This window comes from Paraburkholderia sp. JPY465, from assembly GCF_050436725.1.
Lineage (GTDB): Bacteria > Pseudomonadota > Gammaproteobacteria > Burkholderiales > Burkholderiaceae > Paraburkholderia > Paraburkholderia youngii.
On record NZ_JBNDMT010000006.1, the window covers coordinates 57,672 to 173,014 of the forward strand.

The following is a 115,343-nucleotide window of genomic DNA, read 5'->3' on the forward strand; positions in this document are numbered from 1 at the left end:
GCCAGCCTATACAAGGTCCAAACGTTGCAAAGCAAAGCACAAATGCTTGTTTGTGCATTGCCACTTCACTGACTAGATTCAACTGTTGCCATGAGCAGGAGGGCGCATCATGTCGATGAGCCTCGCATCGTTTTGCCGTCTGGCCGTGCTTCATCCGTTCGAATTCGTGCGTCAGCGCGCGCAGGCGCGGCCTGTGCCGTCTGTACCAGAGCATACGTGGAAGGACGATCCTGAGCGCCTCGAACGCATTGCCCGCTATGCGCGCGCCGGCTACTTCAACATCACAGTCACATCCGATTCGTGTCAGATCATCGGCGAAATAGCGCCGGACTGAATTCGTTCACTCGCAGGCAAGGAGCGCAACTAATGAGCGATGTCGTCATTGAACAGCCGGCCGTCGTCGAAGCCGCCTTGAACTATCTCGTCGCGACGGGGGAAAAGCCCGCTACCTACGCTTATGAGCCGCCTGCTGGCGTGCCGCAGCGCAGTGGCGTGTATCGGACGCAGCGTGTGAATATCGTCAATGCGCGGGTTTCGCCGCCGCCGGGTGGTTTATCGTTGGACCGCAACGGTTTCGAGTTGCGGCAGCACGCGAGCGCGCTCCGCGATTTCACGGACCCTGCTGCGATAGAACGCATTTACTATCCCGAGTCGGAGGCGCTGCTAAGGCGCTGGACGGGCGCGACGCGCGCCGTCATCTTCGATCACACGATTCGCGATGGCCATGCGGCGCGTCCAGGCAACGTGCGCGAGCCGGTCAAGTTCATTCACAACGACCAGACCTTCGTATCGGGTCCGCGCCGCGTGCGCGATCACCTGCCGCCGCACGAAGCGGAAGAACTGCTCAAAGGCAGGGTGGCGATCGTCAACCTGTGGCGTCCGATCGGATCGACGGTCGAATCGTCGCCGCTGGCGTTGTGCGATGCGCGCAGTATCGCGCCGACTGATCTGGTGCCGGCGGATCTGATCTATCAGGACAAAGTCGGCGAGACCTATGCGTTCGTGTACAACCCGAAGCACCGCTGGTACTACTTTCCGCTGATGAAGCCGGAAGAAGTCCTGCTCCTGAAAATCTACGATTCCGCTGGCGACGGTGTCGCGCGGCTGACAGCACATACGGCATTCGATGATCCGTCGTCGCCGCCGGACGCAAGACCGCGTCGGAGTATCGAACTGCGCACGCTATTGTTCTTCTGATGCTTGCCGAAGCGTGCACGGGCAAGATCGCATAAGCGCTTGGCACGGCCGGATAGACGCAGGAATGTGAACAGCGGTATGACGGGCCGTAACGCGCTTACCTCACCGCATGGGGTTCGGCAAGGGTGGGCGTTGCCGTGACCGGCTGCACCTGTTGCGACTCGCGCTTGACCCGCTCGATATCGCGAAAGCGGGTAGCCGGATGCGTCTGCGGCAGACGCGCACCGTCGCCGAACAGCTTCTCGCGCAGCGTGCCGGGCGTGTACGCGGTCGGGTACACGCCACGGCGCTGCAACTCCGGCACGAGGTAATGGACGACGTCTTCGAACGTTTCGTGCGCGATGGCATACGCAAGATTGAATCCGTCAACGCCGGTCGCCTCGACCCATTGCTGCAGGATGTCCGCCACCGTCGAAGGTGAGCCGACGAATACAGGACCCATGCCGCCGACGCCGCCCCAGATCGCGAGTTCCTCGATGGTCCATGCCTTGTCGCCCCCTGACAGATGTTCGACGGCCGAGACGATGGCGTTGGTTTCGACGCGTCTCACGAGATCGGTGGGCGCGTACTGGCCGAAGTCGATACCCGTCCATCCCGACATGAACACGAGCGACCCGTCATACGACACATAGCGCTTGTACTCTTCGAACTTCGCCTGCGCCTTCGCATCCGTTTCATCGACGATCACGGTGACGAGGTTGTAGATAAGCAGCTTGTCCGGATCGCGGCCTGCTTCCGCTGCCTGGCGTCGCACATCGCTCACGTAGTTTTTCAGCACGGCTTGCGTCGGCGCGGCGACGAACACGCATTCGGCGTGCTGCGCAGCGAATGCCTTACCCGGACCCGATGCACCCGCCTGAAAGAGCACCGGCGTGCGCTGCGCAGAAGGCTCGCAAAGGTGATAGCCGGGCACTTCGAAGTACTTGCCCTTGTGGCCGATTTCGTGGACCTTCTCCGGGTTTGTGAACACGCGCTTCTCGCGGTCGCGGACAACCGCGCCGTCTTCCCAGCTTCCTTCCAGAAGCTTGTACAAGACTTCGACGTATTCCGTCGCGACTTCATAGCGATTGCCGTGATCGCGCAATCCGCCTTCGCTGATGTTCTTCGCGCCGCTCTCCAGATACGACGTGACGATATTCCACGCGAGCCGGCCCTTCGTCAGATGATCGGCGGTCGAGAGGCGGCGCGCGAAGGTATACGGATGCTCGAAGCTCGTCGACGCCGTGATGCCGATGCCAAGGTGCTCGGTGACCATCGCAATCGGCGCGGCGAGTTGCAGCGGATCGTTGACGGGAATCTGCGCGGCCTGATGCAGCGCGTGATAGTTGTTGCCTTTGTAGACGTCGTAATAGCCGATCACGTCGGCGATAAAGATGCCGTCGAAAATACCTTTCTCCAATACCTTCGCGAGATCCGTCCAGTATTCGAGATCCTTGTATTGCCAGGAGCGGTCGCGCGGATGCGCCCACAAGCCCGGCGACTGATGACCGACGCAATTCATCTCGAATGCATTGAAGCGAATGGGTTTGGTCATGACGCTCACTTGCTCCCTCGGCCGGGGCCGTTGCCGATACTCCAGATAAACGGCGGCTCCTTGCCGTTAATCACCCAGTCGCCGACGATGCGCGCCTTGTAGACGAGGGGATTGTGCGACGACACGGTGCGCGCGTTGCGCCAGTGACGATCGAGCGCCTGCGTGGTGCTGGTCGCCGACGCACCGAGCGCATTGAACAGATGCGTCGCCGCGCGCAATACGAGGTCCGACACGACCAGCTGGCTCTGCGCCGATTCGAGTTCCGCATCGACGTTGGCGCGATGCTGCGCTTCGGCATCGTTGGAAAAACGGGCTTCGTACGCGCGTTGCAAAGGCTGCGCCGCCTGCCCGGTCAGCGCCTGTGCCGCATAGGCCCATGAGGCGATTTCGCCCGCCACCTGCTGGATCTGCGCGTCTTCGCTCACGTGCGGCGCGTTGCCGTGGCTATAGATGCGCTTGCGCTGCCGCACCAGCGTGCCGACGTCGCGCGTAATGGCCGCACCGATGCCCGCCAGTGTGGCGACATGCACCAACTGATAAAACGCGGTCTGATACTTGAAGCGCCGCTCGAACGCAATGATGTTATGGGCATCGACCGAGGCATTGGTGAATACCGTCGTGCCGCTGCCCGTGGTTGTCTGGCCGAACCCGTCCCAGTCGTCCTTGCGTGACACACCGGGTTGATTCGTGCTGACGGCGGCGATTACGTCGGCGCCGTCTTCCTCGCGTTTCGCGAGCACGTCGATCCACTCGGCAAAGATGCTACCTGTGCTGTAGTACTTCGAGCCATTCAGCACGTACTGGCCATCGCGTCGGGATACCCTGGTCGACAGCGTGCCGACGGCGACGTCGCCCACTTCGGACCACGCGCTGCCCACCAGTTGTCCGCTCACGAAACGGTCGAACCAGGTGTTGCGCGCGGTGCCGGGCGGCACATTCAGCCAGTCTTCGACGAAAGCGAAGTGCGCGCGCAACGCCTGCGGCAGATTCGAATCGGCCGCAGCGAGTTCGATCAGAAGACGAAACAGTTGCGGCAGCGACGCACCGGCACCGCCATGCGCGACCGGTATCCGCACTGCGCCGAAGCCCGCGTCCTTGAGCCAGCCAATCGCTTCATGCGGCAATTCGCGCGAACGGTCGCGCTGTGCCGCGCCCTCGGCGATCCGCTCGAAGATTGGGCGAAAGCGATTGGCGAGTGATTCGTAGTCGGTTCCGACGGAGAGATCGGCGGCGTTCGATGAGGTCATGCACATCCTTTGAAAAGGCAGTAGCGAAGCCCACGACGCGGGTTGAGCGCTGGACAATGGCGAGTATAAAAATCACCGCTCGCCGCACGTAAATAACGGATTGGCAGATCGTTATCCGTATGGCGACTAATGTCGGCGCGATAGCGGTGGTATGACTGCGGGGACAGAAAATGCCATCAAGCGGTTGAGAATACTAAGCATATGAATAGCGATTCGTTTGCGGCATGGACGAGCTTGTCTAGCATGAACGGTCATGCATCCAGAAGCGATCCTCCCTGCAATGAATCAGCCTGTCCTGAAGGCCGTCTCCATCACGAAGCGATTCGGCGCGACGACTGCGCTGACCCATCTCGACCTCGACATCCGTGCGGGAGAAGTGGTTGCGTTGATGGGCGCGAACGGCGCTGGCAAATCGACGCTCGTCAAGATAATCAGCGGCGTCTACGGAGCGGATAGCGGTGCGCTGACTTTGCGCGGCGAAACCTTCGCGCCTTCGTCGCCGCAGCAGGCCAAACGGCTTGGCGTCGCGACCGTGCATCAGAGCACCGCCGATGCCGTGGTACCGGCCTTATCTATTGCGGATAACCTGTTGCTCGATCAGCTTTGCGATGCGGCGTCTGCGTGGCGTATGACGCCAGCGGTGCGCGTCGATGCCGCGCGGCCACTTGCGCTGCGCGTCGGACTTGAAGTCGACCTGTCTGCGCCGTTGCATACGCTGTCGCTGGCAGGGCAGCAACTTGTGACCCTGGCGCGTGCATTGGCCAGCAATCCGTCGTTGCTGATTCTCGATGAGCCTACGGCGAGTCTTTCTGCGCCCGAAGCGGAGCGGCTTTTCGCCTTGATCGAGCGTTTGCGTGCCGACGGCGCGGCGATCTTGCTGGTGTCTCACCGGCTAGGTGACCTGCGCCGCATCGCGGACCGCGTGACCGTCATGCGCGATGGCCGCATCGTGGCGGATCTGCGTCCGCCCATCGATTTCGACGCCGCGGTAGAAACGATGATCGGCCATGCACTGCCCGCCGATCGCGCTGCACCGCACGACAGCGGCACATCCAGCAACGTGGTGTTCAGCGCGCGCGATCTGAAGCTGACGCCAGCCTCGATACCTTTCGATCTGGACGTCGAAGAAGGCAAGATCGTGGCTATCGCAGGCCCCATCGGCGGCGGAAAATCGCGTCTCGCGCGCGTCATCTTTGGCGAAACGCGCGCCGTGCAAGGCGACATGCAGTTGCTCGGCCAGCCATGGCGACCGCGCTCGCCCGCTGACGCGATTCGCGCGGGTGTCTACCTCGCGGGAGAGGACCGCTGGCGCTCGTCGCTCTTTCCGGACAGCGTGCCGTTCGCATCGATCGCGGGCACGCTCAGTTTTCCATTTTTGTCACGCTGGCATAAGGGCGGCTTCGTGCGTCGTGAGACGGAGCGGGCGGCGGCCGGCGAGGCGATTGCCGCATTCGGCGTGCGCTGCACGGGACCGGACGACCGGCTGTCGCGTCTGTCGGGCGGCAATCAGCAAAAGGTCGTGCTCGCGCGTTGGCACGCGGAACCATCGAAGCTGTTGCTGCTCGACGAACCGTTTCAGGGCGTCGATGCAGGCGCGCGCGCCGACATCGTGGCACTGCTGCGCAAGCGTGCGGCGGGGCGTGCCACGCTGGTGTTCGTCAGCGATCTCGAAGAAGCGTTCGAAATCGCCGATCGCGTCGTGCATTTCGATCGCGGTACGACACTCGAGCGCGCGGCTCCCGCCGATTCTCTTTCTTTTGTTGCTCTCCCTCATTCATGAAATCCACCACCCCGTCCGTGACGACGAACGTCCCTGCCGAATCGACGGCGCGCCCGCGCTCGGGCAGTCTGCGCGAGCATCTGGAACGCACGGGCATCCTGCTGGTGCTGGCCGTGCTGATCGTCGTGTTCGCGGTGCGCGAGCCGGCCTTTCTGAACGTCGACAATCTGCTGAGCATTCTGCAGGCCGTTTCGATCGTCGCGCTGCTGGGCATAGGCGTCACGATCACGCTGGCGGCAGGCGGCTTCGATCTCTCGGTAGGCAGCGTCGCTGCAACCGCGCAAATGGTCGCGAGCTATGTGCTGATCGTATGGCATGGCGGAGCGTGGAGCGCCGTGCTGGCCTGTCTGGCATTCGGCGTGGTCGCGGGCCTGTTCAATGGTGTGCTTATCACACGTCTGCGCGTGCCCGACCAGCTTGCCACGCTCGGCACGCTGTTCCTGCTGGCGGGTCTGCAATTGATTCCGACAGGCGGGCGTTCGCTTGCGACGGGCACCGTGCTGCCCGACGGCACGGAAGCGACGGGCAGCTTTCCCGATCTGTTTCTCGCGCTGGGGCGTTCGCGCCTGTTGGACATCGTGCCGCTGCCTGTTCTGCTGCTGGCGGCGTTGACGGCGGTGGCGTGCTTCGTCATGGAGGCGACGCGCTGGGGCCGGGTGATCTATGCGATCGGCGGCAACGAAACGGCCGCGCGCCTCGCCGGCGCGCCGACGGCTCGCTATCGCATCGCGGCCTATGTCGCGTCATCGACGATTGCCGCGTTGGGCGGTGTGCTGATTGCGGCACGCGTCGGCCGGGGCGATGTGAGCGCGGGGCATTCGTTGCTGCTCGACGCCGTCGCGGCGGCGCTGGTCGGCTACGCGGTATGGGGCGCGAAGCGGCCCAACGTGCTCGGCACGGTGGTGGGCGCGGTGTTCGTCGGCGTGCTGCTCAACGGCCTGACCATGCTGAACGCGCCGTACTACATGCAGGACTTCATCAAGGGCGTGCTGCTCGTGTTTGCATTGGCTTTCACATTCAGTGTCGGCTCGCGTTCGGGTGCGCGCGTGTGAGACGAGAAAACCATCCGCGCATCGACGTCATATCTAATTTCGAATCGCTCAGTTTGTGTTCGTGACGAGCGTTGCTAGATTGTGCCAATCGTCATCAAAGGGAGACATTCATGGCCGAAACCGACGTAGCCGATCAACAGCAGACGGACGCGCATGCCCGCGCGGTGCGGGTGATCGCCGACGATGCGCAAGCCATTGCCGTCGCGCATGAGCTGGCGCGGCGTATTGCGGCGGGTGCATCCGAGCGCGATCGCGAGCGCCGGTTGCCGCGCGAAGAAATCGAGTGGTTCTCGCAATCGGGGCTGTGGGGCATCACGGTGCCGAAGGCGTATGGCGGCGCGGGTGTGTCGTTCGTCACGCTGACGGAGGTCATCAAGATCGTCTCTGCGGCCGACCCGTCGCTTGGCCAGTTGCCGCAGAATCATTTCGGCCTGGTCGATGTGATCGTGTTGACAGGCACCGAAGAACAAAAGCGCTATTTCTTTGCGGAAATCCTGGCGGGCAAGCGCTTCGGCAACGGCTTCTCCGAAAAGGGCACGAAGAACGTGCTCGATCTCAGGACCACGGTGCGGCGCGATGGCGACGACTATGTGATCGACGGCACGAAGTTCTATTCGACAGGGGCACTATTCGCGCACTACGTGCCCGTGCTTGGCCTCGATGAAGAACGCAAAGCGTGGCTCGCGTATATCCCCAAGGGCACGGCGGGCCTTGAAGTCATCGACGACTGGTCCGGCTTTGGCCAGCGTACGACGGCAAGCGGTACGGTCATGCTGGAAGACGTGCGCGTGCCGGCGTCGCATGTGCTGCCTGCGCAGCGCGTTTCCGACGAACCAACACTCAATGGCCCCGTGTCGCAGATCATTCAGGCTGCCATCGACGCAGGCATCGCGAAAGCCGCCATCGCCGATACGCTCGAATTCGTTCGCACGCGCACGCGACCGTGGGTCGACAGCGGTGTCGACAAGGCCAGCGACGATCCGCTTACGCTGCGTGAAATCGGCCGCCTGCACGTCCAGCTGCATGCCGCCGAAGCCCTGCTCGAACGCGCTGCACGCGCGCTCGACGAACTCTCGGCCAAAGGCGCGACCACGGCAGACGATGTCGCGCGTGCCTCGGTCGCCGTCGGCGAGGCAAAAGTATTGACGACCGAAATCGCGCTGCTGGCCGGCGAAAAGCTCTTCGAACTGGCCGGCACCCAGTCGACCCTAAGCGAACACAACTTCGACCGTCACTGGCGCAACGCGCGCACGCATACGCTGCACGATCCCGTCCGATGGAAGTATCACCTCGTCGGCAACTACTATCTGAACGGCGTGAAACCGGCACGTCACGCATGGAACTGACGCTGCCAGTAATCAGGCATCAAACAAGGGGACTTTCGATGAAATCGCTGTTTCAAAGCCGTTCGATCTGGGTGCGTGCGCTGGGCGCACTGACGTTGTGCTCGGCTGCCGTGCTGTCTGCCGTATCCGCACATTGCGAGCCGCTCATAGGCGCACCGGCGCCGTTCGACAAGGGCGGTGTGCGGATCGCGCTCGTCAACTATCTGTCGACGGGTGACTTCTTCCAGGCTTACGAAGCGGGCGCGCAGAAGCAGGCGAGGGCGCTAGGTGTCGACTTGCGCATCTACGAGGGCCGCCAGGATGCGTCGGAGCAGCGCGAGCAGATCCAGCAGGCAATCAGCCTGGGTGTCTCGGCGATCATCGTCAATCACGGCTTGCCGGAGTCGCTGAAAGACGTCGTGCAGCGTGCGCTGGACAAGGGCGTCAAGGTCGTCGCGTTCGACGTGGATCTCGCCAATCCGAAGGTGCCGCAAATCGAGCAGAGCGATCACGATCTCGCGTCGCTGTTGCTCGATCAGGCTGTGAAGGACAACGGCGACGCGTTCGCAGCGGGTTACGTGTATGTCGCGGGCTTCGCGCCGCTCGACAGGCGTGACGCGGTGTGGCGCGACTTCAAGCGCGCGCATCCGAACGTGCAGGAGAAGGCGCGTTGGGGCACGGTGGATAACCCGATCGCGCAGTCCGTTGCGAATCAGGCGTCGGCCGCGTACCGCGCGCATCCGGAGATCCGCGTCGTGTTCGCACCGTACGACGAATTTGCGCGCGGCGCCAAACTGGCCGCTGACGAAGCCAGGCTGTCGTCGAAGCTGCGCATCTACAGTGCGGACATTTCGACTGCCGATATCGAAGCGATCCGCGCGCCAGGCAGCGCCTGGGTGGCGACAGCGGCGACCAATCCCGCCGTGGTCGGCGCCGTGTCGGTACGTGCGGCGGCCTTGCTGGTGGCAGGACAGGACCCGGGTCATCACATCGCGGTAAAGCCGACGCTGATCACGCGCGACGATCTGTTGAAGAACGACATCAAAACGATTGCGGATCTTGGCGAGAAATTCCCTGCCTTCCGTTCGAGTGATGCGGCCACCGCTGCGTGGATTCCTGCCGCGCAGTAAGCTGCGAGAAGCGTGACAAAGGCTGGCAGTGTCGAGGCGTCACTTCGAACCGGTGCAAGAAGGCGGCGTACAACGCGCGGTACTTACGCTCCACACAGTCACCGGCTCGCAAAACCGTTATCCACGAGGACCTTCTAACGGTCTCCTCATCCCGCGCGCAGCGCGTCGGCCAGTCGATCAGCAGCGCATCGTCAGGACGCGGCTCCGCTTTCGAACGTGGCCAGTTGCTGGCCCATAGACAACGCTCCGGGTAACGCTCGGCCGTCGATACACCGGTTTGACGTGGCTACTCGGCGAAGTCTCTTCGAAAACAGGCCGCGCGCGTGGTACGAAGGCCCTGCGTATCAGGAAGTCGCGCAGCACCGTTTCAAGGGCGCGCGCTATCGTGCGAAGGCGTATGACGAAATGCAAGGACGTCTGGACCCGTGGGGCTTAGCGGGCCCAGGCCCTCGACGCGGGAGGAGGCCTCTGTGTGCTGTCGGCGAGTCGTCATACGGCAAACCGCGCTTCTCGAATCCACCGCCTTGAATAGCAGATTCTTGTCGTGCGTGGTCGTCTCTACATGTCTCGTTCGGTTTGCCGCGCAGGAAGAGGCCGAACTGTCATACCAGCGAACGGCACAGCCGACGACGACGTTGGTGACCGGCGACGGATAAACCGATTTCGTCTGCTTTATCGCTTCATTTTTCCCGCGCCTGTCCAGGAACCTCCGTGCCTTCGTGAGCGAGCGCAAAGGAATGTCTTGAGCTTTGTGTGAGGTGACGAACAAATGGTTACAGTGGCGCGCGTATACTCGTCAAAAAAATGACATATAGCACGATGAGATCGAAAGCCGGCCACGGATTTAGCTACGCGACATCTTCCGTAAGCAATGTGCATTTCGTATAACCCAACAAATCGAGAATACCTTGCGTGGAGGGTTCCAGATCAACCTTCCGAGGTTTTTGATGACTATCAGAAGCCCGATGAACACTGGCATTTCTCCTTTGCGTCTGTGGAGTGTGTGGCTGATTGCGGCCGTGGTTGCGTCGATGCCATTCTTCGTCACGCCGTATCCTCCTCTTGGGCAACACTTTTACAATATCGTCCGGCTCGATATCCTTTCTCATCCGGCATCGTATGCAAGAAATTTTGTCGTTCGGTGGGAAGCCGTGCCCGACCTTGCCATGGACCTCGCCCTACCGTGGTTCACGAAACTGATACCGGTAGAATGGGCTGCCTGGCTGTTTACCCTCGTCGAACTCGCGCTATTGACGTCGGGTTGCCTCGTGTTGAGCCGTGTTGCCAATGGCCGTTGGTCGTGGTTACCGTTTATCAGCTTCCTGCTGCTCTATAACTGGATACTCATACGCGGCTACGATAACTTTCTGTTTGGTCTCGGGATTTCCTTTTGGGCGATCGCTGCGCACGTGACGTTGCGCCGGGCCACCCTCGCGCGGGTCCTCGTTTCGTGCTTCAGTGCCCTTGTCATTTATTTTTGCCATCTGTTTCCGCTTGCCGTTTTCGCTCTGGTTGTCGGCACGTGGGAACTTGGTTGTCTTCTTCGAGAGGGGAAGGTCTCGATTCATTCACTGGCTCGTCACGCGGCCGCGAGTCTGGTTCCGTTGCTGCTCCCCCTTGCACTGTTGATCCACAGCAGCACCGGCGGCCTTCATGGGTCAACCCATTTCGGCGTTACCCACGTACTTTCGAAGCTCGCTCTTTGCATCGATGTCTTTTCAGTGGGCAATCGTGCGGGCGATGTGGCTATCGTGGCTGGTCTGAGCCTGTTCGTGGTCATTGGTCTGGTTCTGAAATGGTGGACGTGCCAGCCAGAATTCCGGATAACCGTCTTTTCGCTTCCGCTGGTAGTCCTGCTCGCACCGTTTGACGCGTTTGCTTCGTACGGTGTGATAGAGCGATGCGCGATCAGCTTCGCGTTTTTGCTGACTGCGCTGGTTGGCGTACGACATTCGGTGGCGCCACGTCTCCAGGGAGTCGGCGCACTCGGTCTCACGCTTGTCTTTGTTTTCCGGATCGTGACCGTAACTGAGGATTGGCAGGTCGGCAGTCCTGTCATTCAGACTTACCGCACCACGTTCGCGTCGTTGAAGGCTGGTTCCGTCTTGTTCCAGTACAAGCAGGACACCGCCGACCGCTCTCCATGGAAGGACCCCTACCGCTGGAACCCATATTTGGACAAGGTGGTGGCGCTCGCAACAGTGAATGGCGTTCTCGTGCCCGATTTGTATCTCAAAGCGGGCCAGCAACCCGTGCTTTACCGGAGCGAGAACGTAGCATTGAGGGAGTTCCAGGACGACAGCTCTACCCGAAAACCGAATGTCCTGGCAAATGGCGACATGTTGCGCGCGTGGTCCACTGAGCTGCTGGATCGTTTTCCTGACCTTAGAAGCCGGTTCACGACGGTCTATCTTGCGGTACTTGACCCGTACCGGCGCTTACCCGAGACGCTTGATGGATGGCAACTCGTTGCGACGTTACCTGAACATCGGCTCTATGAACTGCGTCCCCGTTGAGTTCAAATATCGACCGCAGACGACCATGACGCACGAGAGTCAGACGGACTAGACAATGCATCGATCGACGGGGCGCATCAAGGAGGCTGTCGTTATTGCTTATCGTCGTCGGTTGCAACGTCTTTGGTTCAAGGCTTTGCCGACGACAGAGCCCGATACGAGCTAGTCGCATCGGAAATTGGCTTTGTCCGATTTTCTTACAAGACTATGAATAGCTTCGATTCGTCTATCGAGACATATCTGTCCTCCCTCCACTTCGGTTATCTCGCGGCCAAAACCATAGAGGTCATTGCCGACCTCTACACCTTCAAAGGGCTCGTACTCATACCGTTGCTGTGGTGGATGTGGTTTCAGCCAGATGAGCGTCGAGAATGGCGGCGAGAAATGGTGCTCACAACGCTTTTCAGCGGTCTTCTTGCGCTCCTCGTCGGAAGATTGCTGGCTCACTGGTTACCGTTCAGAGCGCGCCCTGTCTTTAGCGGCGAACTGCATCTGCACTTTGCGGGTCACGTCATCGAGGACGCACAGCTGTCGAATTGGAGTTCCTTCCCAAGCGACCACGCGATGTTATGGATGGCGGTCGCCACTGGCATCTTCCTCGTGTGGCGGGGCATCGGCGTGCTGGCGATTCTCTATGTGGTGCTGGTCATTTGCCTGCCGCGTGCCTATCTTGGCTTTCATTACCCGACCGACTTGCTGGCGGGCGCGCTCGTGGGTGCCGGAATCACCTATCTGATGACGCGAGACGCGATTCGCGTGCGCTGCGCCACTCCGGCGCTGCGATGGATGGAGCGTTACCCGGGACCATCAGCGATGCTGGCCTTTATCGTGTGCCTCGAACTCGCCACGCAGTTCGACGAGCTACGCATGCTGACGGGCAGTGTGATCAAACACCTATGAATCAAACATGGCTGCGTGGGCTGGGCCATACCGACTCCTGATTCGTCCGCCGAACACTAGGCCTGTTGCTCGCTCCGCGATGCGAAGCTGAACGCCAGCACCGCGAAGATCAGCACGCCCGTGGCGACCTGCTGCCAGTAGAAGTTCCAGCCGATCAGCAACAGCCCGTTTGCCACGAGGCTCAGCAGCAGCACGCCGAGTAGCGTGCCGGGCACATTGGGCCGCCGCGCGCGCGACAGCGTTGTGCCGATGAAGGTCGCGCCGATCGCGTTGAGCAGGTAGCCGTTGCCAGCTTGCGGCACATAGGCTTTCACCATCGATGACAGCAGCAGGCCCACCACGCCATAGACCAGCGCGCCCGCCACGAAAGTTGCGACTACAATGATCGCAACCGGCAGGCCGGAGTAACGAGCGACGCCCGGTTGCGTGCCGAGTGCGGCACTGTAGCGGCCGAACACCGAATGCGCGAGCGACACGTGTACGACTAGCGCGAGCGCCGCCACGATCCACAAGGGCACCGGTACGCCGGCGCACGTGCCGTGCGCCAGCGCGCCGAACAGCGGCGGCAACGGGAGGCCGAGCAGGTAGACGGGCTGACCGCCATCGGTCGCAAGCTGCTGCAGAGTCTGCCCGATGAAGAGCGTGCCGAGCGTCGCCAGAAATGGTGCGATGCCGAGGGCCGCCACCAGCATGCCGTTGAACGCGCCCACCAGCAGCGCTGCGCCGAGCGCGGCGAGGGCGGCCAGCGGTACCCCCACGTGATGTGCGCTCAAAAGGACGAAAACGAGGCTGCTCACGTCGATAGCCGCGCCAAGCGACAGGTCGACGGCGCCGATCGATAGCGCAAGGGTCATGCCGAGCGCAGCAATCGCCAGCAGCGCGAAATCGTTGAGCAGCACATTACCTAGATTGCGGGGCTGCGCAAAACCTGGCGAGCACACCGCGAAGAATAGGCTGACGGCGACCAGCGCGCCCGGCAGCGAAAAGCGCTGGATGTGCACGAGCCGATCAGTCATGAGCATGCGTTCCGAGGTGACGGCGACGCAGCAGCGCCGTGGTGGAGACGACGAACAGAATCAGCGCTCCTTCCACGCCGTTGACCCAGTAACTGGAGACGTTGTCGAGCTGAAACCCGTTGCTGACGACGCCGAGGAAGAGCACGGCCAGTAGCGTGCCCGGCATCGTCGGCAGCATGCGGCGCGAGAAAACCACCCCGAGCAGCGCCGCTGCCACGACGGCCAGCAGGTTTTCGCTCGCGCCCGGCGAACTGCCGCTCAGGAGCGCCGACGACGCAAGCGCGGCGAGCGCCGCCGCGAAGCCGCCGAGCATGTAGCTTGCGGCCGCATAAGCGCGCACATTCAATCCCGCCGCGCGGGCTGCCTGGGCGTCTTCCCCGCACGCGCGCAGGCGCAGCCCAAATGGCGTGTAGTGCACCAGCAGAGTGACGAGCACGGCGACGGCGAGCAACGCTGTCGCAAGATGCGGGATACCTGATGCGCCTTCACCGATCAGGAAGGCGAGCAGCGGGGAAGTAGCCGGCACCGAGGTGTTCTGCGTGAGCACGAGTTCGAGGCCCGCGCAAAGGTTCATCGTCGTGAGCGTGGCAAGCAGCGGCAGGATGCGCAGGCCGAGCACCGCGAAGGCGTTGAGCGCGCCGATCGTCACGCCTGCCGCGAGCGCGAGGCCGACCGCGCCCGCGCTCGACACACCCGCACGCAGTGCCACCGCATGAGCAGCCGCGCATAGACCCATGTTCGCGGCGATCGACAGATCCAGTCCACCCTTGATCGAGTCCGCGCCGCCGCCGATCAGCACTGCGGTCAGACCGAACCCGAGCACGCCGAGCACGGCCGACTGCTGCAAGATATTGGCGAGATTGGCGAGCGTGAGAAAGAGCGGGGAGGTCGCCGCGAAAACCGCGAACACCAGTGCGAAGGCCAGCACGGCGCCGCCGCGCAGCCAGAATTGCGCGCGAGGGGCGTCTGGCTGGGGCGTCGCCGAACCGGCGCGATCTCCGGCAAGATCGTCGTTGCCCCGCAGCGCATCCAGGCGCTCGATCACCTTGCCGATCATGCTGCATTCTCCTGTTTCGGCGCGCTTTCTTCGCGCGACCGCGCGAGCGTGGCCCACGCGAGCAGGTCCTGGGTATTGGCAGCGTGCGAGGGCACGTTCTGGACGATCGCGCCACGCGCAAGCACGAGTACGCGGTCGGTCACATCGAGCAGTTCGTGCAGGTCGCTGGAGAAAATCAGCACGGCCGCGCCTTCAGCCACGAGGGCATCGATGAGGCGATAAATGTCCGCTTTCGCGCCGACGTCCACACCGACTGTCGGCTCGTCGAGGATATAGATAGCCGCGCCGTCGACTGTCTTGCGGCCGAGCCACTTGCCGAGCGCGACCTTCTGCTGGTTACCGCCCGAGAGATGGCGCACAGGCGCGTGCGGGCCAGGCGTGCGCACGCCGAGCGTGTCGATCAGTGCACATGCTGATGCCGTCTCGCGGCGCGTATTCAACACGCCAAAGCGGCTGAAGCGCGCGAGGCTCGGCAGTGAAAGGTTGTCGCGCACGGACAGTGCAGTCGCGACGCCCTGGCGGCGTCGATCCTCAGGCACGAAAGCGATGCCCTGGCGCACTGCGTCGGCCGGTCCGGGCGGCGCAAGCGCACGGGCTTGCCGCGCACACGCAATTCGCCACGGACTCCGCGCTCCAGGCCGAACAGGCTGCGCACCAGCGGCTTGCCGCCCGAACCGACCAGCCCCGTTACGCCCAGCACTTCGCCCCGCCTTAGCGCGAAGGACAAAGGCCCGAAGCGTCCCGTGGCGCAGAGATCTCGTACTTCAAGCACGACCTCCCGGGGCGATGCGGTTTCACGGCGCGAACGCGCCGCAGGCTGTGTGCCGATCATCGCCGAGACAAGCACGTCGACAGGCGTGTCGCGCGCATCGACGTGCGCCACATCGACGCCATCGCGTAACACCGTCACCTGGTCGCACAGCGAGGCGATCTCGTTCAGATAGTGCGAGACATAGAGGATCGTGAGTCCGCGTGCACGGAGGCGATCAATGGTCTGCAACAGGCGCTCGACCTCGCGGCTCACGAGCGCGGCGGTCGGCTCATCGAACACGAGGATGCGCGGCGTGCGCATGAGCGCGCGCGTGATCTGTACGATCTGCTGCTCTGCGACGCTCAATTCGCCGATCAGACGCTCCGGTGGCAACGCGATGTCGAAATGCACGGCCAGCGCCTCGTTCGCGCGGCGGCGCATGCGGCGCAAATCGAGCGGCAGCAGGGCGCGCAGACGGCGCACGCCGGGCACGGCTACTGGCTCGTCACCGAGCGCGAGCGCTTCGGCCACCGTGAATGTCGGTGAGAGCAGACGCTCCTGGTGAATGAAGGCAATCTCGCTGCGCACTCCCGCGCCAATCTCAACGCCATCGACCTTAATCTCGCCCGCGTCCGCTCGCTCGAGCCCCGCGAGAATCTTGATGAGCGTGGATTTTCCTGCGCCGTTCTGGCCAATCAGTCCATGCACCGTGCCCCGCGCGGCGCTCAACGATGCGCCACGCAGCGCCTGCACGCCGCCGTACTGCTTCGAGAGAGCGCGCAGTTCGAGTGCGGGCGCAACGGCTGCGGCCCGCTTGCCGTTGAGCGGCTCACTCATTTCGAGGCGAACTGGCCGGACTGTGCGGACTGACCGAGCGTCTTCTGCACTTCGGCAGCGTTGTCCTTGGTCACGAGAATCGACGGGACGTAAGTGTAGGGCGGCAGATTGCGCTCGCCACCGAGATAGCGCGCGACATTGTCGACGGCGGTCTTGCCGATCAGCGCGGGCTGCTGCGCCACCACGGCGGCAGCGCTCGAGTTCGGATCCTTGACTAGCGACACCACGTCCGGACTGCCGTCGACGGCATAGGTGCGAATCTCGCTGCGATGCGCGGCGTCGACGGCCTGGGTCGCCCCCACCTGCGGCACGTCCCACGCGGCCCAGATCGCCGAGATTTGCCCCTTGGGGTATTTCGTGAGCAACTGGCTCACCTGCGCATAGGCGCTCTGCACGGTGTTGGGAATCACATCGCGCAATTCAGGCTCGATGATGTGCACCTTCGGGTAATACTTGAGCACGGCCTTCAACTGGTCGTAACGGATCGCGCACACGGGCACGCCGTAGAAGCCGTTGAATACGAGTATGTTGCCTTCGCCATGGATGTCGTTGACGAGTTTGAGCGCCAGTTGTTCGCCGATGAAAAAATTGTCCGATGTGGTGGCGTTGAGGCTCGACGGGGACGCCGTATCGATGGTGAACAGCGGGATGCCGGCCTGGCGAATTTTTTGCAACCACGGCTCCAGCACGGTCGCGGTACCGAGCTGCTCGATGATGGCGTCGGGCTTCTGCGCGATGAGCGTCTGTATCTGCGCGATCTGGCGATTGTCGTTACGGCCCGCGTCAAGCGCGATCGGCGTGCCGCCCAGACGCTTCACCTCGTCGATGGCGCCTTGATAGGCTTTCAGATCCCAGTAGTGGTCCGTGCCCACCGCCGTAATACCTATGCGCTTGCCTTTGAGCGAAGGTACATCGGCATCACCTTGGGCGTGGGCTACGGCGTTGAATCCTGTCAATACGCCGAGGGCGATGGCAAGCGCGGCAGCGGCGCGTTTGATCGGAGCGATGGAGCGGGTTGTCTCGCTGTTCATGTCGTAGTCGATTCGTTGTCCAGGCTTTCGCCGTGTGAAGGGGGAAGTCGCACTGTGCTGCGAATCTAAACCGCATGGACGGAGAAGGTAAAACATCGAATTGAGCTAAGGATAGTTGGCACTGGATGGAATACTTTCCGGGGAAACGCTGTGGAAGCCGGGCGCCAGGTGTTGGGGGCTTAACATGGTAGTCGCGCGCTGTCGGTGAGGCGCATCGCTATTCATGAACGCCGGATTATCGACAGCACGGTCCGTGGGCGTATCGGACGGGACGAGTCGCAGGCAGGGTACCTGCCGCTTGTGGCGATCGACGGTAAGAAGGTCTCGTGGAACGAGCTTGGGCGAATGCTCATGAGCATGGAAGGACGGTATTTCCGGCTCGATATCGCTGATCCGAGCGAAGAGCTTTGAATTGCAACGCCGACGCTGCGGAATAGGCCCCGAACGTTGGCTCGGATACGGTATTCCAGCCCGGCCGCTCGAACGTGGCAACGCTAGCGGGGCAGAGCTATGGTCGCAGTCATACACGACGATCTTGCGATGGCCTTTGACTTCGTCAGTTACGGAGGTCCAATGGAGCATAACGCGTATGTCTCGCTCGATACGGGCAAGATCTGGTGGACTTCCGATTCCAGTGACGCGTTCGACGAGGAGCTCCCGGACAATCTTGAAACTTCAGATACTTATCTTGCGATACCGCATAAGAACGAGTTTGATCTCGGAGGAGATCACGCGCTGCGCTTTGTCGCGCAGGAGTTGCGTGCGCGTTACGAGCAGGTCGAGGGATTCTTCCGGCAGCAGGGGGCCTGTGCGCGTTTCAAAGGTTTGCTCGAGCGTGAAGCCGTTCCGAGCGTTGGTATTCGTTGGAGGCCGATGCTGACGAAAGCGTGTTGATGCAATGGTGTGCCGAAAAGGGGCTTGAGCTGGTTGAGACGTGACGGACGGCGCTGTTTCAACGCCGAATCTTTGCGCTGGATGCGCGGCTGTCTGGTCAGGCGACGCGATGCTCGGAGAGGCGGAGGGACTGGCTTGACGAACTGGCGAATATGAATCTGGATGAATCTGGAGTCAGAGGACGGGTGCCTCGGGATCATCCGCGATCTGGACGTCCTCGCTGAGCAGTTGGTCACGGTAACCGGTTCACGGATGCCGGGATCGAGGTGTTCAAGGAACTGATTGCTCAAGCGAAGCGACAGTCTGGCGCGACGTGCAGCGCGGTTAGATGGGCGACGTAGGGCAGGAGACTGCGTCTCGTGCGCCCGAACATACTCAATAGCCCCGGGGCGGATGGATGCGCAGCAGCGGCTCGAAAAAGCTCGGGTGCGTACAAGTCCCGGCAGACAAGGGCGTCATCGCACGCACCATGTATCGCGCAATCGTCCAATCGCGCGTGTGGCTCAGTGGCCGTGTGCGTCGGGCAAGTCCGGTCGGAGTTCCGCCTCGATCTGGTCGATGGATGGCAGCCCGCTTTCCAGCGATTCAGGCACATGGCGCAAAAGCTGATATTCGGCGACACCCATCGGCTTGGCCACGCCGCGCAGCGCATATTCCGCAACGAGCCGGTTCTTCTCCTTGCACAGTAGCAGTCCAATGGTCGGCTGGTCTTCCGGAGCCTTGACCTGTGCGTCGATCGCGGAAAGGTAGAAGTTGAGCTGGCCTGCGTACTCGGGCCTGAACGGCGTCGTTTTCAGTTAGACGACGACATAGCAGCGCAGCTTCAGATGATAGAAAAGCAGGTCGATGAAAAACTTGTCACCGCCGACCTCCAGCCGGTACCCGGTTCGAGGAGAAACCGCGTGATGTGCTGCGTGAGTGCACGCTCGATGTCGCGCTCCTGGGCGTTCTCGGTCAAGCCGAGGAAGTCAAAGATATAGGGATCCTTGAGGGCGTCGCGCGCGAGATCGGATTGCTGGGGTGGCAGCCGGTCGGCGAAATTCGTGACGGCGCTGGCGTCTCGATCTGCATGGTCAGCACGCTGCGCGACCAGCCGTGCTCGAGCGATTTTTCTACGTACCAGAGCCGCTGTGCGCCGTCGTCCAGCTTGTCGAGCAGCGTGACGACATGCGACCACGGTAATTGTGCAACGGGCTGTTGCACAGATTCCGGCTGCGGAAAAGGCCTGCGCCAGGGCTCGCATGTACTTTAGGTTGCGCGAGGAGAATCCGCGCATGTCGGGAAAGGCTGCCTTGAAGTCCCGCGCGAGCCGGTCTAGCGGAGTCGCCGCGTAATTTTCCGATTGTACGATTGCATCGCATCAAATGTCCCCGTCAAGTTCAAACGTCGTGGTGCCAGCTAAATAGAAATGTCGGGTTTTTCTCGCTGTTTCCTGTCTTTTTTCAAGGTTTTGGGGTGGGGCGGCGAAGCCGCCCCCCGTCCATCCCTCATTTTTGAGCTGACTTCGAGAATCGCCTGATTAAGGTCGGCGACCTCGATTGCGCGCTGCTTCTTCAGCCCGATCAGCGCCTTCTTGGCCTCGACCTGCTCGCCGCAGTGCGTGCGCGATGGGGACCCCGCTGCCCGGCGATCGTCGCGGATGGCCTGAACGCGGCGGGCGACTTCCAGTGCGCCCGCGAGGCGCTTGTTCTCAATCTCCGCGCCCTGATCGATATGGGTGATGCGGTCATATTGCCGGTACGGCAGTACCGCGCCGCGGGCCTGCACCTCGATCACGCCATCGGGATACTCGACGACCTCGACATATTCATGCGTAAGCGCCCGGCTGACGGGCGTGTCATCGAGCAGGTACAGCACCCGGTCGTACTGCACCGTCAGTGCATTCGAGATCCTGTGCGGGACACGGTAGGCCAGGATCTGCCGCAGATCCTCGTCGTCGCGCAGCGGCCGGTGTGCATCGTAGTCGCTCCTGGGTGGCTTGCCGAACCGCCGGTTGAAGTCGGCGATGAAGGAGGGCGCATACGCATTCGCGGCGTCCCGCGTGCTGATGCCGCGCAGCCTCAGCTCCTTGACCAGCCGGTCCTGCAACGTCTGGTTCGCGCGTTCCACGCGTCCCTTGGCCTGGCTCGTGTTGGCACAGAATGCGTCGATATTGAGCTCATACAGCGCCCGGCTAAACTGGGTGACGCCTTTGCCCGCCGTCTCCGAGCGTTGCTTCACGTAGAAGACGCTGGCCTTGTCGCTGTAGAACGCCACCGGCTTGCCGTGCGCGCCCAGATACTTCGACAGTGCCTCGAAATAGCTGAAGGTCGACTCCGTCGCCGTGAAGTGCAGCGTCATCAGCCGTCCGGTCGCGTCGTCGATGAAGACCAGCAGCGTGCAGGCGGGCGCCCGGTCCTCGAACCAGCGGTGATCGCTGCCGTCGATCTGGATCAGTTCACCGAGGCACGCGCGGCGGTTACGCGGCTGGTACACCTTCGGCGGCCGATCCCTGCGCGGCACCCACAGTCCCGCGGCAATCATCAGCGTGCGCACCGTTTCGACCGCCAGTTCGATGCCATGACATTCCCGCAGCTTCTCGCGCGCCAGGGTCGGCCCGAAATCCGCGTAGCGTTCGGGGATCAGCGCCAGCGCCCGCTGCGCCTTGCCAGCAGGCAGCTGGTGGTTGCCCGCACGCCCACGCTTGCCTGACGCCAGCCCGGCCACGCCGGCCGCGTCGTAACGCAGCACCAGCCGTTCGATCTGGCGCACGCTCAACCCCAGACGTTCGGCGGCCTGGCCCGGCTTGAGCCGGGCCTCGGTCACGGCCTGGATGACCTTCAGCCGATCGATCTCGCGCATCGTCATCGTGATCGTCCGAGTCGCGTTCATCGCCGGCTCCCTGAGCGGATGTCCGGCAGTCAAACTACCCAGAACACGACATTTCTATTTAGCGGAAACCCGACATTTCTATTTGGGACCTACGTCAAATGTCGAGGCCATTTTGAAATGTCCGCTGTGCGGCTCGTTAGAAATGTCCGATGTTGTAGGGGTTCAAGGTCTGTCTTTCATGGTTTTCATTCCGTGCAGTGTTGAAGGATTCGGTTTGAATGGGCAGGGCGCCTCAGTCCGTTCAGTTCAGCCTGGCAGACCGGCGGCCTGGTTTTGAAGGCGGCTTCGACTGCTGCGCGATCTGCATGATGGCCTGATCCAGATCGGCCCGCGTGAACTCGCGCTGCTTCTTCGTGCCGGGCAGACGCTCCGGTTTGCGGACCGCCGCGCCGCGATTCGTGCGTGACGGCGAGCCCGAGATCCGGCGGTTGTCGCGCTGCGCCTGCAGCGCCTGCGCGACCGCCAGTGCATGGCCGAGCCGCTTGTGCCCGATCACCGCCCCCTGGTCGATTTCCGCGAGCTTGTCGTACGGTATGTAGGGCAGCGCCACGCCGTCGGCGCGGATCTCGAGGCGACCGTCCGGGTACTCCCAGACGTCGATATAGTGGCCGATCAGTTTCCGGTTGGCCTCGATGTCGTCCAGAAGATAGATCATGCGGTCATTCAGTACGGTCAGCTTGTCCGACACCTTGCGCTGGAGCCGCCAGGTCAGGATCGCGTCGCAATCCTCGTCGGCGCGCAGCGTCCGGTGCGCATCGAACGTGCTTCTGGGTGGCTTCGCAAAGCGCGCGTTATGGGCGGCCATGAAGGCGCGCGCATACGCGTTGGCGGCTTCGATGGTGCTGATATTGCGCAGCCGCAGTTCCTTCACGAGGCGGTCCTGCAGCGTCAGGTGCGCGCGCTCGACCCGGCCCTTGGCGGGGCTCGAGTTCGCGCAGAACGTGTCAATGTTCAGCTGGTACATCGCCCGGCCGAACTGCGTGATTCCGCGTGCGCCGGTCCGGCTGTACGTTGGCCGGAACACGCTCGCCCGATCGCTGTAGAACGCCACCGGCTTGCCATAGCGTTCCAGATACGCCCGCGTCGCCTCGAAGTAGCTGAAGGTCGATTCGGTGGCCGTGAAGTGCAGCACCATCAGGCGACTGGTCGCGTCGTCGACGTACACCAGCAGCGTGCACGCGGGCGCGCGCTCCTCAAACCACGCATGCTCGCTGCCGTCGATCTGGATCAGTTCACCGAGGCACGCGCGGCGGTTACGCGGCTGGTACACCTTCGGCGGCCGATCCCTGCGCGGCACCCACAGTCCCGCGGCAATCATCAGCGTGCGCACCGTTTCGACCGCCAGTTCGATGCCATGACATTCCCGCAGCTTCTCGCGCGCCAGGGTCGGCCCGAAATCCGCGTAGCGTTCGGGGATCAGCGCCAGCGCCCGCTGCGCCTTGCCAGCAGGCAGCTGGTGGTTGCCCGCACGCCCACGCTTGCCTGACGCCAGCCCGGCCACGCCGGCCGCGTCGTAACGCAGCACCAGCCGTTCGATCTGGCGCACGCTCAACCCCAGACGTTCGGCGGCCTGGCCCGGCTTGAGCCGGGCCTCGGTCACGGCCTGGATGACCTTCAGCCGATCGATCTCGCGCATCGTCATCGTGATCGTCCGAGTCGCGTTCATCGCCGGCTCCCTGAGCGGATGTCCGGCAGTCAAACTACCCAGAACACGACATTTCTATTTAGCGGAAACCCGACATTTCTATTTGGGACCTACGTCAAATGTCGAGGCCATTTTGAAATGTCCGCTGTCCGGCTATTTAGAAATGTCCGATTTCGAGGGTGCAGGCCTTGTGTTTCATGGGTTTCCGATCACGCAGTGTCGAAGGACACGACTGAAACGGGCAGGGCGTGTCAGTCCGGTCAGCGGGTGCCTGCAGACCGCTGGCCAGGTGTTGAAGGCGCCTTCGGCTGTTGCGCGAACTGCAGGATCGTTTCAGCGAGATCGGCCCGCGTGAACTCGCGCTGTTTCTTCGTGCCGGGCAGCGGGTCCTTTGCACGCACCGCCACCCCATGATTCGTGCGGGACGGCGAACCGGAGGCCCGCCGGTCGTCACGCTGCGCCTGCAATGCCTGTGCGACCTGCAGGGCGTGACCAAGCCGCTTGTGCTCGATCACCGCCCCCTGGTCGACCTCCGAGAGCCGGTCATAGGGCATACAGGGCAGGGACCGGCCGTCTGCCCGGATCTCGATGCGCCCGTCCGGATACTCCCAGACCTCGATGTACCGATGGATCAGCTTGCGGTTTGCCGGCGTGTCCGCGAGCAGATAGATTACGCGGTCGTACTGCACCGTCAGCGACTTCGTCACGCGGCGCGGCTCGCGCCAGGTCATGACTGCGTCGAGATCCTCGTCGGCGCGCAGCGGCCGGTGCGCGTCGAACGTGCTCTTCGGCGGTTTCGCAAAGCGTGCGTTATAGCTGGCGATGAAAGAGGGCGCCCACGCATTCGCGGCTTCGACCGTGCTGATCCCACGCAGCCGCAGCTCCTTCACGAGCCGGTCCTGTAGCGTCAGGTGCGCCCGCTCAACCCGGCCCTTGGCGGAACTGCTGGCCGCACACCATGTGTCAATGTTCAGCTCGTACATCGCCCGGCCGAAATGCGTGACGCCCTTGCCTGGCGTCGCCGTGTGGCCCTTGCAATAAAACACGCTCGCCCGGTCGCTGTAGAACGCCACCGGCTTGCCATGCTGCTCCAGATACATGCGTGTTGCCTCGAAGTAGCTGAAGGTCGACTCCGTCTGCGTGAAGTGCAGCGTCATCAGGCGGCTCGTCGCATCGTCGACGTACACCAGCAGCGTGCACGCTGGCGCCCGCTCCTCGAACCAGCGATGGTCGCTACCATCGATCTGCACCAGTTCACCCAGGCACGCACGACGGGCTCGCGGCTGGTAGACCTTCGGCGGACGCTGTTTGCGCGGGATCCACAGACCGGCATCACGCATCCACCGCCGCACCGTTTCCTTTGCCAGTCGGATGCCATGACATTCAGCGAGCTTCTCGCACGCCAGGGTCGGGCCGAAATCCGGGTAGCGCTCACGAACCAGCGCCATGGCCCGCGCCCGCAGATCAACTGGCAGTTCACGGTTGCTGGCCCGGCCGCGCCTGCCCGAGACCAGCCCAGCCGGGCCGCAGGCTTCATAGCGCCGGCACAGCCGGCTGATCTGCCGCTCACCGAGCTGCAGCCGTTCAGCCGCCTGAAAACACCGCAGGCGACCTTCAATGACAGCCGCAATGATCTTGACTCGTTCCAGTTCGCGCATGCTCGCCGTGATCAGGCCACGTCCGTTCATGATTCACCCCTCATCGACGCATCGCGTCAGCGTGCGCCTCAGGGGCAGGAATCGGACATTTCTAATGAGCCAGAATCGGACATTACTAAAAAGCCCTGACATCAAATGTCCCCGCTAAGTTCAAACGTCGTGCAGCCAGCTAAATAGAAATGTCGGGTTTTGCCTGCCTTGTCCTGTCTTTATTTATGGTTTTGGGGTGGGGCGGCGCAGCCGCCCCACGTCCCTCCATCAGTTTGGTGCTGACTTCGAGAATCGCCTGATTGATGTCGGCAACCTCGATGGCACGCTGTTTCTTCAGTCCGATGAGCGCTTTCTTTGCCTGGACCTGCTCGCCACTGTGTGTGCGCGATGGTGAACCTGACGCGCGGCGGTCGTCGCGGATGGCCTGGACACGACGGGCAACTTCCAGTGCGCTCGCGAGGCGCTTGTTCTCAACTTCGGCTCCCTGGTCGATGTGCGTGATCCGGTCATACTGGCGGTACGGCAACGCAACGCCACCGGTCTGCACCTCGATCGCGCCATCCGGATATTCGACGACCTCGACGTATTCATGGATCAGCCCGCGACTGACTGGCGTGTCGTCCAGCAGATACATCACCCGGTCGTACTGTACCGTCAGTGCATTCGATATCCTGCGCGGCACGCGATAGGCCAGTATCTGTCTAAGATCCTCATCAGCCCGCAGCGGCCGGTGCGCGTTGTAGTCGCTCCTGGGTGGCTTGCCAAAGCGCCGGTTGAAGTCGGCGATGAAGGAGGGCGCCCAGGCATTAGCGGCCTCCCGCGTACTGATGCCGCGCAGCCTGAGTTCCTTGACGAGCCGGTCCTGCAGCGTCAGGTTGGCCCGCTCCACGCGCCCCTTGGCCTGACTCGTGTTCGCACAGAACGCGTCGATATTGAGCTCGTACAGGGCTCGCCCAAACTGCGTGACGCCCTTGCCGGCGGTCTCCGAGCGCTTCTTGACATAGAACACGCTGGCCTTGTCGCTGTAGAACGCCACCGGCTTGCCATGCACGCCCAGATACTTCTGCAGCGCCTCGAAATAGCTGAAGGTCGACTCCGTCGCCGTGAAGTGCAGCGCCATCAGTCGTCCGGTCGCATCATCAATGAACACCAGCAGCGTGCACGCCGGCGCCCGGTCCTCGAACCAGCGATGGTCGCTGCCATCGATCTGGATCAGCTCGCCCAGGCAGGCACGACGGTTACGCGGCTGATAGACCTTCGGCGGGCGCTCCTTGCGCGGAATCCACAGACCGGCCGCTCGCATCAGTGTGCGCACCGTCTCGACCGCCAGATCGATGCCATGACACTCCCGAAGCTTCTCGCACGCCAGCGTCGGGCCGAAATCCGCATAGCGCTCACGGATCAGCGCCAGTGCCCGTTGAGCCTTGCCCGGAGGCAACTGGTGATTGCCCGGGCGACCGCGCTTGCCCGACACCAGTCCGGCCACGCCAGCCGCCTGGTAGCGCAGCACGAGCCGCTCGACCTGTCGCACGCTCAATCCCAGCCGCTCAGCCGCCTGACCAGGCTTGAGCCGGGCTTCGGTCACCGCCTGGATGACCTTGAACCGGTCAACTTCCCGCATCGTCATCGTGATCGTCCCAGTCGCGTTCATCGCCGGCGCGCTCCATGTGGATGTCCGGCGGACAAACTACCCAGAACACGACATTTCTATTTAGCGGAAACCCGACATTTCTATTTGGGACCTACATCAAAAATATTGATAATTTATCTTATGTAAAGTTGAAGCGGCTAACAAAGTCAAGGCCGGCATTTCTCTAAGGTTCAATGCGGAAAACTGTAACCTGCGTTACATATGGTCACATTGCGCACCTGCCCCCGATATCCATGAATGCCCACCGTGGCATCGCATCGAACTGCTGCGCCGTATTACCTGCGAGGCCAGCGCCGGCGCAGCGCCGTCCGCCGTGGCGGCCAATCCACAGCCGGAAGCTGTAGCTGCGGGCATCACGGTCAATATCGAGCCCGATCCGGCCGCGCCTGACGTGCCGCCCGACGAGATACTCGCATGGGTCGGCGTCCACGCGCCGCACTATCTGTCAAGCCAGCGCAGTTTCGCGCTGTACGTGCGCGGCTGGAACGTTGTCGACAAAGTCCGCGGCGCCAAACTCAACGGGACGTTCGCCGTGGTGCTGGCCCGCTGGCGCGTGCTCGCCGTCGATCTGCCGAAGGCGTGGCGCGGGCTGCCACCACGTGATGATCCGGCCGCGCTCACTGCAGGGCCGTCTGCTCGTACTCGTACTCGTGATCGCGGTCGTGGTCGGCGTCTGGCTGATTACCGCGCTGTTCATCTGGCGCGACGCACGCGGCGAACTCGACGAACTGCTCGACAGTCATCTCGCCCAGGCAGCGGCGCTGCTGGTCATCCAGCAAACTCAATCGATCGACGACGATGACACGATCGATTCGCGTGTGCCCCACCCGTACGCGCCCAAGGTTGCGTTTCAGATCTTTCATGAGGGGCAGGCGGTCCTGCGTTCCGCCAACGCTCCAACAGCCCCCATGATTCCCGCGGATCGACAGATCGACCAGAGTTTCGCAACCGTGCAAATCAACGGTGAAGCGTGGCGGGTGTTTTCCACCAGCGGGCCGCATGAACACACACGCGTGTATGTTGGTGAGCGTGTCGATTCGCGCACTTCGATACTGCTTGCAGTATTGCGCGGCACGTTGTGGCCTATGGCAGTTGCGTTACCGCTTTTCGGCTTGGTCACCGGGTGGGCCGTGCGGCGAGGCGTAGCGCCCCTCAAACGGCTCGGTCGTACGATCGCCCTGCGTGGTCCCGATGACCTTGCGCCTGTGGTGATGACGCAAACGCCCGCCGAAATGTCCCCAGTGCTCGACGCCCTCAACCATCTCTTCATCCGCATTCAGACAGTCTGGGAAGCAGAGCGCCGGTTCACTGCGGATGCGGCTCATGAGTTGCGCACGCCGATCGCGGCGATTCGAACCCAAGCCCAGGTTGCGCTCGCCGAAACAGATGATGCGCTTCGCCAGCATGCATTGCGCGCTACGCTGGAAGGGTGTGACCGTGCAACGCGGCTGGTGGACCAGTTGCTGGTTCTATCACGGCTCGAGTCTGGGGCGACTCTCGAACTGACCGTAGTTGATCTAAGCGCGCTGGTGCAACGCGTGGTCGCGGAACTGGCACCGACGGCGATCACGAAGCGTCAGTCGCTGGAATTCGACGGTGCGAAACTGTGCCGCATCACGGGCGACGAAATGCTGCTCGCGGTTCTGGTGCGCAATCTCGTGGACAATGCCATCCGCTATTGCCCACCCGGCGCATCGGTCCTGATCAAAACCGAAAACGGCAAGGACGGAGCAATCCTGTCAGTCGAGGACAGCGGTCCCGGGCTCGCGGACTCGGACCGCCCGCGACTGGGGGAACGTTTCTTCCGTGTGCCAGGCACGGCGGAAAGCGGCAGTGGACTCGGCTGGTCGATCGTGCAACGGATCGTCGACCTTCACGCGGCGTCGGTCGACGTGCGGCGCTCCAGTGCCCTCGGGGGGCTCAGGTGGCACCCGGCCGGGAACTGATCGACATCCTCGCGATGCCAGCACTGGCTCGAACCTGTCCCGGGGCGATCCGGACCCGATCAATGACCCGGGCCGAAGAGTTGACCTTGGTCAACCGCCATTGCATGTTCGACGGTAGGATGCCCATGAATGCACACTAAATTCGTGTGTACGGAGCAAATCATGAATTCCCCTCGTTCAGGCGACGCCATGTCGACGCTGCCGTGCAGGGTCCTGATCGCAGTCGATTCGTCGATGGCCTCGCGACAGGCACTCACCTACGCCCGAAACATTCTTCCCTTCGGTGCCGAGGTACGGCTCGTGAGCGTAGCCGAGAATCCGCATACGCTCTTTCCAACGGGCCGGCATGTTGCCCGCGCACTTGACGTGGTTCGCGAAGAATTGCTGCACGATGCGGCCGAAGCGCTCGACCGCGCGGGGGAATTGATGTCCGAGTGCGATGTGCGTATCGAAGCCGAAGTGATCGATCTCTCGAAGCGCGGCGGCGACGTCGCGGATGCCCTGCTCGAGGCAGCCGACTCGTGGCGAGCCGACCTGATGGTTGTCGGTGCCCGTCAACACCAGGGTTTGCAGCGTTGGGTCGAGGGTACCGTGTCGGAACCGCTCACGAGACGTCTGCGATGCCCGATACTCGTTGTTCCTGAAAACCACAGCATGACGGGTGGCCACTTGCCGCAGCGCATCCTGTTTGCGGTCGACGGAAGCCCTCAGTCGATGTCGGCATTGCGGCATGGCGTACGGTTCGCCACGCCCGACACGCACCTGCGAGCGGTCTATGTGATCGATCGCGCCGTGCGGGTCTCCGATTTCTTCCCCATCGATGCGCTCCAGGACGCGTTCGTCGAAGAAGGCAATCAGGCGCTAGCCGCCGCCGAACCGGTTCTTGCCGACGTGTCGACGCAGACCACTACCGCGCTCGTCAGGACAGGCCCGGCCAGCGACGACGTTGCGCACGCTATCGTGCGCGAAGCGAGCGGCTGGGACGCGCAACTGATCGTGATGGGCACTCATGGCCGGAGGGGCATGGCACGCTGGATACTGGGCAGCGTTGCTGGGCGCGTCGCTCAGATCACGCAAACGCCGCTCCTGCTCGTTCAAGCGACCGGGGCTTGACGGATTCAGGCTGCAGCTTCGGCCTTATGCCCCGTCTCCAAGGGCGTGGAACAGTTCGTCTTCCTGCGCGCAATGCAGACGTACGATCGCATCGAGCCCGTACAGCAGGCGCTGGAATTCGCACAGGCTGGCAGCATCGGGCCCCTCGGGTCGTATGTCCTCCGTCATTTGTCCGAGCAACCGGGCAATCCGGAATATTTCGCGGTGCGTAGCGCTCATCGCCGCCATCGGGTCTTCCCCGCCAACCAGACGTGCGAGACCCGGATACACCTCCAGATCGTCGCGCTGTTCATGCGGCACGAGATGACGCTTCAGCAGATCGTTCATGCCGGCGAGCGCGCCCACCACTGACGTTCGCGGCAAACGGGGCAGCTTGTCTGCCAGTTCCCGGATTTGCTCCATAACCGGACCGAGCTCGACATGCTCACTTTTGAGGCGCTCCGCATCGCTACGGGACAGGGAGCCGGCAGTCGCCGTCGAACGTATCCGCAACGCGCGCAGCGCGTTCGCGATGACAGCCACATCGATGACCTCCTGGATCACCGCGCCCAGCAACGGAGGCAGAAACCCGAAGGCGGCGGCGACCATTGCGGCAAACGAGAGCGCCATCCCGGCAATCACGCTCTCCAAGGCGATTCGCCTTGTCTGGCGTGCTACCCGTAATCCCTCGACAAGCCGATCCAGCCGGTCAACCAGAAGCACCACGTCGGCAGCCTCCGACGACGCCGCTGCTCCGCGCGCCCCCATTGCTACGCCGACGTCGGCGGCCGCAAGCGCGGGCGCGTCGTTGACGCCGTCGCCGATCATGATGACCGTGCCTTCCCGGCGCGCTGCGCGAATGGCTTCGAGCTTGTCCGATGGCGTCTGTTCTGGCCGTACTTCAGTCAGGCCGAGCGTCGCGCCGATCGTCTCTGCCACGTCGCGCCTGTCGCCCGTGAGCATGATCAAGCGCCGGATGCCTTCCTGCCGCAACAGCCGCAGAGCCCGGGGCGTCTCGAGACGGATCTGATCGGCCATCTGGAGGGCGCCTATCATCACGCCGTCCACGCTAACGAACACGGCGGAAGCTCCCCCATAGCCCACGCGCTGAAGGAATGCCGCGCTCCACAGCGCTGGCGTCGCTAGCGACGACACGTAGGCAAACGAACCGATTGCGACGGCACGGTCTTCCACTTCGCCCTGCACCCCGGCGCCAGCCTGCTCCACGACCCTTCGGGGCGCTGGCAGCACGAGATTGCGCTCGCGTGCGGCCGTCGTCACTGCTTCGGATATCACGTGCGCAGACGCCTGGCCGAGAGAGGCCGCAAAGCGCAATACGGTCTCGGGTGAAATAGCAGGACCGGTTTCGATCGAGACGAGGCGCGCGCGTCCGCTCGTCAGGGTTCCCGTCTTGTCGAAGAACAGCACACTGGCTCGCGCGAGCGTTTCGAGCGCGCCGCCGCCCTTGACTAACACGCCACGTCGGGCGCACCGCGACATGCCGGAGACGACGGCCACCGGAACAGCAAGAATCAGCGGGCAAGGCGTTGCCACGACGAGCACCGCGAGCGCCCGAACTACCTCGCCGGTGACAAGCCAGCTGCCACCGGCCAGCATCAGCGCGACAGCGACGAACAGCAGCGCGTAGCGGTCGGCAAGACGCGTTGCGGGGCTGCGCTCCTGCTGCGCGGACTCCACCATGCGGACGATTCCGGCAAACGTGCTATCTGCGGCGCTCGCCGCGGCGACCATCTCGAACGCCGCCCCCACGTTGACTACGCCGCTGCACACCGATTCGCCGGACGATCGCTGCTGAATCGCGGATTCCCCGCTCAGTGTGGACTCGTCGAGCTGCGCGTGGCCCGTGAGCGAGCCATCGACCGGTACGAACTCGCCATTGCGAACGAGCAGACGATCGCCGGGACGCACCGTGTCCAGCCCGATCTGGCGCCACTCGCCAGCCTCGAAGCGGTTGGCGTGACGCGGAGTACGGTTTAGTAACGCGGTCATCTCGCGACGCGCCCGCTGCTGGGCGTACTGTTCGAGCGCCCTCCCACTCGCGAGCATCAAGGAGATCACCGCCGCTGTCAGATATTCGCTGAGGCTCAGTGCGAAACCAATGGCAAGCAGCGCGAGCACATCGACGCCCGCTTCGTGGCGCCGCAGCGCCGTGACGATGGATATCGATAGCGCCACCAGGATCGGTAATGCACCGGCTATCCACAGCGCATGTGCGACCGCGCCCCTGCCGATCACGGCGAAAGCAGCCCCGGCTAGCAGGCTCCCTCCCGAGACGAGCAGGAGAGCCAGATCGACTGCGGGTAACGGACGTGACATGGCGGGCAGGTGAAGAGGAGTCCAGTCGACCAGGAAGCGCTACGCGCGCGCATCACGCGAGATCCGAATCATAATTAGTGTAGGGATCCATCTTTTACATTTGCTTGACTTGCGTCAAACCGGACGTTTCCCCGCCAATCCGATACTTGCCGTTCGCCGGTCGAACCGTGTCGATTCGCGGCTCCCGTCGCACGGCAAGTTCGAAAAGGTGGTCAATCGGTCAGGAGGCCCTGACATGTCGACGTTGGCAACGCTGTTCGTTGTCGTGCTGCTGCTCAATCTCGCGCCTGCGTTTGCGCCGCCTACGTGGATGGCCATGTCCTGGGTCGGCTTCAATATCTCCGAGGGCAATCCGTTCGTATTTGCCGTCGTAGCCGCCAGCGCCGCAACCATTGGCCGGCTGGTGCTGGCCAGGTTTTCAAGGTCCTTGATGCGCGGGCGGCTGATGCGCGAGTCCGACCGGGAAAACATTGCTGTTGTTGAAGAATGGCTCAGGAAGCGCAGGAAGCTCACCGTGGGCGCGTTCTTTTTATATGCGCTGGGACCGTTGCCTTCCAACTTCCTGTTCATCGCATATGGACTGTCGGGATTGCCCCTGCGCGTCATCGGTGCCGCATTCTTCGCGGGTCGTGCGATCAGTTATTCCGTCTGGGCTCACCTTGGGCGGTTCGCTTCCACATTTATCGATTCGGAGTCCGACTTCGAAGGCGGATATCTCAGCGGCTACTTTGTCATCTCCCAGCTGGCCTTGCTAGGTTTTGTGTACATCCTGATGAAACTTGACTGGAAGATGCTAATGGAGCAACGCAAGCTGAGGTGGCGGCGCTCAGTCAGCCTTCCCCACGTCGCTGAGCGCGGCCAACCCCCGAAGGATTGAACACGGCTATTCGACCAGCCAGGCGCGTTTTTGCACGCCTTTACAGGCGTGCAAAAGTTTCACGCGGTTGCGATGGCGCGCTGATCTGATCCCGCACGGTGTCTCCCTTTCCGCCATCTGTTGACATGCGTCAAGCCTTCGCACTTACGAGGCCATAGTCTGTCCGAAACAACCCATACGACCGTCCGAACGGTTCCTCGATACCGTCCAGCGAATCAAGGAGATGTGTGATGACACGTTGCCTCGTCCTTTATTCGAGTATGGCAGCCGCGCTGGCCATTTCGCTACCCGATCCGGCTCCCGGCGAGCAATTGGCGAGAATCGCGACGCATTCCCACCGCTATGGTGGGCAAATAGAAATCTCCGCGTATGACGATCCGTTCTTGAGGGGCATCACCTGTTATGTTTCCAAATCACACGACGAAAATGCTCTGGGTGGCACATCTCAGCCGACGCGGGCACCTGATGCGGAAGTTTCCTGTCATCAAGTGGGCAAGCTGACGGCCTCGAACCGTGTCCCCAAACAGGCGCAGGTATTCGACGAATCCGTGGACCCGATTTTCAGGGTCCTTCACGTATTCCGGATACTCGATGCGAGCCGGCAATCGGTCCTGTATTTCAGTTACACAGAAAGTGAACTGGCAGGAGACTTACCCGGCCATGTTGACGTGATTCAGTTACCGGTACGGGGAAGGTAAACCGGAGAATAGATGAAGCCCCCGTTTCAGTTCGCAATACCCAACCCCCGATACCGAATCGGCTTATCGGATCGTGCGGATGTTCGAACCTCTAACTGCGCGTTACGCTGAACGCCTCGCTACCGTTCGACAGAAGGTTCGAGGTCCAGCCGATCTTCGTGCCGTCGAGCGGCGCGTTCGAGTCCATTGCGGGTAAATCCACAATCGTGCTAACGATCGCCCGTCGAAAGTTGTCGAAGTCTGCAACGGAGATAATACGGCACACTGCATCGTGCTCGGATTCCATTGTTTGAACGGGCGACGGCACGCATACGCCAAGGTCCGAAGCGTCAGATCGCGCGCGTTGCTGCGTCGACATGCAACCCCGCGGGCAATAGTTCGTCACGAGCGAAACGTACGAGTATGAATGCGCGCATGCGGGGTGGATCGCCCGGAATGCGCGCAAGGCGTAGCTCAATTTCGCGGCTGGCCTCGGTATCGTCGTTGCGGATTACATTCATCAAATCCAGACGCAGGCGACGCTTCTCGACATAGATATGCTCGGCAGGAGTCGAAAATACCTCGCAAACCCGGTCCAGTTGAAGGTCAATAAGTTCGGTCGGGACGCGAAGTGCAGCCAGGTTTCGGGTGTTCTCAGCGATCTGGTTCTCGAGCCGCGCCAGTTCATCCGAATCAGCGTCCTGACTGCCCCCGACCACCGAGCGCATGCCCACGCCGCGGCGTTCCAGTAGCGCGACGCGCGCCTCGATAAGCTCTCTGCCTTTTGCTACAAGCGCGTGACGATCAGCGGCCAGTCTGGCGAGCCCCTCCAGCGCCAGTTGATCCACCAGGCGGCGCGCAATCTCCTCGCGGAGGTCGGCGTCTGATTTGCCACAGACGCTGACACGATGGTCACTGAAGCAAAGCGTGGTTTGGGGGACGTCGTGCCGCACCTCGCCGCCCTCGGATGCAACGCCCAGCACGTGGCGTTCGAACATCGCCATACCAAGCGTCGCGTAGGCTTCTGTCAGCAAAGAGTTCCGGGCGAAATATGTGCGCAGTTCTTCGGAGCGGCTGAAGGCCTTCACGAGATCATCGGGCGTTGCGAAGAAAACGCGAATCAATGGATCGGTCGACCAGGCGGCCGCATTGGCTTCGTGGGGCGCGGGCAGCGAGCCTATCAGATCGTCGATGTAGGTCAGCGAGACGGAAACGGCTTTCTCGAGACGTTCCCTGTAATGTCGTGCCAGCCGCAGGCGCGGGTTCATCGCAATGACGCGATCGATCATCTCGGCCGCGCGCGCGCTTTCGACATGTGCAGCTCGTGCTCGCATGGGATGGAACAGACTGGCAAGCAATCCCATAATTCACCTCTTACAAGAGTCTCACATTGCGCGTGGTCACGTGAACCGTGGCGAATCCACAATCGCAATAGTAGTTGCCCTGACTGCTCCGTGCTAGCAAATGTCACGGCGACCACGCGTGTGCTCTTCTGCCGAACGGAGTGTCCCCCTGTCACAGGCGCCGGCTACGATGCACCTGCCCGCCTACGCGTCAGTCAGGCTAAAGGGCCACGCGTCTATCAGACTGCCGGGCGGGGACATGTCAATTGATCCATGTCAAGACTGGTAAGTGACTCGCTTGCGGGTACGTCTCGGTCGGGCAGTTATCGTAGCGCGCGTGATCGTTAAAAGCTTCGTTCCGAACCGGAATCGCCCTGCGCAATCGAGATGCGCTCGAATTGATGCAGATCAACGGAGCCAGCAGTCAGCGCGAGTGCAATGGCGACATGCGCTAAACGCTCCGATCAACCGTCGCTGCATCGCTGGTCTCGCGAAATCGCGTTTCGATGACGACCGCTCAACATACACTGCGCCAATGCAAAATTCGATAGCGTGCTTGACGGCCATCGCCGCTTGCCAGACCGGCTGCGCGCACATCCCGGCAGCTTCGCCGCAGGCCCCCGGCCAACCCACAGCCTGTGTCGCGGGTCCGCCGATCGATCTGCAACGCTACATGGGAAAGTGGTTCGTCATTGCGGAAACGCCATATCTCAGCGATGCCGACTATGTCGGCAGCTACGACGAATGGACGTTGCGTGCCGATGGAAAAATCACAGACGACTATCGCGGCCGACGACACTCATTCGACCAGCCGGTCACAGGAAGCCACTTCGTGGCGAAGGTTGTGGGTGGAACGGGGAATACGACGTGGCGAGTCGGACTCATCTGGCCATTCGAAGTCCGGGTTGTGACCGCGTACGTGGATCCTGAGTATCACCACACGATTCGCTGCATGGTCGACAGCAACATGGTGTGGGTGCTCTCGCGCAGTCCAACGATGGACGAAGAGACTTACCTCGATCTGATTGCCCGACTCGCCGGTATGGGCTTCAACGTTCAGCGAATACGGCAGGTTCCACAAGATGCGGAACATATCAGCCCACCGGGATCTGAATGAAATCCGTGGGGAACGTGGTTCGAAACCGGTGGCGTAAAACCACAATCGACGTCGTTTCAACGGAACTAGACCCTTTAGTCGGACGTCCCGATGCTCCATCATTGATACACGTCAACGCCTGCGCCTCGCAGGCGCTCATCCTCTTATTTGAGCGTCACGCTTTTTCATCCCAGCGGTCATCTGCAATTGGGCGTGATCTGCCGCCGTGCACGCGACGCACATGCCGACTCTTCGAGCGGAGAACGAAGTGCCCTATTTCAGCAATGCCGATCTGCCCGAATCGGTTCGGGATCATCTGCCGCAGCACGCGCAGGAGATCTATCGGGCTGCATTTAACGCTGCATACGAGGAATACGCGGCCGATGCGCGTCACGAAGAAATCGCGCATCGCGTGGCATGGGCGGCAATCAAGCGGCGTTACGTCAAGGGCGGCAATGAGTGGATAGCGCGCCGCTGATCCGCCGGATAGTGGCGCTCCTGCTGCTGGTCAAAGCCCTTTGTGCTGTACAGCCCGCAGGCCCCCAATCCGGTTGACTTGCGTCAACGCTGCGGTCTCCCGCCTACCCGGACTGGATTCAGTCATGCGCGAAGACATCTTTTGCGTGCCGATGGAGTCAATGCGATGAACTACCGCAACTTGCTGGTCCATCTGGACGATAGTCAGGCAGCGCGGCAGCGCCTCGAAATCGCGTTGCGCGTCGCCCGGCAGTTTGATGCGCTATTGGTGGGGCTGGACGCCACCCCCATTCCAGATCCTCACATATTGTCTGCGATACCGGGCGCGGCCAGCATGTACGCGGAAGTAATGCGGCAGAGCGATCAGCAGCGAGCGGCTTTGCGTGATCTATTCGACGCCGCGTGCCGGCACGCAGAGGTCGCCGGCCAATTCCGATGCCGCGACGCCAGCGACATGCGTAGCATCGTACGGTACGCGCGTCTGGCTGACCTTATCATCGCCGGCCAGTCGAACCCGAACGCCCCCGAAACATACATCCACGATCACGTTGGCGAACAGCTGATGATGACAGCAGGGCGACCCGTGCTCTTCGTGCCCCACACGGGCGTACTCCCGAGCGTCGGCAACCGCATCCTGATCGCATGGGATGGAAGCCGCGCGGCGACCCGCGCCATCCACGACGCCCTGCCGTTCATTTCCCGCGCGCGACAGAACATCCTCGTGATGGTGCATGGACCGGCGGACGCGCCGTTTGGCGCGCGCATTCCGGGCACGGACATGGCACGTACGCTCGCCCGTCACGACGCGGTCATCGACTTGCTCGAACTCGAAGGCGCCACCGGAGAGCGCGTGGGAAGCAAGTTGCTGTCGTGCGCGCAGGCTCATGGCAGCGACCTGATCGTGATGGGTGGATACGGTCACGCGCGCTGGCACGAAGCCGTATGGGGCGGTGTTACGCGCGCCCTGCTGCAATCGATGACTGTCCCGGTTCTGATGTCGAACTGAATCCGCGCAGTTTGCGTGAGGTACGTCATGTTCGCGAATACCGTCGTTCGCTCTGGACGTGATTCGCGCGCTCAGTCTCGGACTCCGCGATATGGCGCAATGCGTGCATCAATCGTCCACCGCCTTTCGGATTGACCTGCGTCAGGTGTGCATTTTGCCGCGCGGTGCCTCGCACAGCACGCGTTCGCATCAGATCCGTATCGCCGTTGACATGCATCAACCGAACTGGCGCGCGAGCCCCTACGATGAAACCGTGCGTGAAGTGCAGACGGGGCTCAGCATGCTTAAACGGATCTTGCTAATAGGATTTCTCGCACTGCCGGGCTCGTTCGTCGTCGTGTCGCTCGCGTGCGTTCATCCTCGCGTCCGCGCAAGGTTGGCCGAACTCGCATACGCGCCGCAGTTGCTCGCTCGTGTGAGCAGACGTATTGCGCCGTCCACATTCTTCGAACGTGGCGGCGTGAACAAACGCATTTGAGTTGCACGGCGCGGAGGTTACACGATGAAACACAGATGGCAAGGCGGACTGCTGGCGGCCACGGCAGGACTTATATTCGCCGCAGCGCTTCCGCGCGCGGCAACGGCGGAAGAAGGCACAACCCAGACGGCCCCCGACAAGCCTTTCTCGGGCACCAGCGTCACACATGCGAACGCGGTCGTGTTCGCGATAGATGCCGGACGAAACAGCATGACACTCCTCGAAGACAACGGTGAACCCGTCGACGTGGTGGTCGACCCGAGTATCGGAGACGTGCAAAAACTGCGGCTGGGCGACACCGTCGCCGTCACGTTCAACCGCGCGCTATTGCTGCGGGCCGACAAGTCCAACTCGAGTGGCATCCGCGAGCGCGTCGATAAAGGGTTCACGACCGGCCCATCGCTCGGCGCGTCCCTTGCCGTACACCGGGTCGAGGCAGTGGTTACCGTCGTGCAGATCGATCGCGGCAAGCGTCAATTGACGTTGCGCGGACCGACGCGCACCGTTGTGCTGCAGGCGTCGTCAGACGGTTTGCTCGAAGGGCTCGAAGCGGGCGACAGCGTACACGTCGACTACGTCGAGGCGACTGCGGTTCAGATCACGCGAGACGGCGCTCCGGTACGCTGAACGCGTCCCGCAATCGCAGTAACAGGAGCGACCATGGCACACAGATTCGCCGGCAGCGACCAGCCAGCAGCGACGCAGCCCGGACTCGAAAGTAGCGCCCCGGGGCTCGCGCAATATGTGCTGCGCGTCTACAACTATATGGCAGCGGGCCTCGTGCTGACGGGCGTCGTTGGATACGTCGGGGCGGTGAGCGGATTGTATGCATCGATCGCCGCCACGCCTTTGTGCTGGATCGTGCTGCTCGCCCCGCTCGCCCTCGTCTTTTTGCTGAGCGGTCGCCGTTAGGCCGGCTGTCGCGCGCCCCAAACGGGGGCGGTGCGCGAGCAACAGGCATCGTGCTGTAGCGCCGTCCTCCATCAAAAGGCTTCTATGAAAGCCGGCCGTCCGCCTCCTCACTTCAGACCCGATCGTGGAGTTCCTATCGCTGTCAGATTTCGAGAACCAGGTCACGGACCATGTCAATGAGCTCTATGAACGAGGACGCGGATTCCCGCGCATCTCCTCCCGTTTTAGCGACGTTTCCAAAACTTCGGCAGACGACGCTATATAGCGACGCGCCCATTCAATGGCGTCACCTTCAGCCATTGCCTTGGTTGGCTTGACCGCCCGGAGAAAGAAACGGACCTTCGGCACTTTGATTGGTTTCGCGTAGTCGCCTTGACGAGAAAAGCGCGCCTCCGCCGTCCATCCATCTACACGTTCGGGAAAAATCTCAACGAAGAAAGGTTTGATCGAGTACATCATGCGCTCCGGCGGTCTTTCGCCTACCGTACGCCACGCATCCCGTCGTCATTTGATCCGGGTCATACAAGCTGTCGCGAACTCTCTCTCGGACGGGAATGAATTTAAGTGCGCCCAGCTAGCACCGGTCCGCGAACATGCAAGCATGACCTGGATCAATATGCGCGGGCCGTGCGGTTCTACGATGAATCCCAAGTCGAGAGAGAGTACGCGACAACGTGGATGAGGCGCCAAATCATGAATCGCTACCTGCATCTTGGGCCTGAAAGAACGGAACGTAATGCGCCGACCGCCGAGGAAATCCTGCAGGACACGCAGAGTTTCTCACTGGTTCTGGGCGGCCCGCTCTATCAGCTTTTGCGCCGCACGCACATGGCCGACGATGCGCTGGCGTTGGTGCGCCAGCGGGTTCTCGTCATCTCGCTGTTGGCCTGGCTGCCGCTACTGGTGCTCGCTGCTGTGGGCGGGCATTTGCTAGGCAACCGTGTGGCGCTACCGTTCCTGCTGGACCTGGAAGTTCACATCCGCTTCCTCGTGGCGGTGCCCCTTTTGATCATCGCCGAGCTGGTTGTGCATCGGCGGCTGCGCCCGATCGCGCAGGCCTTCCTCGAACGCAAGATCGTTTCGGAAGCGTCCGTTGCGCGGTTCGATGAAGCTGTCAGGTCGGCATTCCGTCTGCGCAATTCCGTGGCCGCCGAGCTGATGCTGATCGCTCTTGTGTACGGTGTGGGTGTCCTTGTGGTGTGGCGCCAATACATCGCATTGCAAACGACGTCGACGTGGTACGCAGTACCCACTGCCAATGGCTTGACGCTTTCGCTCGCTGGATTCTGGTATGCCTTTGTGAGCGTCCCACTGTTTCAGTTCCTGTTGATCCGCTGGTATTTCCGGATCTTTATCTGGGCACGGTTTCTCTGGCAGGTGTCGCGCATCGAACTGAGCCTTGTTCCCACTCATCCTGATCGCGTCGGCGGTCTGGGATTTCTCGCCAACACCGTCTATGCGTTCATGGCCCTGCTGGCCGCGCACGGCGCGATGCTTGCGGCCCAGTTCGCGAACCGCATTTTCTTCGCCGGGGCCGCCCTCACGGAATTCAAGGTCGAGACTGCATCGATGGTTCTCTTCCTGTTGTGTCTGGTCTTTGGTCCCTTACTGGTGTTCGCGCCTCAACTGGCCCAGGCGAAGCGAACAGGCCTGAGTGAATACGGTGCTCTGGCCGAACAGTACGTGCGTGAATTCGACGCCAAGTGGCTGCGGGGCGGCTCGTCTGGCGGTGAGGCGTTGGTGGGCAGCGGTGACATTCAATCGCTTGCGGACCTCGCCAACAGTTTCGACGTGGTCCGAACCATGCGTATCGCTCCCATTACCAAGGAAGCCATCCTTCGCCTCGCAGCCGCGGTACTTGTGCCGATCGTGCCGTTGGCCCTGACGATGATGTCGTTGGAAGATCTGGTGAAAAGACTGTTCGGCCTGGTGTTCTAGAAGTTGCCCTGCTTTGCGCAATGACCGCCAAAGACCCCGCAGAGCCGAGCCAACTGGAAACCCGGGAGTCGCCACGCAGTCTGATCGATTCGCGTCAAACGAATCGCGGTCCAAGCGTCCGTCGTTCGTCCGCGGGAATCGGGCGTCAAGCCAAGGAGACGATATCTGCACCCGCGAGCTCGAGCTCGCGGTAAATCCGCTCTATCTGCTCCCGCTCGCACAGGCGGGTTCCCTCAGTGAGCAACGACGCCGAAGCGGCCGCCACCGCATAGCGCAAGGTTTCGTCAAACGTCATGCCGCGATTGAGTGACCAAACCATTGCGGCGAGGAAGCTATCTCCCGCGCCGATCGAACTCGAAACCGGTACCGCAACTCCAGGCACGCGCAGCGCACGATCCGCAGTGACGACGAGTGCCCCGTGTTCGCCGAGCGTGAGCGCGACGATCGCCGCGCCGCCGTCACGCACGACCTTGCGTGCGGCGGCGAGCCGCTGCCCATCGTCTTCGAGCTCGCGGCCTGCCAACGTGCAAAGTTCCGACAGGCTCGGTTTGACCAGAAAAACCCCAGCCGCCAGCGCCGCGGCAAGCGGCGCCCCGGAGGTGTCGAGCACGACGCGGGTGTCGTGTTCCCGTGCAATCCTTGCGACGCGAGCGTAGATGTCGTCGGGGACGCCCGGCGGCACGCTGCCGCTGAGTACGAGGTAGCGTGGCACGACGGCGAGCTCACCGATGTGCCGCAGGCAGGCCTGCCATTCCGCCTCGGCGAGCACGGGCCCGGGTAACACGAAGCGGAACTCGCGCCCGGACGAGGTCTCCCGGACGCAGAAGCTTTCACGGGTCTCGCCGGCGATGCCGATACAAGTGGCGTGCACCCCTTCCGCTTCGATCATCGCGCTCAGCGTCAGGCCAGGCGGACCGCCCGCCATATAGAGCGCCTCGCAGTCGCCACCTAGCCGATGTATCACGCGCGCGACGTTGATCCCACCGCCGCCAGGATCTCGCCGCGCCGCGCTGCAACGAAGCTTGCGCGTGTCGACGATTCTATCGACCGAGGTCGCGACGTCGACCGCTGGGTTCAGTGTCAGAGTGAGGATCTCGGGCATCGGGCATCTCCGGTCGCGCCGGGGCGTCTTCAACCCGTTCAGGCCGTCGCCGCCGGCGAAGCCACGCGAGCTTCCGCACTTGCCACTGCGCGCTTGACCGCAATGAAGCTGTCCGGGCTCACCGACATCGAATCGATCGCACAGTCGACGAGAAACACCGCGAATTCCGGGTGATCGCTCGGCGCCTGACCGCACAGACCAACCTTCGCGCCTGCCCGATGCGCGTCGTCGATCACCCGACGGATCATCCATTCGACGGCTTCGTCCTGCTCGTCGAACAGTGGCGCCAGCTCCGCCGAGTCACGATCGACACCGAGCGTCAATTGCGTGAGATCGTTGCTGCCGATCGAAAAGCCGTCGAAACGCTGCGCGAATTGGCGCGCAAGAATCACGTTCGACGGAACCTCGCACATCACGTATACCTGCAGTCCGTCCTGCCCGCGCCGCAAGCCATTCTGCGCCATGACTTCGAGCACCTGATCGGCTTCGCAAACCGTGCGACAGAACGGAATCATCACCACGACGTTACGCAGCCCCATTTCTTCACGCAGCCGCCGGATCGCCCTGCACTCCAATGCAAAACCTTCGCGATAGCGCGGCGAGTAATAGCGCGAAGCGCCACGGAACCCCAGCATCGGATTTTCCTCGTGCGGCTCGAACGCCTGGCCGCCGATCAGATGCGCGTATTCGTTGGTCTTGAAGTCGCTCATGCGTATGATCGCCGGCCGCGGGTACTGGACCGCGGCAATGCGGCCGAGTCCACGCGCAAGCCGATCCACGAAATACTCCGCCTTGTCCGGGTACCCTGCCGTCAGTTCCTCGATGCGCTGCTTCGCGGTCGCGTCCGCGAGCTCATCAAATCGCACGAGCGCCATCGGATGAATCTTGATGTCGTTGCTTACGACGAACTCCATGCGCACGAGACCGACGCCGTCAGCCGGCAAGCGCCACCAACGGAAGGCGGCCGCGGGATTGGCCAGATTGAGCATCACGTGGGTGCGCGTTTGCGGGATCGATCGGAAATCGATCTCCTCCACGTCGAACGCGGCCGTGCCCTCGTATACGAAACCTTCGTCGCCTTCCGCGCACGACACCGTCACTTCCTGTTCGTCGTGCAGCAGATGCGTGGCGTTGCCGGTACCGACGATCGCGGGCAGCCCCAGTTCCCGGCTCACGATGGCCGCGTGCGAAGTGCGCCCGCCGTGGTCCGTGATGATCGCGGCGGCGCGACGCATCACCGGCACCCAGTCGGGGTCGGTGGTGGGCGTCACGAGAACCGCGCCGTCGACGAAACGGTGCATGTCGCTCGGATGCTCGATCACGCAAACCGCGCCGGCCGCGATCGCTTCACCCACGCTGACGCCGCGCAAAAGACGGCGCCCCGCCTCGCGCAGCCGGTAGTTCCTGACCGAACTCGCTTCCCGGCGCGACTGCACCGTTTCGGGACGCGCCTGCACGATGAACATCTCACCGGTCGCGCCGTCTTTCGCCCATTCGATGTCCATCGGCCGCCCGTAGTGAGCCTCGATCGCGCAGGCCGAGCGCGACAGGGACAGGATCTCGGCATCGTCAAGCACGAATGCGGCGCGCTCGGCTTTGGAGGTCGGCACGTTCTTCGTCGGATGAGGTCCGTTTTTCGCGTAGATCATCTTGCGGGCCTTCTCCCCGCGCTTTTTGCCGACGATCGGTGAATACCCGCGTTCAGCCAGCAGCGGCTTGAACACCTCGTACTCGTCCGGATCGACCGCGCCCTGCACGACGTTCTCGCCAAGGCCCCAGGCCGCATTGATCAGCACAATCTTGTCGAACCCGGTCTCTGTGTCGATCGTAAACGTCACGCCCGCGCCGCCGAGATCCGAGCGCACCATCCGTTGCACGCCGATCGACAGTGCAACCTGCAAATGGTCGAAGCCCTTCGCCGTTCGATACGCGATGGCCCGGTCGGTAAACAGCGACGCGTAGCAGCGCCGGCAGGCATCGAGCAGCGCCCGCTCGCCGCGCACGTTGAGAAAAGTTTCCTGCTGGCCGGCAAAGCTCGCGTCGGGAAGATCCTCGGCTGTGGCGCTCGAACGTACCGCGACGTCAGCGTCAGCGCCGCCGCTGCGCTCTCCGAGCGTTCGATATGCGGCACAGACGGCTTGCGCGAGTTCGGTCGGCCAGTCGCCATGCACGATGGCCGCGCGGATCGCCTCCCCGGCTTCGGCGAGCGTGAGGCGCCCTTGCGCAAGGTCCTCGAGACGCGCCGAAATTTGCTCACGCAGACGATTGGCGTCGATAAAGCGCCAATAGGCCTGCGCCGTGGTCGCGAATCCCGGCGGAACCCGAACGCCATGCCCGTCCAGCTGGGACAATAGTTCCCCAAGCGACGCGTTCTTGCCTCCAACGCTTGCGACGTCCTCGCGTCGCAAGTCCTCGAACCAGATCACCTGCGCGACAGCTTGATCCATGTTGTGCTCCTTGCCCCGACCATTTGCCGCGCCGTGGGCGCGCGCCTGCGCGGCGCGACGTCCCGGCTGCAGCAGGGCTCTTACTAGATGCTGATATAGCCCTGGAAAGTCCACGGCAGCTGCATTTGCGCCTGCCTCGCCGATTCGCCGCCGCATTCGAAGCACGTGCCCGAGAACCCTGGGGCGCCATCCGACGAGAAGACCGGCACGAAAGCGAACTCATCGTTCACCGTGATCAGAAAATCGCGGTTGTAGCGAGATGGCGCGAAGATCGTCACGGAGCGAAAGAACTGCGACGTCTGGAACGGGCGGTCGAGGTCGATCCCACGCGCTCCGGAGGCGCGGCCCAAATCGAACCGCGCGGGAATCTCGTACTCGAGACCGCTCCGTTCGACCCGCTCACCTGGCGTGAACACGAGCGTCGCGCCGGGATACGGAAGAGTGTGTATCTGCTGAGGGGCCGGCCCTTCCGGTCCGAGAATCAGTGGCGGGTAGGCCCACATCGACAGAGCCAACGATGCTGTTTTCTGCGAAAAAAACTCTGCAAGCCAGTTCATGCGATTCTCCAACGCGACCGTATCGATCTCCGACAATCGGAAGCTATGTCATGCAGCTGTCGGTCGCATCGCTGCATCCATTCAGGCTCACTGTAGGCGGTCCCGCGCATGGCTCATTGATGTGGGTCAATCGCGCAAGGCGGAACGACGCGCAACGAGCCATCGTGATGACCCACGCTACACAACTCGACGCGGTGTGCCGGCACATCAGAGATTCGAGCAGGACTGTTCCGATGCCGCTGACCGCTGCCTGATTTCGAACCGCACGCGAGATCAAGACCGCAGAAGTCCATTCCGGCAAACCGCAACGTGTCAGTGTGTAACGACTTCATAGCCGTCGGCCGCGACCTTCCACGTCGTCACGCGTTGCAGTCTTTCGAAACGATGAATGGCGCCGGAAATCGCAGCCTCCTGCGCGGCGCCGTCATAGCAGACGCGCATGACCTCGCAGTGATGTGGAAAGCCGCGGTGGTCGAGGATCTCCTTGTAGAACACGACTTCGACGCGGGGCACATCCGTGAGCGCGGCGCCGCTCCGCGCGAGCGACGCGTTGCGCGAGCGGGCGTTGATACGATGACAGCGCCTGTTCCTGCCGCTACACGCCGACTCGGCCTCGCAGTTCGAATCACAACCGGCAAGCCGGCGCTTGTCACGTCGTTCAAGTTTCTTCGCCATGGCAGTGCTCCCCCATCTTTTTGCGGCTCGTCGCAACAAACCCCCTTCCGCGCAAAGAGCGCTGGGCGCACATAAAGTGTGTCGCGATATGAAGCAATTTAGACGTCTCGCTCCGGGCCCCGTTGACGCACGTCAACCGGATCACGTCAACGAGCCGGTGCTTTCGTGCAAGCTGATCGGCGATTTACCAGTACTACCTGAACGGTTAATTCAATGTTGCGATTCGGGCGCAAGAATTGCATTCCCTGCCCGTCCAGGCGGGTAATAGATGCTATAAAGTGAATGAGCTTTGTTGCTCGTCGGCGGTACTCTTCGCACAGCCGGAGATCGAATGGAATCGTCCAAGCAATTGAACAGCCCCACGCACGAGCTATTCCGCCAGGTCGTCGAAGCGGCCCCCAACGCGATGGTGATGGCGGACCGGGACGGCCGGATTGTGCTCGTCAACGCGCAGGCGGAGAAGATGTTTGGTTATCTGCGAGACGAACTGGTCGGCCATAGCGTCGATATGCTCGTGCCCGAGCGTTTTCGTTCGGCGCATCCTCAGTATCGCCGCATGTTCTACGGCAACCTCAGCAGCAGGCCGATGGGCACCGGACGCGATCTTTTCGCGCTCAGAAAGGACGGCTCCGAAGTCCTTGTGGAGATCGGACTCAATCCGGTCACGACCCCGGAGGAAGTCTTTGTGCTGGCCGCGATCGTCGATATTACGGAACGCAAGCGCGCCGAGCAGGAACTTATCAGGCGTACCGAAGAACTCGCGCGTTCCAACCATGATCTCGAGCAATTCGCCTACGTCGCGTCGCACGACCTTCAGGAGCCGTTGCGCGCCGTCGCCGGGCCTCTTCAGCTGCTACAGCGCCGCTATCACGGGCAACTGGATGCCCGCGCGGACGAATTCATCGCACATGCGGTAGATGGTGCGACGCGCATGCAGAAGCTCATCGAGGATCTGCTTGCGTACTCGCGCGTCGGAAGGTCAGGCGCCACCCAGGAACTGGTCAACTGCACGACGGCTCTCGACCAGGCGCTCAAAAGTCTGAGCGTCGTGCTGCAGGAATCTCACGCGCAGATCAATCGCGATGCGCTCCCCGTGGTCATGGGCATTCCGACGCAACTCGCTCTGCTGTTCCAGAACCTCATCGGCAACGCGATCAAATTCCGGCGACTCGATCAACCGGTACGGATCGACATCGGCGCCCGCCGTGAAGGAGACGAATGGATCGTCTCGGTCAAGGACAACGGAATCGGTATCGAGTCGCAATACTTCGAACGCATTTTCATGATTTTCCAGCGCCTGCATTCGCGTGCCGAATACCCCGGCACGGGAATCGGCCTCGCGCTATGCAAGCGTATCGTCGAACAGCATGGCGGCCGCATCTGGGTGGAATCCGGGCCAGACGGCGGATCGACCTTCTTTTTCACGCTGAATGCGAAGTTGGATGGCGGCGCTCGAACGTAATGTCCGCCCGAGGAGACGCCAATGCAGTCACAGGTTACGAGCAATCCCGTACACATCCTTCTGGTCGAAGACAGTCCTACCGACGTGTTGATGACGCGCGAAGCGCTCGAGGACCAGGAGGTGCTCAATCCGTTGCACGTCGTGCAGGACGGCGCCGAAGCCATGGATTTCCTGCACCGCAGCGGTCGGCATCACGACGCGCCCCGTCCCGGCCTGATCATTCTCGATCTCAATCTGCCGAAAAAGAGCGGCCGGGAAGTCCTTGAGGAACTGAAAGCCGATCCCGATCTGATGAGTATTCCCGTCATCGTGCTCACCACGTCGAGATCGGAGGAAGACGTTGCAAAAACGTACGGATTACATGCCAATTGCTACGTCACCAAGCCAGTCGACTTTACGATGTTCGTCGATGTCCTGCGCCGAATCAACGACTTCTGGTTCAGCGTCGTGACATTGCCGCCGGCCAAGCCATGAATACGCCCCAGCATCTGCGAATTCTCCTTGTCGAAGATAGTCCGACCGATGCCCTTTTGATCGGGGAGGCGCTTGCCGATGTGGACGATTTCCAGCACGACCTCGTGCATGTGGAACGTCTTGCGGACGCCATTTCTCGCTGTGTGGCCATTCGCTTCGACATCGTACTTCTCGATCTGGGTTTGCCCGACGCGCACGGAATCTCCACGTTCAGGACCTTTCGCGATCGGGTGCCGGAGTTGCCCGTGCTGGTATTCACCGGCCTCGACGACAAGTCGGTTGGCCTTCTGGCAATCCAGTACGGCGCGCAAGACTATCTGGCCAAGCGTGACATCGACCCGTCGGCACTGAGCCGCGCGATCCGCTACGCGATCGAGCGCCATCGCATCGCGCATGCGCTGGAGGAGAGCGAAGAGCGCTTTCAGTTGGCCGTCAGCGGTGCAAGCGCGGGGCTATGGGACTGGGATCCGCAATCCGGTGCAACCTGGCTTTCCCCCTATTTCAAGAAAATCCTCGGCTATGAGCCAGATGAGTTTCCCGACGATTCCGGGACGGTTCTCGACGCCATTCATCCTGCCGACCGCGGACGCGTCAACACCTGCCTCGCCGCGCATCTCGAACAGATGCGCCCCTACGACGTCGAATATCGCATGCGGACAAAGTCCGGTGAATACTGCTGGGTCCATGCGCGCGGGCAGGCGTTGTGGAATCAGTTCGGGCAACCCTATCGCATGCTGGGCTGGATCATCGATGTCACGGAACGCAGGCTCGCCGAGGAGGCCCTGCGTGCCTCCCGCGAAGAACTCCAGCGACTGTCGGCAGGCATCCAGCAGGCGCGCGAGGACGAAAAAGCCCGGATCGCGCGCGAATTGCATGACGATTTCGGCCAGCAGCTCGTCGCGCTGAAGATTGCGTGCGCGAGGCTCGATGCGTCGATCACGCGTAGCGATAGCCCGGCAGGCGCGGCCGACCTCGCCAACGTCTATAGACTCATCGATCAGCTGGTCGTGTCAGTAAGGCGCATCGCCACCGATCTGCGGCCGGCGATGCTCGACGATCTGGGCCTGATCCCAGCCCTCGAATGGCTCGTCAACCGGTTTTCGGAGCGGCATGGCGTGCGCGTCTCGCGTCGCATTGCCGACAACATCGCTTTCAACGACGACAGCGCCACAGCCGTGTTCCGGATCGTTCAGGAAGCACTGACGAACGTCGCCCGGCATGCGCGAGCGACCGAAGTGGTGCTTGAAATCCTGCGCAAGGAACCGCATTGCGTCGTTCACATTGCAGACAACGGCTGCGGCAGCGCGCCGGACCAACGGCCCGCAGCGGACTCGTTCGGCCTGCTGGGAATCCGCGAGCGCGCGTGGGCCCTTCGCGGTGACCTGCAGATCCGCACGGCGCCGGATCAGGGCTTTGCGATCACGGTCTCGTTGCCGCTCGACACCATTGAAGCCCGCAGTGGAAGAAATTGACGGACGTCGTGTTCGAACAGAGTCTCTGCATGGCTTAGGGACGCAATTGTGGCGCGTCGCATGCTCACACGACGACAGAACAATTCGCGTCGGACAGCATCCGCGACGTGATGAACGCGAATCGAGAAACTCGCGAGCATTCCCGATATCAGCGCAGCGCGCATCGAGGCAGATTGCGGACAGCGCTGACTGACAGGCCCAGTTCAATCGCCTGTCGAATGTTTAGGGTTTGTCTTCAGCGCCTTGATTTCGTCGAGCAGATCGAGCGCGAGCGCGATGCCCGGAGCGTTGATCTGAAGATCTCGAGCCAGCCGGAAAGCCGTTCGCGCACGACACAGCGAAGCGCCGCTGAACCGCCAATCCCGTGGGCCGGCGCCTTTCGGCTCGAAAACGCCTTCAGCAACCCAAAGGCTGATTTCTGCTGCCGATGCGCCAGTTATCCGACTCATGTCGATGAGCGTGAATTCAACGTCTTCATCGATGATCTGTCCTGCCAGATAGGTGATCCCGGAGTTCTTCATCATGAGCTACCCATAAAGTCGCACACGCGGGTCAAAGTCAAACGCTTGCCGCATCGTGTCGTAGGCAGCTTTGGCTCGCTCGCTGTCGGCCGGCGGCAACACGATGTTCAAGATCACGTACAGGTCCCCGGGGGGCTCGCCAGGAATTCCCTTACCCTTGAGCCGCAATCGCCTGCCACCGGCGGAGCCCATTGGTACCGTCATGTCGACCTTGCCATCGGGTGTCGGCACCGTTACCTGCCCGCCAAGCGCCGCTTCCCAGGGTGCAACCGGCAAGTCGAGAAGGACGTCGGAGCCATCGACACGAAAGTGCGGATGCTCGCGAAACGCAATTTCCAAATAGAGATCGCCCGCCGGGCCGCCTCCCGCGCCGGTCCCTCCCTGGCCTACGAGCCGCAGGTGCTGCCCCGCCCGCACGCCCTTCGGAATGGAAACGTTCAACGTACGTGACTGCAACGATACATGGCCATGCGCATCGACGGTAGGCAATTGCAAGAGGATGGAGCGCTGTGCTCCCCGATAGGCGTCTTCGATATCGATGGCCACCCTGGCGTGGTGATCCTGGCTCATCGTATGAGAGGGCCGCGCATGCGCGGTTCGTTCACCCCGAAACAATGCTTCGAAGAAATCGTTGAGGCCTGCATCGGTGCCGGCTTGCTCACCCGCGCCGCTGAATTCGAAACCTTCGTCCCAGTTCGGCGGCGGCTGGAAGTCCTGCCCGGCGCGCCAGCCCGTGCCCATCCGATCGTAGGCTGCGCGCTTTTCCGGATCCTTCAGCACCTCATAGGCCTCGCCCAGCTCCTTGAAACGATCCTCCGCGTCGGCATGCTTGCTGATGTCCGGGTGGTATTTGCGCGCGAGCTTACGATACGCGCGCTTGATGTCGTCCTGAGCCGCCGTGCGCTCCACGCCCAGGATCGCGTAATAGTCTTTGTATTTCATTTTGGCAATCTCATCGGGAAGGAAATCACTGCAAAGCCGGACAGGATGAACAGCGCACGGACGAGAAAGAAATTCAGCGTGAACCGTAACCCATCACTCGTGAACCGCGTTTGCGGTTGATGTGCATAAACGCTTTGCGCGGCGCGCGGCGCACCGGTCTGGCCGTCGATCCATGCGCTACACGGCGATCGTCCGCGTGGTCTTCAACGCGATCCAGGTCATGCCTTCGCGCAGCCCTTCGAGCACCGCTTCGCGCTCACTGGCGAAGATTTTCGCGTGGTGGAAGCTATGTTCGAAGTCGCCGTCCGGCGACGCATGCCGTACATGGATGGTCGATTGGAAGCCGCCGTCGTGCGCCGCATCCGTCTGGACGCTCACGGACCAAGTGCCTTGCTGCACGTTTGCCGATAGGGTCATCGAAGACTCCTTGAGTTTTGACGAGCGAATCCTGATCACGCGAGCGCGCCGCGACTGGCCGCAGGTCATTCGACAACCAGATCGTCGACGACCGCGCGCACGCCGGGCGCGCTCCATGCCACACCGCGCGCGACCGCGCGTTCCGCGCACGATCCAACTTTGCCGGTCAGCGTGACCGTACCATCCTTGACGTGGATGCCGATGTGCTTGACTTCGCGCTGCGCGTGACGCTGCATCGCTGCGGCGATCTTGCCGACGATGTCCTCGGACACGGCCGAGCCGCGCACTTCGATAGCGTTGGTCATGCCGCGCAGGCCACGCATATGACCAACCGCACGCGCGACGATCTGGCGCTGATAGGCCCAATCCACCGAGCCAGTCAACGTGACCCAGCCCTTTTCCACCTTGGACCTTTACCGAATCGTCAGGCACGACGACGCTCCAGTGCAGAGTCGCGCGGACGGCGTTGGCCAGTTCTTCGTCGCCGTGTTCGTGGTGCTTCGGCAACCGGACCTGCATTTCGACGACCACGGCCTTGACACCGGCGACGCGTTGCGCGGCTTTCTCGGCCGCGAGTTTCTCTGCGAAGCTCGGTGGATGACCGGAAAGCGTCACGACACGGTTTGTCACTTCGACACCGATATCTGTCGCAGTGACGGCTGGATCCCAATCGAGTTCGTCCTCGACTTCACGCTTCAGTTGGCTGTCGGTTTTCATCACGAGTCTCTTCGGGGTGCATAGTCTTCGACGCAACGTGGCTCACGTTGTCATGACACAGGTTCGTCCTGCGGCAGCGTAAGGATTCTGACGCAGATCAACGGTGCGCGAGTTCGTCGTCGAAATCTGATCCGAAACCTTTCCACTGCTGTGCTCCTTTCCTGCAAGCTCGCCGAAGCATGACGCTCCAATTGATCGCACTGAATGCGCCGGCCTTCCTGCTCGATGCGCCTGATCCGGCCTGACCAACGCCGTCAACGCGCTTCCCGAACCCGAAAAGATCACGGCTGGCCCCGGAAAGGCGCAACGTGATCGTCGTGCGCGTGGCGCTAACTGCTGTTGCGCGCCCGCCCTGCCAAACTATCCGGCGACGGTTTCGTGCTTGTCCTCTTCGCGAATCAGCAACACTGGACACCGCGCGAAGCGCATAATCTGCTCCGCCACGCTGCCGATCACCAGTCGGAACCAGGTCGCCTGCTTTGCGACGCTCAGCTGCAGCTACCGTGGCACCCTGCTGCAGCGAAGCTGCGCGTCAACGCGCCGGCGCTGCGGGTGCGCGGCCCGCGGCGTAACACGCCGCTCGGCCCGGTACGCGGCAGGTCCGCGCGGATGATGGCCCCCTCCCTCCAAAACAGTCCGTCCGGTGAGCTACAAGCGCAAGCCCTGGCCCATTATCCGTTGCGCGGCATGGGCCGCGGCGCCCGCTTGCAGCGTCGCGAGCCGATCGGTTGAGCGGGCCAGCCCGCCATCGCCGACAGCAGCAGCTCATACGTCGGCTGCCTGCGTGCGACGACGGACTTCTGTCTCGGCCGCCCTGTCCGTCCCGGCGATCGGCGCGCCAGCGACGCTCCAGCGTCAGAAGAACCGGGCGCTCTTGCCGACACACGCATGCGGCGCATCGGCTCGAGATACGGTGCGCAACGGTTTTTGCACCGCCCCTGTCACATCGGCGCAAAGGCGTCGGGATACTCCAGATGATCCTTCACGGCTTTCACGCCTGGCGCGCGGGCTGCGGCGGCGAGGATCGCCTGACGCTCTTCCTCGGATCGCACCACTCCCCAGCAATGAGCGACCCCTTCCATGACTATCAGGTTGTCGGCTGCGATCGCCCAGCGGTGCCCATCGAGTTCTTTCGTAATCGCGCCGCGGATCTGCTCGTCCGACGGTTGTGCATCGAGCTGCGCGGGCGCACAGCTCGCTAGCGCGCGCACCAGACCGGCCCTGCTGACGATGCCGACGAGCTTGCCTTTGCGTAACACCGGTAGCCGCTTGATGTGCTTGCGCCCGAGCAATGCGGCGACCTCGGTAAGCGGCGCGGATTCTTCGACTGTGACAGCGGGCGCGCTCATCACGTCGCTCACCTGAATCGAACGCTCTTTCAGATACTCGACCGCAAGCTGACGCGTGGGCGCGAGGAACTCCGCGAGCCATGACCGACGCGGCGTTTCGGTGCCCATTTCGACACGCCGGAGCAGATCGCCCTCGCTGACGATGCCAATCACGCTGCCCGCGTCATCGACGACCGGCAGGCCGCTGATCCTGTTGTCGGCAAGCAGCTTGGCCGCGTCATAGACCGAGCTGTCCGGTGCAATTGAAACGACCTGGGTCGTCATGATGTCCGAGGCTTGCATGGTGATCTCCATATCGAGTGGCGAGTTGGGGGCAAGACGGGACAATGTTTGGTCCGATTCGGCTTGCAGGCGTTGACCGAAATCAAGCGACCGTGCGTTGAGCAGCGCTCTGGACGGTCTTGCGTTAGCGTGCCGACGCGGACCCGGGTTGGCCGTCAGGCGGAGAAGCGCCGCGCTCAGATGCGCAAAGCCATTGCCACACCTGCGTGGCTTCCCGTTCCGCTCCGCCGATTCTTTCGTGCAGCGCTACGTCGGTGTCAATGCGTTGCGCCAACGGAGCGTTCAGCAGGCGTCGTGCGAGCGCGGCTTCTTCGTTGAGCAAACCGAACAGCGCGGCCAGATGGTTCTCGCGCGATCGCTGCTGTTCGCCAAGAAGACAAAGCGCGGAAAATGCGTGGCCCGCACGGCACCTGAACCGCATCATCCGTCGATCGCGCAATTCGAATAGCGCGCTCGTGCACTCAGGACAGTTCAGGCCGGACGGCGCGCTCATGCGCTCGAAGAGCGCCCAGTCCGCGGTGTCGAGCATGCCCTCCGCGATGCGAGTCTCGATCCGGATGAGCTCGTCATAGTCGCCCGACACGGGCGTGTCCGGATCGTCGTTGGCGAGACTCACGAACAGCTCTCCCATCTCCCCGAGCTTGCAGCAGTGATCGATGCAGACATGTGCGAGCCCGCTTCGCGGCATCGACGGCGCAAGCGCCTCCGATGGCTCCTGCACGACCGCGATTCCACCCCGATCCTTGATGGCCATCAAACCGGCCGTGCCATCGTCGAGATGTCCGGTCAACACCACGCCGACGACGGCCGGCCCATACACGTTGGAGGCGGAGCGAAACAGCGGGTCGATCGCCGGGCGGCAGTGATTTTCCCGTGGTCCTTGCGACAGGCGAAGATAGCCTTGCCGGACAAGCATATGGTGATCGGGAGGAGCGACATAAATGCGCCCCTTCTCAAAGATTTCGAGATTGTGCGGCTGGGTCACCGGCAGGCGTGCTGCCTTGCCCAGAATGACCGGCAGCATGCTCGGGCTAGCGGCGCCGATGTGCTGGACGATGAACACTGGCGCCGGGAAGCTGGCGGGTAACTGTCTCACCAGTTGTTGCAACGCGTCGATTCCGCCGTGTGATGCGCCTATCACAAAGATCCGGCCGCTCATGATTAGCCTTCGGTTCGAATAGAACCCCATGATCGCTGCGTGATGCCAGACCGTTGTTGATTTGCGTCAAGCCGGCAGTGGCGGCGCTCATGCTGATGTCCCACGACTATCGCGATCTGCGCTGAGGGCACAGAGCTGTCCGTTTTTCACTGCTCCGCACCGGCCAATTGCTCCGGTCACGCGCTCTTGACCTACCTGTGGGTAACGGGCGATGCGCCGGACGTCGCGCAAGCCGTGTCACGACGCGTTGACTGAAGTCAAACGGCAGCCGCGTACGCGCCGGTATGTTCGAGACGATGCATCGACATGCGAGGGAACGCATCGCCCCACGAAATCGAGCTCTACGCGGTGCTGCCCAACGGCGTTTATCGCTATGACCCGGCGTCGCACCGGCTCGTGCTCAAGCATGCGAGCGACGCGCGCAATCTGACCGGCTATCAGGACTTCGTCGGCGACGCACCGCTCGACCTCGTGTATGTGGTCAACACGTCGCGTCTGCTGCAGATGCCGTTGCAGCAACGCGATATCTTTTCCGCCGTCGCGGCCGGCGCGATGGCGCAAAACGTCGCGCTGTATTGCGCGTCCGCTGGGCTCGGCAGCGTGGTGCGCGGCTGGATCAATCACCGCCAGCTTGCCGACGCGCTCAGGTTGAACGAAGACGAACTGCCGATTCTCGCGCAGACCGTTGGCCCACTCGGCACGGAGGTCAGCTCTCTCGCGGATTGAGGCTGTTGATCGGCAAAACAAAAGGTTCTTCGTAGAAAAGCGTGGAGCGATTTTTGCCAATTGCGTAATCTGATGCCTGAATTGAGGGGACATCAGGGGGAGAATTGCTCGATCGCAAGGCACTGCAGGCGCTGGGGTGCTGGAAGGGCTACCGGCTGGAACGCGTAGAGTGGCCGCAGGGGGACAACCACACGCTTTCGCTTTATCTGAAACCGGTGAGCAGGGTCATGCATTGCGAGCAATGCGGAGCGCGTTGTTCGCAGATTCATGAACGGCGGTTCGCCGGGTGCGCGACCTGCCACTGTTCGAGTATCGGGTGGTGCTGCACGTGCCCCGCCGCCGGGTCTGGTGCGAACACTGCGGTGGCCCGCGCCTGGAGAAGCTGGAGTGGCTGGGCCGCTACCAGCGGGTGACTGAGCGCTTCGCCAAGGCGTGCGAGAAGCTGCTGCAGGCGGCCAGCGTACAGGCGGTGGCGGCCTTCTACGATCTGGGCTGGCACACGGTCAAATCGATCGACAAGTTGCGCCTGCGCGCACGCGTGGCCGAACCGGACTGGTCGACGATCCGCTATCTGGCGATGGATGAGTTCGCGCTCCATAAAGGTCATCGGTACGCCACGGTGGTGGTCGATCCGATCGGCCGACAGGTGCTGTGGATAGGAGCGGGACGCTCCCGCGAGACAGCCAGGGCCTTCTTTGAGCAGCTACCGGAAGGCGTCGCCGAACGCATCGAGGCCGTCGCAATCGACATGACCACGGCCTATGAACTGGAGATCAACGCACATTGCCCGCAGGCCGAGATTGTCTACGACCTGTTCCACGTCGTGGCCAAATACGGGCGCGAAGTCATCGATCGCGTGCGCGTCGATCAGGCCAACCAGCTTCGCCATGACAGGCCAGCGCGCAAGGTCCTGAAGTCCAGCCGCTGGCTGCTGTTGCGTAACCGCCGCAACCTGAAACCTGAGCAGTCGGTGCATCTGAAGGAACTGCTGGCTGCCAACCAATCGCTGTTGTGTGTCTATGTGCTACGTGACGAACTCAAACGGCTCTGGTTCTATCGCAAGCCTGCCTGGGCGCAGAAGGCCTGGGAGCAATGGTGCGAGCAGGCAAGCCAGAGTGGTATCGCCGCCCTGCAACTGTTTGCGCAGCGCCTGCAAGGCTACTGGCATGGAATCCTGGCGCGCTGCCACCACCCACTGAACACCAGCATCGTTGAAGGGATCAACAACACGATCAAGGTCATCAAGCGCAGAGCTTACGGGTACCGCGACGAGGAGTACTTCTTCCTCAAAATCCGCGCCGCGTTCCCCGGAAATCCTCGATGAACCAAACAAAAGGCGCGCCAGTGACGGCGCGCCATACTTCATCGTCCAGGCTGGGTTGCTGGCTTCTAGTTGACCGTCAGGCGCTTGTGCTCGCTCGAGGCTTTTTTCGGCAGGCTCAACGACAGCACACCGTCCTTGTATTCGGCTTTCGCATTGGCCTCGTCGACCTCGCCGCCGAGCGAGAACGAGCGGCTGAACGTGCCGGAGTAACGCTCGCGACGGATCACGTGTTCGCCCTCCTTTTCCTCCTTGTTGCGCTCGACCTTCGCGTTGATCGAAACGACGCGCCCGTCGATCTGAACGTCGATATCCTTCTTGTCGACGCCCGGCAGTGCGGCTTTCACCGAATATGCACCGTCGTTTTCCGTCACGTCGATCTTCATCGATGCGAGTTCGGTGTCCTGTGTCGTCAGCATCGAGCGCATCGGCCGGAAAAATCCCTGGAACAGCTCCGAAACAGGATCCGTCGAAAACGGATCAAAATGCGTCAGATTGCTCATTGCGCTCTCCTTCATATAAGCAGACCATCAAATGGCCCAATTGTGTCGTTGATCCACGTCAAGCCAGGTCCAGTGCACCGACGGCTTCGCTCGCCTTTGCAGCAGTTCGTGATCCAGCACCGTCCGTCGTCAAGCGCATGGCGCGTGAAACATCGTGCGTCGAGCCATCGTCGGTCAGTGGTTGCGCGCTCGCGCTGCGATCGCTTCGAGTTCTTGTTCCGCGAGATCGAACGCGCCGCGGATCGCCGCCTCGGCGTTGTCGCCGACGCAATGCGCGATGGACCTGAATTCGTGCGCGGGAGTGGTCAGATCCAGACGCACGTCGAAATGCGGACTGGCGCGATCCGGGCGCAACGCCTCAACCGCCAGATGGCAGTTCGACACGAGCGCCCCGAACCGCGCAAGACGCACCAGCTGCACACCCGCCTCTGCTTCGAGCTGCGCGGTGCCAGCGAAGCCGAGATAGACAATCTGCATCCCGATGCCCATCCTCCCCCTCCCGCTCCGAGTATTGTCCGGACACCGAGCGCGGCACCGTCCGTGGACAGCGTCGTTCGCCGCAGGCCTATCGTGTTCCTCCGTGAAGCGGAGTCATTGACCTGCGTCAACCGCGACGAAGGACGGGGGATAAAGGTCATTTTCTTGATGTGCCCAAGCATCTCACGACGCGATGCCGCTCCCGTAGCCAGCGGTGCCGCTGTGAGAGGGCTCAGCGCTTAAACACACCCCGCGCTCATCGCCGGCAGGCATTCAACGGGCGGAAACACGTCCCACGAACCATTGCCGTGCCGGAAAAACACTATCGTCAGGGGCCGCGAAGAAATCGCGCCTTCAAGCCTGACGTAACGCGCGCGAGTGATCGCCATGCGGCCGGTGCGCACCACATGCGCGGGGGTCGCGCCGGTGGGCGCAAGCCATTTTTCGACCAGTGCCCGCAGGGGAATGATGGTGTCTTTCATGACCGCCTCCTCGTTTTCGCCGACTCTGACGCCGTGGAAACGGCGTGCCGTCGAATCTATTATTGGCAACCGTGCTCGTTATCTAAATCAGCGGCGGCGGAAACGCGGGTAGTCCGTGGAGACCGCTCGTAGGAATCGGCTGACTCTCGTCGGACCATCGGACGACACGATTCGTGCTCCTTCGCAGACGCACAAATTCGCGTCACGCACCCGCGATTGATCTGAGTCAATCGTGCCCCTTGCTTTGCGCAACACACTGGTTGCGACATCCGAAGCACTGTTCGAGTCATGCACGCCGCCGCGCCGCCGATCGTCGGATATCGGCAGTCGCGGTGTACCTGTCCGAGTTCACTCATTCACGTCAGCGAGAAGACTATGTCCACTGTCGCCATCAACGATCAAACGCCGGAAACGGCCGCCCCGCCGCTTCTTAAGGACACCGCCATCGACGGCATGGCCGCCTACGAAGCGCTCGTCAACGAAGCCCGCACCGACCGGAGCGGCTTCTGGGCACGGCTCGCGCGCGAGCATCTGAGCTGGCACCGGCCCTTCACGAAGGTGCTCGACGAATCGAACGCACCGTTCTTCAAGTGGTTCGACGACGGTCTGCTGAACGCGTCGTACAACTGCCTGGACCGCCATCTGCACGACGGCAACGCCAACAAGACCGCGATCATTTTCGAGGCCGACGACGGCACCGTGACGACCATCACGTACCGGCAACTGCATGCGCGCGTGTGCCGCCTGGCGAATGGGCTGCGCGCGCGCGGCATCGCGTGTGGAGACCGCGTGATGATCTATCTGCCGATGTCGATCGAAGGTGTCGTCGCGATGCAGGCCTGCGCGCGCATTGGTGCGCTTCATTCGGTCGTGTTCGGCGGCTTCTCGGCGAAGTCGCTGCACGAACGCATGGTCGACGTCGGCGCCGTCGCCGTCATTACCGCCGACGAGCAGATGCGCGGCGGCAAGAATCTGCCCTTGAAATCCGTCGTCGACGAAGCGCTGAACATGGCAGGCACCGACGCGATCCATACCGTGATCGTCTATCGGCGCACGGGCGGCTCGATCCTGTGGGACGAACCGCGCGACTGCTGGCTGCACGAACTCGAAGCGACCCAGCCCGACACCTGCGAACCCGAATGGGTCGGTGCCGAACATCCGCTGTTCGTTCTGTACACGTCCGGTTCGACCGGCACGCCCAAGGGCGTGCAGCACAGCACGGCGGGCTATCTGCTGTGGGCCGCCGTCACGATGAAGTGGACGTTCGACCTGCGCGCCGACGACGTGTACTGGTGCACGGCCGACATCGGCTGGATCACCGGTCACAGCTACATCTGCTATGGCCCGACCGCGGTCGGCGCGACCCAGGTGATTTTCGAGGGCGTGCCGACGTGGCCCGACGCGGGACGGTTCTGGGAGATGATCGCGCGGCACAAGGTCAGCATCTTCTATACGGCGCCCACTGCGATCCGCTCGCTGATCAAGGCCGCCGAGACGAACAGCAGCGTGCATCCGCGTCGCTTCGACCTCGGCTCGTTACGTTTGCTCGGCACCGTCGGCGAGCCGATCAATCCGAGCGCGTGGGAGTGGTTTGCGCGCGAAGTCGGCGGCGGACGCTGTCCGGTGCTCGACACCTTCTGGCAAACCGAAACGGGCGGCCACATGATCACGCCGCTGCCGGGCGCGACACCGCTCGTCGCCGGATCGTGCACGTTGCCGCTGCCCGGCATCGAGGCCGCGATCGTCGACGAAACCGGCTGCGACCTGCCGAACGGTCAGGGCGGCCTGCTGGTCATCAAGGAGCCATGGCCGTCGATGCTGCGCACCATCTGGGGCAATCCGCAGCGCTTCCGCAGTGGCTACTACCCCGCGGACCTGGGCGGCAAACTTTATCTGGCGGGCGACGGGGCGATTCGCGATCCGCAGACCGGCTATTTCACGATCACCGGCCGCATCGACGATGTGCTGAACGTTTCGGGCCACCGCATGGGCACGATGGAAATCGAATCGGCGCTCGCCGCGCATTCGCTGGTGGCGGAGGCCGCGGTCGTCGGCCGGCCCGACGAGACGATCGGCGAAGCGATCGTCGCATTCGTCGTGCTCAAGGGGCCGCGCCCGGAAGGCGCCGAAGCGAAAAAGGTCGCGGAGCAGTTGCGTGCGTGGGTGGGCAAGGAAATCGGGCCGATCGCCAAGCCGAAGGAAATCCGCTTCGGCGACAGCATGCCGAAGACGCGCTCCGGCAAGGTCGTGCGGCGTCTGCTGCGCTCGGTCGCGAAGGGGGAAACGGTCGAGCAGGACATGTCCACCGTGGAAAACCCCGCCGTGCTGCTGCAGTTCGGACATCACGAGTAAGCCCCCCAGTTCCATTCAGGAGACTTCACCATGAAACCCACCGCTCCCAACCCCGCATCGCTCGGCCTTGCCGCCTTCGCGCTGACCACGTGGCTCCTGAGCATGATCAACGCCGGCTGGTTCAGCGGCGGCTCGCTCGGTCTCGTGCTCGCCGTTGCGTTTGCGTTCGGCGGCAGCATGCAGATCGTCGCCGGACTCATGGAGATTCCGCGCTGCAACACATTTGGCGCCACCGCGTTCCTGAGCTATGGCGCGTTCTGGTGGTCGTTCGCGCTGTTTGCGCTGTTCCTGCACGAACAGGTGCCGGCCGCGTTCGTCGGCTGGTATTTGCTGTTGTGGGGCGTCTTCACGTTCTACATGTGGATCGCGACGTTCCGCTCGTCGCGCGCGCTGCAGTGCGTGTTCGTCGCGCTGTGGGCGACCTTCTTTCTGCTTGCGGCCGGCGAATGGCTCGGCTCGGCGGCACTTCGGCACGCGGGTGGCTATGGCGGCCTGCTGACGGCGCTGCTCGCGTTCTATCTGTCCGCGGCCGAGATCATCAACGAGTCGCTGGGGCGCACGGTCCTGCCGATCGGCGCGAAACCCCCGGTCGTCGAAATGGAATCGCTCAGCGCCGCGGTGGTGACGCGTTTTGCGGATTGATTACGCTCATCCGCCGCTGCACTCGGGCCGCCGCGCATATCAGATGCGCGGCGGCCCTCGTCATTTGGATACGCTCCCGCACGCGCGAAACTTGCCGCTGACTGGCGGGCGAAAGCTTTACCCAATGCCACGGCGCACGGGCGAACCGGGAACCCGCCGGCTTGCACCGCAGATCATTTGACCGAGGTCAATAAGGGCAGTTTCGCCGCCCATACACTGGTCTTATTCCTTATGCGGGAGCACTGCCGTGATTGCGCGAATTCGAAACTGTCTGCTGGTGTGCGCGGCGTCCGCGCTGACGGCCGGCACCGCCTACGGCGAATCCGAGCCGACCGCGCTCGTCGATCAGCAGCACTGCATGTTCTGCCACACGCGCGATGCGCCATTTCTCGCGCCGTCGTTCCAGCAGATCGCCGACCACTATCGCAACATGCCCGATGCGCAGCCGATGCTTGAGCACAAGCTGCGGCTCGGCGGCAAGGCACACTGGGGCGATACGCCGATGCCGCCCGCGGCCGAACGCGGTGGCCCGCTGTCGGCACAGGACGCGCACACCTTAGTGCAGTGGGTGCTTAGCCAATAAGGACTCGTCGAGCCGGCCAGCGACATACGATCGCGGCGATCACCCCGTCAGTCGCTCACGTTGCGCGGCGCGTTCGCTCTGTGGCTCGACAAAGACACATGGCAAGGCCCGCATAAAGGTTCTTTCGATCCCGAGGTTCGATCGATATCAGACCAGCCGGGGATCCGCGCTGTTTATTCCTGTGCCGACATTCGGATCGGTCATGTAATCGATTATTCCGCGCATTTGCTGCGCCCCGTCGCTCTTGTCGGGCGCATCGCGGAACATGGTTTTGCCGTCCTGGACAGCATTTACCCGCTGCGACCTCAAGCTCAAGATACGCATACGACCGGCCACCTATTTGATGCAGGTCAACGTAGTGTGGTCATGCGCTTTGCGGACTGATTCGGCGGAGCGATCCCGTGCACTGATACGCATTCGAGCTCGCTGAAGCTCGTCATTTCGCTTCGCTCATAAACGCGCGAAACTCGTCCTCGACCGCGACGATCGCATTCGCACAGGTCCAATACATCACGCTCGCGTTACCGTCGGTGCGGTACATGCCGCGGCACATCGCTTTCAGCTGAATTAGCGCGTGATCTTCGTCGAGCCGTCCCTTCTGCGCCGCGAGATACACGAAGCCGACCGAATGCGGCAACGCGGTTTCGATCAGCGTATCGTCAGCGCGGACGATGCGGCTCGCCGAATGCGTCGCGACGAACGCGCGCGTGCGTACCCATGCCGACTCGCAATCGACCGTCGGTTCGCAACGCACAGACGCTTGTTGACGCGCCTCGAACAGCGCGACTTCCTCGCGGCGGAAGGCCGCCTCGCGCGCGGTGCTCGCGCATCCGGCAACGAGCACCACAGATAGGATCGACACCCAGATCCGATACGCGGCGCGCTTTATGACCGCGCCGGTGTCGGTGTGGCCGCCGAACCAATGCATTTATGGATCTCGCTGAGTTTGCTGTTCATCGGGTTTCCAGTCTTTGTCGCGTCTGAACCCGGCCAACCGCAGCTCGTGTGCAGCGAACTCGACATCGACGATCGCGTCGCGTCCCGTGACGATCGCTTCCCGGGTGTCTCCAAACATAGCGGCTCGTCGCGTATGAAGACTGATCCTGATCAAACATCCCATTGACGGCGATCAAGCGGTGCCACTGCCACGCGTCTACGCTTGCGATGAATACCGCCCCGGCCACATCCACACTACCCGGCGAGGACGACTGAGACCCGCCCTGATCGTTTCGTTTCTGTTCGCGCTGCTCTGCATGTCAGGATGCGGGGGCGACATGGTGCCGGCTGCTGATCGCGAAGTCGCTGTGGCCTTTGCCGACGTGCTGGATCTCTACAACGAACGACTCGAACTGACGTAGCAAGCGGTCTTGCTCGAGCGCAAGCACCCGCTTTCACGGCTCCGGACGGAACGCCTGTGCATCGTCATCCGCGCACCGACTTCGACGCGTTGCGCGGCTCGCTGCGCGTCGAGTCGCAACGTTTTCGACCGCGAGCCTGAACACCCCGCTACACCAGCCACTCCATCTCGCGGCGTGCCGCCATTCTCGACCTGATCTTCTGCGCGAACGTGTCGCGCTTGACGCCGTCTTTGCGTCGATACAGGTCACTGCCGGTAAACACGCAGGTCGCAAGCGGCACCTTGCCCGCCGCCTCAGACATCTGCTTCAGCGCCTCTTTGCCGCCGAACGCGCCCTCGCAGCAAAACAGCGCGAGCCGGCGAACCTGCGGGCCGTGCAATTCCAACCACGCCCGAGCTGGCGCGCATGCGCCGCGTGCCCAGACCGGCGCGCCAACGACGACGAGGTCATACGCTGCGACGTCGAGCAACGCCGGCATGACCTCGGCGTGTCGATGACACAGCGCATCCATCAACGATCTGACGAAACCGCGTGCACCGTTACGCGGCTCGGGACCGCCGGGTTCGCGGATCGGTTCGATGTCGGCGTCCAGCCCGGACGCGAGCAGCTCGGCATCACGCCGCGTTGTGCCGGTTCGCGAGTAATAGACGATGAGAATCCTGCAACGCTCGGACATATGCTTTCTCCGACAGCGGACATGGGGCACCTCATCCGCCAATTGAGCGTCATGCGCTGCGAACGTGCCGGCTCGCGATGCGATGCCGCTTCGATCAAGATCCGACTTGCGGGCGGTGGTGTCAGAGTAATTGAGCTCGGCCGGCAGCGATTGACCCACGTCAACTGGCATGCGGCATCCGCGTGCTTGATCTGCGTCAACAGTCGCGCCGGGCTGGACCATAGACTAAATGTCACCACGGGTTGCGCCCGTTTCCACGCGGTCTGTCAGGGAGCCTTGACGATGAGCTACAAAAGCATTCTCGTTCACATCGATACGAGCGTTCGCGCGCATCCGCGTCTCGAGATCGCATTGCAGCTTGCACACCGGTTTCACGCGCGGCTGACCGGTCTGTTTTCGACCTATGTGCCACCGCGCCACGCGTTCTTCGTCATGGCCGGCACTGCCGAGTACTACGCGGAGCACGAGCGCCAGCGCCACGAAAGGGCTGGCTCGCTCGAGCGGCTCTTTCATGCCGAACTCGCGCGTGCAAAGGTCGAAGGTCAGTGGATCACCGCAGACGGCTATGCGAACGACGATGTGCCGCCGTACGCCCGTCTCGCCGATCTGATCGTGCTCGGACAGACTGATCCGGTCGACCCCGAGGCGTTCGTCGCCGAACAGTTCGTCGAGCACGTCGTGCTGTCGACGGGACGGCCGGTATTGCTGGTGCCGTCGAGCGGGCGCGTCACGCCGCCGGGCCGGCACGTGCTGATCGCGTGGGACGGCAGCCGTGAAGCCACCCGCGCGATCCACGACGCGCTGCCGTTCCTCGCGCATGCCGCGAAGGTGTCGCTGCTGACGGTCCATTCGCCCAGCGATCAACCGCCGCGCGATCGGATTCCCGGCGCGGACATCGCGCTGACCATCGCGCGTCACGGCGTGAAGATCGACGTGCGAGAGCTGACCATCGAAAACGACACGCCGGTCGGCGATGCTTTGCTGTCGCAGGCGTCGGAGCTCGGCTGCGACCTGATCGTGATGGGCGCGTACGCACACTCCCGCCTGCATGAAGTCGTACTGGGAGGCGCAACGCGCACGATGCTCGAGTCGATGACCGTGCCAGTGCTGTTGTCGCACTGAAGATCGCGCTTAAGGAGACCATTATGTTTCACCGCCTACTGGTCGCGCTCGACGGCAGCGATACCGCCTCTCGAGCCTTCGATGCCGCATTGACCCTCGCCGCCGAGTCCGGTGCCGAATTGATGCCGCTGTATGTGATCGATCTGCCCATCATGGCGTACGACACGCCAGGTTTCGATCCGTCCGTGATCGAGGACGCCTTCATCGAAGAAGGCCAGCGGATCGCGACCGACGCGAAGAGCCGGCTGGCATCGCACGGCGTCAAGGGCACGCCACGCACCGTGGAAGCTTCGATCCCCGGCGAAGACGTCGCGAAGCGCATCATCGCGGCGGCGCTCGAATGGAACGCCGATGCCATCGTGATGGGTACGCACGGCCGCCGCGGCTTTCGGCGCGTCATGCTCGGCAGCGTCGCCGAGCGCGTGCTGCGCAGCGCCCGCTGCCCGGTCCTGTTGATTCCGGCCCGTGCGGTCGTTGAACCCGACGATCAGTCCGTCACCGCGTCCGCCGAAAAGGAGCTGACATGAGCTACAAGACCCTGCTCGTTCATATCGACGACAGCCGTCGCTGCGACGCGCGCGTCGCGCTCGCGCTCGATCTTGCGCAGCGTTGGGACGCACACCTGATCGGTTTGTATGTCGTGTGCGAGGACTTCGCGAAACCGCTGTTCGGCACCGACGACGGTTTCGTCGCCCAGCTCGCCGCACTGTCGGCCGATCGCCGTGAGACGGCTCAGCAGGCATTTCTAGCCGCGGCCGAGCGCGCCGGCCGCACAGCGGAATGGCGCACGCCGGAGGGCTCGCCGGTCGATGTGACCACACTTCATGCGCGGCACGCCGATCTGATCGTGCTCGGCCAACCCGACCCGCACGATCCCGCGACTTACGTCGATCGGCATTTCGCCGGCGAGGTCGTGCTGGGCGCGGGGCGACCCGCGCTCGTGATCCCGCACGCGGGTGCGGTCCCGACGCTTGGCGAGAACGTGTTGATCGCGTGGGACGGCAGCCGCGAAGCCTCACGAGCGATCGCCGACGCGATGCCGCTGCTTCAACGCGCGCGCTTTGTCGCCGTCGACGTCGTCGGGCCCACGCATGACCGTGAAACGGGACCCGGCGCGATCGACGTCGCAGCATGGCTCGAAGCGCAGGGCGTGCGCGCGTCGTTCTCGACGACGCCGCGCCTTCGCGTCGCGGGCACTGGCGCGACGCTGCTTAACCGGGTCTCGGACCTGCACGCCGATCTGCTGGTGATGGGCGCGTATGGCCATTCGCGTGCGCGTGAACGTGTGTGGGGCGGCGTCACGCGGACGATGCTCGAATCGATGACGGTGCCGGTGTTGATGGCGCATTGAGTGGCGCCCGAGCTAAATGAGCGCTGCGAGACGGCGCAGGTGTGGAGGATGAAGGGCAACCGGGCCAATGCGCGCGCCGTCCCCGCGAACCGCTTACTACGGACTATTCACGGCATGGGGCGATGGTGCGAGGCCACGTCATTCAGGAGACGCTGAATAACACTGGCCGCCCTGCGATGGCGAGCACGCTTGGACCGACGCTGTGCACAAATGGCGCGTACTGCTTGCTGTGGAAGGCGGATAATTGTCGTGTCCCCAATCGGTAGACAGTCAAAGGCAACGGTGAATACGTTTCCCTTGCAATCGATGCAACAGAAAGAGATCACCTCATGATCAAAGTGTTGCTAGCCGACGACCACACGCTCGTGCGCGAGGGGCTGCGCCATATCCTCCAGCAGGCAAGCGACTTTGACGTAGCCGGCGAAGCGTGTGACAGCGCCACGACGATCGCGCTGATCCGCGCGACGCATGCGCACGTGCTCGTGCTCGATCTGTCGATGCCCGGGCGCAATGGCATCGAACTGATCAAGCAGATCAAGGAAGAAAAACCCGACCTGCGGATTCTGGTACTGACGATGCACGCCGAGCAGCAATACGCGGTGCGCGCGTTCAAGGCGGGCGCGTCGGGCTATCTGACCAAGGAAAGCGCGAGCGCGGAGCTGGTCGGCGCGGTGACGAAAGCTGCGTCAGGGGGCGTGTATGTGAGTCTCGCGATGGCCGAACGCTTCGCGCAGAATCTGAACGAGCCTGTCGACACGCTGCCGCACCAGCGGTTGTCCGATCGCGAATTTGACGTGTTCCGGCGCCTCGTCGAAGGCCAGAGCATCAGCGAGATCGCCAACGAACTTTGCGTCAGCGTCAAGACGATCAGCACACACAAGACGCGCATCCTCGAAAAAATGCAGATGCCGAACGAGAACGGGCTGGTTCGCTATGCGATCCGTCACAAGCTGTTCGACGACGAAACCGACCTGTAGCACCCTTCCACTTCCGTGCTCAGAGAGCGACCTCCTGTCGTCAGGAATATTCCAACGCCGGCTACCTCGATTCCTGGTCTCGGTTAAAGCGCCGCTGATGCATATTTGCGATGACGTCGCCAATCAAGGTTTCGGCGCGATCGCCTCGTGCGGGCGAAAGGCAAAACGATCCATATCGAAGACGCGGAAGGACTCACCCGAGTCTGAGCGCCGGCCCCGATGCCTCAACACAAGAAAGCAATGGTCGCCGCGTTGCAGGCAAACGGTCATACCGTCGCCATGATAGGTGGCGGAGTCAACGATGTGCTTGCGCTGAAACAGGCAGACATTGGTATCGCGATGGGGAGTAGTTCAGGGGCCGCCCGCACGGTCGCGCCACTTGTACTGGTCGATGACCGTCTTGCGTCGCTACCGGCTATTGTCGGCGAGGGGCGGCGAATCATCGGCAACGTTGAGCGTCTGGCAAACCTCTTCGTGACCAAAACGGTCTATGCGATGCTGCTCGCAATTGCAGCGGGTATTGCCGACCTGCCGTTCCCTTTCCTTCCGCGCCACCTCACTCTTGTAGGCACATTGAGTATCGGGATACCTGCCTTCCTGCTATCCATGGAGGCCGGTGGCGACCGCGTCAAGCCCGGCTTCATTGGGCGAGTGATGCGATTCGCCATTCCGGCAGGTCTTGTGGCCGCCATCGGCACATTCGCAGCCTATTTCACCGTGTTTCAATATGAAAATGGAGGCCTCGAAAGCGCGCGGACAATGGTCGCCATCGCATTGTTCTGCGTCGCATTGTGGACTCTATACCTGTTGTCCAGGCCGGTGAATCTTTTTCGCGCGTTATCGATTGGCGCAATGACTGCATGCTTCGTCCTGGTCGTCGCATTGCGGCCGCTCCGAACGTTCTTCAACCTCTCGCTGCCGTCACCGATGATGCCGCTCACATCGGCTATCGTGGTGCTGGTAGCCAGCTTTGCACTCACGCGGGTCGTCTATAAACTTTCGGCCGCGACATTTGCGCCCGGAAGCGAGTTTGGTATGTCCGGCGGACAGAGGATTACCTGGCATCTGATTTACGAGCGCATCGGCGTCCGCAACCTGCTTGTTGCAACGGTACTGGTGATTGGTGGCGTGTGGCTCTTCTTTGGCGTGCTCGAGGATGTCGTCAGTCATGACCCGCTGGTAGACGTGGACGTTGCTATTCACGCCGCCATGCAGCCCCTTCGCTTTCCCGCCCTCGATTCGGTGATGGTCGCTGCGTCGGAACTCGGCGATGCGGCGGTCACCGTCCCTGTGATGTTCGTCGTGCTTGGCTGGTTCGTCTGGCAGCGCGAATTGCGAAGTGGCCTTTACTGGGTAGCAGCAATCGGGTTGGCTGAAGTCTTCGTCATTCAGCGGCCGAGGCCGACGTTGATATACGAGGGTGTGCACAGTTTCTCGTTCCCTAGTAACCACGCGACACTGAGCGTCGTCACCTGCGGTCTTCTTGCTTACTTTGTCGCACGTACCTATCGCGGCGTATGGCGCCAGCGTATTGCCATAGCAGCGGGCCTTCTCATTGCGCTCATCTCATTTTCGCGCCTCTACCTCGGAGCCCACTGGTTCTCGGACGTCCTCGCTGGCATCAGTTTTGGTATCGCGTGTATCGCCTCGGTGGCCTTACTTCACCATATTGGCGACGGCGGCAGAAGCAAGACGCTCGCCTTGGGTGTTTCGGCAATGGTCGCCCTCTTGCTCACCGCGGGCACATACGTCTTCATGCAACACAGCGCCGACCTAATTCGGTATGCACCGAGGTAGCTCGGCTGCGACCGCTATCCGATTTCGGTTCATATCCTCTCCATTTGGATGCAGCTTCTGCGAAAATTGCCCGCGTTCGTGGTAAGCATCCCGCGACGCATCCTTAAAGTGTGAAAGGTTCTGGAGTACTTGGGTATGCAACCTCGTTTGCAATTCAATGTTGCTGGTGAGTGCCGTGGCCATGCCCAGGCGGATGATGTTCGTGGGAACCTGCTCGATGTCCGGCCCCGTGATGGTCATGTTCGCCGCGCTCCATCATCCGCACCATTTCGGGACCACCTGTCCTGAAGAACACAAACGTCAATACCATGAACACGACACCGAAACCGATGTTGAGTATCGTGGTGTAGTTGAAGGAAATAGTCGCATCGACCATCGCTGTCCGGTGTTCGCGCGGAATCAAGCCAGCCAACTGGAACACCGCCTCCACGATAAGCGCTGCCACGACCATGGCGATATAAAAGGTGACCGCCATGAACACGGTCATTTTGCCGCCGTAGTACTTCCGGTAGATGTTCAGGATGGGAAGGATGATGAGGTCACCGAATATGAACGAGGCGACGCCACCAAAGCTGATGCCCCCTTTCCATAGAACCGCTGCCAACGGTACGTTTCCGACGGAACAGGTGAACGAGGCAACTGCGATGAGCGGGCCGATGAAAGCGCCCCAAATCATTGCGACTGCCGGATGACTTACCAGAAAAGACTTCTGCCAGAAACTGTCCGGCACCCAGGCGGCTATGGCACCGGCAACAAGTAGCCCGATGCCAATGTCACGCCATAGCATGGTCCAGTTCATCACATAGCTATGACTGATTGCCCTCCAGCCATCCTTCGATGAGAGCCGCTCTTTCCAGGTCCCCTTCTGTTCACCCATCGACATGGCAGCATGCCCTTCCATGCTGCCGGCGACACCTTTGTTCGCCTGGTCGATAGCCTGCTTTCGCAGGGAATCGCGCAGGAAGAATCGAAACAGCAGGACGAGCACACCAATCATGATGGTGCCACCGACGAACTCGGCGGCGGCGAACTGCCAGGCAATCAGTACCCACATCAGCACGCCCAGCTCAAGCACTAAATTGGTCGCAGCGAACTGGAATGCCATGGCAGCGGTAAAGTCGGCTCCTTTACGCACCATGGAGCGCGCCATGGCGACGGCCGCATAAGAGCACGATGACGACGCTGCACCGAACAGGCTCGCACGCGTGAGCGAACGCAAGGAGGCGTCCGGAAGCAGCTTCGACATCTCGGACTTCGAGACCGTCACCTCAATCACGGCGGAAAACAGGAAGCCGAGGCTGAGCCCCCAGAAAATCTGCCATAACATGGTGAAGGACATCCACAGGGCATGACCCAGTGCGCTGAGAATGTGCATCACGAACTCTGTGAGTTGCGCTCCTATGACAATGGTGCGCGATTCTAAAAATAGGTGCGGTGAGGTGACATGCCGACCTTGATGGTGCTCATGAACTTCAGCGTCTTCATGTCAGCGACACCGACGTAACGGCTCAAGCGGAACGTAACCCGCAGGTATCGCCGGTCAGGTGTCAGTTCCATATCGTCCGGCGCAGGCAGCAAGCCCTTGATGGTGCCGACGTTTGTGAGCGAGTTCTCGTCGAGGATGCTAATGGTATTGCCGACCCGATTCGTGACGAGCACGTGCTGACTATCAGCGAGCGAACGGAAATTGTGAGCCCCCTTGTCGATGTGGATGGCCTTCACAATTTACCGGGCGCGCCGGTCGATAACAGCGACGTAGTCAGCACCCGTCATGCCTGCTAGAAGAAATTTGTCGCTGGGAATCAGCCACAGGCCCGCAGGGGCCTAGACGAGCCTAATCCCGACCGCGTTCGCCACTATCAACGATTGGTTGTCGGGCGTCGCCGTCAAATGGTGCGGCTCGTTTCCGACGGCCACGGTATCGACAACCTTTAGAATGGCCTCGTCTATCAAGCTGACATTCGCGTCCGCCGAATCGAGAACGATGACGTTTTCAGCCGCGGCGGCCGACGGAACGGACGCAACCAGACCCAGCGCTAACAGAAGGGGCGCATCCGAGACTCTCACTGGTCTTTACGGCGCTATGACCACTGGATGGAAGTTAGCCTGCTCGATTGCGTGGAAAATCTGGCCCTGATTCAACGCAGATTCCACTTTCACTGTCTTGGCTGCGACGTCAATCTGAACCTTTGCCGCCGGGTCCAGCCGTGCAATTGCCTTGCTGATTGCGCTTGCACATCCACCGCACGACATGTCCGAAACCTTGAATTCCATTTTCATCCCCACGTAATAAGTTACCTTTACAGCATGAACATTCCCACGATGGGAATGTCAAGTAGAGTCGCAACGGCCACACCGGAAATGTCCCTAGCCGAGAGCGTTGAATCCGCTCGAGGCCAGCCTTCAGTTAGGAAATGACGCCTTCGCACGCTTAACCAGGTCGTAAGCCCGTGCTAAACTTCGCGGCTATGTCCTACTGGCGCAAAATTATTCTCGTCGTGCTGTTGGCACTGAGCCTTCCGGTTCAGTCGTTTGCGGCCGTCTCGATGATTTGTGCTGCTTCTGAAGCGGTCGGCGATGACACGACCGCCCACCATGTCCATCGAGGCGACTCAGTCGACGGACATGCGCTGGTATCCGACGCTGATGGCCATCATGGTCACGACCACAGCGGCGTACATCATCCTCACGGATGTTTGACCTGCGCCTCCTGCTGTATCGGGGCAGCAATACCGGTCGTGCCTGCGGTTTCCGCTTCGGCTGACCTGTCTAATTTTCCCGTCCCCCTGCCTCCGCCTGCGCGTGTCGCGTCGTTCCTGACCGGCGGCATTGAACGCCCTCCCCGCCTGATTCTCGTCTAATCCTCGCACTCGCGGCGATTCGCTGCGACCAGCAAGCTCTTCTGGCGTCTTTCACGGACGCCGGATGATTTACGACGAGAGCAATTCATGCGAACAATTTCTGCGGCGCTATTCGGCGCAAGCGCAGTACTGCCGTTGCTCGCGCACGCGACGGCTCTTTCCGACCCGACTGATGCGGCGGTATCGGTGCCGGCCGTCACCGTGCACTCCGCCTTTGACGGCTACCGGTCGTACCGGGACGGCGAAGCACCGAGCTGGCAGTCATTAAACCGCGCAGTTACACCCGGTCACCGCACGGCTGGAATGAAACAAGGTCAGCAATCAGGTGATGCTTCCGCCGCGAAGAAACACGAACACGGGGGCGAGTCGGAATGATGCGACTACTCGCGCACCGCCGCGCGACCTCTATCGCCCTCGCGACGCTGTTCATGGCCGGCTGCACGACCTTCTCGAAGGACGGTGGCTTTAACACCGTATCGTCGACAGCGTCGGAGCGCCTTGGCAAAGAGGTCGTCTACGTGAAAACCGACGAAGACCGTGAGGCGGTCTTCAGGCGGACACAGGAACTGCTGTCGAAGCCGCTCGGGATGGATGATGCCGTCCAGGTCGCGTTGCTGAACAACCGGGGACTTCAGGCATCGTACGGCGAGCTCGGCATTTCCGAGGCCGACCTTGTTCAGGCGGGCCGCCTGCCCAACCCGGGCTTTACGTTCAGCCGGACACACTGGAGCGATGGCTTCGGCATCAGCCGGACCTTTTCCATGGGCGTCCTGGGGATACTCGCGCTGCCGGTAGCGACACACATCGAGAGCCAACGGTTTGAAGAGACCAGGCTCGAAACTGCCAACGCGATGCTCGCCGTCGCCGCCGACACCCGAAAGGCCTACGTGAGTGCTGTGGCTGCGGAGCAGGCAGCCCTCTACTCCGCTCAGGTCAAGGACTCCGCCGAAGCTGGGGCAGAACTCGCCTTACGGATGCGCCAGGCAGGCAACTTCAGCAAGCTCGACTATGCGCGCGAGCAGGCCTTCTACGGGGAGTCGGTCGCGGAGGTGGCAAAGGCAAGGCAGCAGTCAGTCGTCGCTCGCGAGAAGCTGACCCGCATGATGGGCCTTTGGGGTTCAGGAACCCAGTTCAAGTTGCCGGAGCGCCTGCCCGACCTGCCAGACGACAGGCCGCAACTCAACGACCTCGAGAGCTTCGCGATGCAGAACCGCCTGGACATTCAGGCGGCGAAGCAGCGCACGCAAAGCGTCGCCAGCTCGCTGGGGCTTAGCAAGGCAACCCGGTTTATCAATGCGCTCGACGTCGGCTATCTCAACAATTTCGAGACCGACAAGGGACATGAGCGCGGCTACGAAATCAGCGTTGAGATTCCAATCTTCGATTGGGGCAGCGCAAAGGTCGCGCGTGCTGAGGCCATCTACATGCAGTCCGCAAACCGCCTCGCCCAGACGGCGATCGATGCGCGCTCCGAAGTACGCGAGTCGTACTCCGCCTACGTGACGAGCTATGACGTTGCGAAGCACTACCGCGACGAGGTGGTGCCCGTGCGCAAAACCATCTCGGACGAAATGCTGCTGCGTTACAACGGCATGCTCGCCAGCGTGTTCGAGCTGCTTGCCGACTCACGCGAACAGGTCGCCGCCGTCAACGGGTACATCGACGCGCTGAAAGACTTCTGGCTCGCGGAAACGGACCTGCAGCAGTCGCTTGGGGGCCGTCTTCCGCCGCTCGCCATGACGCGTGCACCGGACGCCCCGCATAGCGACGCAACAGATGCCCCTGCCGCACAAACGCCATCGGCCCCGGCGCAGGAATCGCCATTGTCGGCCACCACCATGCAACCGGCGTCGCCGACGAATTCAAAAAGGTGAATGAAGATGGTTTCACGTCGAAGTTTTCTCGGCGGCTCGGGCGCAGCGCTGCTCGGCGCAGCGTTGGTCAGCAAGGCTGGCGCAGCGTCACTTCCAGAAGCGCCCACGATGGAAAAGACCGCCACACAGCCACCGCTGGTACCGCCCAATGGACGCCCCTATACACCCGTGGCGACACTGAACGGCTGGACGCTGCCGTGGCGCATGAAAAACGGCTGGAAGGAATTCCACCTCATTGCCGAGCCGGTGGTCCGTGAAATGGCACCCGGCATGAAGGCGAATCTTTGGGGATACAACGGCCAGGCACCAGGCCCGACTATCGAAGCGGTTGAAGGCGACAAGGTCCGCATCTTCGTAACCAACAAACTGCCCGAACACACCACGGTTCACTGGCACGGGATGCTGGTGCCATCAGGGATGGATGGCATTGGCGGGCTGACGCAGCCCCACATTCCGCCGGGCAAGACGTTCGTCTATGAGTTCCAGCTTGAGAAGCACGGTACGTTCATGTATCACCCGCACGCGGATGAGATGGTGCAGATGGCGATGGGGATGATGGGTACGTTCATCGTGCATCCCAAGGACCGAAGTGTCATGCCGGTAGACCGCGACTTCGTGTTCCTGATGTCCGCCTACGACATCGACCCGGGCAGCTTCACGCCACGTGTCAACGAAATGACCGACTTCAATATGTGGACGTGGAACGCACGGGTCTTTCCCGGCATCGACCCGCTGCCGGTACGAGCAGGAGACCGCGTACGCATCCGCTTCGGCAACCTGACGATGACCAATCACCCCATCCATCTTCATGGGTACAGCTTCGAGGTCGCAGGAACCGATGGTGGATGGATTCCGCCTTCCGCACGTTGGCCGGAAGTAACCGCCGATGTCGCAGTCGGTCAGATGCGCGCCATCGAGTTCACCGCGAACCGCCCCGGCGACTGGGCGTTTCACTGCCACAAGTCGCATCACACGATGAATGCGATGGGCCACCAGGTACCGAATCTCATTGGCGTACCGCAGAAAGACCTCGCGACGCGCATCAACAAGCTCGTACCGGGCTACATGGCGATGGGCAGCGCAGGCGGCTCGATGGGGGACATGGAAATGCCGCTACCCGACAACACGTTGCCAATGATGACGGGAACAGGACCGTTCGGCGCGCTGGAAATGGGCGGCATGTTCAGCGTCGTCAAGGTGCGCGAGGGCCTCGGCCGGAACGACTATCGCGACCCGGGCTGGTTTAAGCACCCGAAGGGAACCGTGGCGTACGAGTACACGGGCGAACTGCCGGATAGCTGATTTCGTGGCGAGCCGGACGTGGCTCCGGCCGATATTTGTAAATCCAACTGTGGGAGAGAACTTGATGAAGAAGGCAATTGCTTCGATTTTGCTGGGCTGCGCCGTCGCGGCATCCGCGACCGCGTTTGCCGCAGGTGACGCGGGCAACATGAACATGGCAAGCGGCGCTCAACAGGTCGCGGAAGCGACGAACGCCATGTCGCATGGCGAGGTGAAGAAGGTGGATACCTCCGCCGGAAAACTGACCATCAAACACGGACCGCTGAAAAACCTGGATATGGAAGCCATGACCATGGTGTTCAAGGTCAAAGACCCAGCCATGCTTTCACAGGTGAAAGCGGGCGACAAGATTGACTTCGTGGCCGAAGAAATCGACGGCGCGCTCACCGTGACGAAGCTGCAGAAGCAGTGAGCAATTCAATGGGGCGTCAGCGGCGCGGCACAGGCTACGCCCCGATTTGATTTTCGGAGGAAACAATCGTGAATACCAATCTACGCAAACTGCTGCTCAGTGCAGCAGCGACCACCGCCGTCGTGCTCTCACCCACTCTCACGTTTGCCCACGGCAAGCTGGAGAGTGCCATGCCAGCGGCCGGCAGCGCGGTCGATACGTCGCCTGAACTGCTGCGTCTGACTTTCAATGAAGACCTCGAGTCGTCGTTCAGCACAATCAAGGTGGTCGATGCATCGGGGGCGTCCGCGACAAAGGACAAGGCCAAGGTCGATTCTTCGAACCCACGCGTGCTCATCGTTGCGGTCCCCAAGCTTGCTTCCGGCTCGTACACGGTCCAATGGGCGGTCATGACGCACGATGCCCACAAGACCAAAGGCACCTACACATTTGCGGTGAAGTGATGAACGACGGTTTCCTCGGCATTTCGCGGCTCGCGTTCGTAGCGTTGCAGAACGTCGGCTTAGCTGTTCTTGTCGGTGCCCTGCTGAGTGACAGCTGGCTGTCCCGTAGCACTTCGCGATGGCAGAGCAGCGTCAGCGGACGCCTGCTTGTCACCGTGCGCATCACTTCCTTTGCCACGCTGATGTCCAGTGCGTTCGCATTCTGGATTCATTGCGCGTTGATGAGCGAATCGACGCTCGGCGAGGCAGGTCCCGCTATCCGTTCAATGCTGGTGGAAACCGACTTTGGCCATGCCTGGCTGGCAGGCGCAGGGTTGATGCTCGTGGTGGTGATTCTGTCGTTCGCACAACGTCGACGCCCGATTCATTTCAAGCCTGCTATCTGGCTGGCCATCGCCGGCGTTGCACTGGCGCGCAGTCACGGCGGACACCCTGTGGATGCTGGCGTTTTTAGTTTGCCGGTGTGGGTGGACTGGGTGCATCTGCTTGCCATCAGCGTGTGGGTGGGCCTCGTTCTTGTTACAACGTACATCGTGGTGCCCCGCATACTTATCGCGCCCACCGCCGAGCGTGCGAAAGCGGCGATATTCGTTCAGTCGCTTTCTGACGCCGCGACGTTCGCGCTGGCCATCCTGATTATCACTGGTGCGTACAGCGGCTGGCGCGGAGTCAATGCACTTGAGCACCTGTGGGCGTCCACATACGGACAAGTCCTGCTGGTTAAGCTTGCTCTCGTAGTCACTGCCGCCGCGCTTGGGGGGCACAACCGGTTCTTCGAAATGCCCGGGCTACTCTCATCTCTGAAGGACACGCGAACCGAATTCACACCAAAGCCGTTGAAGCGGTTCGCCGTTGTCCTGCATGTCGAGTCGGTTGTCCTGGCAGGCGCGCTGGTAGCCGCTGCGGTCCTTGTTTCCAGTCCACTTCCCGGGACAACGTAAGCTCGCACGGTCGCACTTCTTTACGCTTGCTGCATGGTCGACTTCGCGCGCTCGAAGAGTTCGTAGACGACCATGCCCGCAACCATGGCAGCTACAAAACCGACGGCCTTTGGATAGCCCGCGCCCAAGGCCACCAGCATAGGTCCCGGGCAAAGACCGGCCAGACCCCGGCCGATACCGAAAGCGGCGCTCCCGAGGACCAGCCTCAGCGGGAAGTGACGGATAGAACCACGTTCGTCGAGACTGGACGAGGCAACGCAAGCTGGATTTGCACCGGCCGGCGGTAGACCGTAACCATGCCGAACATCGGGTCGTTTTTAACTTCCACTGGCGGCATCTGGTCCGGCTTTATCGACGCGCCGTCCACCGCGAAGTCGAATCGGTCCCGATAAATGTAGTAGCCAGCGTGCGTCCTGAAATCGAGGGTGACCTGCTGAGGCGCACTGAGCTTGACCGCCAGCGGAAATGCCTGGTCCGGTGGCAGCAGGTCGGTTTCGCTTACCGCCTCTGCAGCCAGAGACCGACGGCACGGAAGAGATTGTGCAGCTCGAAGAAGTCATCGTCGGCGACACCCTGCGTGTGAAGCCGGGTTCGAAGATACCGGTCGACGGCGTGGTGATTGATGGGCGGTCGAGCGTCGATGAGTCAATGATTACTGGCGAACCGATTCCAGCCGAGAAGGTCAAGGGTAGCAAGGTGACCGGCGCAACCGTCAACCAGACGGGAACGTTCCTGATGCGCGCAGAGAAGGTTGGCTCCGACACGCTGCTCGCGCGAATCGTGCAGATGGTGGCGCAGGCTGGACGCTCGCGTGCACCTATCCAGAAGCTTGCTGACCAGGTCTCTGGCTGGTTCGTGCTCGCGGTCATTGGCCTCGCCGCAGTTTCCTTTGCTGCCTGGTCGTTGGTCGGTCCCGCGCCCGCGCTGGCAAACGCGCTGGTCGTCGCCATCAGTGTGCTTATCATCGCATGTCCGTGCGCGCTCGGCTTGGCCACCCCGGTTTCCATCATAGTTGGGGTTGGACGTGGCGCTCGCGAAGGCGTGCTCATCAAGGACGCTGAAGCCCTCGAGTTGATGGAGAAGGTTGACACCGTCGTAGTCGACAAGACCGGAACTCTCACGGAAGGCAAGCCGCGCGTACAGACGGTTGTTGCGCTGAATAGCCAGTCCGAATCCAAAGTGCTTGGTTACGCCGCAAGTCTCGAAGGTGCGAGCGAACACCCCCTCGCTCAGGCCATCATCATGCACGCGAAAGAAGCTGGAACAGGGACGAATCGCGTAGAGGCTTTCGACTCGGTACCCGGCAAAGGCGTGACCGGAAAAATCGAAGGGCACACGGTATCGCTGGGCAATGCGCGCCTGATGGAAGCGATGAAAATCAGCTGCTCGTCGGTCGAAGAAGATACCGACAAGCTGCGCGAGGCCGGGCAAACGGTCATGTATGTCGCGATAGACGGCGAACTTGCCGGCTACATCGGGGTAGCAGACCCCGTGAAAGGCACGACACCGGACGCGGTGCGGCTGTTAAAAGCGTCCGGCGTGCGGATTGTCATGCTCACCGGCGACAATCCCGTCACCGCAAACGCGGTGGCAAGGGCGCTCGCGCTTGATGGCGTCAAGGCCGGCGTGCTGCCTGAAGACAAGTACAAGCATGTGCAGGAGCTTCAGGCCCAGGGGCACGTCGTCGCCATGGCCGGTGACGGCGTGAACGACGCGCCCGCGCTTGCTCAGGCGCATGTTGGAATCGCAATGGGAACCGGAACAGATGTCGCCATGAACAGCGCCCGGGTCGTTCTCGTCAAGGGAGACCTGCGTGGCATCGCGCGAGCGCGCGCATTGAGCGTCGCAACGATGAGGAACATTCGCCAGAACCTCTTCTTCGCGTTCGCGTACAACGCGGTGGGGATTCCAGTGGCAGCCGGTGTGCTTTATCCGTGGCTTGGTATTGTGCTCAGTCCAATTATCGCCAGTGCCGCGATGGCGTTGAGTTCGGTCTCTGTCATCGGTAACGCGCTGCGGTTACGCACCGCCCGGACGTAACGCGCGACCCTTGCGCCGCTCTGTTCGAACGTTTCCTGCTCCCAGGGTTACATACCGTGAACGCAAAGCGCCGGACATCGCATCGGGCTCTTTGCGCGTGGCTACTCGCGGCCGTCGGCGCTGCCACAATCACCATGGGCATCTATTTCATATTCGTACGGCCGCCCTTGCTACCGGAAGACCTTCAATACCTGGGGACGTCAAGTGAGCGTTTGCTGGCGACGGCGCACTCACCGTGACGAAGCTGCAGAAGCGGTGAGCGTTTCAGTGGGGGTGTCAGCGACGCGCGACTGGCCGCCGCCGATCCTACGGCGACCAGCCTCGCCCCGACTTCAGATATCGCCGATCGACAGTGGCAATTGCGGTTCGCTCACGCCCCCGGCATTGATCAACCTGACGTAGCTCACATATCTCGCCTCAGCGAGCGTCTGGGCAGCCACCAACCCCCCGGGCAGCGGCGCCCTCAACTCGTTAGGCAAAATATCCGTCAGCAGCAGTTGATAGAGCACTCGGGCCGCTGGAGCGCGGTAACGGTTATCGAGTTCCAGTTGCCCTGCCGTCGTCGCATAGTCGTAGTACTCGAGTTGGCTTCGGCCCGAGATGGTCGTCGACTCCGGTGCCCAGAACGAATAGGTGCCAAGCTTGTTCACCTGAGTGCGTACACCGATGATATGCGTAGGCGTACTCGACGCGTTTGGTATGTACGACTCAGGCAGTGTTTCGTCGGTCGTGAAGGTGACATAGGGCCGACCGGCTGCCGAATCGCTTTTCAGCATCGGAAGAAGATCATGCCTGCCGCCGTACAACTGCGCGTAGTCGCCCGTTAGCCAATTGCGGTTGCCGCCGTTGCCTATCGTCACCAGCATCGGAAGAATATCGACTGAAGAAGTCAGGCCGTCGCGGATCTTGTCGACATCGCCCGCGTACTGTCCAGTAGGATCAACCACGATCAACGGGATGTTGTACGCCTCTTCGTAGCAAGTCGAGGTCTTGCCGGACACCATACCGTGCGCGCCAGCGTATTCGCCATGGTCGGACGTCAGGATAATGATCGTGTTGCGCGCGACATCGTGAGGCAGAGAATGGACGATCTCACCAATCCGTTCGTCGACGTCTGTCAGTATCTGCGTGTACGACTCGAGGCTACGCTTCCAGTAACTGAATGGCGATTTGCCGATCCCTTTCGTCACGCCCTGGATCGGCACAGGATATTCCGTGATGACGAAGTCAGCGCTATCCGGATCATCCTGGACACCACCCCATATAGCCTCCTGGATCATTCTGTTGAACGCCTGCGCTGCCGGCTTGGTGCGCTGGATGCGATCCGCCGACTCCCAGTTCGGCGGGACCGCCGCGTACGCCAGCGTCGGTGGATTCTTGAGCGGATTGGTATTCCAATCGTAGTTCGGCGGCCCTACCGTGTAGTCCCTCCATTGCTGATATCCGTTGGGGTTGTAGTTCGAGTTCGCGAAATAATCATGGTAAGTCTGGAATTCCGTTCCCGCCGGGAAGAACTCTTTGTCGTGAGGGTTCACGAGGCCTACGGTCAAACACCAGGGTGCTTCGTTCGGCTTACGCTGGCCGAGCCACGCTACCGCCTGATTGGCGATGTACTCGTCGCTGTAGTACAGGTTGGGAATATCGCCGACCGTGCCCTGCAGGTTGCTGCCAGTTGGATCAGGGAAAGTCATCGCCTGAAATCCGTACTCCTGAAGCTCGCGCTGCCCCTGGACGGTGACCGACAGATGCCATTTCCCGATGTAGGGCGTCGAATAACCGAGGTTGCGTAGCAGCTTGCCATAAGTCGGAAACGCCCGGCTGAGCGTTGGTTGAAGCGAACCCTTACTTGACGGGTTGTCGAAGATAGTCGTCAACACCCAGGTTTGCTGCGAATAAAGACCAGTGACCAAAGTGCCACGTGCTGGCGTACATGCGGAGGCGGCCGTGTAGTGTCCGGAGAACTTAACGCCCTTTCTCCACAGGGAATGCGTTTGAGGCATGAAATGCCTGAGGAAGTCGCCCGGACTGTTGATTCCCGCCGGGAACACGCGCGGGTAGCGCATCTCGTCGAGCAGAATGAACAGAATGTTGGGGGTTCCCTTGTGCGCGGCGTCGCCCGTGGCCGACCCGGACGCGCCAAGCGCAAGCTTTGGCGTAGTCAGTGCAGCGCCAATCGCCGATGTCTTCTTGATAAATTCGCGACGATCCATAATCGTTTCTCCATGTTAGATAGAACGACGAAGGCATCTGCCCTGTCGCGTTGCAGCGCAGTGGAGGCGATTCAATCAGCGTGGATTTATATGAAGAGACCTCTGCTCGGTCTCCTCTGGATTGTCAGGTAAAGGGTATGCGCGGTCCGCTTTTCTGAATTGATGTTTTCAGACCTGAGCCGGCAAGGAGAGGATGCGGGGAAGGCTGTGCGTTTGATGCTAGTTTCTTCTGCTGGCGACGGAAGAGAAAACGTCGAGATATGTGCGGTAGCGCACATTGTTCTGTCCGGACAAGAACGTCGCAGCGGAATCAACTTTGCATTCCAGCCTGACTTGTAGATTACAACTGGTAAGCAATGGGTCCGGCCATACGCTCGATCCAGAATCGTTGCAGAACGGTTCTGCATGCCGAGCACGTAGCCGCGCGCCAGCCCATCACAACGGTCGACAGAATCGCTGTACAGACCGGCACGCGCTCCGCTTCACCACGCCGCAGACCCGCTACCGCCGCGGTACGCCGTCGCGCCACTCGCCCCAACGCGTGACGATGTCCTGCACGAGCGGATTGCCCGTCAGGAACAGATTGTTGATCGCGATCGTGAAGCCGCCCTGTGACGCGTAGTTGAGCAGATTGTCCGCACTCGACTGGCCCGCGTAAGGCCGATCGAAGTCCGAGCCGGCGCGCAGCACCGCTACACGTTCCAGGTCGACGCGATGCGCGCTCGCCGCGCGCGTCAACGCCTCGAAAGTGGCGTTGTCTTCCTGCTGCGTGGTGCAATAGGTGCCCTTGCCGTCGGTCAGGATTTTCGTCCATTGCCGCGCGCGCTCGCCGAGCTCGGTGCCCGACCACCAGGTGTCGCCCGCCAGCGTGTCGCACTGGATCACTGTGGGCGGACGGTTCGCGGGCGCATAGTTGTATTTGGCGCGGGCAGCCTGCGCCTGTGCGTCGTCGCTGAGCGTCACGTTGCGCGACAGCGCGAATGCCGCATTCGAAAGCGCCCGATTGAGCTGGAACACTTCGGTGCGATAGTCGAGCGGCGGCTTCTGCGTCGGGCCCGTCGTGTTGATGCCGAGATAGCCGGTGTCCCAGCCCGGCGGAATTTCGCGCCCGTCGATTTCCCATTGAATCCCGAAGTCGACGAGCCAATTGGCCCACGCAGCGGAACCGACGGTCCCTTGCAGCGGATCGATACCTGCGATGCCCGCCACCATGAAGTACGTATGACGCAAGTCGAAACGCGGCGAGAACGTCAGCGCCATGATCGACGCGGCGGCATTCGCGTGCCCCATGCCCGTCGTCATCACGCACACCTCCTGGCGATTGCAGTGCACTGCCGGATAGTCAGGAGACAGACCCGCGACGGGGATGTCCTGCCACGGTCCGAGATGATCGAGCCACACCTGGCCTTCCGGGCCGAACATCGAGATGATCATCACCTTGACCGGACGGCCATGCGACGCGCCATCGTCCTGCGCGAAGCCGTCGTCGGTATGCGCGATGGCCGGTGAAACTGCTGCGCCTGCCAGCAGCAACGATGAAATTGCAGCACCAAAAGCACGATTTAGCATAAGAGGTCACACCCGATATGTAAGAACTGCGGTTCCGAAACGTGGATCGCGTGCCGTGTTCTCGACCGATGTCGTGGCTTCTTGTCGGCGTGCAGCGTGGGACCTGGGCGTGAGCCGTTCAGGTGGCTATCAGTATAAGCAGAGAAAGAGATGAATTGGCAAGCGTTAGCGGAAATCGATGCACAGTCCGAGAATGGCCTCCACCTGTTGCAAAGTCCCATCACGCCGCCATTGCAGGCACTTTATGTAGCAGGTCCCTGCTGGTGGCATCTCGGGCGGCAAATTGGCCCACGTCTTTTGGTGGGTCGAGACCCATAGTATCGCGTTCAATATTTCGCGCGGATGCCTTGGTGTTTTTCCAAACCGCCTTGCTTCATCGAACCGGAAGAGGCTGGCGATACGGGCCCAGTCCGTGTCGCTCAGTGGTATGAATGCGGGCATATCATTCAATCGTCTTCTCTGCCGAGGGCTCCAATTCGGTTCCATCAAATATTGATCGCATCATCGACTTGCTTTTTCGGAATCGCGTGGGCCGTACCAGTTCCTCTGCTACGGCGTGCTCATGCCAACGGCTCATGCAACCACGGAGTTGTATCTCGCCCTCCGCGGTTCCACCATTGCCTCCGCAGCTTGCGCGAAAACATCGTAGGCAGCCGTAAATCCGACTTCCATCGGTGCCGGAGGATTCTGCCGTCGGAAATGGCTGGCTTGCCTGTCAGGATTTCCTTCGCTCGACGCGGCGATTGCCGACCGGCTCGAAGACTATTTCAAGGCGGCGGCACTGACGCCAGCCGAACCCACGATTGGGTTTCCCGGCCTCGAGCATCGACAGGCAAGCGCCGAGATCGGCAGTGCTCGTCATCACTGCGTTCGATGCGGTACATCGTCGGGGAACGGATACGGTGCGTGAGGACCCGGCCACTCTGGCGCGGGCGGTCCGCTCAACGCATTGCAACCAGTTAAGCCAAAGAGAACCATCCCGGCAAGCAAACCGGTCGCAATGCGACGCAGCATCGCTCGAGTGTCCATGTTGCACCTCCACGCACGTCACTGTCATGCGGTTGGATTTTCAATTGCCTCACAGGTTGCGCTGCGATGGCTTGCGCATCGTCATGCGCACGCGGGCGAAAGTGTGGCAAACAGCTCCGGCCCCTCCCCGGTTGGCTGCAAGACGCGCGCGGTTCGCTCATCCGGAACACCGCGACCGCGCCGTCGAGCGCCCGCCTGCTCCTCCAACGACGCCGCCGCAGCAGCAGTCTGCTCGACGAGCGCGGCATTCTGCTGGGTCGCCTTGTCCATGTGCGTGACCGCGCGGCTGATCTGCTCGAGTCGTATTGCGGAACATGCCTCTCCCTCGCGTGCTGAAATGAAAAAGCGGCCGCGGATAAGTCCGCGACCGCGAGCCGGAGAACATTGTTGAAACGGATGCGCTGCGAGGCCGTGTTCCCGATCAGAATCGGGTGCGCACACCCGTGGTCAGTTCGAGCTGGTTGGTCGCGCCGAACGTGCTGCCTACCGTATAGCCGCCATGCAGCCTCATATAGTCGCCGGCCAGATACACTTCAGTGCGCTTGGACAGGTGATAGAACGCCGACCAGTACAGGGTTTCCTTGTAACCGTTGTGCAAGCCCGAGGTCGGATCGAAGGCGCCGATGTTCGCGTTCGGAATGTCGCCGTCGGCGTTGTACGCGGCATTCTTCACCCGCATCTGCTGATAGCCGAGCTGGTAATCGAGCGGCCCCTTCGGCGACAGCTTGAGCGACACGGTCCAGGCATTATCCTGACGCTGACCCAGCGCGCCCTGATTGCCGAGGTAACGGAAGTAGCCGGCGTTGGCGCGCAGAATACCGAACGTATAGTTGCCGCCGACCGAGAACGACTGGTTCGTGTTGCCCTCGCGGTTCACGTGGCTATAGAAGCCCGACACATTGAACGGGCCGCCGTTATAGCCCAGCGCAACCTGATAATTCGCGTTGGTGCCGAAACTCGTCTGGTTGCCGAACGCGTAACCCGCACTCGCGAAGATGCCATTGCTGAACAGCTTCTTCCACGCGACGCCGTTTTCATAACGCGTCCCGGTCGCGCTTGCCGCGTAGAAAATCATCTGCTTGAAGTTGTTGGCGTTGGTCCAGCCGCCCTCTTCCGTCGTCAGCCGCGCATTGCCGTACGGATCGCCATAGATCGCCGCCGCATCGCGCGCGATGGTGTTCTGAAAGCCTGCGGTAATTTTGCCGAACGTGTCGTTCTCGATACCGACCCACGCATCGCGGTCAAAGAGCTGACCAGGATCTTCCATCTGACCGTTGGCGACAACGTATTCGCTCTCCAGTCGGAAGATGATCTTCGAACCGCCGCCAATGTCTTCGGCGCCCCTCAGGCCCCAGCGGCTGCCGCTAAACCACGGCTCGCCCCCAATGCCCATGCCGATGACGTGATTCCCGTTGGCATCCGCGTGGGACTGGTAAGTCGGCACGCTCAGATCCATCAGCCCGTAAAGTTGCACGCTCGACTGCGCGTGCGCGCCGCTCGCCCCGAGTGCGCTGACCGCGACCGCCAGCGAAAGATATTTCGTCTTCAAGATGTCTCCTCAAACTACTGCGTTGAAATTGTGTTTTCCCTGCGCACGGTTGCGTCCGTCTCAAGGTCCCTGCAACCGGTTCGGTATGCGAATGTCGGCGATGCTAGTTATCCCAATCCTTCACGCTCCTTTCCCGTGTCATTTATGCAACTCAGTGGCTCTACTGATATACGCGACGACGCTTGAACCAATTATTCCCAGTCCTGTTTCGACATGACGAACTCGTTCGTATACGGCAATGACGAAACACGCTTAACTTCGCTTGCATCGATGGCGGGATTGTCGGAGCGCCGACCCTTCCCCCGGCTTTCACGGCCAGGAGCTGCATTTAGGGGATTTCCATGAAACGGCCTGCGTATCCGCGCAAGCACGACAGCGTTGCAATCAGCAAGACTCCGCGTAGACGACAAATTCAGCGGCCACCGGATTGGCTCATGGAAAACCCCCATCGGAACGTGCCATGGCTGAAAGCGTTCAGAAGGTTCCGCGCTCCTAGAATTGCAGCATCGATCGCGGTGATCCCATCGTGCTTTCAATGCCGGAACGCGATGCTGGACGAGCCCACGCAATCACAATGCTCACCCCTGTACCTGACGACGCGCATGCCGCGATAGCCGCAACATGACTAACGATGGCATCGAACACCACCTGATTCGCGGTGTGACGTCGCAGTGCAAGCTCTTCCGGCCAGGCGACTGGGCCGAGCGCCTTGCGGGAGTCGTTGCACTGTTCGTAGGCGAACGCTGCGCAGGCAACCCTATAGCCAGCACACGGCTTGCGATGCCGGTTGTGGAGCAGGACATCAAATGCCTACGCATCTCGAACGAACTGCGGCGTATCTGTCCGGACGGATTTGATTTTGTGATGCGCTTCGCGAGCGACAACGACCTGAGTGTCGATATCTGCCGCGCGCTCGACGATAAGCCCGGACGAGATCCGCAACCTGAGCGGCAGACAAACGGAAGCAAGGCAAAGGATCGGATGAATGAGTTGGCGGTTCCAACTGCCGCTACCGTCGCTACAGAGTCAAGCGGCTGATGCGACCGCCAGGAGAAGGCTGATGGAGACACTCACTGGAGTACGTTACACCTACGCGTGTGCAGCATGCGGATACCACGGGAGCGTAGTTCGTCCGGACACGTCACATGCGAGAAAGCTGGCCATTTGCGCGCGGTGCGACGGACAGGTGTGGCTCAGCGTTGATGACGCAACCGCCCGGGAGCAAGTTTCAGAAGTCTTTTCGGCGCGAAGACTATCGGCACACCCAAGACGCGGATGATGCAGAAGCTCTGCATCGCAAACAATTCCGAGTTGATCCGTTGTTCGATCCGGCATCGCGTAATGCCCGGGTAAGCGCGCGGGCGCCTTTTAGCCCGGGGCGATTTGTCATTCCGGTTCCGTTCACTCATCGGATACCACTTCGACTGTATCGAAACGCGAGGCCGGCATACATCGCCGGCGCCAAATCAAGGAGTCTATTTTGTCCGTCACCTCACCGACGCCGAAGCACTCACCGGCGGCGGCCGCGCAGCGGTCCGACAATGCCACCCGATTCTGGCCCGAAGGCTGGTGGAAGCTGATGGAATACAGAATCGGCATCATCCCGCTGCCGGTTTATTTCATTCTGCTCGCGCTAATCACCGGATTCGCAGTGACGGGCAAGATCCCGGGCGAGATCTCGATGGCGATCGCCGTGCTGGCGTTCTTCGGCTTTACCTGCGCGGAACTTGGCAAGCGCCTGCCGCTTCTGCGCAATATCGGCGCGGCCGCGATCTGCGCGACGTTCGTGCCTTCCGCACTGACTTACTATCACCTGTTGCCCAAGCCAATTCTCGGCCTCACGACCGAGTTCACGAAGCAGAGCAATTTCCTTTATCTGTTCATCGCGTCGATCATCGTCGGCAGTATTCTCAGCATGGACCGGCGTGTGCTGATCAAGGGCTTTCTCAAGATCTTCGTACCGCTCGCGCTGGGTTCGCTGGCCGCATGCGTGGTTGGTGTCGCGGTTGGCTCGGCATTCGGACTCGGCGTGCGTCATACGCTGCTGTATATCGTCGTGCCGATCATGGCGGGGGGTGTCGGTGAAGGCGCTATTCCGCTGTCGGTCGGCTATTCGGAAATCATGCATCTGCCGCAGGGCGAGCTGTTTGCACAAGTGTTGCCCCCGGTGATGCTCGGCAGCCTCACCGCCATCGTGCTCGCCGGCGCGCTAGACATGCTCGGCAAGCGCTTTCCCCACCTCACCGGCGAGGGCCGCCTGCAACCCGGAGAGACAGACGAAATGGACCCTGAAGAGGAGGAGATTCGCGGTCATATCGACGTGACGCATATCGCGGCGGCCGGCATCACGGCGATCACGCTGTACCTGCTTGGCTTGATGTGCCGCAACCTCTTCGGTCTGCCCGCGCCGGTTGCAATGCTGTTCCTCGCGGTGCTGGTCAAGCTGGCGCGCGCGGTCTCGCCGCAGTTGCAGGAAGGCGCATTCGTCGTCTACAAGTTCTTTTCGACCGCGGTGACGTATCCGCTGCTGTTCGCGATCGGCGTCGCCATGACCCCATGGGACAAGTTGATCGCTGCGTTCACGTTGGCCAATATCGTGACGATCGTCGCGACCGTGGCAACACTGATGGGCACCGGCTTCCTGGTTGCGCGCCGGCTCAAGCTCTACCCGATCGATACGGCGATCGTGAATGCATGCCATAGCGGCCAGGGCGGCACAGGCGACGTCGCGATCCTGACCGCGGCGAACCGGATGCAACTGATGCCCTTCGCGCAGATCGCCACGCGAATCGGCGGCGCTATCGTCGTCACGCTGACGCTGATCGTGCTCGCGCATATCGGATGACGCGTTATTGGTCATGGCTGCGCGATGGTCGCGCAACGCGCATCGCGCAGCGTCGCGCAGACTAGAACGGTCATGGAAAACTAACGGCTCAACTAGCCGCGCACATCCCTGCCGAGATACGCGGCGACCGCGCCTGTCACCGCGAAGCCAGGCAATTCCTGCGGCGACGCCAGATGCGCGGCGACGATCTCGCGATGATCCAGCCGCAGTTCGGGTAGGTGATCGACGCGCATTTCGAAGAAATGCACCCGGTCCCTTCGCCCGTCCCACTCGCCGGCCACGCTGCCTGCCGGGACTAACGGGTGAAACGCAAGCCCGATCTCCTCGGCCATCTCGCGCAGCGCCGCGGCAGCAGGTGTCTCACCGGCCCGGACGCTGCCGCCCGGGAACCCCCATTCGGCCCGGTACGATGACTTCAGCAGCAACAGCGACTGACCGACATAGATAGCGACTAGCGCGCCCTCATGGCGAGGCCGCCGCAAGTGCCACCACGCGCGGGCGAGCGGAAATCCGACGCGAAACGCGATGCGCCACGCAGAGTCGATCAGCGCAGTGAGCCGCGTGCGCTCAAAGTTCGGCATCGGGCCCGTCCTTTCCTGTCATTGTCAAAAGATCTCCGGATTGTACGTGCCGGCTCCCACAAGACGCTTTCGACTTAGAATCGCTGCGTGCGTCGGTCCAGCCGCCAGATTCGATTTCAGTTGGCTCGGAAATCCAGCGCGTCGTCGACTTCGATGCCGCGGCACTCGTTTATGCTTCACACCTGGTAATGGCCTATAAACAGTTGGGCGACCCTGAGGCCTGGCGCGCGCGCTTGCCGGGGCCGTCTGGCTGAAGCGATTATCTGCGGTAACCCATTGGACGGAGATATGACGATGTCGGCGATGGCAAAGCTTCGAGGATTCGTTGTAGCACTAGCGCTGCTTGGCTCGGCAGCGCACGCGCAGACCACCGACTTCTGGGGAACGCGTCTTCCCGATCAGCCGACGCAGTTCATTTTCGGCTACGGATCGCTCATCAACACGCCATCGCGCGCCGCCACGGCCGGCAAGCCGGTTGCGGCGATTCCGGTGCGCGTGTCGGCGGCGTTCGGCTATGTGCGCAGCTGGAGCGACCGCGCAACCTCCGGGTTCACGGCGCTCGGCCTGCGGCGTCCGTTCGACGGCGAGACGCCGATGACGATCAATGGAGTGATTTATCCCGTTGCCGGCAACGACATGTCCGCGTTCGACGAGCGCGAGAAGGGGTACGTGCGCGTCGAGGTGCCGCGGGCGCTTATCGAGGCGGTGTCGTGGCAGCCGCTGCCGACGCTGGGAACCGTCTGGGTCTACGTGCCGAAGGCCGAGGGCAAAGCGCCGGGAGAAGGGCTTCCGGTGCCTGACGCGAAATTCCCGCTCGTCGAGTCGTATATCGATGTTGTTATCGAGGGCGCGCTCGAGTACGGGCCGCAATTCGCGCGCGAGGTCATCGAGACGACCCGGGACTGGAGTCCCTACTGGCTGGACGATCGCACGCTCGCACGCCGGCCATGGGTGTTCAACAAACAATATGCGCAGGTCGATGCACTGCTCGCGGCCTCGGCACCGTGCTTCGCGCAGCGGGCGTTCTCCGAGGACTATGCCGCCGCGATCGCCAAACGCAAAAGCCCTGTGTGCAGTCTGGTGAATCACGGTCGCTAGACCGGGCGCCGCGATCCGGGCATCAATGCGTCCAAATTGATGAAACACAAAGCGTTGCCAGCACAACGCGCGCGTTCCGCCCGCATCGCGGCGCGCCTTGATATCGATATATGACTTCGTTCGTTTGAGCCGCCGGCGAGCGGCAATAGAATGAGTCGCTCCATCATCGTCGCGTCCCTGCGCACACGCAGGACCAAGCTCGCCCATGCCCCGCCCCATCCATCTGAATCTGTTCATTCACGGCCGCGGTCATCACGAAGCGGGTTGGCGGCATCCGGGCGCGACGCGTAAGGCGCTGACCGACATCACCTATTTCGCCGATCTTGCGAAGCGCGCCGAGGCGGGCTGCTTCGATTCGATCTTCTTCGCCGATGCCCTCGAACTCGGCGACGGTGCCCGCCACGTCGCGAGCGGCGCACTCGAGCCGATCACGGCACTTGCCGCGCTCGCGCGCGAAACGACCCGCATCGGCCTGATTGCGACGGCATCGACGACCTACACGGAGCCGTTCAATCTGGCGCGCCAGTTTGCGTCGCTCGATCATATTTCGGGCGGGCGCATTGGCTGGAACATCGTCACGTCGTGGGTCGGAGGCGCCGGCCCGAATTTCGGCTACGAGCGCGCGCCCGAGCATGCCGAGCGCTACGCGCGCGCCGACGAATACGTGGGCGTCGTCAAGGCGCTGTGGGACAGCTGGGCCGACGACGCGATCATCGACGACCCGCAAACCGGACGCTTCCTCGATCGGGAACGGGTGCGGCGCATCGACTGGAAAGGCAGTTTTTATCGCGTCGCCGGTCCGCTCAATCTGCCGCGCCCGCCGCAAGGACGGCCGGTGCTCGTGCAGGCGGGCTCGTCGGCGACGGGTAAGGCGTTTGCCGCCCGTCATGCGGAAGCGGTCTTCACCGCGCATCTGAGCAAGGCATCAGCGGCGGATTTCTACACCGAACTCAAGCAAGGCGCGATTGCCGCCGGCCGACGTGCGGACGACATCGTGATCCTTCCCGGTCTGAGCGCGGCGATTGGCCCGACCGATGCGCAAGGTCACACGCTGCTCGAAGAACTCAATGCGCTGACCGATATCGAAGTCGGCCTAAGCCGGTTGTCGAACCGCTTCGGCGGGTACGACTTCTCCGCATTGCCGCTCGATCAGCCGCTTTCACGCGACGACTTCCCCGACCCTGCGACGGTGCAGGCCGCACAAAGCCGCGCCGCCGTCATCACCGATCTCGTCGCGCGCGAACGGCCGACGCTGCGCGGGCTGCTACGCCAGCTCGCTGGCGCGCGCGGCCACTTCACGGTGGCGGGTTCGCCGGAGCGCATCGCGGACGTCATCGAAGACTGGATCGAGAGCCGCGCGGCCGATGGCTTCAACGTCATGCCGCCCGTGCTGCCGGCACAGCTCGATATCTTCGTCGATCACGTCGTGCCGATCCTGCAAAAGCGCGGCCTGTTCCGACGCGAATACGAAGCCGATACGCTGCGCGGCCATTACGGACTCGGCCGGCCCGCCAACCCGTATTTCCAGAACTGAAACCATGCGTCCACTCCGCGGCTTGTGGTGGCGAACGTTCGCGGCGTTCGTCGTCTGTTTTGGCTGTCAGGTCCCGGCTCACGCCGACCCCGCCTGGCCCGCGACCATCAACATCGGCATCCAGAAAGGCGATCCGCTCGTCGCGTTGCGTGCATCCGGCGAACTCGAAAAGGCTTTTGCGCAACACGGTGTCGCGGTCAAGTGGATGGAGTTCGTCTATGGCGCGCCGCTCGTCGAAGCGATCAACACCGGTGACGTCGACGTCGGCGCGGTAGGCGCGACGCCGCCTATCCTCGCGCAGGCGGGCGCCGCGCCGGGCGTTGTCTACGTCGCGTCCGCGCCGCGCATGCAAAAGAGCTACGGGCTGATCGTGCCGGCGAATTCGCCCGCGCGGCGGATCGAAGATCTGAAGGGCAAGAAGATCGCGTTCGCGAAGGGCTCGCAAGGACATCTGTTCGTGCTGAAGGCGCTCGCCGACGCGGGACTGCCGGCGACGGCGGTGCAGTTCGTCTATCTGAACTACAGCGACGCGCGCGCCGCGTTCGAGCGCGGCTTCATCGATGCGTGGGCGGTGCCGGACCCGCGCTATGCCGATACGGAACTCGCGACGGGCGCGCGCACGATTCTGTCGATCGGGCAATTGTCGGTGCCGCAGTACGGCTTCTACATCGGCTCGCGCGAGTACGCGCAGCGTTATCCCGCCGCGTTGCGTCTGCTGTTCGATGTGCTCGACCGGCAAACGGCGCTTGAACTGGCGCATCCCGCGCAGACGGCGCAATTCCTGTCGCAGAACACGGGTGTTCGGCTGGAAATCTGGACGCGGGCGCTGCCGCGGCTCGAATGGGGCGTCCACTATCCGCTCACCGACGAAGTCGTCAAGGCTCAGCAGGACTGCGCCGATCTCGCTTATCGGGAGCATGTGATCCCGCGCAAAATCGATGTACGCGAAGCCATCGTCGATATCCGGTAGATCTCGATCCGCCATGTCGATATCCGCCTTCCGCCCGATCTGTCGCGACTTCTCGAACGAATCTCGATAGCCTTTCAGGCATCGCAAGCGCGGCTGCGGACGCCGCGGCACGTATCTTGCGGGTCGTTTCCGCAATGTGACCGCGAACCTGTCATGAATGAATCCTTCTTCGAGCCGGGACGCAACTGTGAGAGCGTGCGTCATGCGAATCGCTTCACCCTGCTGATCGACGGAGCCGATTATTTCCGCGTGCTGCGCGAGGCGATCGCGCGCGCTGAGCGCACGGTGTTCATCCTCGGCTGGGATATCGACAGCCGCATGAAGCTCACGCCCGAAGGTTCGAACGATGGCTTTCCCGAAGCGCTCGGCGACTTTCTGCACGCAGTCGCCGCGCAAAAGCGCCTGCTGCGCGTCTACATTCTCGCGTGGGACTTCGCGATGCTCTACGCGTTCGAGCGCGAATGGCTGCCGGTGTTCAAGATGGGTTGGCGCACGCACCGGCGCATCGCGTTTCAGATGGACGGCAAGCATCCGTTAGGCGGCTCGCACCACCAGAAGATTGTCGTAATCGATGATTGTCTCGCGTTCGTCGGCGGACTCGATCTCACGCGTTCGCGCTGGGACACGCAACAGCATCGGGCCGATGATCCGCTGCGCCGCGATGCAAACGGCGCACGGTATCAGCCGTCTCACGATGTCCATTCGATGTTCGATGGCGAGGCCGCGCGCGAAATCGGCATGCTTGCGCGCGAGCGGTGGGCACGCGCGTGCAAGAGACAGCATGCAATCCACACTCAACCCGTGCCGCCGACGCAGGACCCGTGGCCGCCGTCGCGCAGCGTAGAGCTGGAAAATGTCGACATTGCGATCTCGCTCACCGAGCCCGCATACCTGGGCCGCGAGAGCAAGCAGCAAATCCGCACCCAGTATCTCGATGCGATCGCGCGTGCGCGCCGCAGCATTTACATCGAGAACCAGTACTTCACGTCGGCATCGATTGGCGCGGCGCTGAGCGAATCGCTCGCGCGAGAGGATGGTCCGGAGCTGACGATCGTCGTGCCTCGCAATCAGACCGGCTGGCTGCAAAAAGTGACGATGGGCGTGCTGCGCGCGCGCCTGCACGGCATTCTCAAGGCCGCGGACAAGTACGGCCGTTATCGCCTGCTGAGTCCCGACGTACCGGGCTTGGGCGAATCCATCGTCAACGTGCACAGCAAGCTGATGATCGTCGACGACGAATTGCTGATCGTCGGTTCCGCGAACCTGAACAATCGCTCGATGGTGCTCGACAGCGAGTGCAATGTATCGATCGATGCGGGTGCCGATGCACGCATCCGCCGTGCGATCGCGAAGATGCGCGATACTTTGCTCGCCGAGCATCTCGGCTGCGAAGTCGCGGACTTCGTGCGCGAGCGCGATGCGCGCGGCAGCGTGACAGAGGCGATTCATGCGTTGCAGCGCGATCGCACGAAGCATCGAACGCTCGTCGATCTCGATCCGCAGGTCTCGCCCGAACTCGATCAACTGATTCCGCCAGATGCGCTGATCGATCCCGAAACACCCATCGCCGCGAACGAGCTCATCGATCAGTTCGTGCCCGCCGAGAAGGCGCGGCCGCTGATTGGACGATATGCGTTGCTCGGCGTGCTCGCGTTGCTGGTCGTCGGGCTCGCGGCGGCGTGGCACTGGTCGCCGCTCGCCAGCTACCTCAACCTGAAATCATTCGCGAATGCGACGCGGCAGATCGAGGCGCTGCCGCTTGCGCCGCTGTGGATCGTGCTCGCCTATGTCGCGGCGGCCGTCGTCTCCGCGCCCGTGACCTTGCTGATCGCGACGATGGGAGTCGTGTTCGGCGCGGCGTGGGGCGGCCTGTATGCGTTCATCGGCACCACCGTGGCCGCTGCGACGTCGTTCTGGATAGGCCACCGGCTCGGTCGCGATGCGGTGCGCAAACTCGCGGGCGCACGCGTGAACCGGCTGTCGGAGCGTGTGGCGAAGCGCGGAATCGTCGCGGTCGTCGTGTTGCGGCTCCTGCCGGTCGCGCCGTTCGCGATCGTCAATCTCGTTGCAGGTGCATCACACGTGCGCATGCGCGACTTCATCATCGGCACGATGCTCGGCATGGGTCCGGGCATCTTCCTGACGGTTGCATTCGCGCATCAGTTGGTCGCTTCGTTGCGGCGTCCGACAGCCGGCTCGTTCGCCGTCCTGATCGGCATTGGCGCGGTGCTGATCGGATTGTCGGTGCTGTTGCAGCGCTTTCTCGGCAGATCGGGCACGAGCGACACGCACGAAGGCGCCCCGAGCGATGCTGACAAGCCGCGCGCCAGCGATGAAGCCAAACGCGCGCAGCGTTTGCGCGAGCACAGCGGGATGCCTCGCGATGCCGCGGGCAAAACGTCATCACGATGTCAGGACGAGGCCAGCTCATGACCCTGATGCACGAGCCTGGCATCGAGCGGCCACGGATCACGCTTGCGCGCGAACGCGAACTGCGCATCGGGACTTACAACCTGCATGGCGCGGTGGGGATCGACGGCAAGTTCGCGCCGGAGCGCATTGGCGAGGTGCTCGCTGAAATCGATGCGGATATCCTCGCTCTGCAGGAAGTGCCATTGGGCGGCGCGAGTTCGCCCGATGTGCTTGCCGTGCTGCAACGCATGACGAGCCTGGAAGCCGTCTCCGGCCCAACATTAGACACGCCCGCGCGACGCTTTGGCAACGCCGTGCTGACGCGCTATCCGGTGCGCGCGGTGCGCACGCTAGACCTGTCTTTCAGGAGCCGCGAGCCGCGCGGCGCGCTGGACGCCGATATCGATTGCAACGGCGACCTGTGGCGCGTCGTAGCGACGCATCTGGGCCTTGCCTCCAGCGAACGGCGCGCGCAGGTGGAGCAGGTGTTGCAGAGCTTCGACACGCCCGCGCTGCCCGTCATCCTGCTCGGCGATCTGAACGAGTGGTTCGTGTACGGCCGTACACTCAGGCGGCTCGTCACACATTTTCATCGCGCGACCGCGTTGCGTACGTTTCCTACGCGCTTTCCGCTGTTCGCGCTGGATCGCATCTGGGTGCATCCTGGCGAACGGCTGTTGCGTGTCGTCGTGCATCGCACGCCGCTTTCGCGAATCGCGTCGGATCACTATCCGTTGATCGCGCATATCAGCGCGTCGGTCAATGAATGATCCGCGCGCGGCTCCCCGCTATTTGTGCAACTCGCTGCGCAACGTCGCCACGTCGTTGGCGGTGATGGGCTGCGCATTGTTGCCCCAGGCGCCGCGGATGTACGTCAACACCTGGGCGATCTCGACGTCGGCGAGGGTCGTCGCGAACGCCGGCATCGACTGACGCGGTGGGCCGCTTTGCGTCGTCGGACTGTTGCCGCCTTCGATCAGCAGCCGGATCAGCGAAGTCGTATCTTCCGCGATCACCGAAGGGTTGCCGGCGAGCGCGGGAAACGCGTTCGGCACGCCGCGTCCGTCCGCGTGATGACAGCTCGCGCAGAACGACCGGTAGACGTTGAAGCCGACGCTCAGCGAGTCGGCCACGCGGCTGCCGTTCGCACTCGAACGCGCGGGATCGGCGCCGTCCGTATAGGTGCCCGACGGCCGCTGGGCCGGCAGCGACTTCAGGTAATGCGCGATCGCGTGCAGGTCCTCGTCGGTCAGATATTGCGAGCTGTCCTCGACCTGTTCGACCATGCTGCCGTACGCGACGACGCCCGCGCCGTGGCCGGTCTTCAGGAACGCGGCAATGTCCGCGGCGGAGAGACGGCCCAGTCCCGAGCCCATGTCGCCGGTCAGGTTGGGCGCGAACCAGTGATCGTTGACGCCGCCCGCCAGATAGTGGCTCGACGACTCGTCAAGGCCGCTTTCCTGATAGAACATGCCGCGCGGCGTATGACATGCGCCGCAATGTCCCGCGCCTTGCACCAGATAAGCACCGCGATTCCAGATCGCGTCGCTTTGCGGGCGCGGCACGTATGGCTTCGATGGCACGAATACCATCTGCCAGAAGCGCAGCGCCCAGCGCTGGTTGAACGGAAACGCGACGTCCGAGCGCGGCGTCGGTTTCGCGATCGGCGCGACGCCGTGCAGCATGTACTCGTATAGCGCGTGCACGTCCTCGTCGCTGAGCTTCGAGAATGACACGTATGGCATCGCCGGATAGAGCCGCTTGCCGCCGCGTGCGACACCTTCGCGCAGAACGCGCTCGAAGTCTTCGTAGGTGTAGCGGCCGATGCCGTACTGCGGGTCCGGCGTGATATTGCTCGACACGATCGTGCCGAACGGCGAACCCATGCCAAGGCCGCCCGCGTACGGCGCGCCGCCCTGCGGCGCGGTGTGGCAGCCGGCGCAGTCGGCGGCTTTCGCCAGGTACTCGCCACGCGCGAGCCGGGACGGATCGAAGCTCGCCGCGCCGCCCGAAGCCGGCGCGTCAGTGCTCGCCGCCGCCGCATCCGTCGCGGCCGCCCCTCCGCCGAATGCGATCGCCAGCAGCCCAACGCCCACCGCCAGCAACGCACCCGCTGCCGCCGCTCGCACCACCGTGCGCCTTCGCATCATCGCGCGCCCTCCCCGCGGGCGCGCGCCGCGTCGTGCGTGAAAGCCGGCTGCCGGTCTGCGCGGCTCAGCCAGCGCGCCGCGACGAGCAGCCCGCCGGTCAGATAGGCCAGCGCGCCCGGCACCCACATGATCAGTCCGCCCAGTTGCTGATCGTGCAGAGGATCGATGCCCAACGCCGCGCACGGCTCGACATACGATGGATACCATAGGCCCGGCGCGAGCGTGATCAGCGCGCCGAGCGCACTGGTGTGAACCATCGTCGTGAACAGCGACAGCATCGCGTGTCCGCCATTGCCGCGGCGCGCGCCGTCGCCCGTCACGGTCCACCAGAAGAGCAGCGCACTGAGCAAAAAACTGGCGTGCTGCAACGTATGCACGGAGCGATGCGCAAGCGCGGCGTCGAACAACGTCGGCGCATGCCACCCCCACAGAGCGACCGCGTGCAGCGCCCACGCGACGAGCGGCGCGCTCAGGCAGCGCCACGCACGCGCAACCGGGCGAGCGCGCACCGCCCGCCCGAGCGCCAGACGCGCGCGCCGGGGCAGCGCCCACATCCATACGGCGAGCGGACGCCCGGCCACGCACAGGGGCGCCGCGATCAGCATCATCGATTCGTGCTGCACCATATGCGCGGAAAACAGCGCGCCGGACAACGTATCGAGCGGCGACATCAACGCGAGCACGAGTGCGCTCCAGCCGCTGGCGAAGGCCAGCAGATGCAGCCTGCGCGAGCCGGCGCCGCGCCGCTGCGCGCGCGAGCGTCGCTGCAGCCGCGCATAGCCGATCAGATACCCGCCGATGCTGAGCGCCATCAACGCAACGACCCACGGCTCGAAGCTCCAGCCGAACGACAGGGTCGAACGATCAACGGACGACAGTTCATGCGCGGTAGCCGCCGTGCCGGGCAGCCAGGCCGCGCATGCGAACCAGCGAAGTTGCCTTCTCATCGGCAAGCGGGCAGCAGCCATTGCGGAAACCACATCGCGAGTTGCACGAGCGCGGACAGCGCACCGACGATCATCGCCATCAGCGCGAAAAAACCGGCGCGCGCGGCGCGCGGAGCATACGCTGGCGCGCCGCGCGATCGTTCGGCACGCCAGCGGCCGTAGGCGAGCCACGTGGCAAGCGCGCAGAACGCGAACGCGGCCGCGCTGACCGCATGCATCGGCCACGCGGCGCCGCTCGCGCAGGCGAGCCGGATCAGCGCATAGTCGACGCTCTGTGTGGCGAGCACCGCCGTGGGTGCCGCGAGCAAACCTAGCCAGATGTCCATCGGCACCTCACGAATCAGCCGTGCATGCGCGGCGCCAGGTACAGCACCGCATAGATCGGCAGCCAGCTCAACACGACGAAGTACCAGTAGATCGCGTTCTCGCTGGTGTCGAGCAGCCGTTTGCCTTCGAATGGACCGATCTTCAGCAACAGCGCGAGCACCGCGGTATCGACGGTATCGGTCACGAGGTGCGTGGTATGCAGCCCGAGCAGCAACCAGACGATCGACCCGTAAGCGTTCGCGTACCACATCACGTTCAGCGCCGTGAACTCGAAGCCGCGCAGCACGAGGAAAGCCAGCGCGAATGCGAGACAAACGCTGAGCCACAGGCATGCGCGAGCCCGTTCGCCACGCTCCGCCGCGCGCTTTGCGAGCTGGTTCGGCACGAGGCTCAGCAACAGGACCACCGTGTTCAGCGTGCCCCACAGCAGCGCGGGCGGCGGCGCGTGCATCGGCCACGCCGCGTTCACGCCGCGCAGATAGAAGTACATCGCGACCGCGATCGCGAACACGGTGCCTTCGATCGCCATCAGACCCGCGGTCGCCCACCACATCAGGCTGCGATGGCTGAAGTCGAAGCTCGGCAGCGCGCGCACGTCGAGGGTCGAGACGGCGCGCGCCGGCGCATCATCCGACCCGGCGAGCGCGCGGATGTGCGGCGCTTCGTGGTGCGCTGCACCGGCGCGCGGCGACGGCCAGCGCTCCAGCGCGCGCGCCAGCGCATTACTCGCCCGCGTCGGCCAGAACCACACGATCATCGCCGCGGCGACCGGGACGGTGCCCCACCATACGGCCGTCGGTGTGAAAATCGAGCCTATGAAGAAGATCGTCGTCGCGACAGCGCTCACAAACGGCCAGATCGACGGCGTCGGAAACAGCGGGCGGGTTTCGGCAATCGCATCGAGCGCGCTCGTCGTCAGCACCTCGCGCGCGCCGGCAGTGAGGCCCGACACCGACGCCGGCTGCTGCGTCGGCTCCCACAGCGGATGGCGGCCATGCACGATCGGCAGCACGTCGAAGTTGTGCGGCGGCGGCGGGCTCGGTACGTTCCATTCGAGCGTGCCGCCGCCCCACGGATCGGCCGGCGCAGCGGCGCCCCGCCGGCGGCTGCGTACCACGTTGACGAGGAACAGCAGGACGCCGACGCCCATCAGATACGCGCCGAGCGTCGCCCCCAGATTCATCGTTCCCCAGCCGAGCCCGGCGGGATAAGTCCAGATGCGCCGCGTCATCCCATGCAGTCCAAGCCAGTGCATCGGGAAGAAGGTCACGTTAAAGCCGATGAAGAACAGCCAGAAGTGCCAGCGCCCGAGGCGCTCCCCGAGCATGCGTCCGGTGATCTTGGGAAACCAGTAGTAGAACGCGCCGAACAGCGGAAACACCGCGCCGCCGATCAGCACGTAGTGCAGATGCGCGACCACGAAGTAAGTATCGTGCACCTGCAGATCCAGCGAGACGGAGCCGAGCATGATGCCGGTCATGCCGCCCAGCACGAGAATGAAGAAGAACGCGAGCACGAACAGCATCGGCGCGCGGAGCCTGAGCTTGCCGGTCAATAGCGTCGCGAGCCAGCAATAGATCTGGATGCCCGACGGTACCGCGATCAGCACGCTCGCCGCCGTAAAGAAACTCTTGCCCAGTTCGGGCACCGTGGTCGCGAACATGTGATGCACCCAAAGTCCGAACGCAAGGAATCCGGTCGCGATCAGCGCGAGCACCATCGCCGGATAGCCGACCACCGGCCGGCGCGAAAACGTCTCGATGATCGACGACATGAAGCCGAGCGCCGGAATGAAGATCAGGTACACCTCCGGGTGTCCGAAGAACCAGAAAAGGTGTTGCCACAGCAGCACGTCGCCGCCGAGCGACGGGTTGTAAAACTGCGTGCTCACCAGCCGGTCCAGGATCAGCGCCGTGCTTGCGAGCATGATGGCAGGCATGGCGAACAGCACCATGAACTGCGTGACGAGCGTCGCCCACGCGAACAAAGGCAACCGGTTCAGCGACATGCCGGGCGCGCGCATCTTCAGAATGGTCGCGATCAGTACGATCGCTTCGAGCAGCGCGGACAGCTCGGTGAACGTGATCATCTGCGCCCAGATGTCGGAGCCCTTTCCGGTCGCATAGTCCGGGCCCGCCAGCGGCACGTAGCTGAACCAGCCCGAGCGCGGCCCCGCACCGATCGCGAACGCGATGTAGAGCGTCAGTCCGCCGAACAGGAACACCCAGTACGCGTACGCGTTCATACGCGGAAATGCGACGCTGCGCGCACCGATCATCAGCGGAATCAGGTAGCCGGCGACCGCCTGCATCACCGGCACGGCGAACAGGAACATCATCGTCGTGCCGTGCATCGTGAACAGCTGGTCGTAGAGGTCGGGACCGACGAGGCGGTTGTTCGGTCGCGCGAGTTGCGTGCGCATCGCGAGCGCGAGCAAGCCTGCCAGCAGGAAGAACGCGAACGTCGTGACGATGAACCGCCGCGCGATCGTTTTATGGTTGATCGCTGAGAACCAGCCAATCACGCCCGGCGGATCGCGCCACGTGTCGGCGAGCAGCGCGCGCGTGTCGGCGGGCGCGTCGGGTCCGTCCTTGATCGCAAGGTCGACGTGCAAGACGGGCGGGCGTTCGAGCGTGCTCATCGTAGCGTTCCGAGCCAGGCGACCAGCGCTTGCCGGTCGGATGCGGCGAGCGGCACGGTCGGCATCGTCGTGCCCGGCTTCGTCGCGTTCGGGTCGCGGATCCACGCCGCGAGGTTCTCCTGCGTGTTCGGCAGAACGCCTGCCGCGATCGTCCGCCGGCTCATCAGGTGCGTCAGGTCTGGGCCGAGCGTGCCCCGCGCCGACGTGCCCCGCACCGTATGGCAGTTCGCACAGCTGGACTGCTCGAAGATCCGCAGACCGCGTTGCACGAGCGCACTGGACGGACTGAGCGCCTCGGTCACGGCGGGCGTGGCCTGCTGTGCGCGCCACTGCGCGTATTTTTCGGGCGTGTCGGCGGTCACGAACATTGCCATCCATGCATGCTGGGCGCCGCAATATTCGGCGCACTGGCCGCGATAAATGCCGGGTTGATCGACGCGGAATTCGATCGTCGAATCGATGCCCGGCAGCATGTCCTTCTTGCCGTGCAAATTCGGCATCCAGAAGCTGTGGATTACATCGGTCGTCTTCAGCGCGATGATCACCGGGCGTCCCGCGGGCACGTGAAATTCGTTCGCGGTCGAAAACCCCGGCTGCTGGGCATCGCCGGGATAGTCGACTTTCCACCACCACTGCTCGCCGGTGACTTGGAGGTGCAACGCGTTGTCGACGGGTAAGCGTGACAGTGCGCGATCCGTCAACACGTCGGCGACGATCAGCCCGAGCAACAGCGCGACCGAGGCGATACTGACTGCGGCTACCACGCGTTGCGGTCCGCGTTCGCTCGGGCTAGCGAGCGGCGGGTGCTGGTCCCCTTCTGTATTGGTGCCTCTGTCGGTCCGGCGCACCAGTGCAATCAACACCGCTAATAGAACAGCGGCGAATACCGCTCCGCATACGATCAACGACAGGTTCCACAGCCGCACGATGTGCGCGGCCTGGATGCCGGCCGGATGCAGCGCATCCTGTGGCGAAGGCTGTGCGCGAGCTGCTTCGGCCACGCAGCAAGCGAGCGCAGCCGTGAGCTTTCGCGCATCGAGCGAGTTGGAATGAGGAGCCATGGTCAGATGGGTCCAGCGATATCGACGGTCCCGCGACGGAGAATCAGTTGAGCCGGATTTCTCATGCTCGAATGCTAGTCAAGGCACCAGCTTCACCTTGATCCAACCAGGCTCCCGCCGGTCGAACTCGCGGTACGCCGCGATTGCATCGACTAGCGGCTCGCGCTGGGTCAACACCGCGAGCGGATCGAAGGTGCCGTTGCGTACGAGTTCGATCAACCGCGGCGTCACCGCGCGATGGTTGCAGTTGCCCATGCGCAGCACCAGGTTGCGGTTCATCGCCTCGCCGATCGGAAACACCCGATCGGTCGGCGGATATACACCGATGATCGCCACCGTGCCCGCCTTCGCGACGGCGCGCACTGCCCACTGCAATACCTGCGACGGACCACTGCCGGGCTGCCAGTTGTCCCCGTCGGGCCTCGTTTGCGGCGCGATCTCCCTGACCTCCTGATCGAACTGCTTCTGCTCGCCCTTCGCTTTCTGTGCGGCGGGTCCGTGCTCCGCGCGCACCGCATCGACGCCGACCGCGTCGATCACGCGGTCCACGCCGATGCCACCGGTCAGTTGCAGGATCATGTCGACCGGGTCTTCGTCGTCGAAGTTGATCACTTCGGCCCCTTGTGCGCACGCCATGTCGAGCCGGGAAGCAACGCGATCGACCACCAACACCCGGCCCGCGCCCATCAGCTTCGCGCTCGCGATCGCGAATTGCCCGACAGGTCCCGCGCCGAACACCGCGACCGTATCGCCGGTATGAATGCCCGCCAGTTGTGCGCCGAAATAGCCGGTCGGAAAAATATCCGACAGCATGATTGCGCGGTCGTCGTCGATCTCGTCGGGCAACCGGATCAGGCTCGCGTTCGCGAGCGGCGCGCGCGCGAACTGTGCCTGCAAACCCTGAAACGGCCCAGTCGATTTCGGACCGCCAAAAAATGCGGTGCCGGCCGCCGGCCCATGCGGATTCGCGGTATCGCATTGGGCGGTATAACCGGCGCGGCAATACGAGCAGAAACCGCACGAGATCGTTGAAGGGATCAGCACGCGGTCGCCCTGACGCAGATTGCGCACCGAGCGCCCTACTTCCTCGACGATGCCGAGTCCCTCGTGCCCGAGGATCGTACCGGGCTCCATCTCGCCGAGCGTGCCGCGCACCATGTGCAGGTCCGTGCCGCAAATCGCGCTCGACGTGAGTCGCACGAGCGCGTCGCTCGGCTGCTGCAATTGCGGGTCCGGCACGTTGTCGAGCCGGATATCGCCGATCCCATGAAAAACGACTGCCTTCATCATTCACCTCCGATGCTCGATGGCGTTAGCGTCCGTCAGATCCTGTCCGACCGCGCGACTGCCCGGTGTTCTCGTGGTTCCGCGCGCAGCGACGACTTCCGCTTCGCCGGATGGGGAATCCGTTGTGCGGTCATTCATGCGGTTCCTGGATCGACCAGGTTCCCCCGTCGAGCAAACCCCATACCGAGCCACTCGTCGCGCCGCTCGTTCCGATCTGCCGCACGGTCCGGGGATTGCCCATGTCACGTCAGCAGGTACGAGCACGGCGCGAGCCCGCCCGTGTCCCCGTCGAGGTACGGTGGTTGCTACGTCGCTGGCTGACTAGCTGCACCCCAGGCCAACCGGCGTTCCCGATCTTCATGACTGACACCGACACCACGCGCGACATGTCTGCCCGTCTGAACGCGATGCGCAGGACGCTGCGTGAGGTGTTCGGCATCAGCCGGCTGCGCCCCGGCCAACGGGAGATCGTCCGCAGCGTGCTCGAACAGCGCGACACGCTCGCGGTGATGCCCACGGGGGCCGGCAAATCGCTGTGCTACCAGTTGCCGGCGTTGCACCTCGACGGTTGGACGCTCGTCGTATCGCCGCTGATCGCACTGATGAAAGACCAGTTCGACAAGCTGCGCGAGGCCGGCATCGACGCCTGGCGGATCAATAGCGCGGTGCCGGCTGCCGAGCTGCGCGAGACTTACGACGCGTTGTGCGGCATGCGCCGCGGTATCGTGTTCGTCACGCCCGAGCAGCTGACGCGGTCCGAGCTGCTCGACGCATTGCAGGCGGGCTCGCGCCAGCGCATCAAGCTCGTGGTCGTCGATGAGGCGCACTGCGTATCGCAGTGGGGCCACGATTTTCGCCCGGCGTTCCTGCGCATCGTCGATGCGGTCAACGCGCTCGGCAGGCCGCCGATCCTCGCGCTGACCGCGACGGCGACGCCCGACATCCGCGAGGACATCGTGCGCTCGCTCGGGCTTCACGAGCCGCGCATCGTGAACACCGGTGTGTATCGCGACCACCTTCACTATCGAGTGACGCAGGTGTCGGTGGGTGGCGGTCGACAGCGGGCATCGACGCGCGCGAGAGAGGCGAAGACGGCCGCGTTGCGTACGCTGCTCGCGAGCGGATCCGGCCGAGGCATCGTCTACACGGCGACCGTGCGCGAAGCCGAACGACTCGCGGCGACGGTGCGCAGCTGGGAAGTTGCCGCCGCCTGCTATCACGGCCGCATGTCCGCACGCGAGCGGCACGATGCGCAGGAGCGTTTCGTGTCGGGCGACGTGCGCGTGATGATCGCAACCAACGCGTTCGGGATGGGCGTCGATATTCCCGATATCCGCTTCGTCGTCCATTACCAGATTCCCGGCAGCATCGATGCGTATTACCAGGAAAGCGGACGCGCGGGACGCGACGGCAAGGTTGCGCGCTGCGAGCTGCTATTCGATCTGAACGATCGGCGCGTGCAGCAGTTTCTCGCGCTGGGCCGCTATCCCGATGCTGCGCTGCTGCGGCGGATCTGCGACGCGCTCGCGCAGCGCGCGAAAGCGCCCGCTCCTGGCGTGACCGCGCGCGAGCTGCTCGACGCGGTGCCGGACGTGGGCCGCAACAAGCTCGCCGTGGCGCTGAAGATGCTGACCGACTCGGGGCACGTATCGCGCAGCCGCCTACAGCGGTATCGGCTACGCGAGCGCGGCCCCGGGCGTGGACGCGATAGCGCCGAGGACAGCGCGATCGAGGCCGCGGTCGAACGCTATGCGCAGCTCGCGACCCGCGATCGAGATGCACTCCAGCAGATCATCGATTACGCGCAAACCGGCGGCTGCCGATGGCGCGTGATGCTCGAATATTTCGGCGATGCGCAGGGATTCGAGCGTTGCGGCACTTGCGACAACTGCCTGAACCCGCTCACAGCGACGCTCGAAGCGCAACGAACCGCCGCCGACGATAAACGGCCGCCGCGCCACGCCAGCACAAAGGCGCGCTTCGGCCGCGGCGACGCAGTCCGCGTGCGCAAATACGGCTCGGGCCACGTGGTGTTTTCAACCGACGAGCAGGTCGCGGTGCTGTTTCCCGATGGCACGACCCGCACCTTCATGGCGAGGTTCGTGAAGGCCGAGCTCGAGTGATGGGCGGCAACGCGACGGACAGTTCTACAGGCGAGACGCTGTGCGCATCATCATTGGCCGCCCTTTTCCTGCGATGGCTTCACTTCGGACAGGTCTTCTTCTTTGACTTCTGCTTGCCGCACGTTCGTGCCGTCATCGCCGGATTCGGAAATGTCCGTTTCGAACGTGCCTTCGTTGCCCGTGTCGGCGTCGGCAGGTTTCGGCGTTTTCGGCTGTTGTTGCTGGGTCGTCATGATTTGCTCCTTGCAGTGTCACACGGCGCGTGATGCCGCGCGTGAACATCACTCAGCATGGACGATGCCCGGGAGCACAAGACGTTTCATCGCCACGAAGTTCGCACTCACAAGCAGGCGCGAATTGCCTGTCGTGTGCGCCAGATAGGAACTCGTATGGGCCGTACCGGATTCGAACCAGTAACCAACGGATTAAAAGTCCGCTGCTCTACCAATTGAGCTAACGGCCCGGCGAGCCAGATCGTCACCCGCTGCGGGGTAATCCTGGCGTCGGTGCTAGCCGATGTCGATGGCTCGTTCAGTCGGTACGCACTTCGATGCGGCGCGGTCGCGCTTCGTCGCGGCGCGGTATCGTCAGCTTCAATACGCCGTCCTTCAGATTGGCTTCGATTTTCGACGCATCGAAGTCGGCGCTCATCGAGAACGCCCGCGCGAAATGCGGCTGACGGATCTCCGCATGCTGCAGACGCAGTTCCGCCGGGGTCGGCACCATCGCCTCGGCTTCGATGTACAGGTTGCCATCGTGGACCTTGACCTCCAGCCGCTCCCTCGTCACGCCCGGCAGATCCGCCCACAGCGTGATGCCGTGGCTGTCCTCGAAGATGTCGACCGGCGGCGTCAACGTGATCCGGCGTTGCGACGCCTCACCGTCGCGCTGGGTCACCGCTGTTTGCTCCTTTCTGGCGAGTTCAGTCGTGTCGTTCATGATGTCCTCCGTAGTTCTGTCGGTGCTCACTGAACGGTGATCGCGCGCGGCTTCGACGCCTCGCTTTTGCCGATGCTCACCATCAGGCATCCATTGGTGTACCGCGCGCTCACCTTGCCAGGGTCCGCGTTTTGCGGAAGCTCGACCACGCGCCGGAAACTGCCGGCGAATCGCTCCTGTGCATAGGTGCGCGCATCGTCGCCGCGGGTTTCCGGTTGCGAGCTCGCGCGCTCGCCGCTGATGGTCAGCAAGCCCTTGTCTAGCGATACTTCGAGCCTGGCCGGATCGACCCCCGGCGCGAACGCGACGACCTCGATCGAGTCGTCGGTCGAACCGATGTTGATCTGCGGGAAGGCGCCGGCGCGGCCCGAACGGATACTGGAAGGGAAGCCGCCGAAGAGGCTCGCCATCTGCCGTTGCAGACGGTCGAACTCGCTGAACAGATCGGCCCCGAAGTAAAGGTCACTCATGATCGTTTCCTCCTTGGATGCAGCACGGAAACGAACCGGCCTACGCGCTCCAGTCCGTCTGCCGGGCTGCGGCAAACAAATCGAAACACGCAGCGCGCCGCATGGCGGGCGCGACTGCCTGAGCGGAATTTAGAATAGTATGCACGGGGAAAATTTCAAGGTGGGTGGCGCAAAATTTTGATCTTGAATTCGGCTCAGTGCGCACTATTTTTACGACACTCGGACGAACCATGCGAGGACTTCATGGAATTCGAACATGACTGGCTCACCCTTGGTCGGCACCGAATCCGGTTGCGCTCAACGAAGGGTTTTCCAACCGAGACGATGCGCTCGGCCGCCGAAGTCATCCGGCTGGCGATCGATAACAATATGAGCGCCCGGGCGCGGCTGGTCGAAGTGGTATTCCGGCAGGAGTCGGCTTACGAAATCTCTGTCGGCACCACTTTCGCGGACGATCGGCTTTGCGTGCCGCAGCTGGAAGCGGCGATCGCGACGGTGTTGGGCTTGCAGCTGGACCAGATCAATATCTTCGTGACGGTGGTTACGCAGGAAGAGGTCGACCTGCACTTCGGCGTCTACGAAAGAATGCTGGCCGAAAAACTCGGCGTTGTGCCGCCGATCCAGTAGGGAGAGATGGATGATTGAGCCAATCGAATTTCTCACCACGATAGATGCCGCTCGCGACGGTTACGATCGATCAATCTGACGGTAGAAAGAACCAACGCTACGACGGTCCGCTGCGACTCGCCTGACGACTAGCCCGTTCGGCCGGGCATGGGGGTAGCGCGTCGGTCAGATGAGTTCACGAAGCTTGTAATACCACATGCCCAGAACCAGGGCCGGTGTGCGTAGTCTCTTGCCGCCCGGAAACCGCCGATGCCTGATGCGGCTGAATACGTCGAAGCGGGAAGCATCGCCGCCGATCGCGTCCGCCAGAATCTTGCCGGCCATTCCCGCGAACACCAGCCCGTGTCCGGAGAAGCCTTGCACATAGTAGAGGTTGTCGCCGATACGACCGAGATCCGGCGCGCGGTTCATCGTGATGTCGACAAAGCCGCCCCATGCATATTCGATCTTCACATCGGCGAGCTGCGGAAAAACGCCCGTCATGCGTCCGCGCATGCGGTCGATCAGATTGCGCGGCGTGGTGGCGTCATACGATTCGCCTGCACCGAACAGCAAACGATGATCCGCGCTGAGCCGGAAGTAATCGAGTATCAGGTTGTTGTCGGACGCCGCGGCGCGGCCCGGCATCAGCGCGTCGGCCCGCGCACTGGTAAGCGGTTCCGTCGCGATCATGTAGGTGCCCACGGGCATGATGCGGGCTTCGATCTCCGGTGCGGGATGATCGCCGAACTCTCCTAGATAAACGTTTCCAGCCATTACCACACGGTCGCACGACACCTCTCCCTCGGCTGTCTTCACGACAGGCCGAGCGCCCCGATCGAGCCGCGACACGGCGGAATTTTCGAAAATCCTGACGCCCGCGCGACGCGCCGCCTCGCCCAGACCAAGGCAATAAAGAAGCGGATGAAGATGGCCAGACCCGGCGTCGTACACGCCCGCGGCGAACCGCTGCGACGTTATATGAGCGCCGAGCGCCGTGCGGCCCAGCCAGTCGAGCGGGTAGTCGTAGCGGTCGCGCGTGCGCCGCACCCAGTTCATCAGCTGTTCGGCCTTCCGATCGCTGACGGCAAGCGTCAGATATCCGCGCCGATAATGGCAATCGATGCCGAAGCGCGCAAGCCGATCTTCCAGCAGTCGCATGCCCTCCAGCGACACGTCCCACGCCCTTCGCGCGACCTCGCGGGAACATTGGTGCTCGATCGCATCTTCACCCTCGGCGCCGAAGCCGACAATCGCGTGCCCGCCGTTACGCCCGGACGCCCCCCAGCCGATGCGCTGCGCCTCCAGCAATGCCACCTCGAAGCCACGCTCGGCTAGCTCCAGCGCACACGAAAGCCCCGCATAGCCACCGCCGATCACGCACACGTCCGCGTTGAGCTTCTCCTGCAATGGTGGCCCAGGCCGCGCACGGGTGACGCTCGCCTCGTAATACGAGTCCTCGACAACGCCCTGTTCCTTGTTCAACAGTGACGACATAAGCCGGTCTCCGAAGGTCTTCTCGCTATGGAACGCGTATGTTGAGAAATTGCCAGGGATCGTCGTCGCAGGGCGAATCGAAAAGTAGCGAGCGTTGCGCGAGCGGCGTCCATGAATCATAGACGCCGATCATCTCGCCCAGATAGGGTCGCGCGACCCGCATCACGGTTTGGTAGTCGATGTCGTCCGGCTCGACTACACCGGCGTCCGGATTCCCGAGCGCCCATACGATGCCGGCCAGGATACCGGCCACCACTTGCAGGCTGGTTGCGTCGTTATGCGGCGCGAGTCGACGGGCTTGCGGCGTGGTCAGACGGGAGCCGTACCAGTAGACTCCGTTGTCGTTTCCCATCAACAGCACGCCGAGTTCGTCGGCGCCATCGACGATCTCATCGCGCATGATCCGCTTATGGTCCTGCAGGCGCCAGCCCCGTCCGGCGAATTCGTCGATTGAAAGAAACGCATCGTCGCAGGGCCGGTAAGCGTAGTGCACCGTCGGACGGTAGATCACTTCGCCATCCTTGCGAAGTGTCAGATGGTCGGCGATGGAGATCGACTCTCCGTGGGTAATCAGGAACCCGTGATAACTACCGGCGAGCGGTGTCCAACTGCGTACGCGGGTCGCGAGTCCCGGGCGTTGCAGGTAGATCGCCGCATCACTGCCGAATCCGTGCCGGCGCGCGTCCGCAGGCCAATGCCGTTCATGCGTACCCCATCCAAGTTCCGCCGGCTGCATGCCCTCTTCCACGAAAGCGTCGACGGACCACGTATTGACGAACTCGTTTCGCGCCTTGCGGCACTTGGCGACCTGGAAGTCCCGCTCCGCTACGTGAATCGCCTTGATGTTCAGCCGGTGTGCGAGCGCAGCCCAGTCCTCGTAGCTGCGCAGCGCCGTTGGCTCGATGCCGCTGTTGGAGGCCATATCGAGCAGCGCCTGTTTGACGAACGCCGAAGCCAGTCCGGGGTTAGCGCCTTGCGTGAGAATGGCGGTCGGACCGTCGCGCTTGTCGAGGCGAAAGGCCAGCAAAGCTTCCCGAAGCGCATAGTTGCTGCGCTTCGAGGCGGAACGATCGGGATCGGTCGACTCCCCTTCCCATGGCTCGATGGATGTGTCGAGATACAGCGCGCCACGAGACCAGCAGAAGCGCACGAGCGATTCGCTCGACACGTTCACCGACAGATTCAGCACGAGGTCGCCTCTTTTGACGTAGCCAGCGAGCAGCGCCTCGAAGTTGTTCTCCGACAGCGCCTGCTCGACGACGCTCAGCCCGCATTCGCGAGCGATCGTCGTATCGTTGCCGGGCGGGCAGAACACGGTCACGCGTTCCGGGCAAACCTCGATGTGTCTGAAAAGAATCGGTAACAGCGAACTCGCGATGCTTCCTAATCCAATGATCACAATATTGCCGTGACAAACGGCGTGCTTTGTCCAATTCACCTGCGCGCTCATCTCTGCTCCCCAACCACAGCGCTTCGGTATGCGCCTGTTCTCGTGCCCGGTCGTTGTGATCCTTCGTGTCGGTCCGTACCAACCCGCTAGCATTCCGCATTCCGCATGCTGCTGCCCGCCTCGCGCTTACGGCCGCGGCGGTTCGCCGGGAACGCTCGTTGCTCGACGTGCATCGTCAATACGAAACGCATAACGGAGACAGCCATGGGCTGCGCACTTGTCGCGGCCGAACGGCGCGACCCGTTCATTGGCGGGAGAAAAGCGATGTCCATTCAGGAATATGCGCCGTATCGCGGCTGCAATATCGAGGTGAACGTCACGCTATCGAAGACGCATTGGCTCGGCGGTAAATATCGCCGTTTTCGTGTGTCATGGACCGTGACGTTGCCCGGCAATCCGCACCAGGAAGTGGTCAGTTTTCCGGAACAGTTCGATTTTCTGACTGAGCGGGAGGCGTTCAGGTATGGAGAAAATCGGGCGCACACCTATATCGATTCGATGTTGTCGACGCCGTCTCAAAGGCGCAGGCTGCGCGAGCCGGTCGCGCAGCCCGGCACACGCCATGAGGTTTGATGGCCCGAGCCGGCGCGCGCTCTTTTGCCGAAGGCGGGCCAGCCGTCGCGTGACGCGCAAGGCTCGTCGCAGCTGCGGGAAAGTCGATGCCGAGACTTCCCGCCGTTCATACACGTCCAGCGGCAGCGTGACGTTGCGCACCTGCGCACGACCCATGCCGCGCGGGAACCCGGTTGTAATATGCTAACCAGCAGCTGCTCCGCGAGCGGCTTGGGCGACACCAATGGAGCTCGACGGAGCCCCATGGAGGGACAGCATGAGAGGCTTCCTTCTGGCATTGGCATGCGCGTGCGAGCTGTCGGCGGCCACGGCGCAGGATTTATCGCCTGCCCCCAGGACTGCAGCGCCGGTCGCCGCGACGGACTTCCTGGCTATGGCGAAGCGAGTGGTCGACGCCGCTTCGCGACCCGCTGCACCCTGGAGCGGGCCGCGCAACGGCCCGCGCGCGCAATCCGGAAAACGTATCGCGGTGGTCGCCGAGGATTTGCGCAACGGCGGCATCCTCGGGGTGGTCGATGGTGTGCTGGAGGCGGCCAAGGTCATAGGCTGGCGCGTCAAGATCTTCGATTCCGGCGGTACGACCGACCTCCGTCTGAAGATGCTCGCCAATGCGCTGGCAGGCCACCCCGACGGTCTGATCCTCGCCGGGGGCGACGCATATGCGCTGCTCCCCGCACTGCGGCCGTTTGCCGACAGCGACATCCCGATCGTCGGCTGGCACGTGGCGGGGCGGGCCGGACCGGTGCCGGGCACGCCCATCGCGATGAACGTCTCGACGGACCCGCTCGAGGTTGCGCGGGTGACCGCGCTCGCGGCCATCGTGCAGTCGGCCGGACATGCGGGCGTCGTCATCTTCACGGATACCGGTTTCCGGATCGCACAGGAAAAGGCGGACGCAATGGCTGCTGTGGTTCGTGCGTGCAGCGGCTGTACCCTGCTCGAAGTGCGCGACGTGGCGATCTCGCGCAGCGAGAAGCTGGTGCCAGAGGCGACACGCGCGCTGCTCGCGCGTTACGGCCCGCGCTGGACCTGTGCGCTGGGGATCAACGACATCTACTTCGACTACGCCGTGCCGGTGTTGACGCAGGCGGGCATACCAAACGCCGCAATGATCATGCTGTCGGCCGGCGACGGCAGCGAGTCCGCCTTCCTGCGCATCCGCACCGGTACGTTCCAGACGGGGACCGTCGCCGAACCCCTGAATCTGCACGGCTGGCAGTTGGTCGACGAACTGAACCGGCTGTTCGCCGGAGAAGGCGTAACGGGTTACGTGAGCCCCGTGCATCTCGTAACGGCGGACAACATCGCCGCTGACGGCGGCGATCGCCTGCTCTACGATCCTGACAACGGCTATCGCGACATTTATCGTCGGATCTGGCAACGCCCGTGAAACTGCCATTCCCACAATCGCTGACCGCCCAGTTTGCGCTCGTTGCCTCGTGCCTGGCCGCGCTGGTGGTCGTGGTCGGCGCCACGTCGATCTATTCGTTGGCGACTTCGGCCTTCTCGATCCGTCAGCTGGCCGAAGAGCGGCTCGCCCGCCTCGTGGATGCGCAGGATCTGGTGCAGCACACGCTGACGATCGAACGCCTCGCGTTGCAGCTGTCCAGCGACGATACGGTCGAAGCGGTGCGCGAGACGCATCGGCAGGTGCTCGAACAGTTGGCATCGTTCGACGGCCTGGTCGACCGGCTGGCCTCGGCGACCACGAGCGAAGACCCTGGTGTCGACCCGCTGACGCTTTATCGGTCGAGCCAACGCTTTCGCAACATCGTCAACATCGAGGCGCAAGTGCGCGAGACCGCGCTCGCCCGCCGGGGCGCCTCGGCGGCGGCGCAACCGGCGGGTGTGTCGCTGGCCAGCCTCGACGCGGATCTGCGCGGCGCGGCCGACGCTCTCGCCGCCGCGGCGCACCGGCAGTCGGATGACTTGACGAGCGAATACCGCGAAGCAGTCCAGGATCTGGCCGCTCGCGCAGATCGCACACGCAAATGGGTGGCCGGCGGACTCGCTGTCAGCCTGTTGCTCACCTGGCTCATCGCCCGCGAATTCCTCGGGCGCCATGTCGTGGCGCGCCTGCGCCGCGTCAGCCATTTTCTGCGACATGGCGATGCCGGGAACACGCAAGCCGGCGTCCCCGTGCACGGCGGCGACGAGATTGCCGATATGGCGCGTGCTGTCGAGCAGTTCCTGGAAGACCGACGCCAACGCCGCCAGGCCGAGCAGGCGCTAAAGGAGCTCAACGCCGGACTCGAGGCGCGCGTCGCCCAGCGCACGGCGGAACTCAGTACGGCGCTAGCGGGTCAGGCCGACGAAATCGCCGAACGTCAGCACGCCGAAGATGCGCTTCGGGAAAGCGAGAACTTTCTTAACAGCATCATCGAAAACATCCCGGACACGGTCTTCGTCAAGGAGGCCGAGACCTTGCATTTCGTGCGCTTCAACAGGGCGGCGGAGCAACTTCTCGGCTACCGGCGCGAGGAACTCCTCGGCCGCTCCGTCCATGACCTGTTTCCCGCCGACGAGGCCAATTTCTTCACGCTGAAGGATCGCGCGGTGCTGGAGTCGCGGCAAATGATCGACATACCGGAGGAGCCGGTTCATACGCGACATGGACTTCGCGTCCTGCACACGATGAAAATCCCGATCGTCGATGTGCGCGGCGAGCCCCGGTTCCTGCTCGGCATCTCACGGGATATCACGGAGCAAAAGCATGCCGAAGCGGAGTTGCGGCGCTATCGCGAGCACCTCGAAGACATGATTCGCGAGCGGACAGCGGAGCTGGCCGTTGCCAAGGAGCGTGCCGATGCGGCCAACCAGGCAAAGAGCGAGTTTCTGGCGCACATGAGCCACGAGCTACGCACGCCGCTCAACGGCATTCTCGGGTACGCGCAAATCCTCAAGCGCGACACGACCCTCGATCAGCACCAGCTCGACGGACTGGCAGTCATCCAGCGCAGCGGCGAACACCTGCTTACGCTCATCGACGACATCCTGGATATCGCCAAAATCGAGGCCGGGCGAATGGAACTCAATTTGTCCGACGTCCCGCTCGAACAGTTCGTCTCCTTTATCGCCGAGACGATACGGGTGAAGGCCACGGAAAAAGGCCTGGCCTTCGCTTGCGAGATGCCGCCGGATCTGCCCGCGTGTGTGCGGGTGGACGAAATACGGTTGCGCCAGGCGTTGCTCAACCTGCTCTCGAACGCGATCAGATTTACCGAGCAGGGAACCGTGCGTCTGCGCGTCGCTTTCACCCCGCCGACGCGACTATGTTTCGAAGTCCGGGACACCGGCATCGGCATAGATCAAGGGCGTCTGGAGGAAATCTTCAGTCCTTTCGAGCAGGTCAGCGAGGACCGTCATCGCTTTGGCGGTACCGGCCTCGGGCTAGCAATTAGCCGGCAACTCGTGCGCCTGATGGGAGGCGAGATCCATGTCGAAAGTCGCCGCGATATAGGCAGCACGTTTTCGATCGAGCTGGACGTCGAGGTGGTGGCGCCTTGCGCGGCTGTCGCCGCGTCCGAACGGATCGTGAGCGGCTACAAAGGGCCGCGCAAGACTATCCTGGTCGTGGATGACGTGGCGGAGAACCGCGCCGTGATGGTCGATATGCTCGGTCCGCTCGGATTCGACATGGCGGAAGCTGCTAACGGATCTGAAGCGATGGAGAAAATCGAATCCCTCCATCCTGCGCTAGTCCTGATGGATGTGGTCATGCCCGAGACTGACGGCCTCGAAGCCACGCGTCGCTTGCGCCAGATGGCCGAATTCCGGGATCTTCCGATCGTCGCGGTCTCCGCTCGCGCGTCGAGAACCGACGCGGCGCAAAGTCTGGAAGCCGGCGCAAATGCCTTTCTCGCCAAACCGATCGACTTCGGCCAGCTATTGTCCGCCGTCGCGGCGCTCCTGAATGTCGAGTGGATCGATGCAGCTTTAGAGGCACAAGTCAGTGAAGCGGGCCCATCGGCTGTACCTGCCGCCGCGCCTCTTCCCGACCACTTGAAGGCGCCGCCGCCGGAGGAAATTCAAGCGCTGCACTACCTCGCGCGACTCGGCGATATGCGTGCCATTACGCAACATGCCCAGCACTTGACCGAGCTCGACGAGCGCTATCGACCCTTCGCGGACCACCTCTGCAGGTTGGCGAAGGCTTACCAGTCCAAGTCGATTCTCAACTTCGTCGAGCAATATCTGGAAGGAGAATAACTCCGAAGATTTGCGCCGCGGAGCGGGAATCGCTTCGTCTTACGTTCTAGCAGCATCGAGCGGAATGTGAATCGAAACCATCGTGCCCGCGCCGGGCGCGGTTTCGATCGAAAGCGATCCGCCGATCAGCCGCGCGCGCTCGTTCATGCCGAGCAGGCCATATGAATAGTCGCGCCTCACGACTTGCTGGTCGAAGCCGCGGCCGTCGTCACGCACCTGCAGTAAGAGCTTCGCCGCCGTCGATACGAGCGTCACCTCGACATGTGTGGCGTCGGCATGCCGCGCGACGTTCGTCAGCGACGCCTGTGCGATGCGGAACAGGGCCGTCGCATGAGCGTCGGACAGCGCCGGGTCGCCGCCTTCGATACGCAATTCACACGCAATCGCATGGCGGCGGTTGAACTCCTCGACAAGCCATTCGAGCGCGGACACGATGCCGAAGTTGAGCGCGGCGGGCCGCAAATGGCTCGCGACATTGCGCACCATCGAGATCGTGCCTTCGACCAGTTGACGCATATCATCGGCTTTTTTCGAAGCTTCCGCGTCGTGCGTTATGCGCATCTTGAGCAGCGACACGTCCATCTTGAGCGCAGTCAGCAATTGGCCCAGTTCGTCGTGAATCTCCATCGCAATGCGCTTTCTCTCCTCCTCGCGGATCGCCTCCATATACGCGGACAGTTCGCGCTGCTGCTCGCGCGATTCGACGAGTTCCTGTTCCATCTGCTTGCGGCCCGTAATGTCGTTCAGGCCGACATAGATCGCGGGAGAATCGTCGTAAGTCGCGACGCGCGCCGTCGCCATCGCCCAGAACCGTGTATCGTCCGCGCGCCGGAACTGTATCTCCCTATCGCGCAAGCTGCCCTCCGCGCGCAGATGCTCGATCACACGCTCGCGCTCCCCCCGGTCGGCGTAGAAATCCGCGATATTGACGGACACGTGTTCGTCCATGCCGAAGAGTTCACGCAGCGGCTGATTCGTGTACAGGATGTGCCCATCAGGCATCGACGTGATGCACAGCGGCACCGGGCTCGTTTCGACAATCGCGCGAAAGCGCGCCTCGCTTGCCTGCAAGCACACGTTGGCGCGCGCGAGTTCTTCCGTACGCAACGCGACACGCCGCTCGAGATCGTCGCGCGCTTGCGATAACGCAGCCTCCGTTTCCTTGCGCATCGCGACTTCCGCCAGCAG

The 115,343-nt window shown here is 62.5% G+C and carries 97 protein-coding genes, 1 tRNA gene and 10 pseudogenes (1 of these 108 only partly in view); 54 read left to right on the forward strand and 54 right to left on the reverse strand.

The features are described from left to right. The first annotated feature begins 109 nt into the window (after nt 1-109). A complete protein-coding gene (locus QFZ94_RS33545; RefSeq protein ID WP_429462293.1) occupies nt 110-334 on the forward strand; it encodes a hypothetical protein in 225 nt (74 codons plus the stop codon). A gap of 32 nt (nt 335-366) precedes the next feature. Then, nucleotides 367-1,197, forward strand: a complete 831-nt coding sequence (locus tag QFZ94_RS33550; protein ID WP_368581627.1) for a CmcJ/NvfI family oxidoreductase — start codon at nt 367-369, stop codon at nt 1,195-1,197. A 97-nt stretch (nt 1,198-1,294) separates the two neighbouring features. Here the strand turns inward: QFZ94_RS33550 and QFZ94_RS33555 are convergent, their stop codons facing one another. Together QFZ94_RS33555 and QFZ94_RS33560 are read right to left on the reverse strand one after the other, a co-directional pair. Beyond that, nucleotides 1,295-2,731, reverse strand: a complete 1,437-nt coding sequence (locus tag QFZ94_RS33555) for an LLM class flavin-dependent oxidoreductase (protein ID WP_429462296.1) — start codon at nt 2,729-2,731, stop codon at nt 1,295-1,297. Nucleotides 2,732-2,736: 5 nt separating this feature from the next. Beyond that, entirely contained in the window at nt 2,737-3,978 is a 1,242-nt protein-coding gene (locus tag QFZ94_RS33560) for an acyl-CoA dehydrogenase family protein (RefSeq protein ID WP_429462299.1), read from the reverse strand. Between the two features lie 280 nt (nt 3,979-4,258). Here QFZ94_RS33560 and QFZ94_RS33565 point away from each other — a divergent pair, with 280 nt between their 5' ends. From QFZ94_RS33565 to QFZ94_RS33590, 6 genes are all read left to right on the forward strand, one after another. After that, nucleotides 4,259-5,758, forward strand: a complete 1,500-nt coding sequence (locus QFZ94_RS33565; protein ID WP_429462301.1) for a sugar ABC transporter ATP-binding protein — start codon at nt 4,259-4,261, stop codon at nt 5,756-5,758. Then, a complete protein-coding gene (locus QFZ94_RS33570; protein ID WP_429462303.1) occupies nt 5,755-6,810 on the forward strand; it encodes an ABC transporter permease in 1,056 nt (351 codons plus the stop codon). The genes QFZ94_RS33565 and QFZ94_RS33570 overlap by 4 nt, the downstream gene beginning before the upstream one ends. A gap of 110 nt (nt 6,811-6,920) precedes the next feature. After that, nucleotides 6,921-8,156 (forward strand): SfnB family sulfur acquisition oxidoreductase, encoded by a 1,236-nt coding sequence (locus QFZ94_RS33575; RefSeq protein WP_429462305.1) that lies wholly within the window; start codon nt 6,921-6,923, stop codon nt 8,154-8,156. A 38-nt stretch (nt 8,157-8,194) separates the two neighbouring features. Continuing rightward, nucleotides 8,195-9,265: a substrate-binding domain-containing protein gene (locus QFZ94_RS33580; RefSeq protein ID WP_429462307.1), complete on the forward strand. Its 1,071-nt coding sequence runs from the start codon at nt 8,195-8,197 to the stop codon at nt 9,263-9,265. A 965-nt stretch (nt 9,266-10,230) separates the two neighbouring features. Next, nucleotides 10,231-11,781 carry a hypothetical protein gene (locus tag QFZ94_RS33585; RefSeq protein WP_429462309.1) on the forward strand — a complete coding sequence of 517 codons (1,551 nt, stop codon included), beginning with the start codon at nt 10,231-10,233 and terminating at the stop codon, nt 11,779-11,781. A gap of 207 nt (nt 11,782-11,988) precedes the next feature. Beyond that, on the forward strand, nt 11,989-12,681 hold the full coding sequence (locus tag QFZ94_RS33590) for a phosphatase PAP2 family protein (RefSeq protein WP_429462312.1): 693 nt from the start codon (nt 11,989-11,991) through the stop codon (nt 12,679-12,681). A 56-nt stretch (nt 12,682-12,737) separates the two neighbouring features. On the opposite strand, the gene QFZ94_RS33595 is transcribed toward QFZ94_RS33590, so the two are convergent. The 4 genes and pseudogenes from QFZ94_RS33595 to QFZ94_RS33610 form a co-directional block, all read right to left on the reverse strand. Next, on the reverse strand, nt 12,738-13,697 hold the full coding sequence (locus tag QFZ94_RS33595; RefSeq protein ID WP_429462314.1) for an ABC transporter permease: 960 nt from the start codon (nt 13,695-13,697) through the stop codon (nt 12,738-12,740). After that, on the reverse strand, nt 13,690-14,754 hold the full coding sequence (locus QFZ94_RS33600) for an ABC transporter permease (RefSeq protein WP_429462317.1): 1,065 nt from the start codon (nt 14,752-14,754) through the stop codon (nt 13,690-13,692). Before QFZ94_RS33600 ends, QFZ94_RS33595 begins: the two co-directional genes overlap by 8 nt. Beyond that, nucleotides 14,751-16,342 (reverse strand): annotated as a pseudogene (locus tag QFZ94_RS33605) (sugar ABC transporter ATP-binding protein). Before QFZ94_RS33605 ends, QFZ94_RS33600 begins: the two are co-directional and overlap by 4 nt. After that, nucleotides 16,339-17,373 (reverse strand): sugar ABC transporter substrate-binding protein, encoded by a 1,035-nt coding sequence (locus tag QFZ94_RS33610; RefSeq protein WP_429462320.1) that lies wholly within the window; start codon nt 17,371-17,373, stop codon nt 16,339-16,341. Before QFZ94_RS33610 ends, QFZ94_RS33605 begins: the two are co-directional and overlap by 4 nt. A 204-nt stretch (nt 17,374-17,577) precedes the next feature. Here QFZ94_RS33610 and QFZ94_RS33615 point away from each other — a divergent pair, with 204 nt between their 5' ends. Continuing rightward, on the forward strand, nt 17,578-17,784 hold the full coding sequence (locus tag QFZ94_RS33615; protein WP_429462322.1) for a DUF7713 domain-containing protein: 207 nt from the start codon (nt 17,578-17,580) through the stop codon (nt 17,782-17,784). Nucleotides 17,785-17,913: 129 nt separating this feature from the next. Then, nucleotides 17,914-18,267, forward strand: a complete 354-nt coding sequence (locus QFZ94_RS33620; protein ID WP_429462324.1) for a hypothetical protein — start codon at nt 17,914-17,916, stop codon at nt 18,265-18,267. A gap of 503 nt (nt 18,268-18,770) precedes the next feature. Here the strand turns inward: QFZ94_RS33620 and QFZ94_RS33625 are convergent. The 5 genes and pseudogenes from QFZ94_RS33625 to QFZ94_RS33645 all read right to left on the reverse strand — a co-directional run. Then, a pseudogene (locus QFZ94_RS33625) lies at nt 18,771-19,585 on the reverse strand (PDDEXK nuclease domain-containing protein); the annotation flags it as partial. A gap of 80 nt (nt 19,586-19,665) precedes the next feature. After that, the gene (locus QFZ94_RS33630; protein WP_429462327.1) at nt 19,666-21,138 is read right to left on the reverse strand and encodes an ISNCY family transposase; all 1,473 of its coding nucleotides are present in this window, start codon (nt 21,136-21,138) and stop codon (nt 19,666-19,668) included. Between the two features lie 241 nt (nt 21,139-21,379). Next, on the reverse strand, nt 21,380-22,804 hold the full coding sequence (locus QFZ94_RS33635; RefSeq protein WP_429462330.1) for an ISNCY family transposase: 1,425 nt from the start codon (nt 22,802-22,804) through the stop codon (nt 21,380-21,382). Between the two features lie 239 nt (nt 22,805-23,043). Beyond that, a complete protein-coding gene (locus QFZ94_RS33640) occupies nt 23,044-24,471 on the reverse strand; it encodes an ISNCY family transposase (RefSeq protein ID WP_429455469.1) in 1,428 nt (475 codons plus the stop codon). A 139-nt stretch (nt 24,472-24,610) separates the two neighbouring features. After that, nucleotides 24,611-26,083, reverse strand: a complete 1,473-nt coding sequence (locus tag QFZ94_RS33645) for an ISNCY family transposase (protein WP_429459100.1) — start codon at nt 26,081-26,083, stop codon at nt 24,611-24,613. Nucleotides 26,084-26,685: 602 nt separating this feature from the next. On the opposite strand from QFZ94_RS33645, the gene QFZ94_RS33650 reads away from it, so the two are divergent. Both QFZ94_RS33650 and QFZ94_RS33655 read left to right on the forward strand, forming a co-directional pair. Then, complete coding sequence (locus QFZ94_RS33650; RefSeq protein ID WP_429462332.1) at nt 26,686-28,029, forward strand: ATP-binding protein; 1,344 nt, start codon at nt 26,686-26,688, stop codon at nt 28,027-28,029. A 162-nt stretch (nt 28,030-28,191) separates the two neighbouring features. Continuing rightward, a complete protein-coding gene (locus tag QFZ94_RS33655; protein ID WP_429462335.1) occupies nt 28,192-29,142 on the forward strand; it encodes a universal stress protein in 951 nt (316 codons plus the stop codon). Between the two features lie 24 nt (nt 29,143-29,166). Here QFZ94_RS33655 and QFZ94_RS33660 read toward each other — a convergent pair whose 3' ends face one another. Then, a complete protein-coding gene (locus QFZ94_RS33660) occupies nt 29,167-31,458 on the reverse strand; it encodes a heavy metal translocating P-type ATPase (RefSeq protein ID WP_429462337.1) in 2,292 nt (763 codons plus the stop codon). A gap of 235 nt (nt 31,459-31,693) precedes the next feature. Here QFZ94_RS33660 and QFZ94_RS33665 point away from each other — a divergent pair, with 235 nt between their 5' ends. Continuing rightward, entirely contained in the window at nt 31,694-32,335 is a 642-nt protein-coding gene (locus tag QFZ94_RS33665; protein WP_429462339.1) for a hypothetical protein, read from the forward strand. Nucleotides 32,336-32,565: 230 nt separating this feature from the next. After that, a complete protein-coding gene (locus QFZ94_RS33670) occupies nt 32,566-33,033 on the forward strand; it encodes a CreA family protein (protein ID WP_410853059.1) in 468 nt (155 codons plus the stop codon). A 329-nt stretch (nt 33,034-33,362) separates the two neighbouring features. On the opposite strand, the gene QFZ94_RS33675 is transcribed toward QFZ94_RS33670, so the two are convergent. Next, a complete protein-coding gene (locus tag QFZ94_RS33675; protein ID WP_429462342.1) occupies nt 33,363-34,376 on the reverse strand; it encodes a hypothetical protein in 1,014 nt (337 codons plus the stop codon). 514 nt (nt 34,377-34,890) lie between these two features. On the opposite strand from QFZ94_RS33675, the gene QFZ94_RS33680 reads away from it, so the two are divergent. From QFZ94_RS33680 to QFZ94_RS33700, 5 genes are all read left to right on the forward strand, one after another. Next, nucleotides 34,891-35,472 (forward strand): lipocalin family protein, encoded by a 582-nt coding sequence (locus QFZ94_RS33680; protein WP_429463602.1) that lies wholly within the window; start codon nt 34,891-34,893, stop codon nt 35,470-35,472. 220 nt (nt 35,473-35,692) lie between these two features. Further along, complete coding sequence (locus QFZ94_RS33685) at nt 35,693-35,929, forward strand: ChaB family protein (RefSeq protein WP_429462344.1); 237 nt, start codon at nt 35,693-35,695, stop codon at nt 35,927-35,929. Nucleotides 35,930-36,094: 165 nt separating this feature from the next. Further along, a complete protein-coding gene (locus QFZ94_RS33690) occupies nt 36,095-36,934 on the forward strand; it encodes a universal stress protein (protein WP_429463604.1) in 840 nt (279 codons plus the stop codon). Between the two features lie 502 nt (nt 36,935-37,436). Then, the gene (locus QFZ94_RS33695) at nt 37,437-38,039 is read left to right on the forward strand and encodes a hypothetical protein (protein ID WP_410853281.1); all 603 of its coding nucleotides are present in this window, start codon (nt 37,437-37,439) and stop codon (nt 38,037-38,039) included. A gap of 33 nt (nt 38,040-38,072) precedes the next feature. Further along, nucleotides 38,073-38,324: a Bax inhibitor-1 family protein gene (locus QFZ94_RS33700; protein WP_429462346.1), complete on the forward strand. Its 252-nt coding sequence runs from the start codon at nt 38,073-38,075 to the stop codon at nt 38,322-38,324. A 183-nt stretch (nt 38,325-38,507) separates the two neighbouring features. Here QFZ94_RS33700 and QFZ94_RS33705 read toward each other — a convergent pair whose 3' ends face one another. Continuing rightward, nucleotides 38,508-38,780, reverse strand: a complete 273-nt coding sequence (locus tag QFZ94_RS33705; protein ID WP_410842388.1) for a hypothetical protein — start codon at nt 38,778-38,780, stop codon at nt 38,508-38,510. Between the two features lie 237 nt (nt 38,781-39,017). Between QFZ94_RS33705 and QFZ94_RS33710 the strand changes: the two genes are divergently transcribed. Further along, nucleotides 39,018-40,262 carry a hypothetical protein gene (locus tag QFZ94_RS33710; RefSeq protein WP_429456652.1) on the forward strand — a complete coding sequence of 415 codons (1,245 nt, stop codon included), beginning with the start codon at nt 39,018-39,020 and terminating at the stop codon, nt 40,260-40,262. A 145-nt stretch (nt 40,263-40,407) separates the two neighbouring features. On the opposite strand, the gene QFZ94_RS33715 is transcribed toward QFZ94_RS33710, so the two are convergent. The 4 genes from QFZ94_RS33715 to QFZ94_RS33730 form a co-directional block, all read right to left on the reverse strand. Further along, nucleotides 40,408-41,364 carry a 1-phosphofructokinase family hexose kinase gene (locus tag QFZ94_RS33715; RefSeq protein WP_429456650.1) on the reverse strand — a complete coding sequence of 319 codons (957 nt, stop codon included), beginning with the start codon at nt 41,362-41,364 and terminating at the stop codon, nt 40,408-40,410. A 38-nt stretch (nt 41,365-41,402) separates the two neighbouring features. Further along, nucleotides 41,403-43,811 carry a phosphoenolpyruvate synthase gene (gene ppsA / locus QFZ94_RS33720; RefSeq protein ID WP_429462349.1) on the reverse strand — a complete coding sequence of 803 codons (2,409 nt, stop codon included), beginning with the start codon at nt 43,809-43,811 and terminating at the stop codon, nt 41,403-41,405. Nucleotides 43,812-43,894: 83 nt separating this feature from the next. Continuing rightward, nucleotides 43,895-44,368, reverse strand: a complete 474-nt coding sequence (locus QFZ94_RS33725) for a hypothetical protein (protein WP_368581654.1) — start codon at nt 44,366-44,368, stop codon at nt 43,895-43,897. 312 nt (nt 44,369-44,680) lie between these two features. Continuing rightward, complete coding sequence (locus QFZ94_RS33730) at nt 44,681-45,043, reverse strand: hypothetical protein (protein WP_368581655.1); 363 nt, start codon at nt 45,041-45,043, stop codon at nt 44,681-44,683. A gap of 367 nt (nt 45,044-45,410) precedes the next feature. On the opposite strand from QFZ94_RS33730, the pseudogene QFZ94_RS33735 reads away from it, so the two are divergent. The 3 genes and pseudogenes from QFZ94_RS33735 to QFZ94_RS33745 all read left to right on the forward strand — a co-directional run. Continuing rightward, nucleotides 45,411-46,505: pseudogene (locus QFZ94_RS33735) on the forward strand (sensor histidine kinase); the annotation flags it as partial. Nucleotides 46,506-46,526: 21 nt separating this feature from the next. Further along, a complete protein-coding gene (locus QFZ94_RS33740; protein ID WP_410852296.1) occupies nt 46,527-46,979 on the forward strand; it encodes a response regulator in 453 nt (150 codons plus the stop codon). Beyond that, nucleotides 46,976-48,451: a hybrid sensor histidine kinase/response regulator gene (locus QFZ94_RS33745; protein ID WP_410852295.1), complete on the forward strand. Its 1,476-nt coding sequence runs from the start codon at nt 46,976-46,978 to the stop codon at nt 48,449-48,451. The genes QFZ94_RS33740 and QFZ94_RS33745 overlap by 4 nt, the downstream gene beginning before the upstream one ends. 203 nt (nt 48,452-48,654) lie before the next feature. Here QFZ94_RS33745 and QFZ94_RS33750 read toward each other — a convergent pair whose 3' ends face one another. The 4 genes and pseudogenes from QFZ94_RS33750 to QFZ94_RS33765 form a co-directional block, all read right to left on the reverse strand. Further along, entirely contained in the window at nt 48,655-48,975 is a 321-nt protein-coding gene (locus QFZ94_RS33750) for a chaperone modulator CbpM (protein WP_368581658.1), read from the reverse strand. A 3-nt stretch (nt 48,976-48,978) separates the two neighbouring features. After that, a complete protein-coding gene (locus QFZ94_RS33755; RefSeq protein ID WP_368581659.1) occupies nt 48,979-49,914 on the reverse strand; it encodes a DnaJ C-terminal domain-containing protein in 936 nt (311 codons plus the stop codon). Between the two features lie 177 nt (nt 49,915-50,091). Further along, nucleotides 50,092-50,331, reverse strand: coding sequence for a hypothetical protein (locus QFZ94_RS33760; protein WP_368581661.1), 240 nt, complete (start codon nt 50,329-50,331; stop codon nt 50,092-50,094). Between the two features lie 65 nt (nt 50,332-50,396). Then, nucleotides 50,397-51,048 (reverse strand): annotated as a pseudogene (locus tag QFZ94_RS33765) (BON domain-containing protein). A gap of 378 nt (nt 51,049-51,426) precedes the next feature. Here QFZ94_RS33765 and QFZ94_RS33770 point away from each other — a divergent pair. Beyond that, nucleotides 51,427-51,780, forward strand: a complete 354-nt coding sequence (locus QFZ94_RS33770) for a hypothetical protein (RefSeq protein WP_429462353.1) — start codon at nt 51,427-51,429, stop codon at nt 51,778-51,780. A gap of 209 nt (nt 51,781-51,989) precedes the next feature. Here the strand turns inward: QFZ94_RS33770 and QFZ94_RS33775 are convergent, their stop codons facing one another. Then, nucleotides 51,990-52,679 (reverse strand): CBS domain-containing protein, encoded by a 690-nt coding sequence (locus tag QFZ94_RS33775; RefSeq protein WP_035490457.1) that lies wholly within the window; start codon nt 52,677-52,679, stop codon nt 51,990-51,992. Between the two features lie 124 nt (nt 52,680-52,803). Continuing rightward, nucleotides 52,804-53,838, reverse strand: coding sequence for a chemotaxis protein CheB (locus QFZ94_RS33780; protein WP_429462355.1), 1,035 nt, complete (start codon nt 53,836-53,838; stop codon nt 52,804-52,806). A gap of 327 nt (nt 53,839-54,165) precedes the next feature. Here QFZ94_RS33780 and QFZ94_RS33785 point away from each other — a divergent pair. Then, nucleotides 54,166-54,564, forward strand: a pseudogene (locus tag QFZ94_RS33785) (nitroreductase family protein); the annotation flags it as partial. Nucleotides 54,565-54,668: 104 nt separating this feature from the next. Then, nucleotides 54,669-55,888, forward strand: a pseudogene (locus QFZ94_RS33790) (ISL3 family transposase). Nucleotides 55,889-55,953: 65 nt separating this feature from the next. On the opposite strand, the gene QFZ94_RS33795 reads toward QFZ94_RS33790, so the two are convergent. The 3 genes from QFZ94_RS33795 to QFZ94_RS33805 all read right to left on the reverse strand — a co-directional run bounded on the left by QFZ94_RS33795 (nt 55,954) and on the right by QFZ94_RS33805 (nt 57,347). Further along, the gene (locus QFZ94_RS33795) at nt 55,954-56,388 is read right to left on the reverse strand and encodes an Hsp20/alpha crystallin family protein (RefSeq protein ID WP_429462357.1); all 435 of its coding nucleotides are present in this window, start codon (nt 56,386-56,388) and stop codon (nt 55,954-55,956) included. A gap of 174 nt (nt 56,389-56,562) precedes the next feature. Further along, entirely contained in the window at nt 56,563-56,877 is a 315-nt protein-coding gene (locus QFZ94_RS33800) for a hypothetical protein (protein WP_429462359.1), read from the reverse strand. Nucleotides 56,878-57,104: 227 nt separating this feature from the next. Next, the gene (locus tag QFZ94_RS33805; protein WP_429462361.1) at nt 57,105-57,347 is read right to left on the reverse strand and encodes a hypothetical protein; all 243 of its coding nucleotides are present in this window, start codon (nt 57,345-57,347) and stop codon (nt 57,105-57,107) included. A gap of 375 nt (nt 57,348-57,722) precedes the next feature. Between QFZ94_RS33805 and acs the strand changes: the two genes are divergently transcribed. The 4 genes from acs (at nt 57,723) to QFZ94_RS33825 (ending at nt 61,308) form a co-directional block, all read left to right on the forward strand. Then, a complete protein-coding gene (acs, locus tag QFZ94_RS33810; protein ID WP_429456631.1) occupies nt 57,723-59,699 on the forward strand; it encodes an acetate--CoA ligase in 1,977 nt (658 codons plus the stop codon). Nucleotides 59,700-59,729: 30 nt separating this feature from the next. Then, the gene (locus QFZ94_RS33815) at nt 59,730-60,341 is read left to right on the forward strand and encodes an acetate uptake transporter (RefSeq protein ID WP_429456629.1); all 612 of its coding nucleotides are present in this window, start codon (nt 59,730-59,732) and stop codon (nt 60,339-60,341) included. Between the two features lie 247 nt (nt 60,342-60,588). Beyond that, nucleotides 60,589-60,924 (forward strand): c-type cytochrome, encoded by a 336-nt coding sequence (locus QFZ94_RS33820; protein WP_368587506.1) that lies wholly within the window; start codon nt 60,589-60,591, stop codon nt 60,922-60,924. A 60-nt stretch (nt 60,925-60,984) separates the two neighbouring features. Continuing rightward, on the forward strand, nt 60,985-61,308 hold the full coding sequence (locus QFZ94_RS33825) for a hypothetical protein (RefSeq protein ID WP_429462364.1): 324 nt from the start codon (nt 60,985-60,987) through the stop codon (nt 61,306-61,308). Between the two features lie 52 nt (nt 61,309-61,360). Here QFZ94_RS33825 and QFZ94_RS33830 read toward each other — a convergent pair whose 3' ends face one another. Together QFZ94_RS33830 and QFZ94_RS33835 are read right to left on the reverse strand one after the other, a co-directional pair. Continuing rightward, nucleotides 61,361-61,852, reverse strand: coding sequence for a hypothetical protein (locus tag QFZ94_RS33830; RefSeq protein WP_429462366.1), 492 nt, complete (start codon nt 61,850-61,852; stop codon nt 61,361-61,363). A gap of 578 nt (nt 61,853-62,430) precedes the next feature. Continuing rightward, a complete protein-coding gene (locus QFZ94_RS33835) occupies nt 62,431-62,958 on the reverse strand; it encodes a flavodoxin family protein (RefSeq protein WP_429462368.1) in 528 nt (175 codons plus the stop codon). Nucleotides 62,959-63,240: 282 nt separating this feature from the next. Between QFZ94_RS33835 and QFZ94_RS33840 the strand changes: the two genes are divergently transcribed. From QFZ94_RS33840 to QFZ94_RS33860, 5 genes are all read left to right on the forward strand, one after another. Then, nucleotides 63,241-64,080, forward strand: coding sequence for a universal stress protein (locus tag QFZ94_RS33840; RefSeq protein WP_429462370.1), 840 nt, complete (start codon nt 63,241-63,243; stop codon nt 64,078-64,080). 23 nt (nt 64,081-64,103) lie between these two features. Continuing rightward, nucleotides 64,104-64,607, forward strand: coding sequence for a universal stress protein (locus QFZ94_RS33845; protein WP_429456613.1), 504 nt, complete (start codon nt 64,104-64,106; stop codon nt 64,605-64,607). Next, complete coding sequence (locus QFZ94_RS33850) at nt 64,604-65,431, forward strand: universal stress protein (protein WP_429462372.1); 828 nt, start codon at nt 64,604-64,606, stop codon at nt 65,429-65,431. Before QFZ94_RS33845 ends, QFZ94_RS33850 begins: the two co-directional genes overlap by 4 nt. A gap of 329 nt (nt 65,432-65,760) precedes the next feature. Beyond that, nucleotides 65,761-66,408, forward strand: coding sequence for a response regulator (locus tag QFZ94_RS33855; protein WP_429462374.1), 648 nt, complete (start codon nt 65,761-65,763; stop codon nt 66,406-66,408). Nucleotides 66,409-66,627: 219 nt separating this feature from the next. Then, complete coding sequence (locus QFZ94_RS33860; protein WP_429462376.1) at nt 66,628-68,205, forward strand: HAD-IC family P-type ATPase; 1,578 nt, start codon at nt 66,628-66,630, stop codon at nt 68,203-68,205. A 154-nt stretch (nt 68,206-68,359) separates the two neighbouring features. On the opposite strand, the gene QFZ94_RS33865 is transcribed toward QFZ94_RS33860, so the two are convergent. From QFZ94_RS33865 to QFZ94_RS33875, 3 genes and pseudogenes are all read right to left on the reverse strand, one after another. After that, nucleotides 68,360-69,580, reverse strand: a complete 1,221-nt coding sequence (locus QFZ94_RS33865) for a permease (protein WP_429462378.1) — start codon at nt 69,578-69,580, stop codon at nt 68,360-68,362. A gap of 44 nt (nt 69,581-69,624) precedes the next feature. Continuing rightward, nucleotides 69,625-70,248 (reverse strand): annotated as a pseudogene (locus QFZ94_RS33870) (YncE family protein). Nucleotides 70,249-70,278: 30 nt separating this feature from the next. After that, nucleotides 70,279-70,479, reverse strand: coding sequence for a heavy-metal-associated domain-containing protein (locus QFZ94_RS33875; protein WP_368587517.1), 201 nt, complete (start codon nt 70,477-70,479; stop codon nt 70,279-70,281). A gap of 674 nt (nt 70,480-71,153) precedes the next feature. Here QFZ94_RS33875 and QFZ94_RS33880 point away from each other — a divergent pair. From QFZ94_RS33880 to QFZ94_RS33905, 6 genes are all read left to right on the forward strand, one after another. Then, nucleotides 71,154-71,441 (forward strand): hypothetical protein, encoded by a 288-nt coding sequence (locus QFZ94_RS33880; protein WP_368587518.1) that lies wholly within the window; start codon nt 71,154-71,156, stop codon nt 71,439-71,441. Beyond that, nucleotides 71,438-72,940, forward strand: coding sequence for a TolC family protein (locus QFZ94_RS33885; RefSeq protein ID WP_429462381.1), 1,503 nt, complete (start codon nt 71,438-71,440; stop codon nt 72,938-72,940). Before QFZ94_RS33880 ends, QFZ94_RS33885 begins: the two co-directional genes overlap by 4 nt. A 6-nt stretch (nt 72,941-72,946) precedes the next feature. Continuing rightward, nucleotides 72,947-74,242 carry a multicopper oxidase domain-containing protein gene (locus QFZ94_RS33890; RefSeq protein ID WP_429463606.1) on the forward strand — a complete coding sequence of 432 codons (1,296 nt, stop codon included), beginning with the start codon at nt 72,947-72,949 and terminating at the stop codon, nt 74,240-74,242. Nucleotides 74,243-74,306: 64 nt separating this feature from the next. Next, entirely contained in the window at nt 74,307-74,654 is a 348-nt protein-coding gene (locus QFZ94_RS33895; RefSeq protein ID WP_429462383.1) for a copper-binding protein, read from the forward strand. Nucleotides 74,655-74,722: 68 nt separating this feature from the next. Beyond that, the gene (gene copC / locus QFZ94_RS33900) at nt 74,723-75,097 is read left to right on the forward strand and encodes a copper homeostasis periplasmic binding protein CopC (protein WP_176367070.1); all 375 of its coding nucleotides are present in this window, start codon (nt 74,723-74,725) and stop codon (nt 75,095-75,097) included. Next, nucleotides 75,097-76,038 carry a copper resistance D family protein gene (locus tag QFZ94_RS33905; RefSeq protein ID WP_410852273.1) on the forward strand — a complete coding sequence of 314 codons (942 nt, stop codon included), beginning with the start codon at nt 75,097-75,099 and terminating at the stop codon, nt 76,036-76,038. The genes copC and QFZ94_RS33905 overlap by 1 nt, the downstream gene beginning before the upstream one ends. 20 nt (nt 76,039-76,058) lie before the next feature. Here the strand turns inward: QFZ94_RS33905 and QFZ94_RS33910 are convergent. Next, nucleotides 76,059-76,244, reverse strand: a pseudogene (locus QFZ94_RS33910) (DUF6691 family protein); the annotation flags it as partial. After that, nucleotides 76,244-76,555, reverse strand: a complete 312-nt coding sequence (locus tag QFZ94_RS33915; RefSeq protein WP_429463608.1) for a protein-disulfide reductase DsbD domain-containing protein — start codon at nt 76,553-76,555, stop codon at nt 76,244-76,246. The gene QFZ94_RS33915 and the pseudogene QFZ94_RS33910, both read right to left, overlap by 1 nt. A 5-nt stretch (nt 76,556-76,560) precedes the next feature. Here QFZ94_RS33915 and QFZ94_RS33920 point away from each other — a divergent pair. Next, nucleotides 76,561-78,078 (forward strand): annotated as a pseudogene (locus QFZ94_RS33920) (copper-translocating P-type ATPase); the annotation flags it as partial. Between the two features lie 332 nt (nt 78,079-78,410). Here QFZ94_RS33920 and QFZ94_RS33925 read toward each other — a convergent pair. From QFZ94_RS33925 to QFZ94_RS33950, 6 genes are all read right to left on the reverse strand, one after another. Next, entirely contained in the window at nt 78,411-80,288 is a 1,878-nt protein-coding gene (locus tag QFZ94_RS33925; protein ID WP_429462385.1) for a sulfatase-like hydrolase/transferase, read from the reverse strand. 501 nt (nt 80,289-80,789) lie between these two features. Then, nucleotides 80,790-81,857 (reverse strand): purine-nucleoside phosphorylase, encoded by a 1,068-nt coding sequence (locus QFZ94_RS33930; protein ID WP_429462387.1) that lies wholly within the window; start codon nt 81,855-81,857, stop codon nt 80,790-80,792. A gap of 165 nt (nt 81,858-82,022) precedes the next feature. Next, nucleotides 82,023-82,343 carry a transposase gene (locus QFZ94_RS33935; RefSeq protein ID WP_410851714.1) on the reverse strand — a complete coding sequence of 107 codons (321 nt, stop codon included), beginning with the start codon at nt 82,341-82,343 and terminating at the stop codon, nt 82,023-82,025. A 229-nt stretch (nt 82,344-82,572) separates the two neighbouring features. Then, complete coding sequence (locus tag QFZ94_RS33940; protein WP_368586400.1) at nt 82,573-82,719, reverse strand: hypothetical protein; 147 nt, start codon at nt 82,717-82,719, stop codon at nt 82,573-82,575. Between the two features lie 248 nt (nt 82,720-82,967). Then, nucleotides 82,968-83,156, reverse strand: coding sequence for a hypothetical protein (locus QFZ94_RS33945; protein WP_429462390.1), 189 nt, complete (start codon nt 83,154-83,156; stop codon nt 82,968-82,970). A gap of 151 nt (nt 83,157-83,307) precedes the next feature. Next, nucleotides 83,308-84,435: a porin gene (locus tag QFZ94_RS33950; protein ID WP_368586401.1), complete on the reverse strand. Its 1,128-nt coding sequence runs from the start codon at nt 84,433-84,435 to the stop codon at nt 83,308-83,310. A gap of 621 nt (nt 84,436-85,056) precedes the next feature. Here QFZ94_RS33950 and QFZ94_RS33955 point away from each other — a divergent pair. Together QFZ94_RS33955 and QFZ94_RS33960 are read left to right on the forward strand one after the other, a co-directional pair. Next, nucleotides 85,057-85,338: pseudogene (locus QFZ94_RS33955) on the forward strand (DUF3579 domain-containing protein); the annotation flags it as partial. Nucleotides 85,339-85,915: 577 nt separating this feature from the next. Further along, nucleotides 85,916-87,280, forward strand: a complete 1,365-nt coding sequence (locus tag QFZ94_RS33960) for a 2-hydroxycarboxylate transporter family protein (protein WP_429462392.1) — start codon at nt 85,916-85,918, stop codon at nt 87,278-87,280. Nucleotides 87,281-87,372: 92 nt separating this feature from the next. Here the strand turns inward: QFZ94_RS33960 and QFZ94_RS33965 are convergent, their stop codons facing one another. Further along, nucleotides 87,373-87,861, reverse strand: coding sequence for an NUDIX domain-containing protein (locus QFZ94_RS33965; RefSeq protein ID WP_410851717.1), 489 nt, complete (start codon nt 87,859-87,861; stop codon nt 87,373-87,375). Between the two features lie 294 nt (nt 87,862-88,155). On the opposite strand from QFZ94_RS33965, the gene QFZ94_RS33970 reads away from it, so the two are divergent. From QFZ94_RS33970 to QFZ94_RS33990, 5 genes are all read left to right on the forward strand, one after another. Next, nucleotides 88,156-88,959, forward strand: coding sequence for a gamma-glutamylcyclotransferase family protein (locus QFZ94_RS33970; protein WP_429462394.1), 804 nt, complete (start codon nt 88,156-88,158; stop codon nt 88,957-88,959). Between the two features lie 205 nt (nt 88,960-89,164). Next, complete coding sequence (locus QFZ94_RS33975; RefSeq protein WP_429462396.1) at nt 89,165-90,493, forward strand: LLM class flavin-dependent oxidoreductase; 1,329 nt, start codon at nt 89,165-89,167, stop codon at nt 90,491-90,493. A gap of 4 nt (nt 90,494-90,497) precedes the next feature. Next, complete coding sequence (locus tag QFZ94_RS33980) at nt 90,498-91,463, forward strand: aliphatic sulfonate ABC transporter substrate-binding protein (protein WP_429462398.1); 966 nt, start codon at nt 90,498-90,500, stop codon at nt 91,461-91,463. A gap of 153 nt (nt 91,464-91,616) precedes the next feature. Further along, on the forward strand, nt 91,617-93,896 hold the full coding sequence (locus QFZ94_RS33985; RefSeq protein WP_429462400.1) for a VTT domain-containing protein: 2,280 nt from the start codon (nt 91,617-91,619) through the stop codon (nt 93,894-93,896). Next, the gene (locus tag QFZ94_RS33990; protein ID WP_410851722.1) at nt 93,893-94,645 is read left to right on the forward strand and encodes an endonuclease/exonuclease/phosphatase family protein; all 753 of its coding nucleotides are present in this window, start codon (nt 93,893-93,895) and stop codon (nt 94,643-94,645) included. The genes QFZ94_RS33985 and QFZ94_RS33990 overlap by 4 nt, the downstream gene beginning before the upstream one ends. A gap of 18 nt (nt 94,646-94,663) precedes the next feature. Here QFZ94_RS33990 and QFZ94_RS33995 read toward each other — a convergent pair whose 3' ends face one another. From QFZ94_RS33995 to QFZ94_RS34020, 6 genes are all read right to left on the reverse strand, one after another. Next, nucleotides 94,664-96,025, reverse strand: coding sequence for a c-type cytochrome (locus tag QFZ94_RS33995; RefSeq protein WP_368586408.1), 1,362 nt, complete (start codon nt 96,023-96,025; stop codon nt 94,664-94,666). After that, complete coding sequence (locus QFZ94_RS34000; protein ID WP_429462403.1) at nt 96,022-96,972, reverse strand: cytochrome c oxidase assembly protein; 951 nt, start codon at nt 96,970-96,972, stop codon at nt 96,022-96,024. The genes QFZ94_RS33995 and QFZ94_RS34000 overlap by 4 nt, the downstream gene beginning before the upstream one ends. After that, a complete protein-coding gene (locus QFZ94_RS34005) occupies nt 96,969-97,298 on the reverse strand; it encodes a hypothetical protein (RefSeq protein ID WP_176122875.1) in 330 nt (109 codons plus the stop codon). The genes QFZ94_RS34000 and QFZ94_RS34005 overlap by 4 nt, the downstream gene beginning before the upstream one ends. A gap of 14 nt (nt 97,299-97,312) precedes the next feature. After that, on the reverse strand, nt 97,313-99,940 hold the full coding sequence (gene ctaD, locus QFZ94_RS34010; RefSeq protein ID WP_429462405.1) for a cytochrome c oxidase subunit I: 2,628 nt from the start codon (nt 99,938-99,940) through the stop codon (nt 97,313-97,315). After that, complete coding sequence (gene coxB / locus QFZ94_RS34015) at nt 99,937-101,001, reverse strand: cytochrome c oxidase subunit II (RefSeq protein WP_429462407.1); 1,065 nt, start codon at nt 100,999-101,001, stop codon at nt 99,937-99,939. Before coxB ends, ctaD begins: the two co-directional genes overlap by 4 nt. A 78-nt stretch (nt 101,002-101,079) precedes the next feature. Then, on the reverse strand, nt 101,080-102,288 hold the full coding sequence (locus tag QFZ94_RS34020) for a zinc-dependent alcohol dehydrogenase (RefSeq protein WP_429462409.1): 1,209 nt from the start codon (nt 102,286-102,288) through the stop codon (nt 101,080-101,082). A 359-nt stretch (nt 102,289-102,647) separates the two neighbouring features. On the opposite strand from QFZ94_RS34020, the gene QFZ94_RS34025 reads away from it, so the two are divergent. After that, nucleotides 102,648-104,411, forward strand: coding sequence for a RecQ family ATP-dependent DNA helicase (locus tag QFZ94_RS34025; RefSeq protein ID WP_429462411.1), 1,764 nt, complete (start codon nt 102,648-102,650; stop codon nt 104,409-104,411). Nucleotides 104,412-104,461: 50 nt separating this feature from the next. Here QFZ94_RS34025 and QFZ94_RS34030 read toward each other — a convergent pair whose 3' ends face one another. From QFZ94_RS34030 to QFZ94_RS34045, 4 genes are all read right to left on the reverse strand, one after another. Beyond that, complete coding sequence (locus tag QFZ94_RS34030) at nt 104,462-104,644, reverse strand: hypothetical protein (RefSeq protein ID WP_368592935.1); 183 nt, start codon at nt 104,642-104,644, stop codon at nt 104,462-104,464. 157 nt (nt 104,645-104,801) lie between these two features. After that, nucleotides 104,802-104,874 (reverse strand) — tRNA-Lys (locus QFZ94_RS34035). A 68-nt stretch (nt 104,875-104,942) separates the two neighbouring features. After that, on the reverse strand, nt 104,943-105,350 hold the full coding sequence (locus tag QFZ94_RS34040) for an Hsp20/alpha crystallin family protein (protein WP_429462414.1): 408 nt from the start codon (nt 105,348-105,350) through the stop codon (nt 104,943-104,945). 26 nt (nt 105,351-105,376) lie between these two features. Beyond that, nucleotides 105,377-105,820, reverse strand: coding sequence for an Hsp20/alpha crystallin family protein (locus QFZ94_RS34045; protein ID WP_368586415.1), 444 nt, complete (start codon nt 105,818-105,820; stop codon nt 105,377-105,379). Between the two features lie 243 nt (nt 105,821-106,063). Between QFZ94_RS34045 and QFZ94_RS34050 the strand changes: the two genes are divergently transcribed. Then, the gene (locus tag QFZ94_RS34050) at nt 106,064-106,447 is read left to right on the forward strand and encodes a hypothetical protein (RefSeq protein ID WP_368586416.1); all 384 of its coding nucleotides are present in this window, start codon (nt 106,064-106,066) and stop codon (nt 106,445-106,447) included. A 165-nt stretch (nt 106,448-106,612) separates the two neighbouring features. On the opposite strand, the gene QFZ94_RS34055 is transcribed toward QFZ94_RS34050, so the two are convergent. After that, entirely contained in the window at nt 106,613-107,923 is a 1,311-nt protein-coding gene (locus QFZ94_RS34055; RefSeq protein WP_429462417.1) for an NAD(P)/FAD-dependent oxidoreductase, read from the reverse strand. Between the two features lie 25 nt (nt 107,924-107,948). Further along, nucleotides 107,949-109,373 (reverse strand): homospermidine synthase, encoded by a 1,425-nt coding sequence (locus QFZ94_RS34060; protein WP_429462419.1) that lies wholly within the window; start codon nt 109,371-109,373, stop codon nt 107,949-107,951. Nucleotides 109,374-109,478: 105 nt separating this feature from the next. Here QFZ94_RS34060 and QFZ94_RS34065 point away from each other — a divergent pair, with 105 nt between their 5' ends. The 3 genes from QFZ94_RS34065 to QFZ94_RS34075 all read left to right on the forward strand — a co-directional run bounded on the left by QFZ94_RS34065 (nt 109,479) and on the right by QFZ94_RS34075 (nt 114,155). Then, on the forward strand, nt 109,479-109,946 hold the full coding sequence (locus tag QFZ94_RS34065; protein WP_368586419.1) for a hypothetical protein: 468 nt from the start codon (nt 109,479-109,481) through the stop codon (nt 109,944-109,946). A gap of 256 nt (nt 109,947-110,202) precedes the next feature. After that, nucleotides 110,203-111,336, forward strand: a complete 1,134-nt coding sequence (locus QFZ94_RS34070; RefSeq protein WP_429463610.1) for a substrate-binding domain-containing protein — start codon at nt 110,203-110,205, stop codon at nt 111,334-111,336. After that, entirely contained in the window at nt 111,333-114,155 is a 2,823-nt protein-coding gene (locus QFZ94_RS34075; RefSeq protein ID WP_429462421.1) for an ATP-binding protein, read from the forward strand. Before QFZ94_RS34070 ends, QFZ94_RS34075 begins: the two co-directional genes overlap by 4 nt. A gap of 39 nt (nt 114,156-114,194) precedes the next feature. Here the strand turns inward: QFZ94_RS34075 and QFZ94_RS34080 are convergent, their stop codons facing one another. Beyond that, a protein-coding gene (locus QFZ94_RS34080) for a response regulator (protein ID WP_429462423.1) crosses the window boundary here: on the reverse strand, nt 114,195-115,343 show its 3' portion. The gene runs 432 nt beyond the window's last position; 1,149 of the gene's 1,581 nt are visible here — the last part of the coding sequence; its start codon lies off the right edge, out of view; it ends in the stop codon at nt 114,195-114,197.

Bases quoted from the DNA above. Each gene is read 5' to 3' on its own strand.
- QFZ94_RS33600 (WP_429462317.1), bottom strand. From the start codon at position 14,754: ATGATCGGCAAGGTGATCGAGCGCCTGGATGCGCTGCGGGGCAACGAC.
- QFZ94_RS33695 (WP_410853281.1), top strand. From the start codon at position 37,437: ATGAAACACAGATGGCAAGGCGGACTGCTGGCGGCCACGGCAGGACTT.
- QFZ94_RS33845 (WP_429456613.1), top strand. From the start codon at position 64,104: ATGTTTCACCGCCTACTGGTCGCGCTCGACGGCAGCGATACCGCCTCT.
- QFZ94_RS33690 (WP_429463604.1), top strand. From the start codon at position 36,095: ATGAACTACCGCAACTTGCTGGTCCATCTGGACGATAGTCAGGCAGCG.
- QFZ94_RS33640 (WP_429455469.1), bottom strand. From the start codon at position 24,471: ATGAACGGACGTGGCCTGATCACGGCGAGCATGCGCGAACTGGAACGA.
- QFZ94_RS33660 (WP_429462337.1), bottom strand. From the start codon at position 31,458: ATGTCACGTCCGTTACCCGCAGTCGATCTGGCTCTCCTGCTCGTCTCG.
- QFZ94_RS33635 (WP_429462330.1), bottom strand. From the start codon at position 22,804: ATGAACGCGACTCGGACGATCACGATGACGATGCGCGAGATCGATCGG.
- QFZ94_RS33930 (WP_429462387.1), bottom strand. From the start codon at position 81,857: ATGCTAAATCGTGCTTTTGGTGCTGCAATTTCATCGTTGCTGCTGGCA.
- QFZ94_RS33945 (WP_429462390.1), bottom strand. From the start codon at position 83,156: ATGGACAAGGCGACCCAGCAGAATGCCGCGCTCGTCGAGCAGACTGCT.
- QFZ94_RS33780 (WP_429462355.1), bottom strand. From the start codon at position 53,838: ATGAGCGGCCGGATCTTTGTGATAGGCGCATCACACGGCGGAATCGAC.
- QFZ94_RS33800 (WP_429462359.1), bottom strand. From the start codon at position 56,877: ATGGGCATCGGGATGCAGATTGTCTATCTCGGCTTCGCTGGCACCGCG.
- QFZ94_RS34025 (WP_429462411.1), top strand. From the start codon at position 102,648: ATGACTGACACCGACACCACGCGCGACATGTCTGCCCGTCTGAACGCG.
- QFZ94_RS34040 (WP_429462414.1), bottom strand. From the start codon at position 105,350: ATGAACGACACGACTGAACTCGCCAGAAAGGAGCAAACAGCGGTGACC.
- QFZ94_RS33815 (WP_429456629.1), top strand. From the start codon at position 59,730: ATGAAACCCACCGCTCCCAACCCCGCATCGCTCGGCCTTGCCGCCTTC.
- QFZ94_RS34060 (WP_429462419.1), bottom strand. From the start codon at position 109,373: ATGAGCGCGCAGGTGAATTGGACAAAGCACGCCGTTTGTCACGGCAAT.
- QFZ94_RS33895 (WP_429462383.1), top strand. From the start codon at position 74,307: ATGAAGAAGGCAATTGCTTCGATTTTGCTGGGCTGCGCCGTCGCGGCA.
- QFZ94_RS33665 (WP_429462339.1), top strand. From the start codon at position 31,694: ATGTCGACGTTGGCAACGCTGTTCGTTGTCGTGCTGCTGCTCAATCTC.
- acs (WP_429456631.1), top strand. From the start codon at position 57,723: ATGTCCACTGTCGCCATCAACGATCAAACGCCGGAAACGGCCGCCCCG.
- ppsA (WP_429462349.1), bottom strand. From the start codon at position 43,811: ATGGATCAAGCTGTCGCGCAGGTGATCTGGTTCGAGGACTTGCGACGC.
- QFZ94_RS34030 (WP_368592935.1), bottom strand. From the start codon at position 104,644: ATGACGACCCAGCAACAACAGCCGAAAACGCCGAAACCTGCCGACGCC.
- QFZ94_RS33570 (WP_429462303.1), top strand. From the start codon at position 5,755: ATGAAATCCACCACCCCGTCCGTGACGACGAACGTCCCTGCCGAATCG.
- QFZ94_RS33985 (WP_429462400.1), top strand. From the start codon at position 91,617: ATGAATGAATCCTTCTTCGAGCCGGGACGCAACTGTGAGAGCGTGCGT.
- QFZ94_RS33675 (WP_429462342.1), bottom strand. From the start codon at position 34,376: ATGGGATTGCTTGCCAGTCTGTTCCATCCCATGCGAGCACGAGCTGCA.
- QFZ94_RS33555 (WP_429462296.1), bottom strand. From the start codon at position 2,731: ATGACCAAACCCATTCGCTTCAATGCATTCGAGATGAATTGCGTCGGT.
- QFZ94_RS33740 (WP_410852296.1), top strand. From the start codon at position 46,527: ATGCAGTCACAGGTTACGAGCAATCCCGTACACATCCTTCTGGTCGAA.
- QFZ94_RS33805 (WP_429462361.1), bottom strand. From the start codon at position 57,347: ATGAAAGACACCATCATTCCCCTGCGGGCACTGGTCGAAAAATGGCTT.
- QFZ94_RS33560 (WP_429462299.1), bottom strand. From the start codon at position 3,978: ATGACCTCATCGAACGCCGCCGATCTCTCCGTCGGAACCGACTACGAA.
- QFZ94_RS33610 (WP_429462320.1), bottom strand. From the start codon at position 17,373: ATGAACAGCGAGACAACCCGCTCCATCGCTCCGATCAAACGCGCCGCT.
- QFZ94_RS33855 (WP_429462374.1), top strand. From the start codon at position 65,761: ATGATCAAAGTGTTGCTAGCCGACGACCACACGCTCGTGCGCGAGGGG.
- QFZ94_RS33975 (WP_429462396.1), top strand. From the start codon at position 89,165: ATGCCCCGCCCCATCCATCTGAATCTGTTCATTCACGGCCGCGGTCAT.
- QFZ94_RS33650 (WP_429462332.1), top strand. From the start codon at position 26,686: ATGATCCGGCCGCGCTCACTGCAGGGCCGTCTGCTCGTACTCGTACTC.
- QFZ94_RS33730 (WP_368581655.1), bottom strand. From the start codon at position 45,043: ATGGCGAAGAAACTTGAACGACGTGACAAGCGCCGGCTTGCCGGTTGT.
- QFZ94_RS34045 (WP_368586415.1), bottom strand. From the start codon at position 105,820: ATGAGTGACCTTTACTTCGGGGCCGATCTGTTCAGCGAGTTCGACCGT.
- QFZ94_RS33700 (WP_429462346.1), top strand. From the start codon at position 38,073: ATGGCACACAGATTCGCCGGCAGCGACCAGCCAGCAGCGACGCAGCCC.
- QFZ94_RS33545 (WP_429462293.1), top strand. From the start codon at position 110: ATGTCGATGAGCCTCGCATCGTTTTGCCGTCTGGCCGTGCTTCATCCG.
- QFZ94_RS33590 (WP_429462312.1), top strand. From the start codon at position 11,989: ATGAATAGCTTCGATTCGTCTATCGAGACATATCTGTCCTCCCTCCAC.
- QFZ94_RS33630 (WP_429462327.1), bottom strand. From the start codon at position 21,138: ATGAACGCGACTCGGACGATCACGATGACGATGCGCGAGATCGATCGG.
- QFZ94_RS33580 (WP_429462307.1), top strand. From the start codon at position 8,195: ATGAAATCGCTGTTTCAAAGCCGTTCGATCTGGGTGCGTGCGCTGGGC.
- QFZ94_RS33685 (WP_429462344.1), top strand. From the start codon at position 35,693: ATGCCGACTCTTCGAGCGGAGAACGAAGTGCCCTATTTCAGCAATGCC.
- QFZ94_RS33595 (WP_429462314.1), bottom strand. From the start codon at position 13,697: ATGACTGATCGGCTCGTGCACATCCAGCGCTTTTCGCTGCCGGGCGCG.
- QFZ94_RS33995 (WP_368586408.1), bottom strand. From the start codon at position 96,025: ATGATGCGAAGGCGCACGGTGGTGCGAGCGGCGGCAGCGGGTGCGTTG.
- QFZ94_RS33835 (WP_429462368.1), bottom strand. From the start codon at position 62,958: ATGTCCGAGCGTTGCAGGATTCTCATCGTCTATTACTCGCGAACCGGC.
- QFZ94_RS33980 (WP_429462398.1), top strand. From the start codon at position 90,498: ATGCGTCCACTCCGCGGCTTGTGGTGGCGAACGTTCGCGGCGTTCGTC.
- QFZ94_RS33565 (WP_429462301.1), top strand. From the start codon at position 4,259: ATGAATCAGCCTGTCCTGAAGGCCGTCTCCATCACGAAGCGATTCGGC.
- QFZ94_RS33880 (WP_368587518.1), top strand. From the start codon at position 71,154: ATGCGAACAATTTCTGCGGCGCTATTCGGCGCAAGCGCAGTACTGCCG.
- QFZ94_RS33710 (WP_429456652.1), top strand. From the start codon at position 39,018: ATGAATCGCTACCTGCATCTTGGGCCTGAAAGAACGGAACGTAATGCG.
- QFZ94_RS33840 (WP_429462370.1), top strand. From the start codon at position 63,241: ATGAGCTACAAAAGCATTCTCGTTCACATCGATACGAGCGTTCGCGCG.
- QFZ94_RS34020 (WP_429462409.1), bottom strand. From the start codon at position 102,288: ATGAAGGCAGTCGTTTTTCATGGGATCGGCGATATCCGGCTCGACAAC.
- QFZ94_RS33645 (WP_429459100.1), bottom strand. From the start codon at position 26,083: ATGAACGCGACTGGGACGATCACGATGACGATGCGGGAAGTTGACCGG.
- QFZ94_RS34000 (WP_429462403.1), bottom strand. From the start codon at position 96,972: ATGAGAAGGCAACTTCGCTGGTTCGCATGCGCGGCCTGGCTGCCCGGC.
- QFZ94_RS33965 (WP_410851717.1), bottom strand. From the start codon at position 87,861: ATGCCGAACTTTGAGCGCACGCGGCTCACTGCGCTGATCGACTCTGCG.
- QFZ94_RS34005 (WP_176122875.1), bottom strand. From the start codon at position 97,298: ATGGACATCTGGCTAGGTTTGCTCGCGGCACCCACGGCGGTGCTCGCC.
- QFZ94_RS33755 (WP_368581659.1), bottom strand. From the start codon at position 49,914: ATGAAATACAAAGACTATTACGCGATCCTGGGCGTGGAGCGCACGGCG.
- QFZ94_RS33670 (WP_410853059.1), top strand. From the start codon at position 32,566: ATGACACGTTGCCTCGTCCTTTATTCGAGTATGGCAGCCGCGCTGGCC.
- QFZ94_RS33715 (WP_429456650.1), bottom strand. From the start codon at position 41,364: ATGCCCGAGATCCTCACTCTGACACTGAACCCAGCGGTCGACGTCGCG.
- QFZ94_RS33705 (WP_410842388.1), bottom strand. From the start codon at position 38,780: ATGTACTCGATCAAACCTTTCTTCGTTGAGATTTTTCCCGAACGTGTA.
- QFZ94_RS33905 (WP_410852273.1), top strand. From the start codon at position 75,097: ATGAACGACGGTTTCCTCGGCATTTCGCGGCTCGCGTTCGTAGCGTTG.
- QFZ94_RS33575 (WP_429462305.1), top strand. From the start codon at position 6,921: ATGGCCGAAACCGACGTAGCCGATCAACAGCAGACGGACGCGCATGCC.
- QFZ94_RS33865 (WP_429462378.1), bottom strand. From the start codon at position 69,580: ATGCACATTCTCAGCGCACTGGGTCATGCCCTGTGGATGTCCTTCACC.
- QFZ94_RS34050 (WP_368586416.1), top strand. From the start codon at position 106,064: ATGGAATTCGAACATGACTGGCTCACCCTTGGTCGGCACCGAATCCGG.
- QFZ94_RS33775 (WP_035490457.1), bottom strand. From the start codon at position 52,679: ATGCAAGCCTCGGACATCATGACGACCCAGGTCGTTTCAATTGCACCG.
- QFZ94_RS33585 (WP_429462309.1), top strand. From the start codon at position 10,231: ATGAACACTGGCATTTCTCCTTTGCGTCTGTGGAGTGTGTGGCTGATT.
- QFZ94_RS33890 (WP_429463606.1), top strand. From the start codon at position 72,947: ATGGTTTCACGTCGAAGTTTTCTCGGCGGCTCGGGCGCAGCGCTGCTC.
- QFZ94_RS33875 (WP_368587517.1), bottom strand. From the start codon at position 70,479: ATGGAATTCAAGGTTTCGGACATGTCGTGCGGTGGATGTGCAAGCGCA.
- QFZ94_RS33925 (WP_429462385.1), bottom strand. From the start codon at position 80,288: ATGGATCGTCGCGAATTTATCAAGAAGACATCGGCGATTGGCGCTGCA.
- coxB (WP_429462407.1), bottom strand. From the start codon at position 101,001: ATGGCTCCTCATTCCAACTCGCTCGATGCGCGAAAGCTCACGGCTGCG.
- QFZ94_RS33750 (WP_368581658.1), bottom strand. From the start codon at position 48,975: ATGATGAAGAACTCCGGGATCACCTATCTGGCAGGACAGATCATCGAT.
- QFZ94_RS33655 (WP_429462335.1), top strand. From the start codon at position 28,192: ATGAATTCCCCTCGTTCAGGCGACGCCATGTCGACGCTGCCGTGCAGG.
- QFZ94_RS33990 (WP_410851722.1), top strand. From the start codon at position 93,893: ATGACCCTGATGCACGAGCCTGGCATCGAGCGGCCACGGATCACGCTT.
- QFZ94_RS33620 (WP_429462324.1), top strand. From the start codon at position 17,914: ATGGCCTTTGACTTCGTCAGTTACGGAGGTCCAATGGAGCATAACGCG.
- QFZ94_RS33935 (WP_410851714.1), bottom strand. From the start codon at position 82,343: ATGGAACCGAATTGGAGCCCTCGGCAGAGAAGACGATTGAATGATATG.
- QFZ94_RS33725 (WP_368581654.1), bottom strand. From the start codon at position 44,368: ATGAACTGGCTTGCAGAGTTTTTTTCGCAGAAAACAGCATCGTTGGCT.
- QFZ94_RS33550 (WP_368581627.1), top strand. From the start codon at position 367: ATGAGCGATGTCGTCATTGAACAGCCGGCCGTCGTCGAAGCCGCCTTG.
- QFZ94_RS33680 (WP_429463602.1), top strand. From the start codon at position 34,891: ATGCAAAATTCGATAGCGTGCTTGACGGCCATCGCCGCTTGCCAGACC.
- QFZ94_RS34065 (WP_368586419.1), top strand. From the start codon at position 109,479: ATGCTGCTGCCCGCCTCGCGCTTACGGCCGCGGCGGTTCGCCGGGAAC.
- QFZ94_RS33795 (WP_429462357.1), bottom strand. From the start codon at position 56,388: ATGAGCAATCTGACGCATTTTGATCCGTTTTCGACGGATCCTGTTTCG.
- QFZ94_RS33885 (WP_429462381.1), top strand. From the start codon at position 71,438: ATGATGCGACTACTCGCGCACCGCCGCGCGACCTCTATCGCCCTCGCG.
- QFZ94_RS34070 (WP_429463610.1), top strand. From the start codon at position 110,203: ATGAGAGGCTTCCTTCTGGCATTGGCATGCGCGTGCGAGCTGTCGGCG.
- QFZ94_RS33760 (WP_368581661.1), bottom strand. From the start codon at position 50,331: ATGACCCTATCGGCAAACGTGCAGCAAGGCACTTGGTCCGTGAGCGTC.
- QFZ94_RS33970 (WP_429462394.1), top strand. From the start codon at position 88,156: ATGTCGGCGATGGCAAAGCTTCGAGGATTCGTTGTAGCACTAGCGCTG.
- ctaD (WP_429462405.1), bottom strand. From the start codon at position 99,940: ATGAGCACGCTCGAACGCCCGCCCGTCTTGCACGTCGACCTTGCGATC.
- QFZ94_RS33860 (WP_429462376.1), top strand. From the start codon at position 66,628: ATGCCTCAACACAAGAAAGCAATGGTCGCCGCGTTGCAGGCAAACGGT.
- QFZ94_RS33940 (WP_368586400.1), bottom strand. From the start codon at position 82,719: ATGACGAGCACTGCCGATCTCGGCGCTTGCCTGTCGATGCTCGAGGCC.
- QFZ94_RS33745 (WP_410852295.1), top strand. From the start codon at position 46,976: ATGAATACGCCCCAGCATCTGCGAATTCTCCTTGTCGAAGATAGTCCG.
- QFZ94_RS33850 (WP_429462372.1), top strand. From the start codon at position 64,604: ATGAGCTACAAGACCCTGCTCGTTCATATCGACGACAGCCGTCGCTGC.
- QFZ94_RS33830 (WP_429462366.1), bottom strand. From the start codon at position 61,852: ATGCATTGGTTCGGCGGCCACACCGACACCGGCGCGGTCATAAAGCGC.
- QFZ94_RS34055 (WP_429462417.1), bottom strand. From the start codon at position 107,923: ATGTCGTCACTGTTGAACAAGGAACAGGGCGTTGTCGAGGACTCGTAT.